Origin of the sequence: Lacrimispora xylanisolvens (assembly GCF_002934545.1) — a bacterium.
In the GTDB taxonomy this organism is placed as follows: domain Bacteria; phylum Bacillota; class Clostridia; order Lachnospirales; family Lachnospiraceae; genus Lacrimispora; species Lacrimispora xylanisolvens.
The window spans coordinates 1-111,770 of sequence record NZ_PTJA01000016.1; the positions used below are offsets into that span (position 1 = coordinate 1).

General features: G+C 38.0%; 142 protein-coding genes and 6 tRNA genes (1 of these 148 running past the window's edge). 26 read left to right on the forward strand and 122 right to left on the reverse strand.

Annotated features, from left to right (window positions below):
- Window positions 1–220: 220 nt before the first annotated feature.
- From BXY41_RS23040 to BXY41_RS23130, 18 genes are all read right to left on the reverse strand, one after another.
- A complete protein-coding gene (locus BXY41_RS23040; protein ID WP_104439239.1) occupies window positions 221–1,201 on the reverse strand; it encodes a glycosyltransferase family protein in 981 nt (326 codons plus the stop codon).
- 702 nt (window positions 1,202–1,903) lie between these two features.
- Window positions 1,904–2,206 (reverse strand): MazG nucleotide pyrophosphohydrolase domain-containing protein, encoded by a 303-nt coding sequence (locus BXY41_RS23050; protein ID WP_104439240.1) that lies wholly within the window; start codon window positions 2,204–2,206, stop codon window positions 1,904–1,906.
- Between the two features lie 509 nt (window positions 2,207–2,715).
- Window positions 2,716–7,449 carry a methyl-accepting chemotaxis protein gene (locus BXY41_RS23055; RefSeq protein ID WP_104439241.1) on the reverse strand — a complete coding sequence of 1,578 codons (4,734 nt, stop codon included), beginning with the start codon at window positions 7,447–7,449 and terminating at the stop codon, window positions 2,716–2,718.
- Window positions 7,450–7,499: 50 nt separating this feature from the next.
- A complete protein-coding gene (locus BXY41_RS23060) occupies window positions 7,500–7,829 on the reverse strand; it encodes a hypothetical protein (RefSeq protein ID WP_242980333.1) in 330 nt (109 codons plus the stop codon).
- 32 nt (window positions 7,830–7,861) lie between these two features.
- Complete coding sequence (locus BXY41_RS23065; protein ID WP_104439242.1) at window positions 7,862–8,356, reverse strand: hypothetical protein; 495 nt, start codon at window positions 8,354–8,356, stop codon at window positions 7,862–7,864.
- Between the two features lie 30 nt (window positions 8,357–8,386).
- Window positions 8,387–8,872, reverse strand: a complete 486-nt coding sequence (locus BXY41_RS23070; protein ID WP_104439243.1) for a hypothetical protein — start codon at window positions 8,870–8,872, stop codon at window positions 8,387–8,389.
- 65 nt (window positions 8,873–8,937) lie between these two features.
- Complete coding sequence (locus tag BXY41_RS23075; protein ID WP_242980335.1) at window positions 8,938–9,270, reverse strand: hypothetical protein; 333 nt, start codon at window positions 9,268–9,270, stop codon at window positions 8,938–8,940.
- 50 nt (window positions 9,271–9,320) lie between these two features.
- Entirely contained in the window at window positions 9,321–9,854 is a 534-nt protein-coding gene (locus tag BXY41_RS23080; protein WP_104439245.1) for a hypothetical protein, read from the reverse strand.
- Window positions 9,847–10,263, reverse strand: coding sequence for a hypothetical protein (locus tag BXY41_RS23085; protein WP_104439246.1), 417 nt, complete (start codon window positions 10,261–10,263; stop codon window positions 9,847–9,849). Before BXY41_RS23085 ends, BXY41_RS23080 begins: the two co-directional genes overlap by 8 nt.
- A gap of 45 nt (window positions 10,264–10,308) precedes the next feature.
- On the reverse strand, window positions 10,309–10,569 hold the full coding sequence (locus BXY41_RS23090; protein ID WP_242980337.1) for a crAss001_48 related protein: 261 nt from the start codon (window positions 10,567–10,569) through the stop codon (window positions 10,309–10,311).
- A 108-nt stretch (window positions 10,570–10,677) separates the two neighbouring features.
- Window positions 10,678–11,001: a hypothetical protein gene (locus tag BXY41_RS23095; RefSeq protein WP_104439247.1), complete on the reverse strand. Its 324-nt coding sequence runs from the start codon at window positions 10,999–11,001 to the stop codon at window positions 10,678–10,680.
- 17 nt (window positions 11,002–11,018) lie between these two features.
- Entirely contained in the window at window positions 11,019–12,338 is a 1,320-nt protein-coding gene (locus BXY41_RS23100; protein ID WP_104439248.1) for a major capsid protein, read from the reverse strand.
- Between the two features lie 15 nt (window positions 12,339–12,353).
- Entirely contained in the window at window positions 12,354–12,698 is a 345-nt protein-coding gene (locus BXY41_RS23105) for a hypothetical protein (protein ID WP_104439249.1), read from the reverse strand.
- A 12-nt stretch (window positions 12,699–12,710) separates the two neighbouring features.
- Complete coding sequence (locus BXY41_RS23110; RefSeq protein WP_104439250.1) at window positions 12,711–13,322, reverse strand: hypothetical protein; 612 nt, start codon at window positions 13,320–13,322, stop codon at window positions 12,711–12,713.
- 104 nt (window positions 13,323–13,426) lie between these two features.
- On the reverse strand, window positions 13,427–14,872 hold the full coding sequence (locus tag BXY41_RS23115; protein ID WP_104439251.1) for a phage portal protein: 1,446 nt from the start codon (window positions 14,870–14,872) through the stop codon (window positions 13,427–13,429).
- A 288-nt stretch (window positions 14,873–15,160) separates the two neighbouring features.
- On the reverse strand, window positions 15,161–16,135 hold the full coding sequence (locus BXY41_RS23120; protein ID WP_104439252.1) for an AbiH family protein: 975 nt from the start codon (window positions 16,133–16,135) through the stop codon (window positions 15,161–15,163).
- Between the two features lie 169 nt (window positions 16,136–16,304).
- Complete coding sequence (locus BXY41_RS23125; protein ID WP_104439253.1) at window positions 16,305–16,937, reverse strand: hypothetical protein; 633 nt, start codon at window positions 16,935–16,937, stop codon at window positions 16,305–16,307.
- Between the two features lie 129 nt (window positions 16,938–17,066).
- Window positions 17,067–17,561, reverse strand: coding sequence for a hypothetical protein (locus BXY41_RS23130; RefSeq protein WP_104439254.1), 495 nt, complete (start codon window positions 17,559–17,561; stop codon window positions 17,067–17,069).
- Window positions 17,562–17,708: 147 nt separating this feature from the next.
- Here BXY41_RS23130 and BXY41_RS23135 point away from each other — a divergent pair, with 147 nt between their 5' ends.
- Window positions 17,709–17,924: a hypothetical protein gene (locus tag BXY41_RS23135; protein ID WP_104439255.1), complete on the forward strand. Its 216-nt coding sequence runs from the start codon at window positions 17,709–17,711 to the stop codon at window positions 17,922–17,924.
- A 15-nt stretch (window positions 17,925–17,939) separates the two neighbouring features.
- The gene (locus BXY41_RS26885; protein WP_170072561.1) at window positions 17,940–18,116 is read left to right on the forward strand and encodes a hypothetical protein; all 177 of its coding nucleotides are present in this window, start codon (window positions 17,940–17,942) and stop codon (window positions 18,114–18,116) included.
- A gap of 22 nt (window positions 18,117–18,138) precedes the next feature.
- Here the strand turns inward: BXY41_RS26885 and BXY41_RS26890 are convergent, their stop codons facing one another.
- From BXY41_RS26890 to BXY41_RS23170, 8 genes are all read right to left on the reverse strand, one after another.
- Entirely contained in the window at window positions 18,139–18,312 is a 174-nt protein-coding gene (locus BXY41_RS26890; RefSeq protein ID WP_170072563.1) for a hypothetical protein, read from the reverse strand.
- A 107-nt stretch (window positions 18,313–18,419) separates the two neighbouring features.
- A complete protein-coding gene (locus BXY41_RS23140; RefSeq protein ID WP_104439256.1) occupies window positions 18,420–19,868 on the reverse strand; it encodes an Ig-like domain-containing protein in 1,449 nt (482 codons plus the stop codon).
- A gap of 233 nt (window positions 19,869–20,101) precedes the next feature.
- Window positions 20,102–20,947, reverse strand: a complete 846-nt coding sequence (locus BXY41_RS23145; RefSeq protein ID WP_104439257.1) for a peptidoglycan recognition protein family protein — start codon at window positions 20,945–20,947, stop codon at window positions 20,102–20,104.
- A 92-nt stretch (window positions 20,948–21,039) separates the two neighbouring features.
- Complete coding sequence (locus BXY41_RS23150) at window positions 21,040–21,333, reverse strand: phage holin family protein (protein ID WP_185140391.1); 294 nt, start codon at window positions 21,331–21,333, stop codon at window positions 21,040–21,042.
- Between the two features lie 4 nt (window positions 21,334–21,337).
- Window positions 21,338–21,559, reverse strand: a complete 222-nt coding sequence (locus tag BXY41_RS23155; protein WP_104439259.1) for a hypothetical protein — start codon at window positions 21,557–21,559, stop codon at window positions 21,338–21,340.
- Window positions 21,560–21,578: 19 nt separating this feature from the next.
- Window positions 21,579–21,710, reverse strand: a complete 132-nt coding sequence (locus BXY41_RS23160; RefSeq protein ID WP_104439260.1) for an XkdX family protein — start codon at window positions 21,708–21,710, stop codon at window positions 21,579–21,581.
- Window positions 21,711–21,712: 2 nt separating this feature from the next.
- Window positions 21,713–22,138, reverse strand: coding sequence for a hypothetical protein (locus BXY41_RS23165; RefSeq protein WP_104439261.1), 426 nt, complete (start codon window positions 22,136–22,138; stop codon window positions 21,713–21,715).
- Between the two features lie 69 nt (window positions 22,139–22,207).
- On the reverse strand, window positions 22,208–22,474 hold the full coding sequence (locus tag BXY41_RS23170; protein WP_104439262.1) for a hypothetical protein: 267 nt from the start codon (window positions 22,472–22,474) through the stop codon (window positions 22,208–22,210).
- Window positions 22,475–22,691: 217 nt separating this feature from the next.
- On the opposite strand from BXY41_RS23170, the gene BXY41_RS23175 reads away from it, so the two are divergent.
- Entirely contained in the window at window positions 22,692–23,558 is an 867-nt protein-coding gene (locus tag BXY41_RS23175) for a hypothetical protein (protein WP_104439263.1), read from the forward strand.
- A 423-nt stretch (window positions 23,559–23,981) separates the two neighbouring features.
- Here the strand turns inward: BXY41_RS23175 and BXY41_RS23180 are convergent, their stop codons facing one another.
- Entirely contained in the window at window positions 23,982–24,542 is a 561-nt protein-coding gene (locus BXY41_RS23180) for a hypothetical protein (RefSeq protein WP_104439264.1), read from the reverse strand.
- A 362-nt stretch (window positions 24,543–24,904) separates the two neighbouring features.
- Between BXY41_RS23180 and BXY41_RS23185 the strand changes: the two genes are divergently transcribed.
- Both BXY41_RS23185 and BXY41_RS23190 read left to right on the forward strand, forming a co-directional pair.
- On the forward strand, window positions 24,905–25,732 hold the full coding sequence (locus BXY41_RS23185) for a DUF4393 domain-containing protein (RefSeq protein WP_104439265.1): 828 nt from the start codon (window positions 24,905–24,907) through the stop codon (window positions 25,730–25,732).
- 140 nt (window positions 25,733–25,872) lie between these two features.
- The gene (locus BXY41_RS23190; protein ID WP_104439266.1) at window positions 25,873–26,088 is read left to right on the forward strand and encodes a hypothetical protein; all 216 of its coding nucleotides are present in this window, start codon (window positions 25,873–25,875) and stop codon (window positions 26,086–26,088) included.
- Between the two features lie 243 nt (window positions 26,089–26,331).
- Here the strand turns inward: BXY41_RS23190 and BXY41_RS27040 are convergent, their stop codons facing one another.
- The 24 genes from BXY41_RS27040 to BXY41_RS23300 form a co-directional block, all read right to left on the reverse strand.
- Window positions 26,332–26,526, reverse strand: coding sequence for a hypothetical protein (locus BXY41_RS27040; protein ID WP_104439267.1), 195 nt, complete (start codon window positions 26,524–26,526; stop codon window positions 26,332–26,334).
- A 344-nt stretch (window positions 26,527–26,870) separates the two neighbouring features.
- Window positions 26,871–27,818: a hypothetical protein gene (locus BXY41_RS23200; protein WP_104439268.1), complete on the reverse strand. Its 948-nt coding sequence runs from the start codon at window positions 27,816–27,818 to the stop codon at window positions 26,871–26,873.
- Window positions 27,818–28,933, reverse strand: coding sequence for a hypothetical protein (locus BXY41_RS23205; protein WP_104439269.1), 1,116 nt, complete (start codon window positions 28,931–28,933; stop codon window positions 27,818–27,820). The genes BXY41_RS23200 and BXY41_RS23205 overlap by 1 nt, the downstream gene beginning before the upstream one ends.
- Window positions 28,933–29,196 carry a hypothetical protein gene (locus BXY41_RS23210; RefSeq protein ID WP_104439270.1) on the reverse strand — a complete coding sequence of 88 codons (264 nt, stop codon included), beginning with the start codon at window positions 29,194–29,196 and terminating at the stop codon, window positions 28,933–28,935. Before BXY41_RS23210 ends, BXY41_RS23205 begins: the two co-directional genes overlap by 1 nt.
- A gap of 66 nt (window positions 29,197–29,262) precedes the next feature.
- On the reverse strand, window positions 29,263–29,898 hold the full coding sequence (locus tag BXY41_RS23215; protein WP_104439271.1) for a Rha family transcriptional regulator: 636 nt from the start codon (window positions 29,896–29,898) through the stop codon (window positions 29,263–29,265).
- A gap of 236 nt (window positions 29,899–30,134) precedes the next feature.
- Complete coding sequence (locus BXY41_RS23220) at window positions 30,135–31,253, reverse strand: hypothetical protein (protein WP_104439272.1); 1,119 nt, start codon at window positions 31,251–31,253, stop codon at window positions 30,135–30,137.
- Entirely contained in the window at window positions 31,253–31,759 is a 507-nt protein-coding gene (locus BXY41_RS23225) for a DUF4365 domain-containing protein (RefSeq protein WP_104439273.1), read from the reverse strand. The genes BXY41_RS23220 and BXY41_RS23225 overlap by 1 nt, the downstream gene beginning before the upstream one ends.
- A 219-nt stretch (window positions 31,760–31,978) precedes the next feature.
- Complete coding sequence (locus tag BXY41_RS23230; RefSeq protein ID WP_104439274.1) at window positions 31,979–32,395, reverse strand: hypothetical protein; 417 nt, start codon at window positions 32,393–32,395, stop codon at window positions 31,979–31,981.
- A 73-nt stretch (window positions 32,396–32,468) separates the two neighbouring features.
- Window positions 32,469–34,445: a hypothetical protein gene (locus BXY41_RS23235; protein ID WP_104439275.1), complete on the reverse strand. Its 1,977-nt coding sequence runs from the start codon at window positions 34,443–34,445 to the stop codon at window positions 32,469–32,471.
- Window positions 34,446–34,457: 12 nt separating this feature from the next.
- Window positions 34,458–34,856 carry a DUF6711 family protein gene (locus BXY41_RS23240; RefSeq protein ID WP_104439276.1) on the reverse strand — a complete coding sequence of 133 codons (399 nt, stop codon included), beginning with the start codon at window positions 34,854–34,856 and terminating at the stop codon, window positions 34,458–34,460.
- A gap of 113 nt (window positions 34,857–34,969) precedes the next feature.
- Window positions 34,970–35,902, reverse strand: coding sequence for an FRG domain-containing protein (locus BXY41_RS23245; protein ID WP_104439277.1), 933 nt, complete (start codon window positions 35,900–35,902; stop codon window positions 34,970–34,972).
- Between the two features lie 83 nt (window positions 35,903–35,985).
- Window positions 35,986–37,155 (reverse strand): DNA-processing protein DprA, encoded by a 1,170-nt coding sequence (locus tag BXY41_RS23250; RefSeq protein ID WP_104439278.1) that lies wholly within the window; start codon window positions 37,153–37,155, stop codon window positions 35,986–35,988.
- A 24-nt stretch (window positions 37,156–37,179) separates the two neighbouring features.
- Complete coding sequence (locus BXY41_RS27285; protein ID WP_242980339.1) at window positions 37,180–37,755, reverse strand: phosphoribosyltransferase; 576 nt, start codon at window positions 37,753–37,755, stop codon at window positions 37,180–37,182.
- 5 nt (window positions 37,756–37,760) lie between these two features.
- A complete protein-coding gene (locus BXY41_RS27290) occupies window positions 37,761–38,384 on the reverse strand; it encodes a hypothetical protein (protein ID WP_242980341.1) in 624 nt (207 codons plus the stop codon).
- A gap of 100 nt (window positions 38,385–38,484) precedes the next feature.
- Window positions 38,485–38,928, reverse strand: a complete 444-nt coding sequence (locus BXY41_RS23260) for an RNA polymerase sigma factor (protein WP_242980343.1) — start codon at window positions 38,926–38,928, stop codon at window positions 38,485–38,487.
- A 13-nt stretch (window positions 38,929–38,941) separates the two neighbouring features.
- A complete protein-coding gene (locus BXY41_RS23265; RefSeq protein ID WP_104439280.1) occupies window positions 38,942–40,657 on the reverse strand; it encodes a hypothetical protein in 1,716 nt (571 codons plus the stop codon).
- Window positions 40,658–41,090: 433 nt separating this feature from the next.
- A complete protein-coding gene (locus BXY41_RS23270; RefSeq protein ID WP_104439281.1) occupies window positions 41,091–41,537 on the reverse strand; it encodes a hypothetical protein in 447 nt (148 codons plus the stop codon).
- A 12-nt stretch (window positions 41,538–41,549) separates the two neighbouring features.
- Window positions 41,550–41,777 (reverse strand): cysteine-rich KTR domain-containing protein, encoded by a 228-nt coding sequence (locus BXY41_RS27400; protein WP_341457882.1) that lies wholly within the window; start codon window positions 41,775–41,777, stop codon window positions 41,550–41,552.
- Window positions 41,778–41,887: 110 nt separating this feature from the next.
- Window positions 41,888–42,403, reverse strand: a complete 516-nt coding sequence (locus BXY41_RS23280; protein WP_104439282.1) for a hypothetical protein — start codon at window positions 42,401–42,403, stop codon at window positions 41,888–41,890.
- 75 nt (window positions 42,404–42,478) lie between these two features.
- A tRNA-OTHER gene (locus BXY41_RS23285) sits at window positions 42,479–42,549 on the reverse strand.
- A gap of 16 nt (window positions 42,550–42,565) precedes the next feature.
- Window positions 42,566–42,886: a hypothetical protein gene (locus BXY41_RS23290; protein ID WP_146088592.1), complete on the reverse strand. Its 321-nt coding sequence runs from the start codon at window positions 42,884–42,886 to the stop codon at window positions 42,566–42,568.
- The gene (locus tag BXY41_RS26895; RefSeq protein ID WP_170072565.1) at window positions 42,877–43,041 is read right to left on the reverse strand and encodes a hypothetical protein; all 165 of its coding nucleotides are present in this window, start codon (window positions 43,039–43,041) and stop codon (window positions 42,877–42,879) included. Before BXY41_RS26895 ends, BXY41_RS23290 begins: the two co-directional genes overlap by 10 nt.
- Window positions 43,042–43,046: 5 nt before the next feature.
- The gene (locus tag BXY41_RS23295; RefSeq protein WP_104439284.1) at window positions 43,047–43,445 is read right to left on the reverse strand and encodes a hypothetical protein; all 399 of its coding nucleotides are present in this window, start codon (window positions 43,443–43,445) and stop codon (window positions 43,047–43,049) included.
- 12 nt (window positions 43,446–43,457) lie between these two features.
- Window positions 43,458–43,787 (reverse strand): hypothetical protein, encoded by a 330-nt coding sequence (locus tag BXY41_RS23300; protein WP_104439285.1) that lies wholly within the window; start codon window positions 43,785–43,787, stop codon window positions 43,458–43,460.
- A gap of 184 nt (window positions 43,788–43,971) precedes the next feature.
- On the opposite strand from BXY41_RS23300, the gene BXY41_RS23305 reads away from it, so the two are divergent.
- Window positions 43,972–44,367, forward strand: a complete 396-nt coding sequence (locus tag BXY41_RS23305; RefSeq protein WP_207657092.1) for an HNH endonuclease — start codon at window positions 43,972–43,974, stop codon at window positions 44,365–44,367.
- Between the two features lie 4 nt (window positions 44,368–44,371).
- Window positions 44,372–44,590, forward strand: a complete 219-nt coding sequence (locus tag BXY41_RS23310; RefSeq protein ID WP_104439286.1) for a hypothetical protein — start codon at window positions 44,372–44,374, stop codon at window positions 44,588–44,590.
- A gap of 88 nt (window positions 44,591–44,678) precedes the next feature.
- Here BXY41_RS23310 and BXY41_RS23315 read toward each other — a convergent pair whose 3' ends face one another.
- From BXY41_RS23315 to BXY41_RS23350, 9 genes are all read right to left on the reverse strand, one after another.
- On the reverse strand, window positions 44,679–44,873 hold the full coding sequence (locus BXY41_RS23315; protein WP_104439287.1) for a hypothetical protein: 195 nt from the start codon (window positions 44,871–44,873) through the stop codon (window positions 44,679–44,681).
- 16 nt (window positions 44,874–44,889) lie between these two features.
- Window positions 44,890–45,339 (reverse strand): hypothetical protein, encoded by a 450-nt coding sequence (locus tag BXY41_RS23320; RefSeq protein WP_104439288.1) that lies wholly within the window; start codon window positions 45,337–45,339, stop codon window positions 44,890–44,892.
- A 66-nt stretch (window positions 45,340–45,405) separates the two neighbouring features.
- The gene (locus tag BXY41_RS23325; RefSeq protein ID WP_104439289.1) at window positions 45,406–45,840 is read right to left on the reverse strand and encodes a GIY-YIG nuclease family protein; all 435 of its coding nucleotides are present in this window, start codon (window positions 45,838–45,840) and stop codon (window positions 45,406–45,408) included.
- A 420-nt stretch (window positions 45,841–46,260) separates the two neighbouring features.
- Window positions 46,261–46,893 carry a hypothetical protein gene (locus BXY41_RS23330; protein ID WP_104439290.1) on the reverse strand — a complete coding sequence of 211 codons (633 nt, stop codon included), beginning with the start codon at window positions 46,891–46,893 and terminating at the stop codon, window positions 46,261–46,263.
- A gap of 86 nt (window positions 46,894–46,979) precedes the next feature.
- Window positions 46,980–47,150 (reverse strand): hypothetical protein, encoded by a 171-nt coding sequence (locus tag BXY41_RS26900; protein ID WP_170072567.1) that lies wholly within the window; start codon window positions 47,148–47,150, stop codon window positions 46,980–46,982.
- 807 nt (window positions 47,151–47,957) lie between these two features.
- Window positions 47,958–48,365, reverse strand: a complete 408-nt coding sequence (locus BXY41_RS23335) for a hypothetical protein (RefSeq protein WP_104439291.1) — start codon at window positions 48,363–48,365, stop codon at window positions 47,958–47,960.
- Between the two features lie 81 nt (window positions 48,366–48,446).
- Complete coding sequence (locus BXY41_RS23340) at window positions 48,447–48,698, reverse strand: DUF2442 domain-containing protein (protein WP_104439292.1); 252 nt, start codon at window positions 48,696–48,698, stop codon at window positions 48,447–48,449.
- Window positions 48,699–48,729: 31 nt separating this feature from the next.
- Entirely contained in the window at window positions 48,730–48,981 is a 252-nt protein-coding gene (locus tag BXY41_RS23345; protein ID WP_104439293.1) for a DUF4160 domain-containing protein, read from the reverse strand.
- An 87-nt stretch (window positions 48,982–49,068) separates the two neighbouring features.
- Window positions 49,069–49,290 (reverse strand): helix-turn-helix domain-containing protein, encoded by a 222-nt coding sequence (locus BXY41_RS23350; RefSeq protein WP_104439294.1) that lies wholly within the window; start codon window positions 49,288–49,290, stop codon window positions 49,069–49,071.
- A gap of 242 nt (window positions 49,291–49,532) precedes the next feature.
- Between BXY41_RS23350 and BXY41_RS23355 the strand changes: the two genes are divergently transcribed.
- The 4 genes from BXY41_RS23355 (at window position 49,533) to BXY41_RS23370 (ending at window position 51,098) form a co-directional block, all read left to right on the forward strand.
- A complete protein-coding gene (locus BXY41_RS23355) occupies window positions 49,533–49,817 on the forward strand; it encodes a hypothetical protein (RefSeq protein ID WP_104439295.1) in 285 nt (94 codons plus the stop codon).
- 93 nt (window positions 49,818–49,910) lie between these two features.
- A complete protein-coding gene (locus tag BXY41_RS23360) occupies window positions 49,911–50,117 on the forward strand; it encodes a hypothetical protein (RefSeq protein ID WP_104439296.1) in 207 nt (68 codons plus the stop codon).
- Window positions 50,118–50,426: 309 nt separating this feature from the next.
- The gene (locus BXY41_RS23365; protein WP_104439297.1) at window positions 50,427–50,837 is read left to right on the forward strand and encodes a hypothetical protein; all 411 of its coding nucleotides are present in this window, start codon (window positions 50,427–50,429) and stop codon (window positions 50,835–50,837) included.
- Window positions 50,838–50,888: 51 nt separating this feature from the next.
- Complete coding sequence (locus BXY41_RS23370; protein WP_104439298.1) at window positions 50,889–51,098, forward strand: hypothetical protein; 210 nt, start codon at window positions 50,889–50,891, stop codon at window positions 51,096–51,098.
- Window positions 51,099–51,423: 325 nt separating this feature from the next.
- On the opposite strand, the gene BXY41_RS23375 is transcribed toward BXY41_RS23370, so the two are convergent.
- The 4 genes from BXY41_RS23375 to BXY41_RS23390 all read right to left on the reverse strand — a co-directional run bounded on the left by BXY41_RS23375 (window position 51,424) and on the right by BXY41_RS23390 (window position 54,921).
- Window positions 51,424–52,104: a hypothetical protein gene (locus BXY41_RS23375; RefSeq protein ID WP_104439299.1), complete on the reverse strand. Its 681-nt coding sequence runs from the start codon at window positions 52,102–52,104 to the stop codon at window positions 51,424–51,426.
- An 87-nt stretch (window positions 52,105–52,191) separates the two neighbouring features.
- Entirely contained in the window at window positions 52,192–52,866 is a 675-nt protein-coding gene (locus tag BXY41_RS23380; RefSeq protein ID WP_104439300.1) for a hypothetical protein, read from the reverse strand.
- Window positions 52,867–52,973: 107 nt separating this feature from the next.
- On the reverse strand, window positions 52,974–53,729 hold the full coding sequence (locus tag BXY41_RS23385; protein WP_104439301.1) for a DNA adenine methylase: 756 nt from the start codon (window positions 53,727–53,729) through the stop codon (window positions 52,974–52,976).
- Between the two features lie 40 nt (window positions 53,730–53,769).
- Complete coding sequence (locus tag BXY41_RS23390; RefSeq protein ID WP_341457881.1) at window positions 53,770–54,921, reverse strand: DNA cytosine methyltransferase; 1,152 nt, start codon at window positions 54,919–54,921, stop codon at window positions 53,770–53,772.
- Window positions 54,922–54,984: 63 nt separating this feature from the next.
- Here BXY41_RS23390 and BXY41_RS23395 point away from each other — a divergent pair, with 63 nt between their 5' ends.
- Window positions 54,985–56,235 carry an AbiJ-related protein gene (locus BXY41_RS23395; RefSeq protein ID WP_170072569.1) on the forward strand — a complete coding sequence of 417 codons (1,251 nt, stop codon included), beginning with the start codon at window positions 54,985–54,987 and terminating at the stop codon, window positions 56,233–56,235.
- Between the two features lie 75 nt (window positions 56,236–56,310).
- Here BXY41_RS23395 and BXY41_RS23400 read toward each other — a convergent pair whose 3' ends face one another.
- From BXY41_RS23400 to BXY41_RS23435, 8 genes are all read right to left on the reverse strand, one after another.
- Window positions 56,311–56,682, reverse strand: a complete 372-nt coding sequence (locus BXY41_RS23400; protein WP_104439302.1) for a hypothetical protein — start codon at window positions 56,680–56,682, stop codon at window positions 56,311–56,313.
- Complete coding sequence (locus BXY41_RS23405) at window positions 56,682–57,719, reverse strand: tyrosine-type recombinase/integrase (RefSeq protein WP_170072571.1); 1,038 nt, start codon at window positions 57,717–57,719, stop codon at window positions 56,682–56,684. The genes BXY41_RS23400 and BXY41_RS23405 overlap by 1 nt, the downstream gene beginning before the upstream one ends.
- A 188-nt stretch (window positions 57,720–57,907) precedes the next feature.
- Window positions 57,908–58,627 (reverse strand): hypothetical protein, encoded by a 720-nt coding sequence (locus BXY41_RS23410; RefSeq protein ID WP_104439304.1) that lies wholly within the window; start codon window positions 58,625–58,627, stop codon window positions 57,908–57,910.
- Window positions 58,628–58,705: 78 nt separating this feature from the next.
- The gene (locus tag BXY41_RS23415) at window positions 58,706–60,331 is read right to left on the reverse strand and encodes a DNA cytosine methyltransferase (protein WP_104439305.1); all 1,626 of its coding nucleotides are present in this window, start codon (window positions 60,329–60,331) and stop codon (window positions 58,706–58,708) included.
- 53 nt (window positions 60,332–60,384) lie between these two features.
- The gene (locus BXY41_RS23420; RefSeq protein ID WP_104439306.1) at window positions 60,385–60,795 is read right to left on the reverse strand and encodes a hypothetical protein; all 411 of its coding nucleotides are present in this window, start codon (window positions 60,793–60,795) and stop codon (window positions 60,385–60,387) included.
- 3 nt (window positions 60,796–60,798) lie between these two features.
- Complete coding sequence (locus tag BXY41_RS23425; RefSeq protein ID WP_104439307.1) at window positions 60,799–61,149, reverse strand: hypothetical protein; 351 nt, start codon at window positions 61,147–61,149, stop codon at window positions 60,799–60,801.
- 275 nt (window positions 61,150–61,424) lie between these two features.
- Window positions 61,425–62,354, reverse strand: coding sequence for a hypothetical protein (locus BXY41_RS23430; protein ID WP_104439308.1), 930 nt, complete (start codon window positions 62,352–62,354; stop codon window positions 61,425–61,427).
- A complete protein-coding gene (locus BXY41_RS23435; protein ID WP_242980346.1) occupies window positions 62,351–63,154 on the reverse strand; it encodes a DNA adenine methylase in 804 nt (267 codons plus the stop codon). Before BXY41_RS23435 ends, BXY41_RS23430 begins: the two co-directional genes overlap by 4 nt.
- Window positions 63,155–63,279: 125 nt before the next feature.
- On the opposite strand from BXY41_RS23435, the gene BXY41_RS23440 reads away from it, so the two are divergent.
- Complete coding sequence (locus BXY41_RS23440) at window positions 63,280–63,567, forward strand: hypothetical protein (protein WP_104439310.1); 288 nt, start codon at window positions 63,280–63,282, stop codon at window positions 63,565–63,567.
- 110 nt (window positions 63,568–63,677) lie between these two features.
- On the opposite strand, the gene BXY41_RS23445 is transcribed toward BXY41_RS23440, so the two are convergent.
- The 27 genes from BXY41_RS23445 to BXY41_RS23565 form a co-directional block, all read right to left on the reverse strand.
- Entirely contained in the window at window positions 63,678–64,205 is a 528-nt protein-coding gene (locus tag BXY41_RS23445) for a hypothetical protein (protein WP_104439311.1), read from the reverse strand.
- A 524-nt stretch (window positions 64,206–64,729) separates the two neighbouring features.
- Entirely contained in the window at window positions 64,730–64,993 is a 264-nt protein-coding gene (locus tag BXY41_RS23450; RefSeq protein WP_104439312.1) for a hypothetical protein, read from the reverse strand.
- Window positions 64,994–65,032: 39 nt separating this feature from the next.
- The gene (locus BXY41_RS23455; RefSeq protein WP_104439313.1) at window positions 65,033–65,458 is read right to left on the reverse strand and encodes a hypothetical protein; all 426 of its coding nucleotides are present in this window, start codon (window positions 65,456–65,458) and stop codon (window positions 65,033–65,035) included.
- Between the two features lie 23 nt (window positions 65,459–65,481).
- Window positions 65,482–65,799, reverse strand: a complete 318-nt coding sequence (locus BXY41_RS23460; protein ID WP_104439314.1) for a hypothetical protein — start codon at window positions 65,797–65,799, stop codon at window positions 65,482–65,484.
- Between the two features lie 16 nt (window positions 65,800–65,815).
- Window positions 65,816–67,852 (reverse strand): AAA family ATPase, encoded by a 2,037-nt coding sequence (locus BXY41_RS23465; RefSeq protein ID WP_104439315.1) that lies wholly within the window; start codon window positions 67,850–67,852, stop codon window positions 65,816–65,818.
- Complete coding sequence (locus BXY41_RS23470) at window positions 67,843–68,607, reverse strand: hypothetical protein (RefSeq protein ID WP_104439316.1); 765 nt, start codon at window positions 68,605–68,607, stop codon at window positions 67,843–67,845. The genes BXY41_RS23465 and BXY41_RS23470 overlap by 10 nt, the downstream gene beginning before the upstream one ends.
- 2 nt (window positions 68,608–68,609) lie before the next feature.
- Window positions 68,610–69,083: a hypothetical protein gene (locus BXY41_RS23475; RefSeq protein ID WP_104439317.1), complete on the reverse strand. Its 474-nt coding sequence runs from the start codon at window positions 69,081–69,083 to the stop codon at window positions 68,610–68,612.
- Window positions 69,064–69,822: a hypothetical protein gene (locus BXY41_RS23480; RefSeq protein WP_104439318.1), complete on the reverse strand. Its 759-nt coding sequence runs from the start codon at window positions 69,820–69,822 to the stop codon at window positions 69,064–69,066. Before BXY41_RS23480 ends, BXY41_RS23475 begins: the two co-directional genes overlap by 20 nt.
- Complete coding sequence (locus BXY41_RS23485; protein WP_104439319.1) at window positions 69,806–70,591, reverse strand: hypothetical protein; 786 nt, start codon at window positions 70,589–70,591, stop codon at window positions 69,806–69,808. Before BXY41_RS23485 ends, BXY41_RS23480 begins: the two co-directional genes overlap by 17 nt.
- Entirely contained in the window at window positions 70,588–70,974 is a 387-nt protein-coding gene (locus tag BXY41_RS23490; protein ID WP_104439320.1) for a hypothetical protein, read from the reverse strand. The genes BXY41_RS23485 and BXY41_RS23490 overlap by 4 nt, the downstream gene beginning before the upstream one ends.
- Before the next feature lie 15 nt (window positions 70,975–70,989).
- Window positions 70,990–71,436 (reverse strand): single-stranded DNA-binding protein, encoded by a 447-nt coding sequence (locus tag BXY41_RS23495; RefSeq protein ID WP_104439321.1) that lies wholly within the window; start codon window positions 71,434–71,436, stop codon window positions 70,990–70,992.
- A gap of 52 nt (window positions 71,437–71,488) precedes the next feature.
- Window positions 71,489–72,211 (reverse strand): hypothetical protein, encoded by a 723-nt coding sequence (locus BXY41_RS23500; RefSeq protein WP_104439322.1) that lies wholly within the window; start codon window positions 72,209–72,211, stop codon window positions 71,489–71,491.
- A 14-nt stretch (window positions 72,212–72,225) separates the two neighbouring features.
- Window positions 72,226–72,660 (reverse strand): hypothetical protein, encoded by a 435-nt coding sequence (locus BXY41_RS23505; protein WP_104439323.1) that lies wholly within the window; start codon window positions 72,658–72,660, stop codon window positions 72,226–72,228.
- 95 nt (window positions 72,661–72,755) lie between these two features.
- Window positions 72,756–73,298: a sigma-70 family RNA polymerase sigma factor gene (locus BXY41_RS23510; RefSeq protein WP_104439324.1), complete on the reverse strand. Its 543-nt coding sequence runs from the start codon at window positions 73,296–73,298 to the stop codon at window positions 72,756–72,758.
- A 52-nt stretch (window positions 73,299–73,350) separates the two neighbouring features.
- Entirely contained in the window at window positions 73,351–73,917 is a 567-nt protein-coding gene (locus tag BXY41_RS23515) for a 4Fe-4S cluster-binding domain-containing protein (RefSeq protein ID WP_104439325.1), read from the reverse strand.
- A gap of 13 nt (window positions 73,918–73,930) precedes the next feature.
- Window positions 73,931–74,662, reverse strand: coding sequence for an MBL fold metallo-hydrolase (locus BXY41_RS23520; RefSeq protein ID WP_104439326.1), 732 nt, complete (start codon window positions 74,660–74,662; stop codon window positions 73,931–73,933).
- A gap of 19 nt (window positions 74,663–74,681) precedes the next feature.
- Complete coding sequence (locus BXY41_RS23525) at window positions 74,682–75,605, reverse strand: recombinase RecT (protein WP_104439327.1); 924 nt, start codon at window positions 75,603–75,605, stop codon at window positions 74,682–74,684.
- Window positions 75,606–75,607: 2 nt separating this feature from the next.
- Window positions 75,608–75,856: a hypothetical protein gene (locus tag BXY41_RS23530; RefSeq protein ID WP_104439328.1), complete on the reverse strand. Its 249-nt coding sequence runs from the start codon at window positions 75,854–75,856 to the stop codon at window positions 75,608–75,610.
- Window positions 75,856–76,002 (reverse strand): hypothetical protein, encoded by a 147-nt coding sequence (locus BXY41_RS26905; protein ID WP_170072573.1) that lies wholly within the window; start codon window positions 76,000–76,002, stop codon window positions 75,856–75,858. The genes BXY41_RS23530 and BXY41_RS26905 overlap by 1 nt, the downstream gene beginning before the upstream one ends.
- On the reverse strand, window positions 76,002–78,005 hold the full coding sequence (locus tag BXY41_RS23535) for an AAA family ATPase (RefSeq protein WP_104439329.1): 2,004 nt from the start codon (window positions 78,003–78,005) through the stop codon (window positions 76,002–76,004). The genes BXY41_RS26905 and BXY41_RS23535 overlap by 1 nt, the downstream gene beginning before the upstream one ends.
- On the reverse strand, window positions 77,983–78,453 hold the full coding sequence (locus tag BXY41_RS23540; protein ID WP_104439330.1) for a sporulation initiation factor Spo0A C-terminal domain-containing protein: 471 nt from the start codon (window positions 78,451–78,453) through the stop codon (window positions 77,983–77,985). Before BXY41_RS23540 ends, BXY41_RS23535 begins: the two co-directional genes overlap by 23 nt.
- Window positions 78,450–79,076, reverse strand: coding sequence for a single-stranded DNA-binding protein (locus BXY41_RS23545; protein WP_104439331.1), 627 nt, complete (start codon window positions 79,074–79,076; stop codon window positions 78,450–78,452). Before BXY41_RS23545 ends, BXY41_RS23540 begins: the two co-directional genes overlap by 4 nt.
- Window positions 79,077–79,088: 12 nt before the next feature.
- Window positions 79,089–79,361 (reverse strand): hypothetical protein, encoded by a 273-nt coding sequence (locus BXY41_RS23550; RefSeq protein WP_104439332.1) that lies wholly within the window; start codon window positions 79,359–79,361, stop codon window positions 79,089–79,091.
- A 42-nt stretch (window positions 79,362–79,403) separates the two neighbouring features.
- On the reverse strand, window positions 79,404–79,595 hold the full coding sequence (locus BXY41_RS23555) for a hypothetical protein (RefSeq protein ID WP_104439333.1): 192 nt from the start codon (window positions 79,593–79,595) through the stop codon (window positions 79,404–79,406).
- Between the two features lie 12 nt (window positions 79,596–79,607).
- Entirely contained in the window at window positions 79,608–79,748 is a 141-nt protein-coding gene (locus BXY41_RS26910) for a hypothetical protein (RefSeq protein ID WP_170072575.1), read from the reverse strand.
- A 7-nt stretch (window positions 79,749–79,755) separates the two neighbouring features.
- The gene (locus BXY41_RS23560) at window positions 79,756–79,974 is read right to left on the reverse strand and encodes a hypothetical protein (protein WP_104439334.1); all 219 of its coding nucleotides are present in this window, start codon (window positions 79,972–79,974) and stop codon (window positions 79,756–79,758) included.
- A 99-nt stretch (window positions 79,975–80,073) separates the two neighbouring features.
- Window positions 80,074–80,283, reverse strand: coding sequence for a transcriptional regulator (locus tag BXY41_RS23565; protein WP_104439335.1), 210 nt, complete (start codon window positions 80,281–80,283; stop codon window positions 80,074–80,076).
- A 164-nt stretch (window positions 80,284–80,447) separates the two neighbouring features.
- Here BXY41_RS23565 and BXY41_RS23570 point away from each other — a divergent pair, with 164 nt between their 5' ends.
- From BXY41_RS23570 to BXY41_RS23600, 7 genes are all read left to right on the forward strand, one after another.
- A complete protein-coding gene (locus BXY41_RS23570) occupies window positions 80,448–80,762 on the forward strand; it encodes a helix-turn-helix domain-containing protein (RefSeq protein ID WP_104439336.1) in 315 nt (104 codons plus the stop codon).
- Window positions 80,763–80,776: 14 nt separating this feature from the next.
- The gene (locus BXY41_RS23575) at window positions 80,777–81,430 is read left to right on the forward strand and encodes an ImmA/IrrE family metallo-endopeptidase (protein WP_170072577.1); all 654 of its coding nucleotides are present in this window, start codon (window positions 80,777–80,779) and stop codon (window positions 81,428–81,430) included.
- A 16-nt stretch (window positions 81,431–81,446) separates the two neighbouring features.
- Complete coding sequence (locus tag BXY41_RS26915; RefSeq protein WP_170072557.1) at window positions 81,447–81,587, forward strand: hypothetical protein; 141 nt, start codon at window positions 81,447–81,449, stop codon at window positions 81,585–81,587.
- A 71-nt stretch (window positions 81,588–81,658) separates the two neighbouring features.
- On the forward strand, window positions 81,659–82,186 hold the full coding sequence (locus BXY41_RS23580) for a hypothetical protein (protein WP_104439338.1): 528 nt from the start codon (window positions 81,659–81,661) through the stop codon (window positions 82,184–82,186).
- A gap of 166 nt (window positions 82,187–82,352) precedes the next feature.
- Window positions 82,353–83,615, forward strand: coding sequence for a site-specific integrase (locus tag BXY41_RS23585; RefSeq protein WP_104439339.1), 1,263 nt, complete (start codon window positions 82,353–82,355; stop codon window positions 83,613–83,615).
- Between the two features lie 457 nt (window positions 83,616–84,072).
- Entirely contained in the window at window positions 84,073–85,290 is a 1,218-nt protein-coding gene (locus BXY41_RS23595; RefSeq protein ID WP_104439341.1) for a 6-phosphofructokinase, read from the forward strand.
- Between the two features lie 260 nt (window positions 85,291–85,550).
- Window positions 85,551–87,197, forward strand: coding sequence for a sensor domain-containing diguanylate cyclase (locus BXY41_RS23600; RefSeq protein WP_104439342.1), 1,647 nt, complete (start codon window positions 85,551–85,553; stop codon window positions 87,195–87,197).
- 34 nt (window positions 87,198–87,231) lie between these two features.
- On the opposite strand, the gene BXY41_RS23605 is transcribed toward BXY41_RS23600, so the two are convergent.
- From BXY41_RS23605 to BXY41_RS23620, 4 genes are all read right to left on the reverse strand, one after another.
- On the reverse strand, window positions 87,232–87,672 hold the full coding sequence (locus tag BXY41_RS23605) for a VOC family protein (protein WP_104439343.1): 441 nt from the start codon (window positions 87,670–87,672) through the stop codon (window positions 87,232–87,234).
- Window positions 87,673–87,762: 90 nt separating this feature from the next.
- Window positions 87,763–87,846 (reverse strand) — tRNA-Leu (locus BXY41_RS23610).
- A gap of 173 nt (window positions 87,847–88,019) precedes the next feature.
- A tRNA-Leu gene (locus BXY41_RS23615) sits at window positions 88,020–88,103 on the reverse strand.
- 48 nt (window positions 88,104–88,151) lie between these two features.
- Window positions 88,152–88,235 (reverse strand) — tRNA-Leu (locus BXY41_RS23620).
- Between the two features lie 158 nt (window positions 88,236–88,393).
- Between BXY41_RS23620 and BXY41_RS23625 the strand changes: the two genes are divergently transcribed.
- The 3 genes from BXY41_RS23625 to BXY41_RS23635 all read left to right on the forward strand — a co-directional run bounded on the left by BXY41_RS23625 (window position 88,394) and on the right by BXY41_RS23635 (window position 89,182).
- Window positions 88,394–88,477 (forward strand) — tRNA-Leu (locus BXY41_RS23625).
- Window positions 88,478–88,543: 66 nt separating this feature from the next.
- A tRNA-Asn gene (locus tag BXY41_RS23630) sits at window positions 88,544–88,616 on the forward strand.
- A gap of 302 nt (window positions 88,617–88,918) precedes the next feature.
- The gene (locus BXY41_RS23635) at window positions 88,919–89,182 is read left to right on the forward strand and encodes a hypothetical protein (protein WP_242980347.1); all 264 of its coding nucleotides are present in this window, start codon (window positions 88,919–88,921) and stop codon (window positions 89,180–89,182) included.
- Window positions 89,183–89,243: 61 nt separating this feature from the next.
- Here the strand turns inward: BXY41_RS23635 and BXY41_RS23640 are convergent, their stop codons facing one another.
- From BXY41_RS23640 to infC, 4 genes are all read right to left on the reverse strand, one after another.
- Window positions 89,244–90,284 carry a M42 family metallopeptidase gene (locus BXY41_RS23640; protein ID WP_104439345.1) on the reverse strand — a complete coding sequence of 347 codons (1,041 nt, stop codon included), beginning with the start codon at window positions 90,282–90,284 and terminating at the stop codon, window positions 89,244–89,246.
- Between the two features lie 175 nt (window positions 90,285–90,459).
- Entirely contained in the window at window positions 90,460–90,816 is a 357-nt protein-coding gene (gene rplT, locus BXY41_RS23645) for a 50S ribosomal protein L20 (RefSeq protein ID WP_104439346.1), read from the reverse strand.
- 29 nt (window positions 90,817–90,845) lie between these two features.
- Window positions 90,846–91,043 (reverse strand): 50S ribosomal protein L35, encoded by a 198-nt coding sequence (rpmI, locus tag BXY41_RS23650; protein ID WP_013272956.1) that lies wholly within the window; start codon window positions 91,041–91,043, stop codon window positions 90,846–90,848.
- A gap of 27 nt (window positions 91,044–91,070) precedes the next feature.
- Window positions 91,071–91,565, reverse strand: coding sequence for a translation initiation factor IF-3 (infC, locus tag BXY41_RS23655; RefSeq protein WP_104439347.1), 495 nt, complete (start codon window positions 91,563–91,565; stop codon window positions 91,071–91,073).
- Window positions 91,566–91,972: 407 nt separating this feature from the next.
- Between infC and BXY41_RS23660 the strand changes: the two genes are divergently transcribed.
- Entirely contained in the window at window positions 91,973–92,386 is a 414-nt protein-coding gene (locus BXY41_RS23660) for an EamA family transporter (RefSeq protein WP_104439348.1), read from the forward strand.
- Between the two features lie 64 nt (window positions 92,387–92,450).
- On the opposite strand, the gene BXY41_RS23665 is transcribed toward BXY41_RS23660, so the two are convergent.
- The 9 genes from BXY41_RS23665 to garD all read right to left on the reverse strand — a co-directional run bounded on the left by BXY41_RS23665 (window position 92,451) and on the right by garD (window position 103,306).
- Window positions 92,451–92,765: a DUF1540 domain-containing protein gene (locus BXY41_RS23665; protein WP_104439349.1), complete on the reverse strand. Its 315-nt coding sequence runs from the start codon at window positions 92,763–92,765 to the stop codon at window positions 92,451–92,453.
- 111 nt (window positions 92,766–92,876) lie between these two features.
- Window positions 92,877–94,838 carry a threonine--tRNA ligase gene (gene thrS, locus BXY41_RS23670; RefSeq protein WP_104439350.1) on the reverse strand — a complete coding sequence of 654 codons (1,962 nt, stop codon included), beginning with the start codon at window positions 94,836–94,838 and terminating at the stop codon, window positions 92,877–92,879.
- 362 nt (window positions 94,839–95,200) lie between these two features.
- Window positions 95,201–96,112 carry an AEC family transporter gene (locus tag BXY41_RS23675; protein ID WP_104439351.1) on the reverse strand — a complete coding sequence of 304 codons (912 nt, stop codon included), beginning with the start codon at window positions 96,110–96,112 and terminating at the stop codon, window positions 95,201–95,203.
- Between the two features lie 72 nt (window positions 96,113–96,184).
- Window positions 96,185–97,255 (reverse strand): branched-chain amino acid aminotransferase, encoded by a 1,071-nt coding sequence (locus BXY41_RS23680; RefSeq protein ID WP_104439352.1) that lies wholly within the window; start codon window positions 97,253–97,255, stop codon window positions 96,185–96,187.
- Between the two features lie 101 nt (window positions 97,256–97,356).
- On the reverse strand, window positions 97,357–98,268 hold the full coding sequence (locus BXY41_RS23685; RefSeq protein WP_104439353.1) for an acetamidase/formamidase family protein: 912 nt from the start codon (window positions 98,266–98,268) through the stop codon (window positions 97,357–97,359).
- Between the two features lies 1 nt (window position 98,269).
- Complete coding sequence (locus BXY41_RS23690; RefSeq protein WP_104439354.1) at window positions 98,270–99,646, reverse strand: MATE family efflux transporter; 1,377 nt, start codon at window positions 99,644–99,646, stop codon at window positions 98,270–98,272.
- 180 nt (window positions 99,647–99,826) lie between these two features.
- Window positions 99,827–100,975, reverse strand: a complete 1,149-nt coding sequence (gene fucO / locus BXY41_RS23695) for a lactaldehyde reductase (protein WP_104439355.1) — start codon at window positions 100,973–100,975, stop codon at window positions 99,827–99,829.
- Between the two features lie 163 nt (window positions 100,976–101,138).
- Window positions 101,139–101,708, reverse strand: a complete 570-nt coding sequence (locus BXY41_RS23700; protein WP_104439356.1) for a TetR/AcrR family transcriptional regulator C-terminal domain-containing protein — start codon at window positions 101,706–101,708, stop codon at window positions 101,139–101,141.
- A gap of 80 nt (window positions 101,709–101,788) precedes the next feature.
- Window positions 101,789–103,306: a galactarate dehydratase gene (gene garD / locus BXY41_RS23705; RefSeq protein WP_104439357.1), complete on the reverse strand. Its 1,518-nt coding sequence runs from the start codon at window positions 103,304–103,306 to the stop codon at window positions 101,789–101,791.
- Between the two features lie 195 nt (window positions 103,307–103,501).
- On the opposite strand from garD, the gene BXY41_RS23710 reads away from it, so the two are divergent.
- Window positions 103,502–104,407, forward strand: coding sequence for a LysR family transcriptional regulator (locus BXY41_RS23710; RefSeq protein ID WP_104439358.1), 906 nt, complete (start codon window positions 103,502–103,504; stop codon window positions 104,405–104,407).
- 3 nt (window positions 104,408–104,410) lie between these two features.
- On the opposite strand, the gene BXY41_RS23715 is transcribed toward BXY41_RS23710, so the two are convergent.
- Entirely contained in the window at window positions 104,411–104,845 is a 435-nt protein-coding gene (locus tag BXY41_RS23715) for a PPC domain-containing DNA-binding protein (protein ID WP_104439359.1), read from the reverse strand.
- 6 nt (window positions 104,846–104,851) lie between these two features.
- Entirely contained in the window at window positions 104,852–105,547 is a 696-nt protein-coding gene (locus BXY41_RS23720; protein ID WP_242980348.1) for a YoaK family protein, read from the reverse strand.
- 190 nt (window positions 105,548–105,737) lie between these two features.
- On the opposite strand from BXY41_RS23720, the gene BXY41_RS23725 reads away from it, so the two are divergent.
- Complete coding sequence (locus BXY41_RS23725; RefSeq protein WP_104439360.1) at window positions 105,738–107,150, forward strand: MATE family efflux transporter; 1,413 nt, start codon at window positions 105,738–105,740, stop codon at window positions 107,148–107,150.
- A 59-nt stretch (window positions 107,151–107,209) separates the two neighbouring features.
- On the opposite strand, the gene nrdG is transcribed toward BXY41_RS23725, so the two are convergent.
- The 4 genes from nrdG to BXY41_RS23745 form a co-directional block, all read right to left on the reverse strand.
- Window positions 107,210–107,728: an anaerobic ribonucleoside-triphosphate reductase activating protein gene (gene nrdG / locus BXY41_RS23730; RefSeq protein ID WP_104439361.1), complete on the reverse strand. Its 519-nt coding sequence runs from the start codon at window positions 107,726–107,728 to the stop codon at window positions 107,210–107,212.
- A 9-nt stretch (window positions 107,729–107,737) separates the two neighbouring features.
- The gene (gene nrdD, locus BXY41_RS23735; RefSeq protein ID WP_104439362.1) at window positions 107,738–109,867 is read right to left on the reverse strand and encodes an anaerobic ribonucleoside-triphosphate reductase; all 2,130 of its coding nucleotides are present in this window, start codon (window positions 109,865–109,867) and stop codon (window positions 107,738–107,740) included.
- A 113-nt stretch (window positions 109,868–109,980) separates the two neighbouring features.
- Window positions 109,981–110,604 (reverse strand): flavodoxin family protein, encoded by a 624-nt coding sequence (locus tag BXY41_RS23740; protein ID WP_104439363.1) that lies wholly within the window; start codon window positions 110,602–110,604, stop codon window positions 109,981–109,983.
- 19 nt (window positions 110,605–110,623) lie between these two features.
- Window positions 110,624–111,770: the 3' portion of a DEAD/DEAH box helicase gene (locus BXY41_RS23745; RefSeq protein ID WP_104439364.1), read on the reverse strand. It continues 2,000 nt past the right edge of the window; 1,147 of the gene's 3,147 nt are visible here — the last part of the coding sequence; its start codon lies off the right edge, out of view; the stop codon is at window positions 110,624–110,626.

The window sequence follows — 111,770 nt, forward strand, 5'->3', positions numbered from 1 at the left end:
TTCTGTGTGAAAAGTTTGTTAGAAACTTTTCAACTTTACACCATTATCTCAATTTTATGAGGAATCCAAAAGTAGACGGGTTATTTACCATTTACTTTACCTTGCTGAATATTTTAATATTTCGGAATTTATAAATGTGCTCTTCAGATAGTACACACACGAAAAATGCGCCAAGCAAAAGCCAAGCGCACGTTGATATACTTTTTTTTATTCGTTTTATCTATTTTGCTGTTATAAATATCTTATTGATTATTTCTTCAGCTCTTTCTTTATAAGTGTGGTTTTGTACGCTTGTAACAGCATTTTTACGAACCTTTATATATTCATCTATGTTTTTACTATAATACTCCAATAACTCAAGAGTCTCATCAGAAGAATTAGCAATAGCCATTGCACCGCTATTTCCAAACATATTATTTATAGCAGTATTATAACAAGAAAGCCCGAAACCTCCGGAGCCTAAAATTTCAAAAGTACGTCTTGTTATAGTTTGATCGTGATTTTGTGTGATTAAATTTATAAAGGAATTATTATAGATATCGCAAGTTTTCTCATAGGGAATTGTACCTTTGAACCATTCCATTGGTACATCGAGATTTAGAAAATTTTTTATAACCTGCTTATATTCTGTAGAACCGTAAAAATCTATTTTATAATTATTTTCAATTAAAGGTTTTAATATAATAGGAATTGCTTTACGATAGCGGAAATGCTCAGGATAATGATTTGAATACCATAACCATGCATTTCCAACTAAGCTAATCGTATTATTTTCATTTGCAGATATTGATTTTGGATAATGAATGGTTGGATTATAAGCAAAATCAAGTCTCTCACAGGGAATACTTTTACTTTTAAGCTTTTCAAGCATTTCAGGACAAATCGAAAATATCATATCGGGCTTTGATAATTCAAATCCTGTCATCTGTAAATCGTATTGGCCAATTCCTTCGGTATCCCAGCAAACACACTTATAATTTGGTGAATTTCTGGAACCAATATGATTAAGCATAGAATGTTGAAAATAACCCATATAGGAGGAAAGAATTAATAAATCAGGATTTATTAATTCCATTAATTTATCAAAATTTTCTATAGAAGTCGGTGTTATTATTTGCGCTTCATGACCAGCTGCAGTAAAGCCCCATAAAATATCGCCTGCATAAAGCTTGTCACAATAAATTGCTACCTTATATTTCATATTTAATAGTCCTCTTTGCCATCTGGCGCACGGAATTTTAACAGTAACTACTAAAATTATATGAAATAAAAAATCAGTTGCTACTAAAGACTTTCATCCGCTCTTCACCTTCTTAGTTTTAAAAACCATTCCACTGGAACACTTCCATTCAGAGTGTTGGGAGTCTGACATGCCAAAACCAAGTACTGAAGTTTGATTTTTTCAAAATGTTCTTGTGGGTCTGTTAGAAAAATCTCCACCTCCGCAATATTTGGTCTTGTGGCGCCAAATTCTGCTAGCACTCGATCAAGATTCACTAATGCTTGTTTTGTGAACCAAATTTCAGGTTACTGGTTCAACCATTTTCTATAGTTTACTTCTCTTTTTCATTTACTGTTATTACCATAATATTTTTATAGATTATGCTCATAATAATGTTGTGTTCATCAATGAACACAACATTATAGACGAAGGTGTCAAGTTATGGATGGCAATGCGGAAATAACAATAGGTTGTTAATGAAGTATTGTTGACAGCTTAAACCTTAGTTAGAAAAATGTCCTCATATTAATCTTGAGGGCATTTTTCTTTGAAGCCTCATGGTTTAACATTGTAATAATTTAGAGAGCAATAAAATTTCAGTTTTGTGAAATAACTTATTACATTTTAAGTACAAAAAAACTACTAACTCAATACTGATAGTTAGTAGTTTTCTTCATACTCTCATTTACCTGAACTTATTTCACCTTTAACAGAAAATCTGTTTTTGTATTTTACCATAGCGTTATTCAAAGCTGAATTCGCATCAATATTCATCTCGCAGCATAAAGCAATTAATGCAAAGAGGCAATCCCCCATCTCTTCTTCGGCTTCAACAGTATATGAAGACTCTATCTTTCCATAATTGCAGCTTTTGATAATTTCCTTTCCCAATTCTCCAATTTCACTAACCAAATCTATATATCTAATTTTTTCGCCACAGGACAGATTATATTTTTTAATAAAATTCTCGACTATTTCTTGCATCTTCCCCCTCCATTTTTTAGTTAAACATAAATGCTACAATTAACAGACTACCATCAAACTTACTAACTATCAATATTAAGTTTTCAATGTGCGCTAAAACATCAAATCCTAATTTTGCTAATATGAAAGCCATTCCCAACCCATGTCCACCTTTTTTCGAGGAGAAGAAATTTCAGCAGATGCAATTAGCAGTTAGTATTTTGCTGGATATTAATTTAAAAAAGCACGTTACTACCAGTGATATTTTAAACTGCATTTTATTAATATTTATTCATCTATAATCTGCTAATATACATACATCAGCTATAATCGCTTATAAAACACCACCATTATTCATTCACAGTTTTTTCACAAATTAGTGAAACGCTTTAAATACAATGGTTTAATGGTATTTGTTGTATAGTACGTTCATATCTTTTATAAATGAAAATATTTTAATATCCTTTATTTATCATTGAAACATATTAAAAGCCGCCAGAATTATTTACCACTGGCGGCTTTGATAAATTTTAAATCGGGACCGGAGCCTTTTTATTTCGCCAGTATTCCTTGCTCCAGTTATCCTTTACATTATTGTAAGCTTTATCAGAATCCAATTCTGCAGTAATTTTAGCACTCTCAAGTTTCTCGGCCAGAACATTCCCCAAACGATCATAATCAATAATACCAGATAATGCCGCGTTTAACTCTGCTGAAATGCCGGCTTTAAAATCATATGTGGTTTTGTCAAACGACACTGATGCTTTGGTATCTACCTTATCAAAGAACTCCCGGTTAACACTGTATGTAGTTCCTACATTGGGGGTAACTACATTTGCTATGTCAAACGCCTTGGATACATTATCTGCCCATTTTTCGATAAGACTTGAAGATGAATCCATATTATCTGAAATACCGGCATTAAACCCTTTTACGGTAAAGACTCCATATTCAGAGAATAACTTTGACGGGGAATGAATATCGAGCAGATCTGTAAACCAATCCTTGATATTTCCAACCCATGTACTTATTATCCCCCTACTACTCTCCTGATTATTTTTAATACCGTCATTTAAACCTTGTACGATAAAATTGCCGAACCCAGCAAATACGGTAGATGGCGAATGGATTCCCATAATATCTGTAAAAGGATTGATAATTCCAACTTGCGCCCAATTCCTTAATATAGAAGGAGTTCCTGACTTTTGTAATTCTTCAAACTTCTGCCTTAATCCTTCGTTGGAAAAAGCCGCCCAACCGGACCCTAAATTTTGCAGTTCTGTATTTAAGGATTTACCACCTTCTAAGACCTTATTGGCTCCATAAATACCGGAATTAATAAATTTCGTGGTATTCTCTTCGCTCTTTATTCCACCAGTGACAGCATCAGTGACAGCATTTGCCGTTTCCTGAGCCCCTGACTTCCCTCCATCACCAATTGATTTTACTAACAGTTTGCCCCCGTCATAAGACACTTGGTATCCTTTGGATTCATAATCAGCTTTTACTTTGGCCCAAAGTTCCTCATTCATAGTGCTTACGGCTTCAGGAACCCCATTTTTACCACCCTGTCCAAACTGAACAACACCTTTTTCGCCAAGATCATACATATCTTTGTCAGTATTGCCATAAGCCTCTATTATTGACCGATACAGTTCTACGGCAGCTTCTCCAACAACTTGCTTACCGTTAACAAACACTCCACCAAGATCATCAATAGCCTTTGAAGCGTCAATTGTAACTTTACCAAAGTTCATAGAATTAATAGTACTTTCCAATTCCTCATATTTTTTCTTATGCCCGGTTAATATCTCATTGGCAGTACCATACGCCAAATTGGCATCTTCAACAGCTTTCTTTGCAGTATTTTGCGCTTCTGTGGACTTTCCTAATTCCTGTTCATAAAAAGATATCTGCTGGGCCAGCTGTTGAGCAATTGATTTATTGCTATCCATAGAGATACCATATTTCTCTAACGATTCCTTATTTTTTTCATACCATATATTCTGATCTTCGTAACTTCCTGTAAGACTATCCATAGCTCCTTGCAAATCACCAAGTTTTGCTTTATTATTTTCGTACTGTTTTTCAGATATAGCCATTTGTACATTAGCTTCAGATAAAGCAGCCCCATACTCTTCTACAACTTTTTGGTATGCCATAACCTGATAGTATTCTTGTTGCTTTTCAATAACCTTTTGTATCTCATCTCTCTGTGCCGTATATCGGCCTGTTGTCTTATCGATCATTCCCTGTAATTCGGGTACCTTATCAATTAATTGCTGAGCATAGTTTTTTAACTGATCTTGTTCTGCAGATGTAAGAGAGACTTGATCCGCAAGATAAAAATATGATTGAGCAAGAGTATCTAACTTCTCTGCATCCTGGTCTGCACTTTCAATTACTTTTCGGCTATTCGTTGCCACATCTAAAAATGCATCGGCCGCATCATTCAATTCATCAGTATTAGAACCTATCCTTTCCTGAAATTCAGAAAATTGCTCTGCCATTTCCCTCTTCCAATTCTGATTCATGGCGATTAAACCGCCTGCGATTGCTACTAAACCAGCGGCCAACGCCACGTATGGATTTGCAGCTATCCAGCCTACCGCTTTTATAAAGAAATCATCTAATGCTACATACAGTGCCGTAATACCAAGCTTAATAGCATCAATAGCGGCAACTGCAGCTTTATATGTAATAAAAGTAGTCAAAAATCCTGCAATTGCTCCAGTTAAAAATACAAGCGTCCCCTGAGGTATAGACAATATTACGGACGAGAAACCTTTTAAAACTAATGCTAAGGCGCTCACTGAACCGGACAAAACTGGCGTAAGAACTTTTGCTAATCCCTCAACAAATCCAATAAGACCATTGCCAATCCCTATGGTCAAATGTGATAAGGCTTTGTATACATCATCTAAAGCACTAATAAACTGTTCCCACTTTATCTTTTTTGACAGATTGGTCATTATATCCAGCAAACGAGGAAGCCCGTTACCAACTCCCCACACAGCTATAGGTTTTAGAAAATCAGCGTAAAAATCTAAGACACTGGTAAAAGTAATGATGGTAAGTCTTGACAGTTCTTTGTAAAAATCGCTGAGACTTGAACCGAGTTTTGTCCAGTTAATATCCTTAAGCATGGCATTGGTGATATTTAAGAATCTTGCCAGACCGTCTTCTCCCAATGTCCATGTCCCTACTGGAACTAAGAAATTGTTATAAAAATCTTTAAGCGTATCCGCACTGAATTCTCCAAATTCTTTAAATCCCTCATTCCATAAGCGCTTCATTGCTTCCCTGGTAGGCTCTGCAATATCCCAGATTTTTTCAAATACATTTTCAATTCCATCTGCCATATCTTGAGCGGAATTTTTCATATTAGCAAAAGCGGTATCCCATGACTTTTGGTACTCTGAAAAAGCATTTAAAAAGGCGTCATCAAGAATGCCAGGTGCTACCTTTCCAGATTCCTTATCGCCTGATGAACTTTTGGTTGAGACAACGTTTAATTTATCAAATGACTGTAAATTATCAGACATTTTCTTTGTGTTTTTAGCCGCATCACCAGTACTTCCAGCAACATCTTCGGCGGCATCTTCCATACTGCTCATGTCTACAGCTGCAGAACCTATTGACATACCCATATCGCCAATTTTAATCCCAAGCAGATTGCCTATCCATGCGAACAGGCGCTGTACAGCTATTAATAGAGCATTCACGTAGGGTAAAATGCTTGTTACAATAGGAAGAAATATACTGCCGACAGTTCTGGCCAAGTTCTCAAAGTTTGATTGTAACAGCCTTAACTGGTTCGCTGGCTGACCAAGTGTATTTGATAGGTCACCCCAAGCATAACGAGTGGAATCTAATAAAATTATAGTCCTTAACAATGCTTTATCCTGCTGATTTAAAGCTGTTATTTTAGCTTTTATCCCAAGTTCATTTAGCTTTTCCTGCAAGTTTACATTACGGATATTTACTCCATATTTATCTAAAGTACGACTCATTCCAACCATACCAGAAGCCATGTCATTCCATACGTCCTCAAATTTCAAATTACGGACAGAAGCAAGGTCGGCACCAATCATAGTAAGCGCATTTGACAGCTGCAGCGCAGTCTCGGAAGCTACACCCATAGAGGAAGCCATCTGCCCAAAAGTAGCCTGATAGTTCATAAGCCTTTCCGGATCTATACCCAAACTCGGCATCCCCGTAGATACCAGGTTGCCGTTGTTATCGGCTACGAATCCTGACATCTTTCCTGTTAATTCCTGAGCTCGTTGGGTAAATGACTTGGCGTATGCTTCAGCAGAATCATATCCTTGTTTTTTCCAACTTTTTATACCATTATCAGCTACTTGTCCCCATGCAGCATCAAAGTAATTTAACGTCTCTATGTAATCCATGGAGGAGTCAATTGCTTTCCACATTCCCTTGGCACCGCGAACAAGCATAAAATATTTCGCATAAAGCATCCCAATTTGAGAAGCAAGGCCTTTGGTGTTTCCTTTAGCCCTCCCTGCACTATTAGAATATGAATTAAGACTACTGCTCATGGAACGGCTTGCACTCGAAACCTTAGAACCATTAGATGCCAAGTTTGCAAGGGCATTAGTCATTTGAATGAGGTTGCTATTTACTCGCGGCGCACCAGATAATGTCTGCATCATGGTTTTTAATGCAACGCCAAGGGCCTGAATATTGGGAATGGCATTTCCTGCTGACTTGCTACCTAATTTGGAAATAGAGACTACCAACGTATTTAATCCAGAAGCATCAAATGTTACTGAATTAAGCCCATTCATTGTCTGTATAAAACTTTCCAAACTGCCCTTAAGTAAAGGAATATTCTGGGCCGCTTGAGTGACTGTTTTGCCGCCTAATTTAGAAATAGAGGACGCGAGATTAATTATCCCTTGCGAATCAAAAGAAACGGTTCCCATATTACTTAAATTGGCCGATAAGGTTGACATTGCCCTGGAAGCATTGCTGACGCCCTGAACATCAACTGCTCCAAGTTTATTTAATCCTTTTGTTATTCTCGAAAAATCAGCAGTTTTTGTATTGTTAGAAAAATTCTGGATTGAGTTTGAAATCTGATTAATTCCAGAAGCAATCTGACTTGCACCGGACATTTCAATTCCAGATATAGCAGACTGCAGAGATATCATCTTTTGTATAAATTTATCTATTTTAGCATCAGCATTGTTTGTACTGGCATCTATTTGGACTTTCAGATCATCAATTACATCCGCCATGATTCACCACCCCTTACACATACAAAAAAAGGCGAGTGAATTTTCGATTATCACTCGCCTTTTGAACAGTTATTATTTTCATCGATATTCATTTCATTAAAAAATGATAGGAATTTATCTAATTCTTTTTCTTCTTCAATCTTCTTCTCTTCTTCTGTCATTGGGACTACTCTTATTGGCTTCTCTAAATATTTACCTTTTTGTTTCCGTTTTATGAATGGCATGGCATTGCATACGGTAGCGTCCAAAGCCGATGCAACATATTGACCCATAAGCCACATATCATCACTTTGTTGCTGTCTCTTTCTTCGATATGTTTCAGCAAATGGAAGCAACTTCCGGGGATTCAAATGCCAGAATAAATCATAGGGTACACCCATTAATAAAGCTTCAGGCAGATATTGCTCCCATATTATTTTGTGCCAGTCGATTTCTTTTTGCGATCCTGAGGAGTCTTCACAGATTTGGACTTCGCTTCTGCTTCCTGGTTCATTTTTTCTACCAGTTTGTCCAATCCGGTCAGTTTGAAAAAACCGTCTTCTTCCATACACTGTTTAAGGAAATCAAACATTCCATAAAAGGATGCACGATCATCTTCTGGATTTTCTTTTATAAACTGCTTAAACAACCCTTTTGCTTCTGCCTCATCGGAAACCGGGTTATGCTCTAATAGACCAGCATATAAAAAAGACGGAACAACCAATGGCATATCAGACACCATATCAGCAGTGCCATCTATCACCATTTCCATCATGCCCTGCTTATCATCCTCACCAAAATTGCCACGACGGACCATATAAGATCCAGATACAACTTTAAAAGCCTTGTCAACACAATTCTTGTGTTCAGCTGCTTCAAAGGAAAACTCAATTTTATAATCTTTTCCTCCGATTGTTAGAGTCTTCATATTTTAATACCTCCCGTTTGATACCTCAATTTATTCAGTCGCTGCTGTAGGAACTATTGGTGTATTCCAACCAATTTCTCCCGTGGGTGTTACAGAAACACTTGTGTCCCATGCATTGTCAACATCAGAAGCGGACCAACCAAGTCTAGCCGGCACGCAAGTAAAGAAAAAGGCCTTAGTTAGTCTTGGGTGATAAAATTCCAACCACATCCGTTTATTTGATTCTTTTGCCGTTTCGTAGGCATCGCATAATTCTTCCCATAAATCAAGGAATACCTGAGACATGCCGAATGTAATTGCAAGCGCGCCACCAGGATCTTTAAGACCATCAATATATCGTTTCCAAACAGTATCATTTAGAGATGTTACATCGTAACTTCCAACCTCCGGATTAAAATCCGGGATACTCTTAGGGTTTGGAATATCAATAAATGCCGTAGGTTTTGTCCCTGCAGTAGTTTCAATGGCGTATCCAACGTGAATACCAGCAGTGCTTAAATCTATTGCTTTTACCATGGGTTTGTTCCTCCTTTTAAATTAAAAAAGAACCTCTCCATATAGGAAAAGTTCTACTATGATTTTTATATCAAATCGCCCTCGCAATAGGTCCTATGAAACCTTGCGATCCAACGATACGCTTCTGATGTGCTTGAACGGTCCACTTCCAGCGGTCCGTATTTTAAAACAAATCCCAGTTCTGTCATGATATCAGCCGCTAGAAAAATCAATTGTTTTGCTTTGCTGGTTGAACTGGAATCATACATGGTAATTTCAAAGTCCGCTGATATGGAACACTGCTTGTTCTGTAGGGAACTGCTTGTTGTCGGCTGTCCCAGACTTTTGAAATAAAGGTAGGGAAAGACTGAAGGCGTATCGTTCCTGGTAGTTCCGCTTCCTGAAAGATATTTTTTCAAACGCGCCTCATTAACAAGTCGAGTGTAAACCAAAGAGGAAATATCAAGCATTATTGGAAAACCTCCTTTACAACTGCTGCCACCTGTGTACGGATTGCCACAGAAGCATTATACATAGGCATTGTGGCTTTCGTACCGTATGTATGGTGCCACTTTTCATCTTTTCCCCAATAATACCAGCCATTCTGGTCAAACGCATGAATCTGCCCGGGATATGTACCAACACCCATACCAAATTCACCAGCTTTAGGATTCTCATTGGAATTTAACCGTATACCGGCTCCGAACTCAACAAGGAGTAAAGTCGAAATTACCCCGAAGTCATTAGACTTCGTTTGCCCAGCAGCTACCAGAATTGCTTTACAACCATCAGGTTTTGGAGACATTTCTATTCGCAGGGTTATAGTCTTACCCAAGGGTGAATCATTAATGCTCTGCAAAGCTACTGTTTGCCCTGTTTCTGCCAGGCGCCGGCAAAGCAATTCTGCTTTTTGGCGTAAGTTAGTTTTATACCGTTCAAGCTGATTTATGATGTACTGGATTCCTTTTGAGGAGAAGTTTCCTCTCATAACTATCTTAGCCATTTTTTGCACTTCCATCTGGCAACTGCTTAATTGCATACAATAAGGAATTCAAACTTCCTGCAACTTTGACAACCTTATAATCCGCTCCTTTGCCGTCCGCCGGTTTCCGGTCAACAAATATCTGCGACAGCTCATCAATCGGAAGAGTAAGGTCACAGGAACAAATCACTTTATCATAATCGGTATACACCCCGAAAGGCTCTGTTTGAGCTTCTGACCGGGCAGGGGACACGTTTGCCTTAAACTCCACCGGGTCGGCATACCCGACCGTATAATCGCCAGTAAGGAGTGGTTCTCCGGTCACTGGATCAGGAATGATATTGCCGTCCAAGTCTTTTTCATAGACTGGAATATGCTCTGAATAAAGCTGATAATATAATGTTTTCTGATTACGTTTTAACCCTCTCATGTCATTTCACCCACACCCAAGAAGAAGAAAGGACATTTCCTCTCTTTACAGTTCCACACCTTCCATAACTGCTCTTGCTTCCAGAACCGCAATATAATTAGTCATAGCAGAAATCTGCATATTATAAGTGCTTCTCGGGCAAGTTGGTTTAAAGCCCAATTCTCCCTTATCCCATCTTTCAAGCATTGTTTTCAGTTTCTGATATCGAATAACAATCTGATAATATTCAGCTCTGAAACGTTCCTTGTAATCTGCACTGTTCATCATTTCTGCTGTATCATTTAATTCCATTTTGGTCATAATCATTCTCCCTGTCCTCCCAGACATATTAAGCACACCTGCCCACCACCATTGTTCTGATATGCACCCTGCGTCCGGCCGGGAGGTTAACCAGACACGCACCGTCTTAAAATCTTATAATAAAGTCTTTGCCATAGGCACCACATCAAAATAAAGGTCATCCTCACTCTGGTATCCCCGGGATATCCCGTTTTCAGAATGAGAACTCTGCCCCTCACTTCCCTGCTTCGCCCAATAATAAACAGCGGCATCAAAGACCATATCTCGGTACTTTGAAACCGCCGCTGCCTTTTGCTTGTCAGTATACCCATAAGGATAACGCTTAGAGCATATCTTGCGAATTGCCCGATTAATGAGAATGAGCAGAACCGGATTATCCTGTTCGCTTACTTCGTCACCAAGATATGTACTTACATCAGCCAGAATATCCGTCTCCACTCACTTCACCGCCTTTCTTAAGCTTTAGCTGTTACTGTGGTGTTACCAGCCTTAATGGCTTTATATGTGGAATCACATTCAACAATGGTAATAATCTTACCAGTTGTAGCTGTGATGTCCGCGCTACCGTCCCAAGCTGACCACGTCTGAACATTCTGACCATAAATTACTGTGGTAGCTGCATCAGCAATTTTGTATTTATAAAGATTTCCGCTTGATTTTGCGGGGGTAATAGTTACCTTGGTATCACCAGAAGCTGTACCTGCTACGGAATTAACCGTCAAAGTTCCTAGCGTTCCGGAGCCAGTTAAGACAGTTGCAATTACAATCCCATAGGGATCAGGTAATACTGGAATAAACATGCCGGAAGCTTTTGTCCACTTGGCTACCGGATCCTGTGTTGACCACATAGTCACTGTGACAAACATTTTTTCCAAAGCTTCCTGAAATGCAGCATACTCAGCCTCTTCAGGTGTTGGGCCCCAGAGACCAATACCTGCACTTCCAGAAACATCGGCAGTATAAAACGTTACCTTATCCTCATCAAAATATCTATTATTTGCCTTTGTACCACTAGAATTCACGTATGCAAACATTTCATCACAAGAAATCACCTGCAACTTAAACTCTTCCTGTAACATTCTTTGTAGTTCAGCCATGGTGACCAATTTACCTACATTAGTTGCACCATAAATAGCAATCTGCATAGATTTGTTTTTCCTGATACGCTGTACCTGTGTGTCAGAGGTCAGCATACGATTAGCAATCTTTCCCTGATCTTTAAGGATTTTAACGGCTTTCTGGATATCAGAAAAGATATCATACTCTGGATCAGACCAGTTGCCAAAGTTGATTTTCTGCTCAGCAGGAATTCCGAAATCAATAGTCATATCAAGGTTGTTCTCCTTGATTTTCATGATTCCTGTACTCATTAGATTTCCTTTAGCGATCTTGGTTCTGGTGACGACACTGTCGGACAAACGTCCCATATCATCGAATACCCACTTGATTAAACCATCATCATCAGGCACGCCATTGGTAATGTACATCTGCAGCTGCTCTGACTGATTGATTTTCTCTTTGATGAAGAGTTTTTCAGTCAGCACCTTTTCAAATGTAGGCCGGGTGCCGATATGCGCTTCAGTATCCAAAGCATGTACAAACGCCGGTGTCGGCAGGTTCTGCCCCTGCATCAATCTGTAATACTCTGCTTTGAAATGCTGAGTCTTAATATCCGGGAAAATGGTATCCAGAACAGTCGGTCTCGCAACTGCAAAGTTCTGAGCAAAGTTAAGTCTTTCTTCTACGCTAATAGCGTCCAATACATTAAATGGCATCTCAGTACCTCCTGATTAAAATTCAACTTCGGGAGCATCAAGGATTACAAACCCTTTTGCTGCCAAAGCTGTTTTGGCTGCCGATGTTAATTCGGTCTTTAATCTGTTTCCATAAATTCTTCCTGCTTTTATTACACTTGTAGGACGCTTTGTATCGTCAGTCATATCGACAGTCTCGAAAATAATGCCTGTTGCATTACCATCATTAGATGGAAACGCCGTTCCACCGTAAATCAGCTTTTTGCTGTCTACAGTGGTAGCCATAGCCTGAGTAACCATTTCAGTTTTCTGTACCAGTCCTACAGCACTTTCCAAAAAATTGGGGAGTATTTCTCCCTGAATTACTTTCATGTAAGCCATTTCATGTCCTCCTTAAATTAATGTTCCCGGCTGAGTACCGACAATAGGTGTCGCAACCGGCTGCGGATTTTTATTCTGGCAATACTGTTTTGCATATTCGGCTGCAGCACTCTTCTTGCCCGGGTCCGTATTTGCCGGTGGATCTCCTGCGCCCGGATTCGGTGTATTTTCGAAAGTTTCTTTTTGCCATTGAGTTTTATTTGCCTCATCACGCTTAGAAATCCCGGCTACAAATGCTTCCGCACTGGTCTTGGCAGATTCCAAACCCAAAGCAGATAAAGCATTCAGCATTCCTGAAAACTCATCTCCGGATAAATTAGCCTTTGCAAAAATACCTTGAACAGCTGATTGTGTAAGCTGTTTTTGTAGTTCTGCAGTAGCTTTTTCGGCTGCTTCCCTTGCCTTCTTTTCCTTTTCCAGTTCTGTAAGATTCTGCTGTTCAATTTCATCAAGCTTTGTCTGCAGGTCCCCAGCCTTTTTAGCTTCTTCTTTCCATTTATCAGCATCGTCTTGGATTTTTTTCACTTCTCCGTTATGCTGATTTAGGTAGTTCGTAACCTGATCATCGGTCGGTTCAGCAACTCCAAGGGCAATTAAATTCTTTTTAGCCTGTTCTCTAGTCATAATAATTTCCTCCTTTTATCCACGCTTTTGGTTACGCAGGTCGCACCTGCTGGATTTTGCCATTTACGGATGGCTCCAAATTTTAAATAAAAAAAGAAAAGCAGCTACGCTTCTCCTGTTTTAACTGAATTATTCGGTTGATTCTTCAACAACTCATATGCTCTCAGTTTTTCTGTTTCAACATCAAGCTGATCCTGAGTTTTAAATATGGTATCCATGTATGGTTTGCTCATTATCCATACTTTTTCAGGATCTCCAAATAAACCGCAAGTGGCTAAAGCAATTAACGGATTTACTTTATTTTTCAATAAGTAATCTAAGGATTGAGCTTTGACAAGCATGTTATCCGTAGAATTTCGTGTAATCTTTACATCGAAATCCCTTACAGTCAAAGGAACGTCATTCGTTGTTTGCTTGATGATGTTTAAAACAATTTGACAATGCTTCTTTTCCGCTTCGATGATAAATGGTTCATCAAGCTTTGCCCTTTGTTCTGCAAAATCCCAGCCATTTCTAAGGTACACCGCCTGACCAGTATCCCCTCCGGAATTTTGCTGACGATCTGGCATTCCTTCAACCACAAGAACCTGACGGTACACATCATCTTTTGATACCTGAGTTTGTTCCTGGTTAAGCTCAGCAGTCATAAGTTTAACATCAGACTTATTGGTTTGCGTTGAATCTTTAACCTGTATTGCTCCCAACTGGCTCATTTCTATAAATTCATCTTTGTTGATTTCACAGTTTTTGAATAGCATAAACGCCTGGACAAACTGTTCTATACCATTCATTCGGTCAGACTGAATTTTATTTATTTGATCCAGTGCTGTAATAACAATTTCAATATCTGATAATCGATCCGGATTGTTTGGATATTCCGTTATGGGAATTCCTCCAAACCCATTTATGCCGGCTTTAGTTATTTGGCCATTTTTAATTATGAAATATTTATCATCTGAGAAACAAAGATAATATTGCTCCTCATTTTCATCTTTTAGCTGCTGAATAGAAAGCATATCACGTCCATCTTCCAGCGAATAGACAATTATCGTATTCAAAGGTGTGGGGACGTGAATCCTAAATGGTATGAGGCTATTTTTTTCAGCCTTTAAACTTGCCTTATAAGCGGTTCCAACAGAACTTTGCCATGTACCGAGTTCTATGTCTCTCGCCTGCTTATGAGCGTCTCTCATATAATCGTTAAGAGCATCAACAGCTTTATTGATGGCATCATCCTTTTTGCGGCTTACATATTGAATAGGCTCGCCGTATGTTTGCCCTGCTTTAAAACGAACAATTTCTAAAGCATGATTTTCAACCGTTTTATTATTAATTTCTGGACGTACTGTTTTTTCTCGGTAAAGAATTGGTTGATCTCCCATGTAATAATCATGTAGGTATCGAATGAACGGTCTGTTATAGTTCAAGACGCCGACTGCTTTACCTACTACTTTTAAAACATTTTCATGTGTGATAACAGAAGCGCCAGTATAAGCTACCTTTCGCCCAAATGATCCTTTACAGATATCTACGAAGCTACGTCTATTCATCCGCTTTTCACCTTCTTAGTTTTAAAAACCACTCCACTGGAACACTTCCACTCAGGATGTTGGGAATTCCGGTCTCTCCATATAGAATCTTTTTTAATCTTTAAAGACTTATCAGTTTTATTTTCCATAAATTCACCCACGAAAAATGCGCCCAGCCTTAGCCAAGCGCACGCTGATATACTTTTCACTGATATCATAATAACATATTATGGATGGGAAATGTGGGAATCTTATACTTACTTATATATCTATGATATCACACTTTCCTTTACTCGATAATTGATATTTTTAATCTTCGTCATTGATATCAGATAATCTAAATGGAATAATTTTATCATCACAAAATCCACAGTTTATAAGTTTCCTTTTAAAAACTTTAAAGTCCACCTTTTTATAGCTATGTAAATGAATACGCACATTAGACACATCTAATTTCTCCACTATTTTATTTAGATAATACATATCAACATCTGCAAAAGAAAATCCATGTACATAAATATCAGTAACATTACTATTATATAAGGCGTTAAAGAAATCAATATGCTCTTCGTATATATTTTTAGTGTCCTTTCTATAGTAATCGCATATTTGTGCAATATATTGATGGCATGGAAAGAAAATGTCATATTCTTCTTCGGTCGGATATTTATATTTCCCCGCGTGACCAACAATCAAGGTATCATTTTTAGAGGATTGCCCGTGTATATGGCAAATATTATTAACATTATAGTATGTTTCAAGTGTATCAGTATAATTGAAATTCAAAAAATAATCATGATCATGATCGACTAATACCATTAGCTCTTTTGAGATTGTCTTAGGATGCGAAATATCAATTTCTGTAGCCCAACTACTAAATAATTTGTTTATTAAAACGTGGGCAAAATCTCTCATTCCTACAGCTATATCCTCAGCACAAAGCATAATTTCCCTATCATTAAAGCCAAAATCATTGTAATAGAGACATTCTTTTTTAATTATGGATATCCAATCAAGTTTTGATAAAGCAGATTCAAATTGATTCCAATTACTTCCAACGACATCATAAATTAATGCATAGAAAAAACGAGCCATTTCTTCAAGATTGTAAGATTCTAACCTTTTATAATTAGTACTATATTGAGGTATTGTTCCAAATTCGTCTAATGATTCGTCATCATCATCATCATATTTATTATTTAGCCAAACTTTAAAATCATTAAAACATGTTTTAAAATCGTGTGCCAAATCAAAACCATTACCAAAAACAAATAGATTACTCATTATACAATTGCTCCTTATTCAGTAATATATCAATATTATAATTACAAATTATAAAATATACAAGCAAAAAGAGATATTATTCTTTTTAAACATAATTCTGTAAATAGCAATTTATGTGACTTGATTTCAACAAAAAAACTACTAACTTAATATTTAGTTAGTAGTTTTTTTATAGCATAATTTGTTTTTTAATTTTTTCTTCAACTTTATTCCTATTTATTTGGATTTCTTGACATTTTAAATTTTCAAAAGCAGTTTCAAGTTCTATTTTTATTCGTTCTTCTCCCACAAGTTTTTGAGCTTCTTTAAATGATATTTTTTCGTCTTCTACCACTTGCTTCATTTTTGTCAAAAGTATGTTATATTGATACATTGTAAACAGTAATTTCTGATAGCAGAAAACAAAATCTCCCAAAATAATTGATTCCTCAGCAGAAAAAACAAACTTAATTTTAGTTGAAACCTCCTTGAGGCTTTCTAGCTTTTTTAATAATTCTTTGTGACTTTCTCCGTATAAAGGCTCATTAATTGCAGGAGTTATTCTTTCTAAATAAGAGTTATTTGTCAACCACGCAAACTGCATTTCAATTGAAAATATGGGTTCATCTGTTTTATAATCAATTATCTTGCTATTTTCCCTATATAACTGAAGTAACCCATTTGCAATTATGTAACTTTCTAACCGCTTATCAAACAAATGCTGTTTGTTACTTAATTTCATCTGTCTATTACTTAATACTAAAGCTGCAAGTGCAGCAAAAGCGGTAACTAACGATATTATAATGTCCCAGTTTATTTCCATGTTTATTACCTTTCCATAAAATTGCTAAATTATTTACTAATAGTTATATTCTAACACAATACTACTAACTTACAATATTAAATTTTTAATGTACATGAATACATATTTCCCTCTTCAAATGATCATTTACTAAGTGATTTTTTGAATTGTGAGTACAGTATCCGTTGCAGATAAATATCCAAATATACTGCAAGTGCCACCAGAACTTGAACCATATAATCTTAATATCATACTATTTATGGATTTCGCATTTAAAGATATTTCCCTGTATGCTTGTTCCGTTGCATTCCAGTAGTAATTATGGGTAACAAGATTGTTACCACACGATACTGTTAGATATAAAAACTCATTAGCCAACTGTAAGCCGTGAAAGGCAGCATTTATAATATATGTTCCCGGGGGCACTGTGATCGTACCATCTGCATTTATTGTATAAAAATTGTTTTGATTTTCTAATACACGGGTCATCGGTATTGTTGTAGCAGTATTAGCAAGTGTTACAGATTCGTCACGAATTGCAAACTTTCCTCTCATTGTTAAATTGCTATTATACACATAAACAATTCTTTTGACTTTGCCGATATTCTTATTAAAACAAATGGTGAAATAGTACTTTTTTGCCAATTATATAATGAGAACTCCGCAATCACTCCTTTAGAATTGGAATACTCTTTATAATTGCTATCTTCGAACATATGTTTGATTTTTAGTAAAAAATATGATATTCTATAGAAAGACAAATTTAATATATTTTATTAAGGAGTCAAATAAATGCTAAATAATTGTGAAAAAAATGAATGTTTAACTTTTCTTGAGACTGGTCTAAATGCTTTAGAGAAAATTGACTGGTACGGAGAAACTGAATTTGCATGTCCTATATGTGGATATGATAAAGCGAATGCGAAGAGAATTAAAACACCGAATAATATTAGAAATAAAGTCACATGGCTATACTGCGAAGAATGTGGTATGTTATTCCACGGGTGAAAGGAGTTCTTAAAAATGGCAGGAAATTGTGAACTTCATCCAGATATAAATCAATGTCCACATTTTGAACCTATTAAGGGCGAATACTGCATCAAAAATGAATTCTGCGGATTTTATGGGAAATCAAAGCCTCAAACTGAACCGAAATATATCAGGCAACCTCGTTGGTATGAAAAATATTATAAAAAGTAATTTATGTAGAGTGGCCTCCTATTTATTTTTCTATATCTGCAGGAGTGATTATTATCATATCTCCATAGATAGCTGCTTCTAAAATCTGATTTGGTTGAAAATTTGTATGCGACATGCACAGATCATTAAGAGTTATTGATTTTCCATTATAAGGAATTACATTGATTGCTTTAAGTGTATTATCATTTATATTCATGTGGCTTTCCTTTCTGCCACTCTACACAATGATAATATCATAAATGCATAAAATATGAAAGAACTTTTTAGGCGGGTCCGAATGCCGGATACCCGCCATTAATCAAACTATTCCCTTACCCTTACATAAACACGGCCAATAATGTTTCCTTCGGAATCCTTTGCGCTGATTAAAACCAATCCTTTGCTCAATGCTGTGACTTTTCCTTTTGTAGTTACATTTGCAATTGAAGAATCCATAGGAGCCCATGTGATATTTGCTGTGTTAGTAAAATCATCTGCTGTCAATCTGGCTGTCTCTCCAACTTTTAAATCAATAGCAAGTCTGTAATCGTCTGCATTTTCTACTACTAATACATTTATGTAGTCCGTATAGGATCCGTCCTGACTCTTAACTGTTATAACTGTATTGCCAGGAGTCAGAGCTTTCACTATGCCTTTTTCATTTACTGTGGCAACCGATGGATCTGAAGAGGACCAGGCCATTTGTGTATTAACATTTAAGTCATCATCTACACTTAATCGGAGTACTTCGGCAACCTCTAATACAACTTTCAATTTTGAGTCAGTTATCGGAGGGTTCTGAGACTCAGTAGGCGTTGCTGACGCTTCATTAGAATTGCCAATTTCTTTACCTGCATTTACGGCACTTACGATATAATAATATTTAGTACCATTTATAACACTAACATCTGAATAAAAAGTTTCGGTTAAATTCTCTGCAATGGTTTCGTACGGTCCTCCTTGTGTAGTAGACCTTTTAACCATATAATTTGTTGCATCACTTACAGCCGTCCATGTTAAATCTACCTTTTTGTCTTCTACAGCTGATATATTTAAAATTGGAGCTACACTTTTAATCGTAAAATTTGTATAAGTAACCATCGGCTGTGAAAAATTATAAAAGCCAAAACTTCCGGAGTTATAGGTATTATCCATTACAGTTATATCATCCAGAATTTTACTTCCCTGTTTTATAATAATATTAATTTCACCTTTATCTGTAAATGTAAGTGAAAAATTATAAGTAGTTTTATAGGAATATGCCATATTATTATGATATAGTGCCTTAATTTTATTATCACTTCCTGACGTAGACCAAAGGTCAGATTCTTTAATAACAGAATCTGTATTAACAACCTTAATACTCATACCTTGTTTCCCAGTATCTCCAAATGTATTATCATACGTCCCCGATTGCTTCCAATCAAATAAATAATAATGTCCTATATCTCTATAACCAAAAACAAAACCGATAAAATCATCATCTTCTGCTGAATCTACGCTGAAAGTTCCCTCTATTTTTTTATTAACACAATCTGCATTATTTATATAAGCTGAAGCTTTTGAATTAAGAGTTTGTGTAATAGTAGTATTTGAAGTTCCAAGCTTCCAGTTAGGGGTAGCATGACCATCTCTATCCTTAGCCAATATTATACTACTCCAATCAGATAGATTCATTGGTTCATTTTCAGTTGCATATGAATTGAAATTAGCAAATATGAATACAAAGGAAAAAATAAATATAAAACAAAATGACTTTTTTAAGCTTTTCATACACGTACCTCCAAAATTTGTCTTTTAAAATATTATTGTTAAAGCAATCTAAATCAATAAATAAAGTGCAGAAAAGAAAGCCATTTGAGTTTAACAAATGTCTTGTAAATTTTTAATTATAATCGATTATATTATTCTGGGATTTCAGCACTTGATTTATGTTTTAGAATGCATTTATATTATCATCTTATATCAGCCTGAACAATCGGTAACCTTGCCAAACAAATTTAGCACTATTTCACTAATCCACTATACTGCAGTGCCCCGTCCTGATCTGGAGTGAGCATAACTGGTTCGGTGATCATTTTACCTTCACTATTCACTGCATAAATCTTTCCGGAATTCTCAACCAGCTGGGATTTACACATAGCCCCGTCCGCCCCAAGGTAATACCAAGTGCTGTTATACTGGTACCAGGTGTTGGTTACCATGATCCCCGCAGCATTAAACCAGTACCACTTATCCTGATTCTTTACCCAGTCATTACGGACCGGAAGACCGGTATCACCATTGTAGTACATCCACCCTTCTGTTACCTGCACCCAGCCGGATGATTTCTTAACCTCTATAGCCATTAATTTAGTTTTGAATGCCTCCCATGTATGATCGGTATGATTATAAACATAAGGGTTCGGACAAATCTTCCCAGTCACGTCATAATGCCTGATCACATGATCCGCAGGTATATTATACTTCGCCATGAGCTCTTTTGTTAATTCAATAGCTGCCAGTACTGTTTCATCTTCAAAATACCAATCCCTGCTTGTATCAGCCAGAGGGCCTTTATTACGGACGCATAGTTCAATGCCTAAACTATTAGCATTTCGGCATTCTGGGTGCTTATATCCGTTCTTAGTACCACAATGCCAGGCTATATTCTTATCCTCTACAGATTGCCAGATCTCACCGTTGAATCCCACATAGTAATGGGCGCTGGCTCCTACGTACTGGGAAGCATAGTACTTGCAGTTTGCCTCGGCTCCTCCTAACGCCCCGACATAATGGATCACCAGATACTTGATACGATCCACCTCCCCTGCAGTAAGGTTGTATGGTGTAAGTAATTTATTGATCTGCATATTATTTTCCTCCAATCAAAAAAGGACCCAGGATCGTCCCAGGTCCGTAAAGTTGTGACATTGCTATGGAAACGGGAATTCACGCATCGTATTTATTCAGCTTTCCCATTCTGTTTAATAATCTGATTTATATATGTACTTAGACCAGCTACAAGTACTCCCTGCGTAATAGCCGTAAATACAGCCATAGCTATTTCCTGTCCTGTCTGACAACCACTTGTAGCCAACACATAAATTCCACAAAGTACAATTCCAACAGCTCCATTTACCATAGGGATGTGTTTGTCTTTGATTGTCTGGCTCTGTTTAATTCCCTGCCCTAAAAAGTAAAGCACCACTGCCACTACGATAAGTTCCGGTTTTACATAATTCATAATCTGTTCCATAATATTAATCTCCTTTTTCCTCTAAGTCCGCTATGCGGTGATTTGCAACTTTCATCTGCTCTTCCAGTCTGAAAGTGCGCTCAATTACAGTATTATGCTTGTCAACTTTCTTTTCCAACTGCCCTATACGATAATTTGTCAGTTTGGAAGAAGCCACTATTCCTGCAAAAGTACCTATTCCACTTCCTGCCAATCCTATAAGAGCCACCATGATTTCCATAGGCATATATCCACCTCACGCTTTCCTAAATTTTAGTTGCCAGGATCAGCTGCTTTTCTGCATCAGTGATCCACCCCTTTATAACCGCATTTGCCAGCATGGTAACCGTAAGCTTACCCATACCACCGTCGTATAACCACATTAACATTTCAAACATACTTACACCTCCAGACTTGATAAAACTAAAGTACCAACGGTTGTTTTTAAAGATTCATTATCCTTTTTAATTTCTGCATTCTCTGCTTCCAAAGCTGCAACTCGTTCCTGTAAATCTGGTGTCTTAAAATAGGCAATTATTACATCCGCCTTTCTATCCGTTACTCCGTCCTCATCCTTACCGATTACATAATCAGACTCTTCTGTTAATCTTTTCGCATATACTAAATCTTCACGAGCCCAATCAGTGTCTCCGGACAAGCCGATCTGAGCGATTTCACCATTAGCTTTCAAGAGAGCCTTGACGCTATCAAAGGAAGCCGATCCTTTCTGAAAGGTAACTGTACCCCCGGTTTCTCCCAATTTTATCCCGTCAGGTACCAGATCAAAAGCCTGATCCCCAAACTTAATTTTTTCGATATTATTCATTATTCAATCCTTTCCGCCTCTTAGGCATAAAAATAAGCCCCTACAGGAGCCATTGGTTTACATTAAACTTTACAATGCATCGAACCGATCAGCCTTCTCCTTGATCTGATCGAATTCTTCTTTTCCCATGAAATAGATCGACTGGCTTTCAATACGTTCCTCCACCTCCTGGGCAGTGCCAGTCATGTCTATTCCTTCGATCTTCAGCTTACTAATAACACTCAGTTCTTTTCGGCAGAGGTTAATCAGCAGCACCTCTTTATTAGTTGGATCCGTCTTTTCTGTTAGCTGATTGATTATTGCTTCCAGTAGTTTTTCACAAACAAATTGTATCATGGTGACCTTTCTCCCGGCTTGGGGTAATAAAATAAGCCCCAATAAGGGACTGTTTTACAAGTTTAATAAGATAGTAATACTGGTATTATTTTATCTCATTCATATCAAGTGTACTAATTTTATTATATTATCCTAGAAGATTTACATTTAATTACAGCAAGGTTGGTATAAATTTTAGTTCTTACAAACATACTATTAGTTAAAAAGGAGTCTAATTATGCTTACTATAGAATTAATCATGCAAACAATCGGTAATGATATAAAAACAAAAACCGCACAAATAATACTAAGCAATTTATTTAAATCTGATGATACTGAAAAATTAATAACGAAAGCAATAAATGAAATATGCAACCAAGTACAAAAAATCATTGATGATGCATTTATGAGAGAATACATTGCAAAAACTGACAGCATTTCATCTAGAATTTCATCTTATATACTAACTAACGATACAGAAATGTTGGATGAATTATATTCTGATGCTTCTGATATGGTACATCAGTTAAAACGTTTTAATTCATTAGAAGGTATTATAGCATTTAATTCGATTTGCAGTCTCCATTTAATCGTTGTGAAAGCATTAGCTGAAAAAAAGAGCAAATATTACAAAGATCTTACAAGACTTGGCAAAGAATATGCTCAAATGCTGATTAGTAAGACACCTATAATAAATGAAATTTTTAGTGAAAGCGTAAGTCATTCACGACCTTGCGATATATCTAAACCGCATCAATCTTTCAATGGTTATTCGATCAAACAGGATGGTTTTAAGGAAAAATATATCTTAAAACTATACACCTATTTCAATGATTATTGGAAAGATAATGCTATGATATATTCTGAATCAGAAATGGAGATTCCTCAATTTGATGATCAAAGACGTTTAAATTTTCTTATTCATAGTAACGGAGGAGCCTTTTTGGAGGAGGCAACTAAATACCCTCAAAACAAAAAAATATTTGATGATTTTAATGTCAAAGCAAGATCTGAGCGCGATTCATATCTTAATATGCGATTAGACATTTCGAACAAATTAATTAATACAATCACACAAGCATGTGAACAGTATAAAAACTTATAAAAGTGTAAGTTGTTCTAAATCCTGATACTGACACTAATCATTAAGAAAGTCGGCTCTGGCTGAAGCTTATCGGTCAGAGCATTCGTTAAGAAAAGAATTTCCTCACAATTATTTGTATCTTTATTACATTTCTTTTTAATCTAAACCATAAGGTCTTCAATTGTCTGATCTAATTTTACTTTAATCATTTTTCCTCTTTCTACTGTTTTACGGACAGTTCCGGTTTTACGTTAAATAGCAATATTCAACTCCTTTTGATTTTCTTTTAATTGTATGCTGCTTTGCTTGTACCGTTTGTCTCTATAATAAATGCCTTTTCCACCTGCTTTCTATGTTTAAAAACAACAAAGAACCTGATTATCAAAAGACTTTCAGGTTCTTAAATCAACAATAAAGTATTGCAGTTAAATGTTATTTATAATATTAAACTAAAGTTACCGCCAAATTTTCAATAATTAATCCAGTAAATTCTTCTGCAGCATTCATTACTTGTTCTCTAAATAGTGGTATAACTCTGTCTCGTACAAAATGTCCAGGATTATCATTATGATCAGGATCGACTTGTATTTCTAATTTGACCTGTAAATTCTTACTTGGTTCTGCCACGAACCTTGCCTTCATAATTCCTTTAGGATGTACACTGCCCCATTCATTATTAAGAAAAGTACATTTCCCAAGTGCACACGCCCAATATTCTCCATGAGTTGTAGATGTATATTGATAAGAAATATCTAAATCAAAATACCAAAGATAGTATTTGTTTTCAATTAATATCTTTTTAACGTAGCCATTGTTGGCTACGAATTTCTCTATATGGCCTTCTCCTTTTGCCATTATTTTATTTCCATTTCCAAACCTATCAAGATTTTCCTTATACGTTGTAAGGTCTTTTTTCACTGAAGCATTCAATATTTTACTATTCATAAAATCTACAAATTCTTTAGTAACTACCTTTTCTTCTGTTCTTTCAAGAACTTCATTCATTTCAATACCTCCATTTATTATGATTACTTTTCTTTATTATTTGTTTTTTTTCGAAATTAATTCATAAAATCCATTTTGATTATTTTTTCCATAATATTTTTTCCTCTTTCTGCTGTTTTCGGACAGCTCCGGCTCTCAACTAAATAGCAATTCTTTTTCTTTCGAAATTCTTTCGGCGATTGCCTTGCAGATAACCACCACAATTGTTAATAGGATTGTGGTTCCACCTACCATATGTACTTTTGCTTTCTGTTTTACTTTTGAACAATAAATAAAATTTATTGGATCTCCTCCCAAATAATATTTGTTATTTTCCTACAATCTGATAAAATATTATTATCAAATTGAAAGGTCGTGATTTTATGTTAGATGGATTCGACAAATTAGCAGAAGGAGCCGGAAAAGCTCTGAAAAACATTCCAGAACTTTATGATGACGCTCTAAAACCTTCCGCGCAAGAATCAGGAAAACTTTTGGCTCGAATACCTCGTGCAATCAATGCTGTCTTTGCTGATCTTGATAAATGGATACTAAACAAAGAATACAGCATTGAAGAAACAAAAAAATTATTAAGTTATAAGCTTGAAAACATCTCACCCGAAAAAATCGTAACACCAGAACCATATGTTGCAATTCCAGCAATACAAGCAATTTCTTATTCAATGGATAGTAAAGAATTAAGAAACTTATATGCTAATCTTCTTGCTAAATCAATGAATATTGATACAAAAGCTTATGTTCATCCGTCATTTGTTGAGATAATTAAACAGATGTCTCCTATTGATGCCCGAATCTTAAACGAAATGCCTTCCAATAAAACTCTTCCATATGTAAATTTGAGTTCGACAGAGTACGACTCTGAGGTGAAAACAATTAATTTAAATTTTATAAGTCGTAGATCATTTCCTTATGTTACATACATTGATTTTACAGATTATGAAACAGTAAATTTATCTTTAGGCAATCTGTCTCGTCTCGGATTAACTGAAACACGATTTGCACAACAAGAACCAGTTCCACAAAAAATCAAAAAATCTCCTCATTATAATCTATGTAAAACAGAATTAGAAACATTTTTGACTAATTCAAAATGGCGTTACGAAGAGCAACTCCTTTTTCTTTGTTTAACCAGCTTTGGAATGGGTTTTTATAATGTATGCATTGAATCATTTAATCCAAATATGTTATGATCGCTATTAAAGTATTTGATAATTGATGATTTATAATTACTCAAATAGCAAAACTGTATTCTTGCTTTCCTCTCTCTATTTCCATATTATGGAATCACAGGTGGCTGAGCACCAAGTACAAAAGAAAGGAGGATTTAAAAATGTCTTTAGCCTTAGCTTTTTATAATCATCACGGTATAATTATGTGCGCCGACAAACTAATAACCGCTACGTACAATAGATCAGGTATTAATTATGAGATACATCAATCATCTACCGAAGATAAATTATTTCTGATTGAAAATCAATATGGACTATCATATGCTGGTACGGCTTCTATAGACAATGGTCCCATATCCGCAGTAATAGAAAAATAAATTGAACTTAATCCCTTAGGTGATGAAAATCCTTTGACACAGCGGGGATTACTTTTTCTGTGGAAAACGATTATGTTTCTCACTTAATAAGTTCCGATCTTGTTCATTTTGATTATACTAAATTCACCATGCAAGATTCTATTGATTTTTTGCGTTTCTTAGTTAGTACAGTTTCTGGATTAATGCGTTTCGGACAATGCCTACAAACTGTAGGCGATGAATGTAACATTTTAGCAATATATCCTAACGAAGCGTACTGGGTGCAGCATTCAATTTTGCATTAACTGCTTTGTCTTTCATTGGTTCAGTTAGATTTTCTGTGTTGCAATTAACATCATTAAATATTTTTTCATAACCTAATGGCCGCCCTTGAGTACTTTTTTTGAGGACGGCTGATCTTCTTTTTAATTCAGCGTACATTCTTTTTTTAATCCACATATTTATTTTCTTTCTGCTGTTTCACGGACAGCTCCGTTTCTACGCTAAATAGCAATTTAGATAACAAGTTTAATTCGGCGGATATGATATTAAGATCTTATACTATACCGTCTGCTACATATGCATCTGGTAAAGGTGCTATACAAATTAACGGATTCACAGCTGTGCCAAGCGGATACGCTGTTTATGGCAGCAGTGTTGATACTGGTCAGTCTGCTACGATGATAGCCGATCTTAACACAGTATCAGGGAGCAATGCGTATCTATCTTATTATTCTTCCGCGCAAGTAACTACTGCAATTATAGTAAGACTGATATTGATAAAAATACCTTAAATGATCATTTTAGAAATAAACATCCTGTAGTGTGACCTTATCTCCTGCGTTCAAAGCTGTTGCCAATAACAAATACATTGCATTATCATGTATGCTTACATAGCCATACTTTCCAGTATCATATTGCATATATTTATAAAACCCACCACCACTGGGGATAACGTCTGCCGGAAGATCACAAAGCTTAATTTCAGTGGTGGAAGCAGCGTACCATTCATTTAACCCCCACATGGAAAATCGTTTTATTTGACCATATTTTGTAAAAATCACTTTAGCCGAAGCATCTGAATTAATTGTGAACTTCGTCTCATAAGTTTTATAACTTAAATTGCTATTTAGTACTTTAACTACCGCGGTCAAATTTTCGCCAATTTCTAGATCTTCACCCATGCCGATCCGCTCCCAGAGGTTATGCACAAATGCTGACGTTGGGATTTTATTCTGATCATTTGCATCCATGTTGGTAAGCATATTCTTCAGCAGAGCATTCTGATCCAGGTTCATTGTAACTGCTATGGACTTTGATATCTTCCCAAGTGCAGAAGCAATAGCCTCCCCAGCTATGATGTTGGCCAGTTCCGTGGCCTGCTCAAAGAGGGTGTTTATATCAACACTCCCATCAGTCCCCACCTTAATCCCATTGCTTCCCTTTACCAATCCCAAGGTGTTCTGTGTAGCTGTCTTTGCACTTAAACTACCGTCAGCACTTACCTCCATTGTTGTGCCGTCTGGCTTTACCGTTCCGACACTGTTTGCCGTGGCTTTGCTTGTTCCCAAAGCCGAAACCTGCCAATAATCTAAATTGGTAGGCAATGTCCCAATAGGAGGCTTAGTGTGAACCACATAACTACTCCCATCATAGGATACTAAATTTAATATTTCATACTGCTTATTAGGATTGTATTCTTCCGAAGGTAGCATTCCTATCGTGCCATATACAACTTCTGTCTCATCCATTATTGCAGAATCTCCTTTCCTATAAACTTACCGGCTTCCAGCCTGAAACTGATTCCTTTAGCCGCTGTCCTGCTCTTAAGTTGCATTTTACTCATATCAACATAAAATTGTGGGATTGATATCTTAGCCGCTTGATCAACCTGCGCTTTTAAAATTTGTACCTGTTGCCAGTACCACTTTGCATTGTCCTCAGTATCTTCCGGTACCACTCCACCTTCTACATATCGTTTTGCCATTAATGCACTGTTCTGTGCTGCAGCTGCGCTTTGACCGGCCGCTGTCTGGCTTACTCCTGCCTGTGCCGCTTTATCTCTTGCCACCTGCTCACTGGCACCTGCTGCTGTTGCTTTCTGAGTTGTGGTTAAAACATCTGCCGCTGTCTGATTCGCTGCTGCAGTTGCCGCGGCAGCCTTTGTGGTAGCTATTCCCGCCTGGGTGGTTGATACTACCGCACTATCGGCAGCCTGCTGAGCATTCTGGCCAGAAGTCGTGGCATCATCTTTGGTTTGTTCATAATAAAACTTTGCACAATCGTTCTCGCTTCCTGGAAAATCTTGATCCCCGAAGACATAGCGCTTTGTAAACTTCTGATAATTGAGTGCGGCATCACGAGCCGACTGTGCATCAAGCATATACTGGCGAAATTCAGTCTGTATGGCAGCGTCAAGTTTCTCCATTGTAACGGATCCGTTCACAATCATGGCAGTTATGGTACGGTCATTGATCTGCATTGATACAGTAGCCGTGCTGTCCACGGAATAGACAAACCGGGTAAGGTCAATTATCTTTTGGGTGCCGTCTGCTAATGTAAGTACGAGTTGATTTTGATCGTTAATATCAAAGTTTAACACAACCTTTTCAATGTCCAGGTCATAAGTCTTTACTGATCCATTTTGATAGGTTATTGTAAATATCCCATTATCATCAACTGACACATCTCTTACCAGGGCATTGATCTGCGATTTATCGGCTTTATTTGCGTCCAGCTGTACGGTTCTGTTATCCAGTTCCTTTACTCCGTTTTCTGTATGTATTAAATTAGTACGATTCAGCGCTGTTTTTTGCGATGGTAGATTCTGCCAATCTGTAACTGTATAAAATGGTTGCAAAGCCATTAGCCTTCACCCTCTTTCTTTTCAGGCTTATTACTGATTTTAGTTTTCTGTTCAGGCGGGTTTACCCAATCAGCCGCCGAGTAAAGTCCCTTCAATTTTTCCGGTTTCTCCGGTTCTATAATCTCTCCCGGCATTCCGGAATCTATCACCTGCGCAATGGTAGCTACCTGCTTCGCATTTTGGATTCCGGTTGTAGTGACGGCATTCAGCATGTACTTCATCTGCAACACCTGTTCTTCCGTGTATGTGATTATCTTTTTCATAGCTCCTCCTTTCGGACATAGAAAAAACGCCCGAAATCGGACGCTCATTCTAAATTCACCACATTATTAAATTTCGTATTCAGGATATACCGCTTCCCAAACTTCACGATGATAGGTGTTGACTTCACCATAATTTGCATCGAAAATCTTCTTCACTTCATATCCCATATCCATTCCAGTACGCTTTAATTTTCGCCAATCAAAAGTTTTCCAGTCAACTCCATTTAGAGCGGCAACCCGTTTAATGGAATACCAGTCCTTGCTACGATCTAATTCCAATCGAAGCTGTTCCTTTTGCTTTTCTGACTGTATAAGTTCTTCCAATGCCTCAATATATGTTTGAGGTCGTTTCGGCTTAATAGCTTCCTCCAACTCGTAGAAACGTTTTACATATTTTGCGGTAAATATAATTCCCTTTTCTCCAGTTGACTTATTTGCCAGAAAATCGCACCCTAGTCTGGTTGTTTCGTAGCAAGGCCGTTCTTCTCCCTTTGCGTCAATGTAGGTGGATTTCTTAAAATAATCAACCACGGACATTTGTCCTTCGTTCAATATCTGGATATAACCTTTCCTATCTTTGCGGCCTTCTAATTTCTTTAAAAGATCTGCATGAGGAACGTCCATCATCTCTGCAATTTCCAAAGTGGTAATTGTCTGTGTTTTCTTAATTTCTTCTGTAGTAAAAATTTCGGCTCTGCCCATCTAAGCGTACCCTCCTAAATTTTCACTTCCGACTCTACATTCCGCAGAGCCAGTAAAATTATTTCGGGGCGTTTCCGGAGCATACCCGGAAAGGAGTTCCACCCCTTCATATTATTATATTAAGCTTTGCTGAAATAAGTTGTCGAATTCATAAAAAATTTTATATCAAATACTATCATAAAATTTTAAGATAAAGAAAAGAACGTCCAGGTTTGGGCGCTCTTTTCTTTGATTAATTAATCTTCAATCAATTTAAAATTAGTAATATTCTTTAAATGCCAAGTTTTTTTACTCATATCTAGAGTACCTTTCATCTCAATCTTTATACCATCTCTATGTGCATCGCAAGCATGCTTATAATCTTCTTCCCCCAACTCAACTTTAATTGTCCTAAATTTATTGTCTAGACAAGTCAATATGGATATTTCCCTCTTATATCTCTCTTTGTCAATTCCTTCTTTCTTTAAAGTTTTTATATAACCGTCAACTAAAATGTCTTTTGTTTCATCAACCATTTTATATCTTTTTGATATTTCGTTTAAAACAAAAAAATGGTTTCTTTTGATATTTACTTGTTCAATAATACCTGCTTTTTTTGTTATCGCAGATGCATATCTTATTTTCGTATCTATTTCAACATCAGAATCCTCTGGATTTAACTTTAATAAAGCATCGCACATATTCGCAGTAATTCCAGTCATATATGCATTATTTATTAACCCATCAATATCAATTTTATTTTCAACAATATCATTAACCTGGTTTATTGCATTGCCTATCCTTCTTACTATTTTATGCTCTATTGAAGAATCTAGGTTACACTCATTTAAAGACATCTGCTCATTCTCTTCATCAACTACTTTAATATCAATATTAATAACAAAACTACCTTTTTCAGTTTGCCCTAATTTAAAACTATCAAGGAATTCCTTAGAATTATTAGTAGTTCTTAAACAAACTGGTGATTTATTTTGTTCTGCGCAAGCTGAATATAAAATAAGTTCTTTTATTCCATCCAAACAGGAACTTGCATAACCAAGTGGCAATTCACCTTCTTCTGAAAACTTAGATATTATTCTAAATTCTAGAGTATCATAAAAAGAAGTAATTATTTCTTTTATAATCTCATCAATATCCTTTTTATATAAAAATGATAAGCGCTCTAAAGTATTAGGAAGAACTTTATAAAAATCCAAAAATTTCTCATTTGCTGGTATTGCAATAGTCTGATCTCCTTCATGAAAGACCATCATTTTCTTATTAGGAAAATTATAATCTCTAATCCAGTTACACAGTAATAAATACTTCTCAAAAGAGTTTGCTGTAATTTTATATAGTTTTTCATGTTTATCCATTACAACACCCCCCTTTTCACCATATCCATTAATCTAATTAATTCTACAGCTGTTAGCATTTGAGTTTCTGGAATTTTTATTCTAACCTTTTGACCATTTTTAGTATCAGGTAATCCTTTTAAAGAACACCAGTAAGCACACTTTTCTAACTTCATTTCATTACATGACACTTGAACCCAATCATTTCGATTTTTAGGCAGAACAAATAAAATAAGTATTCTTGGAGTACCAATATTTAGCTGTATTAGATCTTTGTAATTCTTAACTTCTAAATCATATATTATAATCCCTGATTTAATTTTAGCATTAACTGTAGACTTCAGTTGAATATCAATACCAAAGCCTGTTTGCCAATGCCTCTTTCTATCTGTACTATATTCAATATCATTAATTCTAGCATCTAAACCATAATCTGATTTGTACTCTTGAAATGATAATCCTGCATATGCTGAAATTGCCTGCGCATACGCAACACTCAATTGTTCCTTTGTATGCTCCTCAGTCACTTTTCCACCCCCGAATATTATACAATTTATAATATATTAAAATAATGAGTATTTCAATAAGTTAAATTATAAATTATGGGGTTTTTTATCATATTAGAACATATGTTCTTAAATGTCAATATATGTAAACAAAAAATGAGTATTTAATAGAAATTCATTATATCTAATTTATTCGTAAAAAGGAGCAGGCGTTTTTCCTGCTCCTTTAAATGGATCTATTTAATTATTAGCCACCGTCTCCACAACAACCTGACCATCTTTTACCCAGGCACCATCAGAACCAACTGTGTAACCGTCTGGGGTTGTGGTGTCGTGGAGCATAGCCCAATCATCGCCAAAATAATAATACTTACCATCTGCCGGATCATGAAACCAAGTGCTTTTCAGTAAGAATCCATCTTCGCTACAATAATACCAGTCATATTTGTGATTTTGAACCCATTGACTCTGGGCAAGGCTTCCATCTTGCTTATAGTATACCCATCTCTCCTGTCCACTGCTATCAGTCCTTGAACTGAATGGCATATCGCGAATACTGTCTGTCCATGGAATAGATGCTGCATTTTGTGCAAACACACCACTTGACATAATTAACATTATTGAAAGAGTTAGTAAAATGGTTACAATCTTTTTCATTCCGCACCTCCAAATAATTATATGTAAATAGTACCATTATTTGTGTACGCTGTAAATAGCTTGTACCACTATACTAATCCCAGTCAACATTTCCTCCCATATTTTGAATTGAATACCTTATTGCATCTAATCTGTTATATACCTGTTTTAACATTCTCAAAACTCCCCACGATCCAGCCCAATCATCGCCTTCAAAATAATAATCCTGCCGACAATAAACTCTTGCTGTTTTAATATCACCAGTCCCTTTAAGTTCTATAGCTTCACGCATTAGGTCACTTCCAATTGTCATTCGTGCCAGCTCTCCAGACGGTCCACTTGTAACAATGTCTGTAATATTAACATACCCGTTAGCAGACATGAGAGTTCCGGTTCCATTAGCACTTACCTGATAGTCTCCTAATCGCACAACCGAATTATTTGCCACGAACAAATTTGCTCCTATGTTTATAGATCCACCAACCACTCTACCGCTGAACGTAGCATTTCCATCACCGTCCAGCTGAAAATTATTACTGTTAACAATAAGCCGGTTTCCGGATATCGTTACCTTATCGCTTTCGACTGATAACTGTGCTGATACATCACCTTTACTTACTTTCAATGATATCTGCTGCGCTGTCTGTTCAAATCGAGAATTCGTATCATTTTTAAGATTTGTCACCGAAGCAACAATCCCATCCGCTCTGATATTCAGTGACGCTTCTGCATCTTTCGCCCTGGTCACTTCCGCGAGAATCTGATCCGCTGTCACCTTAAACTGTGCTTCCGTGTATTCTTTCAAATCTGTTACCCGGACAGAAACTTCCTCCACGGATTTTTTAATAACAGCTGTCTTTCCCTCTAACTGAATTATCTGATCTCCAAGTCCAAAACTTTGTTCCTGCTCAATATTACCTTTCGCAACATAAGTATCCGTCATTCCCTGTATGCCTTTCAAGGTTCGCTGAAGGCAAAAGGTTTCAATCACATCGTCCGTAGTATAGCATATGATCCCGTCACCAACCTCTACCCACGGCAGAGCCGGTCCAACGATTTGACAGGGTCTGTACAATCTTCCTGAAATATAATCATAAACTATAGCAGCAATCGAAAGGAGTTCTTGTTCCGATTTTCCATAGACCAGGTAATTTCCCTGAATTACATAACAGTTACTTCCCGGGCCATAGGACGCGCCTACGTCTCCCTCTTCCTGCCGGATCTGTACCTTATCAATCGGATATACCACATAATCTTCATAATGTGTCTCTGTTTGTTTGTAGTAGGATAATGTTTCCGCATTGGTCATCTCTGATGGAAATAATTCGTCATCAGGGTATAAGTTTTCAGACGGGAACAGACCGGAAGTACCCAAATACTTATATGTAAGCCGGCCAGTCTTATCGAAATTCCCAAAGCAACCGTTTAACTCACAGATAGCCATTAAAACCTTACGGCCGTCTAGCTGCTCCGGTTCAATAGTCTTTGTTATCTGCATATCGTCCAGGGGTAATTCCGCTATGATCTGTGTAACACCCACATGATTACAAAGCGAATCCCTGAACAATTTCAATGTCAGGGGAAAGGTTAATCCCTGGTACCAGTCTGCCACATCAATATCAAATTTCATCATGCGATCATAGGCTACAATCTTTTTTCGTCGTCTGTCAACCTGCTCCCGGACAAAGCTATCTACTCTATAGATCCCCAAGGCCATTTCATAGCCACCAATCTCAACAGTTGCCATAAATTCTTTCCCAGTTAGATCCATTAATACATCCGCCACCGTTACTTCAAACATGGAAGCACAGCACTCGCCAAAAGTTAAATTCTGGCTTGAGCATAGACTCTCTGTTATTGTCACGGATTCGGATATTATCTGGCTATTATCAATGACATACACTGGCTCCTGATCAACAGGAAATAAATCGTCGGAGGGAAACAGGTTATCTTCCGGATAAATCATCTTTATCTCTTCATCAAAGAAACGTAGTTTTATATGCCGTCGTGTGGCAGAACCCATATTATCTGCCCGAAACAATTCTTTTATTTCATCTGGGATATTCAGCACTTCACAACCTCCTTAATACTCAGTTATCGTTATCTTAATCGGCTTGTAGAGTATATCTTTTTTCTTCTCATTAACATTCACAATCTCATAGGGAATATCTGAAATATAAAACGCCCCCGATTTATACGAGGACGTGTTTGGATTCCAATATTCAATTTGACATTTTACCCTGTTTCCATGTGGTACAAAGGCATTCAGCTTATCAACATCTTTTAGCCATAAGTGTGTGGTGGAAAATTCCATAGAGGTGGCAGTATGAGGTAAGGCATTACGATGAAGTTCTCCGTTTCCATCTCGGTAGGGATCCAGATCCATTATCTGATCCGGCGTGCACTTATATGATTCCAGTGCAATTAATTCATTTGGAAACACTGTTCCATTTATTTTTAATAGCCAGCCTTCAAACGCCATTCGCCCACCTCCAGACATACAAAAAAGCGCCATCTCTACGACAACGCTTTCTTTTCATTCTATACCACAATATCATTTTAACATATTAGATGTGGGAAATGTGGGAATGTTATTTAGTCATAAGTATACCGCACAATCGAATTTTTTCCATCATTAAATAAATCATCTCTTTGTAACAAAATTCTATATGCATTGTCATAAAATGGAGAGGGAAAAAGATTATTGAATTTTACAAGTTCTCCATCTCCCAACCAAGAAAAGACTATATCATTACGAACCTTCAATATGCCTACGATATTTCTAGAGATATCATAATCACATGAATCATTATGTAATTTTTTCTTTAGTATAATTGCATGTTGTGCATGTGGTCTTAAAAAAGTTGAAGGTAATGCAATTCTTAAGTCAATTGTTATTATATCATTTCCGTTTTCTACACCATTAATTGCTTCATTACTATCTGCTGCAATTAACATAACATATTGATATCTTAACGGATCATCACCTTTTAATATTCTCGTTACCATTTCAGAATTATAATTATTTTTAATTCTATTAATATATGTTGCATAGGTAATTTTCCCTATACTTTGACAGTAATATTTATTTAAGCCAAACCATAATGCAATCCAATGATTATCAACCGCATCAATGCAGCAAGTATTAATTCCATAGTGCTGCAACATACCTTCAATAATATCATATGAGTTTTTGTTATCCTTGTTTAAATGTATTTCTTTTGAAAATTTTTTATCATTTAAAGATGCATTGATAATTTTTTTTAGTCTAGAAATTTTCAATCCACTTTTATTTGTTTTTTCGTGTAATAAACTGGGCAGCATAGATTCATATAAATTACACTGTCCTCTGTAATAAACTTTTCCATATTCCTGATTTAAAAGTTTGGCGTAACCAATAATTTTATTTAATCCATGACAGTCAAATACTTCGTAAATTGGTACGCTATGGCCATTACTAAATTTAAAATCTTCAACGTACAATGTTCCTCTAATATTATTTTTACCCAATACTTTTGGATTTTTCATTTTAGTACTCCAATATTATTTTAAATGCTAAATATTAAGATCAAACAACATGATTAAACAATAAAACACCTTTATTTTTTTGATTACACATCTAATTCGATCTTTCCTTCATCGGTAGTAGAAATAATATTTTTAATAAATAAATTAATTACATCTGTAATTTTTATATTTTGTTCCAGAATGTAAGATTTTATATGAGAATAGAGAATATCTAAATTAATAAAATCAGAACAATAATTCATACCCATTTCTTCTAAAGATTTTTTTAATAACATATTATCATCAAATCCAATTAAAATCGAACGTAAGTATTGATTCTTAATGTAATCATTGCTTAGTCTTGATTCATTAACATCGTATCCTGCTTTAATTATAGTACACTCATAATCTCTTCCATCTTTAATTGCAGTACCTATATTATTTTCAAGAATATATTTTAATCCCGATAATGATTCCTGAGACGATAATCCAGGATCCGGACAAAAAATTGGACATTTTTGTTCTTTAGCGAATTCTATAGAATGCATGGATCCGCTTTTTTCTTCGCATTCCATTGCAACTATTGCCTTAGACAATCCAACTATTAATCGATTTCTATTTATAAATCTATATTTTTCTGCTCTCGTTTTAACAGGATATTCTGATAATAAAGTACCTCCATTTTTTAATATAGCGTCGGCTAATATTACATTTTCCTTTGGATATACTCTATCTAACCCATGTGCAAGAACAGCAATAGTTTTACCTTTTGAGGTCAAGCAAGCAATATGGGATAATCTATCAATACCGTAAGCAAGACCGGAAATAATGGCAAACCCTTCATTAACCCATTGAGGAATTAAATAATTAATTGCATTAAATCCGAACTGTGTTGGTCTTCTAGTACCTATAGAAGCTATCGCCTTGTCAAAGCCAATATTTGGATTTGCTCCTTTATAATAAATGATTGCTGGAGGATTATTTATTCTCATTAAATTGCATGGATAATTGTCACTTGAGTAAATAGCTGTATAAACCCCCAGTTCCTGATTGATTTTCAATATTTCATCAGCCTTATTAAGAGCTTCGCTAAGTTTGCTATAATCAGATAAAACATCCTTATAAGTCAACAACTCCATATTTGTGAGAAAGATATTGGAATTATTCTGGTCAAACAAACTGACAAGGACATCAGGATTGTAATCTAATATTATTTTTAATAATACATCATTTCTTAACCCCAGTTCATTTAGGGCAATTATATATCTTTCCACTTTTATACTTCCTTAAATAAGATTTTACGAATTAAAAATTTTATACAATTCTGTAATCTCATCTTTTGCGCTGTCTTCATAATCCAAATACCGTACTTCTGAATTTACATTTTTATATTCGTATCCAATATTATATACATCTCCTGAAATATTGTAATCTACTTTTTGAAAAGGCTTTCCAAAGTTACCTAAGGAAACAAACACTATTTTATTAACTCCAAGTTTTTTTAATAAATTTCTAATAGCATTAAATGTATTTCCATGAGTCATATAATCATCAAAGATACAAACATTAAATCTATTCTCTTTTTTTAACCGGTCAATTTTAGATCTATATTCAGGGTTGATCCTAATCGTTTCAAATTCCTTATTTGCTCCCATTGAAGTTCTGGCAGTCTGATTTGCAAGCATATGCGCCTGGGTTTTAGGTTTAACCCGCTCTAATATATTGGGATTATTCATTTGATTTTTTGGTAAACGCTTTCCTTTTATGTAGCGAACCTGAGTCATAAAACTAAAAATATATTCATTCAAATGGCAGTCTGATGATGGAATCATACCAAAAAGTTCTATATCATCAAATAACTGAGTGTTAGTCATACCTGCTAAAAAGTGGTAAAGTAAAATAGTGTAATAATTTCTACTTGTACCCTTTTTAACAGACTTTCAAAATGCTCCACCATTTCACGCTCACTATCCGTTTTAGCTTTGTATTTATATCTTCCGTCCATTAAAGATAGAGCTTTCACATTTGGTTCAATTTCTAATTCAGCATACCAACTTTCTTGATTATTTAAAGTTTTAATAAACTTAAATAATTGCTTAGGAGTATCAACATGGACACCATAGAACTCTGCTTTATCTTCTACAGGTATCCACGTTGGAACTATAAAGAGTGAGTGGCTTAAAACCGCTAAATGAAAATCCACTTCTTTACCACTGACAAAAACAAAGAAGTGATTTTTTGTCTTATGTTGACTGATAAAGTCACGAACTTTACTTCTCACACAAAATTTTAAATTAATAAATCCCCTTTTATTAAAAAAATTTTTAGCAGCATTTAATTGTGACAAATCCCGACTAACAAAAAAAATTTTATTTTCGTCAGCAGTACATAATTCATTTGCATATTCCAAAAAGTTATAAACCTTTTTCTCATGTTCGATTTTATCATAATTAGTAAATGATAACCTAAGTAAATCAAGATTACAAAATAGTATCTTCTCCATATTTTATCCCCCGTATATGATATAAGATTATTTTATCATATTTTGATAGTTTTGCAAACCAGAAAAATACAAACAATTAATTGATCTCAAGTTGATTTAACTAATAATTAACACAACACAAGAATTTATCAATTTTCTTCTGAACAGTTGTCCTATCATAATTCAGTTCCTTTGCAATTTCTTCATAAGGTCTACGCTCAATATACCGATAATACAAGATCTGCTTAATCTCCACCTGCTCCGGTCCCAATTTTTCCAACAAGTACTCAATCTCCAGTTTCATATCCTCAAACAGCTGCTCGTTTCCTTTCAAATCAATCAGGAGCTGCCGGACCATCTTTTCCCTTTCCTCATTCGATTTCACGCTTGCACCGGAAACCACAAAATGGCATTCTGTAAACGGGAACTGCTTCAGGGATCCTTTTACAATTCCATATTCAGAAGTCAGTGGATTATTCTCATAGTATTTTATCCTGCGCCTGAGACGCTTAATTTCAGATTCCAGGTATGTATAAGTTGCTAAATATTCCCTCGTCAATTTCATAATCAAATCCTCCTTAAAATGGTCGCTTCATGGCCTTTGCTTCTGCGGTAAAACCACCCTCAATAAATCTTTCTAATTGGCTTAGGCTATCGGGGCTGTCATCATGCGGATTGTCACCGATTTGAACAAATGTAGTGAGCTCGTCCATAGCATCATTATATTCCTGAGTTCGCATGTATCTATGAATTCCCGGAGGGTCATTCTTTGCAGCCTCTTTAATAAGTTGATTTGGTGCCAAGAAAATAAACCTCCGCTTAATATCGCCAGAATACTGAATGATTTTCGCCATCTTCGCCATCTTATTTGGTGCCTTTGTGGAAGTAATTGAACATTTATACCCCTGACGAATTAAATCATCATTCACATACTTAGCGTACATTTCACCACCGTTGTTCGCTTCAAAGTTTATCTGCTGAATTTTGTTTCCAACAATCTTCCCTTCAACAACGGGTATAGTAACCTCTTTAATGCCCTTATTAAAAACCCAGTCTGGTAGATACACATCTCCATTTTCATATTCAAATCCAATTGGCATGGAAAGAGCGTCACCACCACCCCAAGCCACATCACACGCTGTAACTACACGAACAAAACCACTCTCGGGCAATATTCCAAAAAAGAATCTAAGCTCGTCTTCTGGAAATAACAATCCCTCTCGAATAAATGGATTTTGCTGATACTTTGCCATCCATTCATTTTTATCCAGCCTATCTTTCATATCAAGATAATACTTTGTTGAAAATCCCTTTATCTCGTATTGGAAATTTGATTCTTCCTTTTCATTTAATGCTGGTATTTTTCGAAATCGGAATCTTGTATTGTAGGCATTTTCTTTTTCAATTTTACCCAAGGGATCTATTGTATTCCACCTAGTCCCCACCATTAGTTCCCTTGCCCCGTCATTTTTACGGTCGACCATCTTATTCAAATATTCCTGATAGGTATTCTCCATACGAATCGGATTTAATGAATGCTCACGATCTCGGATAAGGTCATCTACGTAAAGGTAACCATCTGCAGATATATCAACAGCACCGGTCCATGTGCCATCAATACCACGGCATGTGAGACTGGCAAAGCGATCTGGTTCTCCCAGGTTGATTTCCAAATCTTCTGCACTTGTCTTCTGCAGCTTAGAATCCGGGAATATCTCAGCAAAAGTGTATTCCTTTGTATTTATAAGGTTTATAGCTTCACCATAGAAACCTTTTGCCAGCTTTCCGGAATGGCCGCCCATGGCATTATGACTGTTAGGACGCTTTCCAATAATCCAAGCCATGAAGAAAATGCATATAGTACTCTTTCCAACACGAGAGGGCATTGAAAGGCCGTAAAAGTCAAGTTTTTTATCTTCCAGATCCTGAAGATCATCGGCAACCACCTTCAGCGTATTTCGCCGTGGAAGATAAAAACGCTTATCTGGCTTCCGGTCCTTCTCCATGTAAATCAAAAACGATTCAAACAGGAACGGAGCTTCAAAGAGCAAAGTTTTCCAGTACAGGTCATCCCATCGGGTATCCATGGTTTGGACAAACCTTGTGACCGCCCATTTCTTTATAAACCCGGAATAAGCCATGATAAAATCCCGGTTATCAACCGGCAAATCCGGATTATCTTGCATTGTATATTGAAGTTCTGATAACAGAATGTTTAGAATGTCGTAAGAAGGCGGCGTTTCAATTTGCCGCTTTAATTTTTTGATTATTTCCCGGTGCTCATGGAAATCCATAGAAAAAGAGCCTCCTTTCCCTTGTGTTTAACAAAGGTCCGAAGGCTCACTAGGCTCTGGTTTAAATCAGACATATTACTAATTATTTAAACTTGATTATTGATGATTTTTTAGCCGTATCACAGACTATGCTAATGGCGTTAAATATAAATCTATATACAAGAAATATAAATAAAAGCAATGTTATAGAATACATACGTAAAGTGACAGCTATAACAAAGCTTAAGCTCAAATTTATTATGCATATAGACCTGCATAAAGAAATAAAATCCACATCAATAGATTTATCCAAAAAGCTGTCAGTTTTAATGGCTAACTCAAAAGAGCTGCAATACTGCAAATTGCTTTTTAATGAAACCTTTAAATCATTAAATATACTATATCCACTACAAGGGACCAATATCCGTTTGTTTTCTTGATCGACTTTACATATTTATGTATTATTATTTATAGTAAGTTCAGTACTTCCCTTGGTCTTAACCAAATCAATTACACCAGTTGACTTAGAATGTACGTCATAAACAATTTCAATTTTATCTTTTGTTAATATCAGCTCTTTTAATCCAACGCTTCCCTTATCTGAATCATAAGTTATATTATTTAATTGTATAGTCTTAGTATCAATCCAGAATGCATTTTTTTCGGACATAGGAATAAACACTTTTCCTATTACCATTTTTAAATAATTAAAATCAATATTATGCGTTCCGTTATAATTAAATTTCAAAATAATTTCTATTGCTTTCCAGCTTTTACACAAAGCCTCTTTATTAGTATATTTCTTTTTGATTTTGTAATAGTAAAATATCAATATCATGACTGAAATTAAAAGCGCTAACAGTATTAAAACATTTATCTTTAGTATAGATAACCACTTCATTTGTGCACCTTCCTATTTTTTATTAAGTATAGCATAACTCCAAAAGAAATGGCAATTACTCACTTCCACAACAAACTCTTTATTGCACTTATTATTTTTGCACTTGAAAGGTAGATTGTGTATTCTAGTTTCAGGCAAAATTTTAAGTGCCTTCTTGTCACACCATGGACAAACTGCCCAACGGCTCCCATCTGGCAGTACTCTTATATCTGCCTGCCCTCCATCTTCTGGAGGATTCATGACACTGCCAAATGCATCATGTTCTATTGATTCAATTACTTTACTTATGTTAATCACCTCGCTTTTTCAATAAAAAACCAACCACCGAGTATTGATGGTTGGATATCACATTATTTAAGCCTTTTTTTCTTGCAATACATATTATCTACGAACAGTTGAATAAACACTGCAACTACCATAGAAAAAAAGACAGGTATACCTATATGAATTAACAATACTGCAATTAAAGGTATTGCTGCTTGTGTACAATAAGCAATTGATCCACACAATTTAACAGAGCCTTGGACAAACCATTTCAATATTATTATTAATACTATGAAGTGAATTATAATCGTAATTGGCTCATATATATCTACCTGCTTTTCTCCGCTGATCAAAAACCAAAACGAAATTGTTAATATAGATTTAACAAGATCTTTTAGTGTATCAAAAAGAAAATCTTTTATTTTTGCATTATTATCTTTAAATTTTAATACCCCAGTAGCCCAAAATAATGCCGCTACAATTTGGTAACTACCAAGTAAAGAACTATTTTGCTCTAATTTATATTTACCAAGTAAGGTTAGTGAAATAAAAAAAATAATATCAATCAAAATATCAGTCAAAGCTACAACTTTCTTTTTCATTCGTAATACTCCATTCATTCATGATACAATGACTATATCATACCAACCACCAATATTCAATTTCCAATGTTCAAATTGGGCTGCCCGGATTCGAACCAGGAAATGCAGGAATCAAATCCTGTGCTTTACCATTTGGCAATAGCCCATAAGTAGATCAGCTTCCTAACAATTATTGCGACAGTGATATGATCCCCCTACCATCAAGTTAATTTCTTTTTCACTGAATCCGCACTTGTCCAGCCTGCGGACCGCCTTATATTTTTCTTTTGGATGCAAATTTTTATATACCTGGCGAATCACCTGTAGGCTTTTGGAGATTCCGTCAACAAGTTTCAGCAACATATCTCTTACAATCTCAATTACCTCTTTCGCGGTTTGGCTGGCCTTTACGATTGACCTCTTGAACTCAATTACCTGTATTCCTGTATGTACTATTTCCTCTTTCTGCTGTTCTGAGAAACACATCATATCTGCTACCTCCATATCGGCGCCAAAGCCAGAATATACATGATTGCCATAACACCAAATCCGACCGTTGCTGCCTTATTTCTTTTCCAGATCAGCCCTCTAGAGAACCAAAGAATGAAAATCACCATGAATACATTCCAGGCTGTTACAATCCATTTCAATGCTTCCATATCCATCACCCCTCTTTTACATCTGCCAAATCAAATACGATACCTCTGCAGTACGGTTCTTCATTTTCATAAATCATAAATGTTTCATGGGGGATATCCGTTTTATATGTCCATGTAATCATATTTCCATTTTCATCTAATGCAGCTTTATCGCACCACAAGGCTTCAATATAGTTTGCAAGCTCTAAACCATCTTGAGATACACCGGTCCTATCAAAAAATACCTTTCCACCATCAAAGCAGCCGCCCTCATCATAAATTGCTCCATCAAACTCGATCAAGTCATCAGAAGCACCACTGACGATTACGAGACCGGCATCTATGGCAGCACGCCTCACGTCTCTGAAGATCTCATAGCCGTATTCTCGACCATTTATTAATTGTGCCAATTCTTTCTTGTCCATGGATATCTCCTTTCAAAATTCATAGTCCTTAGGGCCACATTCCGGATCTTCTACGGGATCTGGTTCTTTACCAACTATCCTGTTTGCTAATTCCAGCGCCATCTGGTCATAAGGGATTGAACCATCTGTTTCTTGTAAATATCCATAGATAGAAGCAACTAAAGCATTATACCAGTCGCCTTTCTGCAAAAACTCAGCCCTGACCACCTCTGCAGCTTCTTGGAGACAGCCGTCACTTTCAATGCTTTCGCTGTTCATCCATTCCACAAACTGCATGAAAAAAGTATTTGAATTAGTTTTCATAATTTCTTCATTCGCTGCGATTACCTTATAATTTTTCACTTTTCTTACCTCCCACAATAAGTTCAACGAGTTGCTTTGCATCCAGGTGCTGGAACTTGATTTAACTAATATAATTCTATTACTTTCGTGTTGCTTAATTGACAGAATTTGGCAATAGTAGTAAAATAATACGCAAAGAAATAATACTTTAATCGAAACAAAAACTTTAAAAGGGAGGACGCTTATGGGCTTTCTTGATGGTTTTATGCAAGGCTTTAAAAATAATCAAAGCAATAAAGAAATTGTAGATATGTACCATGAAATAAACGAACTTGATACTAACTACAGGGATAAAGCTTTTAACAATGCTACATCTAAAAATGGCTGGTATAAATGTCCGAAATGCGGTAAAAATTTTAGAAAATCTGAAATTGACATTGACCATATTGTACCTAAAAGCCAAGGCGGCGATAATTCACGTTACAATTTACAATTGCTTTGTTATCACTGCAACCGTTCGAAGCAAGCAGATACATCAGACACATCTTCGGATTTAAAAAAACGCCGCAACGAGCTTAATCAACAGGATAAAGAAGATCTAAATTTTTTAAATAATATATCCAAAAATTCAAGGAGGTAACATTATGTCATTTTTTGAAAGCTTAGGTAAGGTAGTTGGTAGCGTTGCTGGAGCTGCTTGTGATGAACTTCAGGCCAAAAACGAACGTATTCAAAATTATAAAGATAGGCATGATAGGTTAGATGATGAAAGTCTTATTAATAAAACTAAAAGTAGTCATGGAGATGAGAAAATTGCCTGTATGATGCTTTTAAAAGAACGAGGATATGGTAATAATAATTAATCAACAGCACCTCTCTGTGGGGTGCTGTTCTTATATTATGCCCCATCGGATTCATATTAATATAGTTCATACTATACCTCCATCAATCCTAGTTCTCCCATTCAACATTAACTCTCAGAAACTTAATTCCTGCTTTCTTTCCGGAGTAACAATGTGATATAGTAATTAACACATATCCAATACTTAATCCAGACCAGTCAGCCAGTTCTCTTGACGTATCTGCCACATAAAGCGGCAACTCATATTCATCGGTTTCTACTGCCATGTACAGTTTTTTCTTCATAGCAAACAACCCTTATTCATTTTTTAAGAAAAATTGAAATCCATCTTCTGGACTGGACACGATTCACAACTGTCACCGTATCCCCATCTTTTTCAATCTCTACATTGCAGTTATACTGGAGAATAGTTCGTCTGAACTTTCTGGCCAGATCATCATCTAGCAGGTTATAAATCATATACAGATTCCCGGCTTTATCTATAATAGGCTTCTTGCCTTCGGGAATCTCACTTTCCAGGCACTGAATAATTGCTCCTCGGGTATGTCTGCCAAAATAGAAAAACAACCAACCGGCTAATGGCCACTTTCCGTCATTCAGAAAGTATGGGTCATATCTGGGAATCCACCAAGGTTTATTTAAAGAGAACTGAACGTACCATTCATAGCATTCCTGAGTTTTGAAATTCGCAAAAGCAAACAGGAAAGTTCCTCTATGTCTTTTGGCGAACAATAGTTTTCGATTAAACATTAATGTATCCTCCTGAGGTAAGGCCTTTTTAGTTTTTTGAATTTTTTTAAATCACTTTAGGAATCATCATATCAGATAGAGATTATTTTCTATAGCCCGACATTTCAGCTCATACATTTCTTTTTCCTGTTCTTCTTTTCGTTTAACATAAGCTGGATTATATTGTCTTTCAAATCTTTGAGTATAATATGTAAAAACCTTTGCAGTGTTTAAAGCTGGTTTCCAAAGGTTTATATACCACGTTTCATAAATGTCTCGATCCACAGCATCTTCTAGAATTGCAAAACGGTATTTCTTGAAATTATGTTTAACGTCGCCAGTATGCTCATTACCAGTTATATGTCCCCTAACCCTTGACAGCAAATGCTCACTATTCCCAACATACATTAATTCATTATCATCATTGTAAAAGAAATATAAGCCAGAAGAATACTTGTCTAAATCATGGTAATCACCAACATTATAAAACTCGCTTAAAGATAACTCCTGAAGCATTATCATTTTATAGTTCCTCCCCTATTTATCTAATTCTTGATTAGTTACAGCAAATCTATCAGATGCAAAACTCATTACTTCAATTCATAAAAGGCCTTTTTATCTTTGAGAAAACTCAGGCAGCTAACTACGCCCAGAAAGCCATTTCTGTATACCCCCTCTAGCCCCATATCTTCACCAAATCACTACCTAGACTCTATCTTTAAATATTGCATAAATCCAATGCATTTTTTTAAGCACATTATACAAAGCAAAAGGATTGTATTTGATTACTCATCTCAACTATTCGTTAAATTACCGTTTAACGCAGTCTTGACCTTAAAATATGCACAAAATTATTGGTGATTAATATGCACATTGTATAAGTCCTATTGAATTTTATCTTTTGTATGAGTAAATTTAGATATTGTCAGAATATTCGATATGTTAATCCGGTAATTCGTCAGCCGATTCCGGCAGCAGGTCAACTGTGTGAGCCCTGGCTTCTATCTCCTCGCGGCTTACTGTTATGCGTGCCGTTCCGTCTGCTCCTCTTGGTTGCCCCATGTTCCACCCATAATGTCGGTTGAGCGCCGGGAGTATTTTCATGGGGTTTGAGCCACCAGAAATCAATTTGTTGCTCAAACTTTCTTCTCTTTCGGAGTTGAGTTTTTTGTATATCTCGGAGGCACCAGAAGCGACTTGTGTCTCATTATTGCCCCAAGAATAGAAAGTATCTTGATTAATACCAGTAAGCTTAGAGAAACCAATAATACTAATCTCCTTGTCATATTCATAACAGAGAGTTATATAAACATCACATATATTACTAATAAGGTCTATATTATAAGCATTACTTACTCTGCTATCTATAATTAACTTATCTTTATTAACACCAAATAAAGCTTTATTTATATATATAAGGGCAGCATTCCAACGACTCTGGGGTTCCTTACGCATATCAGAGATACCACGTCCCTCTATGTATTCTTGGAGATATAGAGATATCTCATTTTCAAAGACATCAACTGTATTCCCATCAGTATCAGCTACAGTAGTGTAATTAATATTATCTGACATAATGTTTTATATCTCCTTTCTGGCTCTTATACAGGTATATATAAAAGCTTTATATATTTATTATCTGGGTAGATACCACAGATTTATTAATCTTTAATTACCTGATCTGATAATGCCAGGGTTATCCGGTCAACAGGATCAGGAATTACTTGGTTCAAAAGTTCCAAACATTCATTCCGTTGCTCTGGATTGGTGCATTTCCCAGTGTCATTAAACCTGCAGCTTTCCCGGCTACACTTATCACTTATTCCCTGCATATCATCAACTCCTTGATTTTTAGATTCACTCTGATTCTGCTCTAACTGTGCTATGACAAATAGATTTAAAATCCATTCTGACGTTCAAATTCGCCCCGTTCGCCGTTCTAAATGTCTTCCGTGGATATTTTCTCACCTGCCAATTTAAAATCGATTTACGGTCAAATAAAAAAGCCGCCACCTATTGCAAGATACGTTTGCAACGGGTCACGGCTCCGAGAGCTACCAAGCACCGGGGTGGACAAGTCAACACTCCCTGTATATGTATATATTAACGTGGCTATATACTGCCTTCTTTTAGTTGTCATTGACTATACCTTACCAGACAATTAAATAACTGTCAATATCTGGTATAAAGTTTTTTTATGTACCCCTATATAGTTATTATACTTACCTCAGGGGATACAGAAAGCCTAAGAGTATATTATTAATAACACAATATGTCTATATATATTTTATAATATATAGGGCTAAAAAATGCATATTTTTGAATATAAAAAGCAGGCTTCAAAGCTTTTTACTGCTCTTCTGCCTGCCTAATAAAATCACCATGATAAATTCTCAATGTCCGGAAGATATACCCTTGAGTATTTCTTGTAGAGCCCCCTCGGCTTTTTTAGATTAGCATAAAATGAATTTCAAATCAACCCTTGACAAGAAATTATGTTTGTGCTATTTGTATTATAACAGCCACCGGCATGGCTGCCCCCAAACGGTATGCCGGAGAGGTTCGGCCTTGCAGATGATGCAGGGCTTTTCTTTTGTCTGAAAATAACTCAAAAATCACAATGAGAATTATATGAATCTTTATAATAAAAATTTATCGGAAATATCATCATATGGATATATTATTGTCACGTCGCCTTTTTCATCAATTAAAAGTATATGTAATTTTATTAACTGCCGGAAATAATCAGGAATTAATTTACATTGTCTTTTATATTTAATGTGCTTAGGCACTGCTATCGAATAAATTGACAAATCGTTTTTCATGCTTTTAATTAGCTGTCCCAGGCAGGTATTGAAATCCAATCCAACTGAACTTGTAATTCCTTTAGCTTCGACTATCCAGCACTCATCATTCTTTCTTGCAATTAAATCAACTTGGTTTAAAGTATCAATTTCATAGCCTAAGTCATTAAAATATTTTTCAATAGAAAACTGTATAAAAGCTTCGTTTGGATATGAATTATCTTTTTTAAAATATTTATTCATAAATTTGACCTTGAATTAATAATCACGAGTTTATAGTTACAATTCAAACATTTAAAGAGCCAGCAACCGCCGACCCTTAAATTATATTCGTTCTATCCCGTATTCATAAATCGTATCACTTGGCAAATCAATTTCATCGGTCCAAAATACGCAAGTCCGACTTTCGTCAACCTGGACCTGCTGGAACAATCCATAAATATTTTTCAGATCTGCAAACTGTGCTATGTTGCCGATGTCTTCTTTAACGTCATATAACACTTCTTTGCCATCGTCAAAAATCACTTGTAATAAATAATCATCTAATGGCTTTAATTCTTTTATTCTTGGTATCATTCCCACACCTCCAGACGGGCGAAAAAGCCGCTTATAATGGCGGTAATTTCTTTAGATTCTGGCTATCCCACATATCTAATAATTCATTGTGATTCTGGGACATCCACTCTTTAACAAGTTCCTGTGCTCTCCGGGGTAAATCTCCTTCTGTCATTTCCATAGTCCGCAAATCAAAGATTCCGATATGCTCACCATACAAAGCATGTAAATGACTTGGTTCATGTTCCTTTGGTTTGAAGAACATTTTAATTACTATCCCATAGAACCTTGCTATCTCTGGCACCTTATCAACTCCTTTTATCATTACTTCTTGTATGGTTATATTATATTCTATTATCATGTAATAGTCAATTCTATTATTGCGTAATTTTTAATTTTCTTTATATTCCATAATCTGTCCTGGTTGACACCTGAGAAGTTTACACAAATTACATATGACTTCACAAGTAACATTCTCATTTTTTACCAACTTATAAACAGTAGCCCGATGAATCCCATTATCTATAAGCCACTGCTTTTTTAGGCCTTTTTTATCCATCAAAATCCAAAACTTTTCAAAGTCAATAATTCCATTCTCTCCATAGTTTGCCACTGTCTCACCGCTTTCTATTATCGTGTATCATTCTATATACAATAATATTCTAAAATCGTGTAATTGTCAACATTCTATTGTCATGTACTTTTCCAACAAGCCCAACATTTTTATTCTATTTTTGTGTAATATGTAGATATTCTATTTTCGTGTAATTTTCTATTGAAATTAATTCTATTATCGTGTAATATAATGATATAGCAAGCAACACAAAACAATTCAATCGAAAGGTGGTAATCACTATGACAAAGACGGCTAGGAAAGAAGTAGTTAAGGCAATCGCAAAAGTATTCGAAGTTTCACCAAATAAGGTAACTCTATTAGAATCCAGCGGAAACATTGAGAGTTTCAAGAATAACGGTATGTTTGATGAGTCCGAAGAGAATTTTTCTATAAACATCAGATACAACAATTTCTTATCAAAAGGCTATAGTGTATTGGTCAGTTGTGTTAAATCAGGAAGTAACAAAGATTACATTGCACATAGTCATACGGTTATCGAAAGTGAAGCATATGACACCATTTAATAAATCCCCTGAAGAGTCTTTGAAGATTAAGACGAAACCGCCTGCCGGCGGTCGGGATACACGCACATTACAACCAAATAAGGAGGTTTTACAATGGCAAATTTAGCACACTTATTCCACGTAGGACAGAAATTAAAAATCAGAAATGATGACTTTGATTCACTTCATAAATTCAATGATGGGATTGTAAAGGAAGCGCACGAACATCATATCATAGTAACAGAAACAAAAACAAATACAGACGGTTGGTATGAAGAAGGTCTTAACATTGATATGCTTTACCCTGAATACAATTTTTAGTCTTAACTTATAAAATGAAAGGAGCTCCACATGAAAACAGAACACAGGGTAGACAATTGGAATCAAAATAAAATCTGGATCTGCAAAATCTCAAAATGCAATCACTACTACATAGGCCAGCAAGTGGGTTGCCTGAACTTACGACCGGTAAGAGTTTCAAAATCTTATTACAAGTCAATCATCTTTAATCCCAAATTTGCATATTAGGCGACGTTGTCGCCTCTCTAATGCGGGTATCCGGTCTCAACCCCGGAGGAAGTCGCAGAGCGGAGAAATCACAGATGAGACCACATGAAAGGCGGTACTTATATGAAAAAGACTACTAATAAAATTCAAGAGAATTACATGTTATCTAAAGCGCACCTCGAAACCCTGGAGGACAAAGAAAACAAACTGGAGCACCAGTATATCATTGACAATGGAATCATTAATCCGGACGGCTCCATACCTGAACACATCTATTGCATAGAAGACGAGGAAACATTTAACAAGGCAAATGAAGAACAGGCAGCAACTGCTGAAGCTTCAGGTTTATGGCAGGAAATATTAGCAGCCAGGGAGATACTTTCCATAGCAGAATCAAAACTTATCGAGTATGGATTATCTATAGTTCCGGACAAGCAACGGGAAATCTTGAAAAAGGCAGTTAAAGAAAATTATACCACACGTTTGAAGGTCATTGACATGGTTCTGAAGCTTGATGTTTCTACAGTAAAATGACTGAATGAAAGCACCCACCCCTGAGGTCACGAGGGTAGAAAGGAAGATAAGTTGAAGGAATACAGAGTGGATTTTATAAACCAGGAAAAAGGAAAAAGAAATCACAGGGATTATGCTACTTTAAAAAATGCGGCAAAGTTTGCAAATTCTCTAGGATGTGATAATTATGCAATTAAGAAATATAGCTATAAAACATCCTGTTTTGAATATATGGATGAAGAGGAAGTAAGAGATGTTATGAAAATTGTTGATCAGGGATAAAAAACAAAAACCCACCCCAGAGGTTACGAGGGCAGAAAGGATTATCATGAAAAGAATCGTACCGACTATAGGCAAGATTTACACCAATCGTGGCGGCGGTGATTACCTATGCAAAAATGTACTTATTAATGGATAAGCAATAATGGTTCGAGTCAGCGACGGTTGGCGGCTTAGGGCTCACGGCATCTGCCAGTACGAAGATGGAACCATCGAATGGGATTATTCCGCATAACATTGAGGCGGCTACTGCCGCCCCTTTAATGCAGCCGGAAAAGCTCCGCAGGTCACAAGCCCTGGTAAATGCAGAGTGGAGGAAAACAATAATTTAAGTCATATGATTTATTTGATAATTTTTAAGTTCATGCATTTTTATTAAATCCATTATTTCTTCATTCATTGAGGAAAACTTTTCATCATCCATAGTAGAACATAACATTATTTTAAATCCATTTTCAAATCTTTTTAATCCATATATGTCGTCTCCATAAGATTCTAATATTGTAAATAACCTTGAATCAAATCTTCTTCTAATATTACGAGGTATAGGTTCAAAGGTAACCTCTAATTCCGAATAATTTATCCTTTCTCTGAACTTTGACCCCTTTTCTATTGATTCGAAAGAATCATTTACCATACTTTTCATTTCTTCTTTTGCCTCTTCCGTCACATTGGGCAGCTCATCTATTCTTCTTTCCAACGCTTGGCTTAGATCGCATCGCATCTTTTCCATAGTCTGATTTATTATATCTGTTTCACCTTTAACCCTGTCAAGCTTTTCATTTATTTTAACATAAATTTTATTAGTCTCAGAATTATTTACTTGTCCCCACCAGATCGCTATAAAAGCAAGCGCAATAGACACTCCACTGGCGATAAATGAAATTATATTTACAATATCAGTATTATCACTTAACCTAATTGCACAAATAAAAACAATTATACCTATCAAAATTCCTATTAACCAAAAATAATCTTGCTTTCTCCAATTTGAACTATTATTCTCCATCTGGTGCCCCCTAAAACATTTCATTTTATTCTTTAAAAGCACTTATAAATTAAATCTGCAGGCTTTTTATTGAAAAAAGTTATAGTATTAATAATCTTGTTTTAAATTTGTTTTGACAAATTGTTTAACCATCTTTCTTAAATTCATTACATCATTTAATATAGCCAAATTTTCATTTTCAAACCACTTAATAAAATCTTTTTCTTTTAATTTTTTTAAAGTATCAATATCAATCATAATAGTTTTAAAAACATCATATCTCTTATTAATTATCTGTAGATCTTTAATTAATTTATCTATTTCAGCGTATTGAGAATTAACTTGCAATTGTAATACTAATTCTATATAAACGCTTTCACAAGCTATAAATGAATTAACCATGAAATGGTATTCACTTACCCCCGATGTGTTAATATATGACACCGCAGAATTAAATGCCTTAGTCATATTGGAGTTATATATTGCATATTCTTTTATAATGTACCCACAAAATTCTCTTTTTATATTTTTTATTTCCTTTTCCTTTTCTGCCAATAAAGTCTTATCAAGTTGCTTATTGCTATTATTAATGGAAATATACATTACTATCAATGTTATGATTGCACCAATAATGGCCCCTAAGTATCCCCCTAAAAATGACATCCAGACCTCATTATTAACATTACTTGGATAGTTACTTCCTAAAACTAATTTATCAATACATATTGGAAATATAGCAGAAATAGCAATTACTATTAATATAGGCAATAAATGTTTCTTCAACCCAGTTTCCTCCATATAGTTTTTTTCATCATACACCAAAATCAAATAAAAGAAAATACCCGTCAATTAAAAATCGACAGGCATTTCAACTTGATTCATTTCAGAATCTATTCATAATTCTTAATAATCAATTCTTTATATCTCCTACTCTTATCCTTATTCACCAGATTATCCATTCTGTCAACTTCTATGATGGTATATCCCTCAAACAAATCCCTGATCTGCTGGCAGTCATTATAGGACAATACAAATTTCCCTTTAATATTGCCCAGGCATCTTTGTAATCTTTCATGGTCCTCTGGGTTGAACCGATCCGGGTAATACTTCTCCGCTTCGTAATAGGGCGGATCCAGATAAAATAATGCATCCGGCCTGTCATATGTTTTTATCAGCCGTTCAAAGTCCTGGTTCTCTATTACCACTCGATTTAACCGTCCTGACACCTCTTTCAGATAATCAACAGCTTTCTGCATGTCTCTTGGACAAACTCTAAAAGATTTACAGTCTGTCCCAAAACTCTCCCTGATCAGGCAGAAGAATCGGGCGGCCCGTTGTATGTCAGTCATTCCTCTGGTATTCCTGCTTAACTCGTCAAAGAACTGCTCTCTGGACATAAGCAGCCATTCCAGTTCCTTCTGCAGTGTTTCCGGGTGATATTTAACCACCCGGTATAAATTAATCAATTCTCCATTCACATCGTTAAAGACTTCCAATGGTGCATGTTTATCCTTTGAAAATAAGACCCAACCGGCTCCGCCGAATACCTCAATATACCGGCTGTATGAACCCAGATCCGGGAACTGCTCAAGTATTTGCTTCCGTAATAACTTCTTTCCACCAATCCAACTAATAAAACTATTCATTACAAAACCTCCTTTTTGGAGAATCTCAATAGAACAATTTTTAAGAATCTAATAGATGAAATTTACATGCTATTTCCTGTATTACATTTACAGTTACTCCATTACCCGCCTGCTTATAGAGCTGATTATCGCTATTGACCATAGCTGCCTGCTCAAAATATTTATCTTTCCAGCCCTGCAAACGAAAGCATTCTCGTGGGGTAAGCTTGCGAATTTTAGGAACCTTATCCCTCACGCAAACAACTGCTTGACTACATGAAGTTGTTAATGTATGAACTTTCCCCTTGCCAACCCGCCCCCGCTTAGTAGTACTATTGGGATAATCAAGTTTAATGCTATCTCCTACCTCAGCGCGAGTGTAACCTTTTTCATTTGCATCTCGGATTAAAAAACCTTCTCTATGCTTCTTGATTTTTAATGAAAGATTATTTTGGCTGCCTGTTCCTCTGATAGGTAATACTTTTCTTCCGGTTCTTCTTCTAAGAAATCCAACAATAAACACTCTTTCTCTACTTTGCGGGATTCCGAAATCTTTGGTATTGAGAACTTGCCATTCTGCATCATAGCCGACTTCGTCCAATTCAATGAGAAGTTTGGTAAAATCGAGCCCTCGATTAACACTAAGTAAGTTTTTAACGTTCTCAATAAATAGGATTGAGGGTTTATTTTCTTCCGGCAGGTCTCTAATAAGTCCTGTAACTGTGAAAAACAAACTTGAACGTTTCCCAGCAAATCCAAGTCTTTTCCCGGCAATGGAAATGTCTTGGCACGGAAATCCGAAACACCACACATCTGCTCTGGGCAATTCTCTGGCTGCAATATTTCTGATATCATTTGCGTACCATTCCCCATTTCTGTACTTCTCCTTTAAAATCTCTATTTGCCTTTCTCTAAATGGAAGCTGAAAAAGGTATTGATTTTGCTCTTCGGATATTAAATGCATAGATGTATAACTCATTACTGCATATTTATCCCATTCACAAAAGCCAACACATCTATGACCAGCAAGTTCCATTCCTTTTCTAAATCCACCAATGCCAGAAAAAAAATCCAAAAATGTAAGACTCATTTTGTCAAGAAGCTGCTGCAGCATTAGTCCGGATGGCTTCGCTCCTTTTAAATTGATATCAAAATTGAGCATAGCACATAGTATTACTGCAATTCTATGTAAAATTGTTTCTTCTTTACACATCTAATTACATATCGTATAATTTTCTAAGAACACAAATCCAACATGATCTAGAGGATAAAACTCATGAATAAAATCACTCAAATCACGAAACGCGATATAATAGATATTATAAATAATGGTATAGTAGTAGATACAGACAATATTATAAATTCAGAAATTTATGAAAATATTTACGAAGATAAAAATTATAAAATTTGCTATCATGGCCGCTTAGATGAGATTGATTTTCTTAAGAGAATATATGATCTACAAAATATCCCATCAATGGATTCAAGATTTTCAGATGCTGAAGGCGATATATGGCAACATACGGTTAATAATTATGATTGGGACGATGATTGGATATTTTCAGATAGTAGATTTGAATTATTATATGGCGATGATGAAGTATTCTTAAAATTTATATGTGAAATATTCCATCCCATAGTAAGAAACGAAAGTCAACCTTGGAAAAAAATATTAAAAATAATTAATGATCTTCTAAGAATAGATGGGTATGAACTATATGAACATAGCCATATATCTGGTAGGGCAATTTATTTTTGGAGAGAGACAGGTGAAAATTTTGTTGAGATACCGGATAATACACATTCTAAATTCTATGAACTAAAATTAATTGGAGAAGGTTCTTATGCAAAGGTTTTTAAATACAGAAATGATACTTATCAAAAGATGTTTGTTATAAAAAGAGCAAAATCAGACTTAGATGATAAAGAATTGGAAAGATTTAAGCGAGAATATGAGCAGATGAAATCTCTGAATTCACCATACATAGTTGAAGTCTATGGATATGACGATAGTAAGCATGAATATTCAATGGAATACATGGATTTTACATTAGATAAATATATTTCAACCAATAATGGTAACCTTACTTTTAAACAACGAAAAGGAATTTCTATGCAGATATTAAGAGCATTTAAATATATACATTCTAAAGAATTACTTCATCGTGATATTTGTCCCAAAAACATTTTAGTAAAAAAATATGATGATGTTGATGTATTTAAAGTATCTGATTTTGGTTTAGTTAAGATTCCAAATAGTAACCTAACATCACTAAATACAGAATATAAAGGATATTTTAATGATCCTGAATTAAGATTAGAAGGCTTTGCCTCATATGGAATAGTACATGAAATATACGCCTTAACTAGAGTAATATATTTTGTAATGACAGGTAAAACCAATACAGATAAAATTCTCAATGAATCCCTTAAAAGTTTTGTATTAAAAGGATTGAATCCAGATAAAAGATTACGATTTCAAAACATCGAACAACTTACTAAGGCATTTTCAGATATAACAGAATAATATGTACGTTTGTAAAAATCTATTTACCGCTACAACTCTATAAAATCCGAGCTGTAGCGGTTTTATATTATATAACTATATTTTAAAATGATTAACGCTACTAAGTGATTTATTATGAATATTAAAAATCTGCCTTACACTATACCCCATTTTGTCTGCAATAACGTCCCATGTATAACCTCTTATGTACCGATATTTCATCAATCGCTTTTCCTGTTCATCTTCCATATTCTCAATTTTATCATATAGTTCCAGGCAAATTTTCACCTTCTGGTATCGGTAGCAAATAACTTTCTGTTTCAGATCATTAAGAGCATCTACATATTTATCGTCGTAACCATAAGAAGCCATCTCTTTCTGTATTATCTGGATATCTTCATCCGCATCAGAAATAGCAGCATTGAATGCAACCAGATTTTTTAATTGATCCATTGTCTTATTTTTCATTAGGCTATACACCTCTCTCTTATGTTTCTTAATGTGTCAGGAGTTGATTGAGCATAATAAGCTGCCGTTACCGAAGGGCTTCCATGACCCATAATCTCCTGAATTGTTCCAATGTCCACACCTTTGTTTTTGAGTGTCATTCCGAGCGTCTTCCGGATCTTATGTGGGTATACCCTACTCTTTACCATGGCGCGCTTTCCGATAGTTTTAAGAATGCTCCTAATTCCGGAAGTAGTCATTTGATCATGCGGCGCCTTACACTGAGGAAACATAAAAGGGCTATCGTCATTCCGGGAGTCCATATATTTGCGGTAATAATATCTTGCATCATCATCTAAAAATATCGGCCGGTATTTGTCGCTCTTCTCACCCAAGATCATGATATCACCGGTATTCCAATCTATCTGGTCAAGAGTTATCTCTACCAGCTCCCCTACTCTGGCACCGGTGCTGCGAAGCACTTCTATTAAAGCACGTTCCCGGTAACTCTTACAGGCGTCTTTCATTTTTGTCATCTCTTCAGGCTTAAAATAATCAATCGGCTTTTTGATAGCTTTGAGTGGATCCGTTGCCTCGACCGGATTTTCTCCAATCAATTTTTCCTTTCGCATCCAAGTGAAGAAAGCAGAGAGGAAACGTCTTTCATTATTTACGGTTATGGCCTGATTCTTCTTGCCACTGGCATTTATATTCCGCTTCTCATACCAGGACAGGTAATAGCTGATATCGGATTCCTCTATCCTATCCAGCGGCTTGTCAATCAAGGTAATCAGGCGTTTAACTGAACTAAGATATGCTTGCTTAGTATTATCTTTTATTTTTTTCTTCACTATAAAAAGCTGAACGATGTACTTATTCTTCTGATCCGTGTCATTCTGATATTCTACCGGAAGAGTGGTTATTTCTTCCATGTTGACATTGACAAATTCCTTTATGATTACCTGATGAAGAATGTCTAAAACATCTTTAGTCACATGCTCTGCCATGGCAACAATAATGTTGTTAATTACCTGCGCTTTTATGGTTTGTCCATTCATAATATGCAATCTCCTTTTCTTAAAATTTCAGTTGCTTAAGGAGACATTTTCTTTTATAATATCCTTAAGCGTGAAGCGGTAGACGAACTTTGGTCGGGGACTCTGCCGCTTGTTTATTGTTTGAAAATCGAATGTATGTTCTTTTGATGTTATTTTTTTACCGGGGTCTATGCCCCGGTAGTAAAACTTTAAATTTTTTCTTCTATCCTATTTAGAAATCTTACAAAGTAGTTTGATACATAATATACTTTTAAAGTTGATTCTCCTACACTAACATCTTCTTGATTGCAAAACCCAGTTTTAGTTGTTCTTATAATAAGGCTTTCTATATCTTCATATGTTAAAGAAAAATCCTTACTTGCCTTTTTTAAAAAAATAAACCAAACATCAACGATCTTTTGATATTCTCTTATATTTTTTTTGGGATCATAAAATTCTCCATAATAACTTTTCTCACACTTATATAATTCAATTAATAGTTGCATCTCTCGATAAGATAATTCTTCAATACAATGTAGCCATTCTTCATATTCATCTATTTTATATTTGTTTTTGTTTATAAAAGTATTTTTAAATAATGCGGCTAAAAATAAAATTTTATCATTTTGTGCAAGCCTGTTTATGACATCAAGAGTCTTAACAAACTCCATAATAAAATTAATATCAGTGACTTTTTCCTTTGTAATTAATTCTGGTTCATTTAGTATAAATTCACAAAATTCCTTTCTCTTTTTAACTTGGTAATCCTCTATGTTCTTCTCTGCTACAGAATCCAAATAATCACCTATAATGGGTAAATATTGAATTAGTTGAGAACGTACAGTATGCAATATTGGATTGGAGTATTTGTCACTAACAGTTTCTGCAATTTTCAATTCTTTCTTCACTTCATTAAATTTATCCGACATTATTTAGTCCCCCTTTATATACCTAATAACAAAATACTATTACTTTTTCAATATAAAAGCAAGTATAACCCTTCCATTTCAGGCAAATCTAAGCTGCGCCTGACTATCATCAATCCTCATGTTAGGCATTCGCTTTCCAATTTTCAAATATGGACAATTCGCTGTAACCAATGCTTCAGCAACAATAGGAACAACACTGTTTCCAATACGGGCTACCTGTTCAGAAACCGGATATTTTTTACTCTCATAATCGTGATCTATGATGTAATCCTCTGGGAATCCCTGACCCAGTTTTAATTCCGGTTCGGCTTTTAGCATTCGAAGGAAGATATCCAGAATTACATATTCATTACCAAGGACCGTAACCAAGGCAAACCGATCTTTTGTCACAATAGTATGAAGCGGTTCTTTCAGGCTTACTCCGGTTACATCACCACCATAGTATTTAATGATAAACTGGCTCACCCAAGTACATTTCTGCGCTGTTTCTTCATCAACACCCTTCTTTAGCAGTTCTTCCTTACTAATTGCAAGAATACTGACATGTCCAAAATGCCCCGGACTGGTTGTTATTGTATGTATCGGCTCCCATAAAGGCTGTCCCACTCCCGTCTTATAAAACTTCGTGAGAAAAGCCGCCACCAGTCCATATCGGTTACTGGTGTCAATCGTCATTACAGGTTCATCTACCGATTGACCTCTTACCTCGGACATAGAGGTTTCTGAATGATACTGAATCATAATAGGACTAATATAGCAATGTTCATTCTTGGTGACTATTGTGCTCATAGGGTCTTCAACGGAGCGATTCCGATCTGTACAAAATCCAGTTTGCCCCGACTGCATGATATATGACGTCACAGTGCCAAATCCATGCTTCTGCGTAATTGTAGGCATAGGCTTATGAATGCTCTGTCCTCGGAAGTGATCACCCCCATGGTTGACCTGAACTATAAACGGTTCCGGACAATTAAAAACATATTTATCCAGTCCCCTAGCGATCCGGTTCATCGTCTTGTCTGCCAGTGGCTTCTTTCTCCCAAAGATAGACTTTCCTAAATCTGTTAGATCCAGGTGCTTCCAGATAGGCTCCCACTTTTCAAGCCCATTTGTTCCGTTTTTGTTATGTGTGGGCTCCGGCCAGACAATTGGCCTTCCGTCCCTCCGGAAGATTGCATACCACCGTTTTCTTGTAGTGGGTGCTCCATAATCAGCAGCTACCAGTTCCCGGCTATCAAAGACATATCCCAGGGACTTCATCGCCGTAATAAATTTCAGGTAGTCTTCCCCTTTGCGTTCCTTTATGGGATACCCCTCTTTATCTAGCGGTCCCCACTGCTGAATCTCTTCAACATTCTCCATCAGGATAACATCAGGTAGAATGGCTTTCGCATGTTTATACACAGCCCATGGAAGAATCCTCAGACCTTTTTCTCTTGGTTTACCGCCCTTTGCCTTACTATGGCTGGTACAATCCGGGCTTGCCCACATCAAGGCTACATGTCGACCTTTTACATACTTTTGCAGGTCAACCTTGAAGATGTCCTCTGTCAGATGCAGTGTGTCTGGGTGATTCGTTTTATGCATCCTGATTGCTTGGGGATTGTGATTAATCGCAATATCTACATGCCTTCCCAACGCCATTTCGATTCCAACGCTTGCTCCACCACCACCGGCAAAGCAATCTATTATTAAATCTCTCATTTTTTAAAGAAGCCCGGTATACCCTTACCCCTGCAGGAGGCTGGCTCCTTTCCTTATATTTTCTTTCTTGTTCTCCAAATCCGTTCCAGTTCTTCCAGAGTTACATGGATAAGGAGATTGCTTATAAAGCTGCAATTACCATATTCTTTGGACATGGCCCCAATCATATCAACAAGACCATTCCAGTATTCTTCTGTATCATTTGGAGCGCTGTATTTTTTAAACAGCTTCCATGCTCCGGTTAAACATTCTTCATATTGTTTATCCTGAAGAGGAACGCCGCCGGATTTAATTCTTTTTATTTCTTGCCAAACAACCAAACAAAACAACCTGCGCATTACAGGGTTCACATGCTTTTTTATCATTTGCGCAACATGCTCCGGATTAACCATCTGGCGATTTTTCATTAGTTTCCATGCGTCCGTATAAGCGGACCAATATTTTCTAAGTTCATTCTCTTCCATCGTTTACACCGCCTTGAAAGGAATACAATATCGAGCCTTAATTTTTGCCTTATCGTCTATATAAACATCAGCAAATATTTTCCGTGAATCGTTTCCATAAAACTCTACCATTTCAGGTAAGTTCTCATTCACAGCGTCAAATTCCAGGTCGAATCCTCGACACCATGAAACAGCCTCTTCCAAGCGGTTCCCACATCTGCAAGTCCAAAGAACTATTTTATTTCCCTCATTACGTCTTATAATCAAATGATTAATCAGTGCCGTGTTCGGACTACCAATTCCGGGCCAGACACTTTCACATAAGGTCCCATCAAAATCAACAGCATAAATTGTGTATCTTCTATTTTCGCTCATATTCCACCTCCTTTATACTCCGATCACAAGGAAAGCAACTCTCATCACCAAATCTTCCGTCATAATGTTTACAGGTCCCGCAGTTCTTCCCGATCCACCACATTATTTTCTTTCGCAATAGCCTATGTAAGTTATATTTCATCAGCAATATACCTCCATTAATCGCAAAAGATCAGAATAAAGAATGCCCATAAGCAATTAGGATTCTTTGTAATACAAATTCCTACAGCTACGGCAATGGCCACACTTACCCATTTAACCCAATTCTTCAAAGTTCAATCTCCTTTCATTTCTATGCAAAAAGATGCTGCTTGGAAAACTATTGCTAATTTTGCTATTAAATCTTTGGTCTGCCGGCGCTCGCTTTCGTCCATCTGCAGATAATGTTTAATTTTTCGCTCAGGACGACCAGCTCCCCAAGGTCCAGATTCAATCATGCTACGCACTTTATCCAGGTTCTCGGTTAAATACATTTGGTATACCCGTCCACGAATGGCTTTTGCTGACTTACCAATAACTGTTGCCATCTGCTCATATTTCTTTCCTGCAATGATCAATTCACCTAAAAGCGTAAATTCGTCAGCTGTCCACTTAACGGTATTATCTGCTTTTACTGGACGATCCTTGACTTTAAGATCTATAAGGCGGCGTTGTATTGCCCCTTCAGTACGCCCCATGAGTTTTGATAACGCCTGTACCCCGTACTGCTGTTTCTTAACCAGTCTGATTAATTTATTATCCTCTGCAGCAGACCATGGTATAGTTTTAATCCGTCTCCGGTTTTCACAATCATGTCTGCGTTTTCCTTGTACCCACGCAGGTTCTTCCCCCAACGCCAAAGGCTCGAATCGGGAGAAATCAAGAAACGTCTGATTCTTTTCCGCCCACACCCAGAACTCATTCAAAAAGACTATCTTAAAAGAATTGCTTCTGATCCGCTTCGTATGTATAGGGAAGTCTCTGTTCTTTACCCACGAAATCATTTTGTATCCACTACTTGATTTTCCGAGCCCCAATGCCGTCTGTAACTGGTTCCAAGTAACATAATCTCCTGCATCAAGAAAGGCTCCTAAGCCCATTCGCTGACTCTTTAGAACAACAGCTGTTTCCGTTCTGTTCAGCTTTTTGGCAATACCTTTTACTGATATGGTACCCCACTTTTCTTCAAGGTAAGATTCATCTTCATGAGACCAATTTCGTTTCATCCTGGCGCCTCTTGAAAATCTGAGATGCGCATTTGTCCTGCAGGTTCAAAATTCATCCATAAGACTTCTCTCTTTTTACTTGATATTTGTGAATAGCAGATAGTTTCTTCTTTATGCCATCCACATAACCGATCATTATATAGTTTGCTATCATATCCACTTAGTAATACCGGTCCTTTATGAGCCTGCAATACGTCTATCAAGTTATTCTGCTGTTTATCCTCCATTTCATAGCGATACTGTTTTCCATGCCTTGTACTCAGCACATACGGAGGATCCGCATAGATTAAAACTTTCGAGTTGTTAAACCGTTCAATTACCTCTGCAGCTGGGCGGTTCTCAATCTGCACTCCCCGGATCCGTTCGGCTGCCTGCATTATCTTTTCTGGTAACACACACCAGTCTTTTGCAGCATAAGCTTTTTCTCTTCCCTGCACATCGTTTTTCCAGCCCACCTTGCTATTGTTAGTGCGGAATCCATATCCCATGTTCAGCCTTATGTAAAAATTAACTGCCTTGTCAAAACTATCATCTGGTACCGTTCTAAAGGCGTCATCATAAATTTGTCTGGCGTAAGGAGTTAAATAAATTTCTCTGGCTAGTCTTTCTGGATCCTTGCGAATCCATTCAAAAAGGTTTACCACATTACCGTCCAGATCGTTTACTGTTTCAATGTTGGATCGTGGTTTATTAAATAGCACAGCTCCGCTGCCGAAGAATGCTTCTAAATAACTGTGATGTTCCGGGAAGAAACTTATGATCCAATCTGCTATACTCCATTTACTTCCCGGATATTTCATAACTGCTTTCATTTTTCTTGAAAGGAACCCAGCGCGCTTTTCCTAGGAAGGTTCCGGCTCCTTTCTTTATTTTGTTGACCCTTTACTTAAAATATTTTATAATAAATGAAAATAGGAGGTGTAAAATGGTGAACTATTCTATAATCCAATATGAAACTGAAAAGGGCATTATTAAAGTTGAAGTGAAAGTACATGATAACGTCATAACTGTTAAAAACTTAGACAATGATTGCTGGCAAAGCCCCTTCGATGAATCGCTGGAATTTGATATGTGTGAAACCAGCCGTATTAACGATCTAGATTCAAACGAAATGCTTGCTATCCTAGACACCTTAAGGGGTGATTTCGATTGCTCCATTATTACAGGTTCTGAAACCCAACCCAATACTATAAATTTTCTTGATATTCCTTAAAACGGGTCTTATAGACTCGTTTTTTTATACGTCAAATCCTAATTTACCTGATTAAACTCTATGTTTTTAGTACAAAAAAACTACCAACTGAATGTTGATAGTTGGTAGTTTTAAAATTCTAAACTTTTTATTTCATAAATTTTTAAAGGAGTACTTACTTTCTTTTTTCCGCTTATACGGTATTCCAGATACACTTTAAAACCGCTCCTAAGTCTTTCTGGGTTCCAGAATATTTCCCGCTGCCGATATCTTACTTTTACTGTTGTTTTAGATTCTATGTTTAACAAATTCTCTAATTCATTAACATCGTCTTCGCAACTAAATAGATTCCCAATTTCTACTTTATTTCCATCCGAATATTCTAAAAGCACTTTACAATCACTCATTCCAGATGTATGTTTTTTAGAATTATATGCAGTTATGTTAAATTCTATAGTCATATCATCAGGTATCCTACCAATGCATTTGGGTATCACATTATGTTCTGAATCTTCGTACAGTGCTTTATAACCAATATTAAGCATAGTAAGTTCACATTCCAATTTGATTCCCCCGAAATTATCAGTAATAAGGTCAACAGAAAATCCTAACATAGATTCCAACAGCGGAAAAACAACACCTGTAACTATCTGGTCCACATTATCACCCCCCTATTATCAATAGTATACAATAGGGATAACCAACTATCAATATTCAATTATCAATGAACAATAAATCTTTTATATTTTAATTATTAGTATGTAACAAGGTTATCGATTCGATATGGGATATACCCACCACGATAATACATCTGCTTTATCATGTCTTTATTTGGCTTTCCGAAAACCAAATTACCCTTTCGATTGTCCGGGAAAAGACCTCTTATTCTTGCCACTAAATATAACAACTCAAATTTCATAATGTACCTCCATCAAATTTTGGTTTTGTCAAGATCCAGATACTTCCTGTATTATTAATGTTTATTACACACACCATATTTTCGAGGTGATATAGTGGAAAATAATTTATCTAAATTACTCTTTAAAAGTACCAGTACCAGACATTACTTTATAACACTCCCAATATGGTTACAGGTAATATTGCATGAAGATCATTCGTACATTGATACTGCTGCACAATTACACCATGTAGCAGGGATCTTGTTACAGCAAAAAGCAATAGTTTAAAAGTGTTTGATTTTCTTTCCGCAATTTAAACAGAATTTCAAATCATACTCTGACAAAAATTCCGAATTAAATTCATATCCACAATCTGCACATTTTCCGAAAGCGCCGTCATTTGCCAGCTGGGCTGGAATCTGCTTCTCCAAAGCTTTTACACCCATCTCAAGAGCCATCTTCTCACTGATCGCATTTAGTCCCGGTCTCGTTATGGACAAACCAAATCTCATATTTGCAAGGGTTCTTTCTGCTAAATATTCCGTCATGTATATACTCCTCTCTGTTCTAATTCCATTAAGTTCCTATTAAAATTCGGCTACGATGTCCCCACTATTATCCAAATAGATCAATTCATAATGTGGGTGGCAGTTCTCTTTATGGCAGGTTCCTTCAAAGCAGATATCCAAGTTCATGCTGTCATTTGAACCGACAATTGTTCCTTTAATATTTCCTCTGCTTTTGGATTTCAGAATCACATTCATTCCCATAAGAGCAAACGGTATATTACGACATTCTTTCATTCGCTCGAACTGTTCAACATCACAAAACAAATCACATGGTCTGAATTTATGAATCAGCTTTATGCTTTTTACAAATCGCAAAAACTCAGCAAAGCTATCAAATAGATCCCCCATTTCTAAGTAGGTATTATACTTAGCCTTTCCCGGCGTTTCACCGCAAGCATTTACCGGCCTATTATATCTTGATAAAGTAATCAAATATGTATTCATATTACCCTTTCTGCCTAAGCAGGTTATGTATCAACCTTTACAACTTCACGCCACGCCAATACCTGATAATAAGGAATCTCCTGAAACCATTGGCTTTTCCATTTTCCGGATACATAAACCATTCGGATATTCTGTATAACGCCTGGAGAAATACTCTTAAATCCAGGTAAAGCCCTTACTGTAGTTTCATATTCCCCATCATATTTAGGCTGCCTTTCCTTAATCGGAATCCACCTTAACGATTCAAGTACATCGTCAAGAAGCCACACTGCTCTAAGCAATTCATCTTTGGTCATAGCCGCACGTTCTTCCCGTGTAGGCTTTTGAGTGCTTAATGTCATAATTACACCTTACTCTCTAAAATGGAATTTCTCCCTGCTCCACATTGTAAAATCCATCATCTGATTTATTCCAGCCATAGATTTTATTTTCAGCAGGTGAGTTTTTAAGCCGCTTTGTTTCTGTTTCATAGTATAAAGGTACGAAATAATCCATTGTTCCACCGTCACGATCCTTTGCAATTTCGATCACATTGGTGGATTCAAATAAAGGGTTATTATCATTCCAACCAAACATTTGCTTACCAAGCCTTTTAAAGTCATTATTTACCCTGTGTACTATCAAGGCATTGTCAACGGCATTGCCTAGATCCGCGGTACCGGAAATATCGTCCAGCCGGAGGAATCCCATAGCCTTTCTGGGGTGTGCTACAAATAACACATGGACATTGTGTTTCTTAGCAATCCGCTGCATATCCAGAATAAACGCTGTCTGCGCCTCGAATTTATTATCCGATAGGCAAAGGATATTGAAAGCCATCAGATTATCCAGAATCAGCAAGTCCAGTTTCTTTTCCACGATGGCTTTTTCAAACTGCTCTGCCACCGCGCGGTAATCATTACCATAATCGTTGTTGTACAGGAAGAAATGTTGCCCTAACCATTCTGCAATTTGCTCTTTATATTTTCGTGTGACATTGTAATATCCCTCGAACTGTGTAGGTTCCGTATATCCTCTACCGGCTGCCTGCAGATCCATCCATCTCATAAAATTCTTTGGAGCCAACTCTCCGGAGAATATACCCACATTATTTCCAGACTCTACTGCATCCAAGGTCATCTCTGAAATGACACTTGACTTACCCGAAGCTCTTAATCCAGACATAATAGTTACATATCCCTTTTTAAGTCCCCTCAGTTTTTTGTCAATATCGGCAATTCCACTTTTTACAAAACGCTCCTCCGGCACTTGAAGATCCAGAATGTTTCTCGCGGTGAAGAAAACCGGATTCCCCTGGACAGGAACTATGCTTTGTATTGGTCGCTGTATTACCGGTTGTCGAGAGTAGATTTTTCTTTCATACTCCTGCTGCCGCTTTTCATAAGCATCTGGCTCGAATAGTTTTCTTACGTCTTGCCATGTTTTATCGGAACAGGAATTGTGAAAACAGTGAAATCCTATGGCTCCTGACCTGGTCTGAAAGATACAGGCATCTTTTCCTTTATGGTTGCTGTCAAAAGGACACTCTTCCAAAATGAATTTAATTCCATCACTGTAACTGGACTTTCTATACCGGATATAAAACCGCTGCAGCCAATCTTCCAGGTCAAATTCCTTTGGGTTATAGTTATTATACTTCTGTGGTTTCTCCTGCTTTTCCGGTATCAAGGACACTAACTTTTCCAGATAAATTCTATCCGTTGGCTCCCGGCTCCCCTCTGAAAGCAAGTGGCTAAGCCTATGTGGATTCTGTTCCGTGTTGCTACCTTTTCGGGCCATAGTTCCATATAATTTACAGATCCGGGAAGGATTGAAATTGGTGGTATCAATCTTCAATTCATCATCACTGAAAAACATATCCAAAGCTGCTAAGCAACCTTTGACCAGCTTTTTGTTATCCTCGTTATTAGCGATCTGTATCCGGTATAGCAGATGGATGCCGTTACCGCTCAAAGCTGTTACTGGATCATTGAATCCAAGATTCTTCATGAACACATAAATCTGATTACCGCGTTCCTTTGCTTTATGCAGCTGCTCATCAGAACTGGAGACACCCGCCGGCCTTTGCGGATCCACATCTATGAAAAGCCATTTATACCCCACAATATCATTGTCATTAGTCGTATTCTTTGCGTTCATAACAAACTTTTCTCGCTGCTCCCGGGAATAACAATCCTCTTTCACTTTGCCCAGGGTTATGTAAATATTGCTATCAGTAGAATTTAATCGGCAAAGCTGGTCAATCAAGGATTCCGGTGATTTAAAGTATCCGCTGTAAACTTTCTTGCCATTAGCTTCCAGACACCGCACCTCAAACAATTCACCTTCCGGTTTAATGACATTGATTGTTTTGCGTATTTCATCAGGTTCAAATAATTTATGTCCTATTGCCATGTCTCTCCACCATCATCTGCAGGATCTGGCTCATTTGGTTTGTTTTCAAGATAATTACCATCAAGCACCTTAGGGAAATTGTTCGGCCTTACAAACCAATCAAACGTGATGGTCCAGCCTCCTTTGCTTTGTCCAAGAAGAAATGGGCTATAGCGAATATTATCAATGGCCTTTAGAACATCATCAATTCCATAATCCCTTATCCGAACTTTTAGCCATTCATGCCTTTGAGACTCCGGCACCAATCTTGATATGTGCTTTACTGCCGGTAAAGAGTTCCAAGCATCAACGACACGTTGCACGTCAGTGCTACGAACAGTATCGTTAGATACTGTATTATTATCTGGTTCTATATTTGGTTTATTATCTGGTTTTATATCTGGTATAGGTCGAACATTATCGCCCTTTCCATTGGACGATTTTGTCTCTTCCATTGGACGTTTTTGCACAATGGATAATCCTTTTTCAGACAATGCATACCACAAAGTACGATCATAGGCATTTTCATTGTAATTTCCGGTAATGATAATCTCTTCTTCACGTAAATGCTTTAGTGCATTTTTAATCTGTCGCTCAGACACATAGGGGAATAGTTCATTAAATGCTCTTGTACTGTTATATGTCCAGTAATTACCGTCATAAAAGTTTTGTTCATTAGCACGATTCTTTTCAATCCAATAATAAATATGATTGAGGAGAACAGCTTCTAAAATCCCATATTCTCCTGCTATTTCTGAATCAAAACTATGTGTCATATTTACACCCTCCCGTCAATAACTACTTCCTTTTGAGCTTTCTTTTGATGATATTTTAAGCGCGCATATTCCCGTTTCTTTTCAGCATTTCTCCTGTAATAATTACTTTGATACTGCTTCGCTTGTTCATAATGAGTCGTTACATATTTCCGACATCTTTTCGTATTTTTATTCGTATCATAATTAACCTTTATTTTATCCAGAATTTCTTCCCGGCGACGTTTATAATAAGATTGGTTATATTCATGTCGATCAACGTAAGGTCTTACACCACGCTTGGCCGCCGTTTGACGGCCAATGTGATAATCCTTTCCAGCATTCCTATGTAATTTCTCATCATTCCAGGCTTCGTAATGCTCATAATCTCGGGTATTGGATTCTGAATAATCCTCTGCTTCCAATTGGTCATTTCTACAATCGGCATATGGGCAATTGAAGCAATCAGGATAGCAGCATTTAGGAGGTCTTTTCTGCATAATCATTCACTCCTAACAACTCCAAAATCTTCGCTCCTGATTCTTCCGGTCTACAGAAAAGAAATCTGCATCCGTATTTTTCTTCCATTGTCAGGCAGGCTTTTGCCAGCCATTCTCCGGTTGCCGCATAGGGATATTTCTGCACCTTTTTATACCGTGGTTTTCCATTCCCCCAGAAGCCGATCATTTCTTTTCCATTCACCAAAATGCCAAGCCTGGGATTCTGCCATAAGGACAAATCATCAATAGAAGTAACCTTGTCCTCATTCTCAACCAGTATGTAAAGCCGTATTCCACTATTCTGTGCCCGCTTAAGTCCTCGGTGAAAGAATCCGTGTCTCTTAACATAAAGAGCCTGGAATTGGTTCATAACGCTTTCAGGAACTCCATATTTGTAGCATACCTCATTAATATCCTTTTCAGCGAAACGGTCAGTATCATCATCACAGATTGAATGAAAGACCTCGCATACACAACCTGCAGGAATATTCTCTTTTTCAGAAATCACCCTGATTGCTGCCTCAATCTCTCTTTTAGGCATTTGCTTAACCTGGATATCTCCAATAAGCTCATGAATTGAAAACTTGGTATCTACTACTGATGACATATTTGTCAGCAAAGCATAATCGCCACAAGGAAGCTTGGAACGCATTACGTTGATTCCACAAGACTTAAAATATTGTCCCTTTAGTTCATGTTTTGAGGGCTTATTTCTTGTATCTTCAATTATCGTTACCATTTTCACCAACCTTTGCATATGTAAAGTCATATAGTTTGCTGTTTCTTTTACCTTTAAGGCAGCACTGGACAAAACCATCACTCAAATTGAGTTTTTCTGCCGTTTCTTTGATAGAAGCTCCCACAAAAATTAAACTTCCACTTTTATCATTAACCACCACAGGCTTTCTAAAGTCCTTTGGAGGATTTTGTATTCGTTTTCTAGCTGCTGTCCTACGCCTTCTTTGATTGTATTCAAACCTGTTTTCTTCTCTGTATTTGCGCATATATTCTGTTCGGTGTTCCCGTCTTTTTGGTGTTTTATTGAGCGTATTATGATAAGTTCTACGATAATCCGTACAATCATATTTTTTTCTAAGTGCCTTTATCCTATTAGGATTTGCATTGTCCCATTTTTTTTGAGCTGCAATTCTTCTCTTTTTTCTTTCATTATCCGAAAGAATCTCATCTTTCAAATCACCACCCAGAGTTCTGTTATAGCCATACTTTCTATCATTAGCTTTATATTTAGAAATTAGTGCAATTTCCATTTTTTTTGCTTCATCTTTACCTAACTTGTTAGCAACAATTAAATGTTGAAAATTCTCCCAGCCATATTTCAAGATTGCATTTTGAAAATATGGATTCCTTTTGTATCTTTGACCTTTGCTTCCCCATCTATCAGTAGGTTTTATAGATGTTATCCCTATATATCTTTTTCCAGAGGGCGAAATATGTATGTAAACACTAAAATTCTTTTCTATCTTTTTCGTGTTCTCCAGAGTTATCAACCAGAACCACCTCCTCGGGGACGATAAACACGCTCACCCTCAAGCCATTTCTCTTCTTCCTTTTGGTCCTTAACCATGCTACGTAATTTATCAATGAATGGTTTATTGGCCTTGTCTGAATAGAATTTTGCAACTCGCTCAAGTTCAAGAGATCTATCCTTTGCAGCTCTGCGCCTGTTCCGGCTTATATGCCAACGAGTAGTGATTTTGTTACGCTCTTTGCAGTCATTCTCGAATTCAATTGCATGAAGAAAATCTTGTACTTTTTTATCTTCTGCGAACATTTCTGTACATGCTGTCTGATATTCTTTCTGGCATGTCACCAAATAATCAAGAAAATTTTTTATTACATCGGAAGGCTTCGGCTCATTTTTCTTTTTCACTTGCGGCACCTCCTGTTAATTAAAGGGCAATCCTTCATCCTCAACTCCATCTGGGATATTAACAAAATCGTTACCAATGGCACCAGAAGTTCCTGGCGCATTTGACGGCTGACTTCCACCGCCAGAAGAAGCATTTTTACCGTCAGCAAATTCCTGCTCTTCAACAACAACATCTGTGGTGTAGACCTTTACGCCGTCCTTATTTGTATAACTACCGGTCTGGATCCTGCCAGAAACAAGCACTCTCATACCCTGGCGGAAATACTTCTCTGTAAACTCGCCACCTTTGTCAAAAGCTATACAGTTGATAAAATCTGCTGTTTGTTCATTATTGTCCTGTCCCCTGCGTTTTTTTCGATCCACCGCAAGAGTATATCTGGCTATTGCCATGGCTCTCTCGCCCTGTGAATATCTTACTTCTGGATCACGGGTCAATCTCCCGCATAAAATCACACGATTCATATTTATGTCCTTCTTTCTCCGCCGGCCCATCACTGAACCGGCGGTAATGTTGTTATGAAATCACTGTAAACTGCGGTAAATCTTCCAGTGCGAAACCAAGATACTTTTTGATATTTCTCATGGCTTCATTCTTCCAAGCGCCGCCATCAGCTTCAAAAATTGCACACTCAACTCCACGCCCATCGCTCTGCTTCATACGGAATACAAATGCACTTTCAGGCTGCTCTACTTCAATAAAGGTACGGAACGGGCGCAGATTCACTGGGTTTGGAACGATTGCTTTGTCAACAGAAGTAATTCCTGTCTTAACCGTAGCCGTCTGCGTTACTCCATCATCCCCATACTGAGCCACAGATTCATCTTTTACAGTACCGGCAAATCTAAGTAATAAAGCTCTGTCATCATTGCTGATAAATTTTGACTGCAAAGCGATGATAAAACTTTCATGGTCCATGTACCTGCCATAGCTGAAATCCGGAATCATAGCTGATACATTTACAAGACATTCACGTTTTCGATCTCCATCAAGGCAAGAAATCAGCCTAACTTCCGTGGGGGAAACCACCTGCACCAGCATCTGATTTGACATTTCGTCATTAAATGCTTTTGCATAGTCGATAAGGCCGGTAAGTGTATTCATTTCAATGGCTGCCGCCCGGAGATCATTATCTACTCGATAAATCTGCTTATCGGAATATGTATCTCCATTAATCGTAAGAAGATTTGCTTCACTTAATCCAACTACATACTGTAATGCCTCTCTAGTCATATCCATAATTCATATCCTCCTTAAGCCTGTTTGGCTGCTCTCAAATCAACTACTTTGCCATCTGATTCTTCTTTGATTTCACCGGTATCTGGATCAACTGTTTTCCCGTCAACCTTTAAATCTCCCTGCGGTGTCTGATAATCTTTCAAGGACATCTGTCCACGAAGCTGCTTACCATATTCCTGAGCGAATGTTTCACCAGTTTTCAGATCCTTACCGATTGCCATTCTGGTAGCAATAGGAGCTACCGGAGCCGTTTTGGTTTCAACGGAAACATCGACCTCAGCATCGTCACGATCCTCATTCTGCTGTAAAGTAACCTTAACAGTGATTGCTCTCTTATTTTTCCAAGGAGTATTTGGATCCTGCATATTCTCTAAAACCTTACCCATAGCTGCATCGAACTTCTCCTGCAGGGCACCGCCTGCAAATTCTTTTAAATTTACTTCTGCCATGATATCTTCCTCCATAGGCACTAATTGACAAGTTACATCTATTTCAACCCGGGTTAAAATCATCTTATAGTTTAGAGACTTTTCGGTCCTATCTATCAGTAATTTTTCAACATTGTTTTCATCTTTTTAAGTATTCTTTTTTCTACGCGGCTTACATATGATTGTGATATTCCAAAACGTTCAGCAACCTCATGTTGCTTATAACGCCGCGTCTCACCAATGCCGTATAGCAAGCAGATTATTTTACATTCCCTATCCGGAAGAGAATGAATGGCATCGATAAGTGCCTTTATTCTTTCTGCTTTTTCAAGTTTATCCATATCCTCGTCCTCGTAACTTAAAGTATCACCGATAGTTAAAGGAGTTTCATCTGTACCTGGGATTACAGTTTCAAAAGATACAGTATGCGAATATTTTTTGATTTTACGAATGTACATCAAAATATCATTGTGAATCACCCTTGTAGCATATGTAGCAAAGTTAATGCCTTTTTCTATATCAAAGGTGTCGGCTGCCTTAATCAATCCAATCATTGCTACAGATTCATAGTCTTCTTCATAGCTAAACTTCTGCGCTACTGAAATGGCCAACCTTATGTTATTAGTGATTAAACATTCACGACGCTCAACAGGACTCATAGAACGTAATATTTCAATTGTATTTTCAGCTTTTGAATATTTGGGGATTGTTTTATACTCTTTCCAAATCGTAATAGATCAACTCCTCATTATCAGGGATCGGGCATTCATCATCTTTCCATTCCAGTGGTTTTATGCTCGACCAATGCTTTGTACCAGTATCATATAAACCAATAATTCTCAGAACCTCTTCTGTATAACACCGACTGTCAATTAGAAGCCGGTCAGAACGGTCATGCGCCCGATTATCAAGATTCTCCAATAGGTATTTATTTAACTTACATACGTCACTTAAATCTTTCTGTGATGGCTTGTGATGTAAGGTATATGTAATTCCATTCACTGCTTGCAGAACTGCTCTATCTGCCCATTTAGTTGTTTTAAGGCATGATGTATAGAGCCATAACTTCCCGTTGTATCCGTTTGCTTGAAGTCTGTGAATCATCTCCACCACTCTTGGAGCGATCTCCATAGGTTCGCCGCCAGTAATAACAAGCTCTTTATATTTTAATAAGTCCTCAAATTTAACCGCCGGTACATCACCGATATGCTCATTACAGCAATTCGGACAATTACGTGGGCAGTCATATGTAACGATTACTCTTGCTACATCTTTCATAAAACTCCTTTCATCAAAATGGACTTTTATCCAGTTCCACTGCAAGTCCTGGTATTGCGCAATTTACATTAATACTTCTGCCAGTCACTTTCTGCATTTCATTGATAAAATACTTACCAGAACTAGAACCGGCTCCTAGATGGCACATTATGATGTTCCTAAGGTTTGGTGAATTGTTCGCTTTAATGGCTCCGATACAGGTTTCCAGTGAAGCATGTCCCAGAAGTTTATGCTCATAGTTTGGTAGGTTCTTATCAATGAATTGTTCCTGGTAATTTGCTTCAATCAAGAAGTGTTGAACCTGCTGTTTCTGGAAATTGTACGGTATGTACTCATAGTCAGTAACGAACAGCAATCTTCCCATTTCTTCATGTTCAATTAGGTATCCAAAGTTTGGAGTTCCGTTATGGGGAATATGGAAAGTAATAACCTTGAACCCTCCTATATGAACCGCTTTAAACTCAGGCACGCTGTAAAACTGTGCACCGGAGATTTCTCCCACGGCTTGTTTTGTTTCTTCATTGGTATATACCGGGATTCCGGCTTTTAGATAATCTTTAGTATATTTAGAATGATCTGAATGCCCATGTGTAAGCAAACAGCCTTTTATCTTTAGAATTTGCCAGTCAATGGCTTTTTTAATTTCTTTGAACGGGCAGCCACATTCAAGAAGTAGAATTTCATTATCTGCTATGAGCGCATATCCGTTGCCTTTGCTAGAACTGCCTATTACTTTTAATTTCATGCAAGCGTCTTCAGCTCCTTTATGCCCAATCAGGGTTTTGCGGCTGTGGCGATGACGGTTCAGGTTCAGTCTGTTGCGCTTGAACCTCCAATTCATCTGCAGGTACTTCATCCTGTTCAACCGGATCAGATTCCTCTTGCATTGGAAATTCCTGTGCATTGGCATAACTCTGAACATCATAGGCTACATTCTCTGCAACAACATCTGCCGAGTCAATATCTTCTGCCTTATCAGCTGCTTCAATGGCAAATACATCACCATACTGCTGAACAATCTGCTTACAGGCCCTGGAAGTTACTGTTTTCTTGACCATCATGTCAGTAAATTCAGCATGAGTACCGCTGTTTTCTTTATAGCCATACCCCTTTTTCCATGCGGTCTTAATCTGATTGATGTTCATCACTTCCATGTATGTACTGCCATCAGCGAGGATAACTATGCAATAGGCACCTTTGATTTTGCTCAAGTCGATATTTTCAAAATCCTGTTTATGCTCGTCAAGAATCTTTCGACCATTTTCAATATGGTACTTGAACGTATCTCCTTCATAGATGACCTCGGCATTGATATCTTTCGCCCCGTATCTATGTGCCATGGCCTTATGGCCGTGATAGGAAACCTGACACTGTAACTTACCGCCATAAGCTATTGGATAACACTGTCGCTTCTGCATTGATAGGCCCATTGTTACCATATCCATAAGAGAATTTGCAATGCTTGCCTGAGAGCAGGTTGACAGCACTTCTTTACCGTTCCTGTCCTTAGTTTCTTTTAAAATTAGATATGCACCCATTAAAGCATTTGTAGGATTGTAATCTGCCGGGAATGTAAGCCCATATTCCTGCTTCTGTTTCAACTGTGCATTTAAACCATCGATTAGGGCATTATTTACAATTAATGCTGCCTGCTGATTTGCCGTTGTAGCCACTTCCTGTTTTGCCATGATTATTTATCCCCTTTCTGTTCAATGGATTTCCCTTTTAACTCTTCAACAACTTTTCCAGCAATCATCTTAACCTTATCCCGGAAAGATTTGATCTCACTTTCCGCTACATCAACCTCGGTGACAATTCCCTTGGCAGAAGAATTTATCTGGATCAGGTCTCCGATAGAGACCGCCTCCTCCGAAAAATATGTATAGGATTTACCACTGGGGACTTCTCCCTTTAAAAACTGCGCTTTAATAATTTGCATTAATTCCCCTCCATTTTCTTTTCCATCATTTTTACTATTTGTTTCAGATATCTCATATCTTCATCTTTTAGTCGTTTAGCCGCTGTAATAAATATTTTCAATGCGTGTATGAATTCCGTAATGCGCACAATACTATCATCGTCCATTATGCAACCTCAACCATCAACTCTTTGTTATCTGCCCTGCTCATGACAATCAACTGGCTCTCACATACTGGCAGCCGCCACGGGTCAAGGCTTTCACCATCATCAAGAATTACCGGGCACTGAATGCCTACAATCTTCTGAATAGTCAGTGCGATAATCATCATAGCTTCTATTTTCCTGCCATGGTTCGCCGTATTGTCGTGGATTTCAAAGCCATCAATTCTTGGAACGCAGTAATCCTTTTTATAGCCACCATTCTTAGCAAAGGCAAATAAATCCCATGTTACTCTGCCGCCAAAGTGGCTGTTAATTGAATCGACCAGAAGTTCATTCTTTCTCTGATCCAGCTGATCCAACAAGTCAAGGATTTTCTCACAATCAGCTTTTGACTGTTCTTTCTGCAGCTGCTCATTACGAAGAAAAGATAATCGTTCTTCCAGTTCGACATTCTTAGCTGTTCTGGAAATCTTCTCTTTAACAGAATCCAATTCAGCCTGTAACTCGGCTTTCTGTAACCGTAGTGTAGCTCGATAATCCGCTCCAGTATTTGCAGATCTTAGAGCTTCTTCCTTTTTAAGAATCTCTTGGCAAAGGGCTTCATATTCCTGATTATCTGATAAATCAACCTGCCCTGGAAGAGCGTTTAATTCATCCATTGCCTTATTCTTTGCGCCATTAGCTACAACTTTCTGCTCATTGGAAAACTTAATACGTTTCTCGATCTCTGGGAGTTCTTTTATCTCCAACTGTTCAATTTCCGTTTTAAGTGTACGTCCCTTTTCAGATATTGTAGTCAGTAGATCCACTCTCTGCTGTTCCCACTCTTTTTTGTCATTTTCATACTTAGCAAGGTGTTTCTGGCTGTTTACTTCATATTGCTCTTGTTTTTGAATCTTTATATCTTCTGGTAAATCCTGTCCGCAGGTTGGGCAGACAAATACAGCCGATCCCAACATTGGAAGTGGCACATACTGAGGGAATACTCTTTTCGATGTGTTAGTGTATTCTTCCAATAAACTGGCTTTATGTTCTTTTTTTCGCTCAATAGATTCCAGCACTCTCTGCTTATCCATTTCAGCCATAGAAGAATTATTCATAGCCTGACGAAATTGAATTTCTGCTTCATCAATGCGTTTCTGAATTTCTCTCTTCTGTTCAACCAATGTTGCATTGGCAGCCTGTTCAATGCCGGAACGTTTAAATTGGAGATCCATAATATCTTTGGACATGGAATCAAACTGTTTTGACTGCGCAAGTGAATCTTCTTCCTGCTTCTCAATGCCTGCAATCTGGCGCTGCATCTCGTTTTTCTGTAATTCCAGTTCAGCCGTATCTACATCCTTAACAATCTGACGATTAACCTCGTCTATACGCCCAGGATAACCAGCAATCTCTTTATTCAGCTTTGTAACGCTCGCTTTATTCATGGAAGAGATCTCTTCGACATCATACTTCTCGAGTAAAGGTACCAGTTCTGCGAATTCCGGATATTTTGAAACGATATCATTTATGGTAATATCCTGCGGTAGCTTAAAAAGGAAATCTCTCATATCTTTAGGTTTCTTTGCCAGAAATGCCCCGATGTTCATACACATCAGCAAGTCATCAAAATCAAAGTCAAAGTAGGCAATAAAGTCTTTAAGATTCTTCTCCACACCATTGATGGAATATGTATTGTCATCAGAATAGCTGCTATCCTTTTTAATGGTTCGTTTCTGGACTTTTTTTGCAATGATTTCTTTCCCATCAACCATCATTGTTATTTCACCAACCACCGGAACATCTGCCACAGGAACCTTATCAACTTCCCGGCGTACCTTTGGGTTACTGGTCAAATCATTGCCTACTCCATGAAGCACCCACATGAGCAATTCTGCAGTGGTTGATTTACCCAAACCATTTGCACCTTTAATATGGGTAATCTTGTTCCCAAACTGAACATCAAAGTTTTTAAATCCTTTGAAGTTTTCGCAGTGCGCGCTAACCAACTTTACTATATGCATCAGAATTTACCTCCCTTAAGTTTTTAATGAATTTTTGTATAGCCTGAAACATATCATTTTCTAAATCTTTATATGGATCCCGTTTACTTAAATCAGCTTTAGAATCATTTCCTGACGGCTCAACACAATGTTCCTCTTCCTGTTTCAGACGATAATAAAGTAGGTGTAACAGGTTAGAATTAGTCACATTATCAACAGATAAATATTTTTCTACCATTGAACGGTTGCCCTTTGTTACAACTATTCTGAATGCATGACGTATGGCCCTCTCAACACCAGCGTTGGTTGTGTTGTATTTTTTTGCGATCTTTTCATATAGAGCCATAATTTTAATATCATGAGATCCTGTTTCAAATAATCCCACGATTTCAGCTATGTATTCAATACCGATTACAGAAGCTGGCATACCCATATTAATCAGTACATCTTTTGCCCTGTCTTTAATCATTTGTCATATACCTCCAACTTGGAAACAGAAACTTCATATGCTCTGCGATACTCTATCTGCGTTTCGGACATCTTCTTCTCATAATTCCGGCTCTGAATTCTTCCAAATATTTCCATCCTACAACCGACAGAAAGCCCCATAGCATATCTTGCGTTTCTCCCCCATACAATACAGGGAATATAATCTGATTTTCCATATGGGCGGTTCACAGCAAGAAGCAGATCAGCAATCTCACGTCCAAGCGGAGTCTTTCTATATACCGGCGGCTTGCACAGATACCCATTCAGCGTAATAGAATTCGTTTTGGTATAGTCTGTAAATTTCTGGTCCATTAAGAATATTTCCTTAACGAATACAGAAAGAATAAGCCTTTTTTTATCTCCACCGCACTGGTTAAATGAACGAAACTGTCCAACAACTTCTACCGTGTTGCCCATGGAGATCCCGTCCGTATTTATCAGCCGTTCTGAGATGATAAGTGGAATAATGTCCACCTGCTCGCTAAGCCGTGTTACAGCCAAATCTACTGAGTAAAATCCCTCGCCAAATACCTCATGGTTAAAAGTAAAACCGGAAACTATTTCTCCGATTAAAGTAACTGTATTGTTCTGCAGTGCATCCATAGTGTTTTCCTCCTATTTAAGCTGTAATTTTTCAGCAACCATTGTATAAATCATTTCAAGAGTTTCTCTCTGTGCAATCTTACATTTGGGCGATGTTGCTATCACCACTTTGAGAAGTAAAAAAACACATCCGGCAATAACGCCTGTGACTGTACCGTTAATTTCAGTTGTGATTTCGCCATTCTTCCCTGGCTGTTTCTTAAAAGATAAATTTACAGGCTCGATCTTTGCCTGCTCTGTTTCGGGTAAAGATGCTAATAAAATAGCTTTTAATAATTCTTCCATCTTGATTTCCTCCTGCGAATCCCTTATACTGGGATTGTAAAATTATTTAGTATCAAATTGATTCCCTGGGAGGTGCGACTCCTGGGGTTTCTGTATTTCAGATAAATCAGCCATAGTAAGTCCTCTTAGAATGGCGTTTATCCAAAATTCTTTCATATTCCAGTCAACCTGAACTGGTCCATGATCATCAATAGCTTGTAAGATAATTTCTGCTGTTTTACGCTTGTCCACCATTGTCTTTACCTCTCACTCCACATCGGCTGTGCCGATGATCAGGCCATCATTGATGCAAACCGGATACCAGTTGCCTAACATAACCTGCCTATCAAGTTCTAAAATCGGGACAGAGTTAATATCTTTATGTTCTGTTGCAGATAAATTCTTCATCTCTTATTCACCTCCCTTCTATCTCTTCAACCGCTGAATCAATTTCTTCTATACTTCTTCCAAGAAATTGTGCCAACTCTACGGCAAGTACTACAACATTAGCCTTACTACCATTTTTTTCATAAGAGCCTGGGAATTTTCCAGTTCGTACCTTTTCAATGAAAAATCCCCGGTCTACACCAACTATCTTTGCTGCCGTGGCAGTTCTAACACGATTCTTTTTCAATGCTTTCTACCTCCGTTTTTATTGAGATTACTTATCTCCCCTTTTTAATTGACACGTTCTTAATACAGTGGTATATTATAGCTATTCGAACGTGTGTTCTTATGCAATTTTATCTTCTCTTTTGAAAAGATCTTCTAATGATAATTCCGGATCAAGTAATTCCCGAATTAATAGAACTTCCGACCAAGAAAAGTCTGTCATACCATTTAGCTTATTTCTGAGACTTTTTTCAGACATATTGGCTAAAGTTGCAAACCTTCCTATTGTATAGCCTCTTTTATCAATTTCATTTCTTAGCCGATAATACATATCATCGCCTCCTTTACCGTTGACGGTTATTTATGTTGTAAGTATATATCCTTTAACGGTAAAAGTCAACTGATATTTTAGATTATTTTACCGTTAATGGAAAATTGTTATTGACATTTTATATACTAAGCGGTAAAATATTACCGTAGTAGGAGGTGAGAAAAATGGGATTAGAAAGAATAAATGAATACAAAAAGAAATTAGGCATGACTACAGAAGATTTATCGGAGAAGTCAGGTGTTCCTATCGGCACTTTGAATAAAATTTTAAGCGGAGCTACAAAAGATCCTAAATTAGAAACATTAAAAGCTATAGCTCGCGTATTAGGGTTGTCATTAGATGATTTTGATGATAGCAGTCGTAAAGCTATTTATGAACCTACATATGATGACATTCAAAGTCTCATTGCCAGAAACGGTAAGAAACTCACGCTCGAACAAAAACAGGACATTATTAGAACTCTTCTGTCCGATGACTAAGGAGAAATTTTTTGTTGGAGCAAAACGGAATAATCGAGAAAACATTAGAAGTATTTAAAAAATGTGAGGTAAAAACTTTCCCTATTGACTGTATTAAAATAATCACTGGCCTTGATATACCATTATATAAGTACTCGGATCTACCAGAGGCAAAGATCAATAAATGCCTCCAGGTTAGTGACGATGCTTTCACTCTTCAGGGCGTAATTTTTTACAATGATAAATTCCCTCATACAGAACGCCAACGATTTTCATTGATGCATGAAGTTGGTCATATTATACTTAATCATGAAGGGGAGTCTTCTGATAATGAAAAAGAGGCAGATCTATTTGCAAGTAATATATTGGCTCCCAGATCCGTCATTTGGCATTTACATTTTAATTCAGTAAAAGATATTTGTGAGACTTTTGATGTGTCATGCATGGCAGCAAACCGAATATTAGCAGACTATAAGATATTCCCCTTGTGGGAACATAAAAACTTACATAAAAATATACGCGATTGGTTTTTTCCATACACTCACGCAACTACCAAAAATACAACGAAAAAAGAATCAGATTATTATGATAACGACTCTGACTTTCTAAATGTTCACCGTTTCGTTGTAGGGGAAGAATACATTTTTAGTAATACAGAATATTATCATTTACATGGGTCAGTATTTTAATATATGGGGTACTAATATGATCTCTACAAAAAAAGCCACTACGATTATCTGTGAAAAGGATAAAGATAAACGGAATGAGCTGATAGACAAGCTTTCAGATGAAGATGCAAAATATTTACTAAAACAATATTTAACTGTTATTCATGGGGATCCTTAATTTGATTTCAAAATAGAATTAAAATAGCCTATAGGCTTTTTAATATAAATCTAAAGAAAAGAGGGAATGGGATGAAAAAGTTTAAATTGTTAATTGCTACTGCTATGATGTCTATAGTGTTGAGCTTCGCTTCTTTTGCTGGACAATGGCAGTCAGATTCCAACGGATGGTGGTATCAGAACGATGATGGTACATATCCAGTTAATGCTTGGCAATGGATTGACGGGGATGCAGATGGTGTTTTAGAATGTTACTATTTCAATGAAAAAGGCTACTGCCTTACTAATACGACTACACCTGATGGTAAAACCGTAAATTCAAACGGTGCACTGATTATTTCCGGCATTGTTCAAACACAGACTATACAGAACACCTCAACCGCAAAAAGCGGGAGCTCTGGTAAATCAGGGGCTACCCAACCAACACAAACTGCTTCTAAGGAAACCACTTCTAATAATAAGGAACGAATGGTATGGGTATCAAGAACAGGGACAAAATACCATTCTGATTCTAATTGCAGTAATATGAAAAATCCATCTCATATGACACAATCGGAAGCTGAGTCACTCGGTAGAACTCCCTGTTCGAAATGCTATTAATTAAATTACAAAACCGCCCGGTGCTACCAACACCGAACGGCTTCACATAGATTATACCGACAGTGCCGATACATACTATTCTTCAAATACATTGTATCACCCTGGCACTAAACTGTAAACCGGTATAGTGTTATTTTTATACTCTTTTTCAGGAAAGGATGATTTTATGTCGTTAGTAAAATGTCCAGAATGCCAAGGACAAATAAGCACACAGGCAACTACATGCCCTCACTGTGGGTACCCAATTCTCCCAGTTGAAAATAATAAAAGCAAACGAGGCAGACCAAAGAAATCAGATCAACAATCATTAATGCGTTTACCCAACGGCTATGGTACCATAAAAGCATTACCAGGTAATCGCCGTCGACCCTTTGCAGCAATGGTCAATCCTAAACTTACACTTAATGAAGATACTGGGAAAAGCTATTATACATATGATTTTCTAGGATCTTTTCCGGAAAAGATAGATGCTTATAAAGCAATTTTAAGCTATCAGGAGAATCCATATGATTTGAAAAATGACCTGACTATCAAAGAATTATACGATGTATGGTTACCCAAATACATAGATGATAATAACTTAGATGATAATAGGCGTAAAGCCTATGATGCAATTTTCAAATATTGCGAGCCAGTTTATGATATTAAAGTTACAAATTTCATGCCAGCTATGATTGAAGATCTTATAAAGAATGCGTACAAAACTGGAGATAGGGGAAATGAAGCAGGTAAAAGAATAGCTGCTACTTCCACAGTAAAAAGCAACATGAAGATATTATTTAATCTTCTTTTTGATTACGCTGTCTTTCTCCGGATAGTATCCGATAACTACGCACGTACCTTTACAATAAACACCAGTAAGGAATCTAAGCAAACGTCAAGAGTAGGACGGCCATACACCAATGAGGAGTTAGCAATTCTATGGGATAATATTGGAGATATTTTTATTGACATGACAATAGTTCAATGCTACTCTGGTTGGCGTCCGGGTGAAGTTATAACTCTCTCTGTAAATAATATCGATCTGAAAAACAGAACATATACTGGTGGAATTAAAACTGAAAATGGAATTAATAGAATAGTCCCGATCCACCCAAAAGTTTTACCTATAATACAGAAGTACTATAATGAAGCCAATGATGTAGGACGTCCTATGCTGTTTGGACGTACAAAACAATTTCATGGTTCTTATAGATATATTGAAAATTCCTTTAGACATTCGTTGTTGAAAAAAGAAGAAGAACTCGGAATCTCGGGACATGTATTACACGATGGCAGACATACCTTCTCAACAATGGCAAAGAAATATGGAATTAATGAATTTGCAAGGAAAAAAATTATGGGTCATGCCATTAAAGATTTAACTGATAGGGTTTATACTCACATGGATATTGAATGGTTCCGAAATGAAATTGAGAAGATTTTATAGTGTTGTATATCTTGTTGTATAGTGTTGTATAGTTTGTTGCATAGTACGTTACTACCAGTGTAATTATAGGTTGTTTTTGATTAATATTTATTCATTTATAATCAGCTAATATTCATATATCAGCTATAATCGCTTATAAAATACCATCGTTATTCATTCACAGTTTTTTCACAAGCCGTACAAAAATTATTTACATCTTCTACAAACTTACTTCACATCTCTCCTATATACTAAGTTATAGAAACAAGAACTACTCCAAACTTGTTTTATAAAACTTTTTTTCATAACTCGCCGGTGAAACCCACATTTCACCGGCTCCTCCCTTTTTATCCTCTTTTTTCCATTTCCATTCCTTTCCAATTCCCTTATATCCTTTAAATTGGGTTGCAAAGATGTAGTTTCTATTATAGAATAGGAAACGTGCACCTGGCATATGCAGATTTGGAGGAAATTATACATGAAGAAAAATGTAATCGTAGGACAATCCGGCGGACCAACCGCTGTGATTAATGCAAGCCTTTACGGCGTTATAATAGAAGGAATGGCTCACGAAGAGATCGGCCGGGTTTACGGCATGATCAATGGCATAGAAGGCTTCATGTCCGGGAATTATATGGATCTGACCAATGATTTAACACAGGAGGAACTGAAACTGCTGAAACTGACACCAGCGGCATACCTTGGCTCCTGCCGTTATAAACTGCCCGATGATTTGTCATCACCATTCTACCCTGCACTGTTTGAAAAATTCCGTGCAATGGAAATCGGTTATTTCTTTTATATTGGCGGTAATGATTCCATGGATACCGTAAGCAAGCTTTCCCGGTACGCTTCTCATCACAAAAGCAGCATCAAATTTATCGGTATTCCTAAGACCATTGATAATGATCTGATTCATACCGATCACACTCCAGGATTTGGAAGTGCTGCAAAATATGTGGCTGACACGGTACGGGAAATTGTTTTGGATTCCTGTGTTTATCAGCAAAAGTCTGTGACGATTGTTGAACTCATGGGGCGCCATGCAGGCTGGCTCACCGCTGCCAGTTCACTCGCAAGAAAATTTGAAGGAGATAATCCTGTCCTGATTTATCTTCCGGAAGCTGCCTTTGAATTTGAACAATTTGCAGCAGATGTAGAAAAGGCTTTGTCTAAAAAAAGTTCCGTGATTGTCTGCATCTCTGAAGGAATTTCTGATGCAAATGGAAAATTTATTTGTGAGTACGCAGACGAAGTCCGAACCGATACATTTGGCCACAAGATGCTGACCGGAAGCGGTAAAATGTTAGAGAATTTTGTCCGCAATCGCTTTGGGGTAAAGGTTCGCTCCATTGAGCTTAACGTAAATCAGCGCTGCAGCGGCATGCTTGCATCGGCTACTGATATCGAAGAGGCGGTCGCAGCCGGCAGGGAAGGAATTAAAGCTTCCCTTAACGGAGCCACAGGTATTATGATCGCTTTCAAGCGTATCTCTGATTCCCCTTATCAGATCCAATGCGTTACGGTTGATGTAAATGAAGTATGCAACAAAGAAAAGCTATTCCCTTCCCATTGGATCTGCGATCATGGTACCAATGTTACAGAAGATTTTCTTACCTATGCCCTGCCTTTAATTCAGGGTGAGCCAGACAGGGTCATAAAGGATGGAAGACCCCTCTACCTGTACCGGTCTTAATATCAGGGGGGGCAGATAATAAGGCTGTTTTTAGCTGACGACAAAGAATCGGCTTGAAACAGCCTTTTTTCTATTCCTGATATATTTTCTCAACTACTCTTTTTTCTGTTTACACCTTACCCTTTTTTCCTATACGAATTACATGTTTTATATTTATTTTATTATTTTTGTTAAATAAGTAATTTTTTGTATGCTTGCCTCATATGCTTATAATAATAGATATTTCTATTTTCTAACGCACTTATGGGAGAAAGTGAACAATGGACGGAGATGTTTTTTTAGACCGCATACCATGCGGCATACTAAAGCTTAAGACAGAAGAACACTTTCCAGTTTCTTATTCAAATGAAATGATTAAGAACTGGTTTCAGTCACCTTCCTGCCTTGAGGATATGATCTGTGATTCTGAATTTTGCGAAATGGAAGAACGAATTCACAGTCATATGGAAATGGAATCCAGTACGTTCAGGCTGGAATTCAGATCCAAAGCAATGGATAACCACTGCTGGTTCTCCATGGATTTTAATTTTATACGAGAAGAAGAGTTATTCTATTGTTCTGTATCGGATATCACATGCCTGAAGAGGAGTATGGAAAGCCTTAGAGCTCAGGAGGAGCAATACCGCCTTGCAAGCCGCCATTCCGGCTGTATTGTATGTATCTACGATATACCAAACAGAACCCTTTCTCCTTCCTCAGAATTTACCAGATGTTTTCCAGCCCCATTTAATACGCCCCTTTCCCCGGAATATTTAATAGAAAATGGGGTTGTACATAAGGAGAGCATTAAAGATTTTCTGGACTTTTATGAAGAAATGGAGCGGGGTACTCCGGAAGGCGAATGTGCGGTCAGGCTAAAAACCGGTTCTGGGGAATATCACTGGTTTTCCAAGCATTTTTCGCTGGTTTATACGGAAGAAAAAAAGCCACTGCGGGGAATTATTTCCTATCAGGATATTACAGATCAATACGAAAAGGAGCTGGCATATCAACGTTGGGCTGAGTATATGCAGGAGCAGAAAAAAGACTGTATTGGTTATTATGAGTACAATACCAAATCGGATCTGTTTGAAGAAATAATCGGAGAAATGACCAGCAATGTTCCGGATGAAGCAAAAAATTCTTTTGCCGATATCATGAATTATATTGCAGAGCATGAGATTTTCGAAGAAGACAAAGAGCTTTATTTAAGTTTCTTTAATAAAGAGCACCTGCTTTTCCAGTATTATCAGGGGAACCGCTCTCTCCGGCTGGAACATCGCCGTTTAAGGGCCGATGGCAGCGTCTGCTGGACTCTTGGTATGGTACAGATTGTCACTGACCCTTATACGGACACCATCAAGGCTTTTATTTTAATTAAGGATATTGATGCCTCAAAGCGGGAAGCTCTGACATTACATGAGCTGTCCCAGCAGGACTGTCTGACAGGGCTGCTAAACAGATCCGCTGCGATCCGGGCAATCCGTCATATCTTAAACAGTGGGAAAGGACATCATATCCTGATTATGCTGGATATTGATCAGTTTAAACAGTTAAACGACAATTATGGTCACCAGTTTGGAGACAAGGCGCTTCATCGGGCCGCATCAAGGCTAAAGTCTGCGCTCAGAAGAGATGACGTCTTTGGACGTTTAGGCGGCGATGAATTTATCATTCTTTTGAAAGATGTTTCTTACAGCATGGATCTATATTCCCGACTGGAAAACCTGTGCAGTTTAATCGGAAGCGCTCTGGAACCGGAAGTACATATATCAGGCAGCTTGGGAACTGCCGCGTATCCGGAGGACGGGGTCACGTTTGAAGAATTGTATAAGAAAGCAGATATCGCACTGTATCAGGCGAAAAAGCATGGCAGAAACCAGTATACAGTTTATGAACCTGGGATGTCCATGGCCAATATTGAGTAAATAAAAAAGAGAGGCGCACCTCTCTTTTTTTATGTTAAAATTGAAAGCTTTCTTTTATTTCATCTTCCGGATCCCACTTGGACCAGGCTGCCTCCAATAAGTTTCCCTGATCATCTTTAAAATAAAAATAACGAGCCTCTGAATCTCCCAGATCCTCAATAGGAGTAACTTCCACACCCCTGCTTTTTAAGAAGTCATGGGTATATTCAATATCTTCACAGTTCATGGCCATAACTGGATAGAACTCACCATTTCTCATGATCTGCAGCGGCTGGACAACATCAGTCTCAATCAGCGCAAGTGCTATGGCATTTTTATGGGGATAATGTAAAATTGCAATCATTGATCCTCTGTCTTCAAATTTACTAATTAGCTGCAGTCCCAGGTTTTTCATATACCATTGTATAGAACCTTCGATATCGGATGTGGGCAGATACGTGTACCCGATGCGGGTGAATTCGAATGTTTTACTCATTATAATCCTCCTGTTAAAAGTACATGGCCTTCGTTATAATTAATGATATAAAAAAATGCCCTGCAGTTTTCATGCAGGACATTTTCATTATGCAGAAGAAGGGACTTGAACCCTCAAGGTATTGCTACCACACGGACCTGAACCGTGCGCGTCTGCCAATTCCGCCACTTCTGCTTTTGCAATTGCACAAATTGATGAATCAATTCGTACAATTATAATACTATACTTTTCCAAAATAAGCAAGCACTTTTTTATTTTTATTTGCTCTCCTGGAACAATTTCTTTCTATTACAATAATAACTTGTAATAAAAAAGCAGTTCTTCATCAGTGAAAAACTGCTCTTTAATGCGGGAGATGGGACTTGAACCCACACGATCATACAACCACAAGATCCTTAGTCTTGCCTGTCTGCCAATTCCAGCACTCCCGCATGTCATATTATATAAAACCTTATAGCCATGACACTCTATAAGATTCGTGCAGAAGAAGGGACTTGAACCCTCAAGGTATTGCTACCACACGGACCTGAACCGTGCGCGTCTGCCAATTCCGCCACTTCTGCAATTCGTCGTTATCTCTTTCAGCGACAATAGCTATTATAGTATACAAGCCTGGTTCTGTCAACACGAATTTCAATTATTTTCAAAATATTTTTTTTGTATATATTTTTTAAATAATATTGACAATTCTTCGTAAAGATGGTAAAATTACTTTCGTTGTGCGGGAGTGCTGGAATTGGCAGACAGGCAAGACTAAGGATCTTGTGGTTGTATGATCGTGTGGGTTCAAGTCCCATCTCCCGCATTTTCAATAATAAAAGAGAGTTTTCTCTTGACATATTTTACTTTTAGAGTATAATAGGTCGTATATTCCTCGATAGCTCAGTCGGTAGAGCAAACGGCTGTTAACCGTTGGGTCGTAGGTTCAAGTCCTACTCGGGGAGTTTCTAATCACACGTTATGTGTGATTTTTTTATTGTCTTTTTACAGAAAACATATTTTTTCATATCCAATCATATATATTACTGTACATACCTGTCAAGGTGGTACTTAGGTGCTTCTTTTTGCACCCGCATTTCCGGGCGGAAGTCTCAATCTCCTGTAGACTTCCGCCCCTTTTTTCCCCTTTCAGATTTTGTTAACTGCAATCCATAAATCTCATATAATAATAATAACATAAAACGAAAGGGTGTAGAATATGCCCCCATTCCCACCTTACGGCAACCCTCCAGGCGGTCCAATGCCTATGGGTCCTCCACCGTCGTCCGCGCCGCCAAAGCCCGCACAGGCCCGTTCTGGATCAGCTACCAAAATGGTCAGCCCAGGTTCCATGCAAAACTGTATCGGACGTTTTACCTATATATGGATGAGCAACGGACAGGAGTTCTGGTTCTTTCCAATTCAGATCTGGCGTGACAGCGTGTCAGGCTTCCGCTGGGACAGACGATTCGGTTGGTCATACACAGGAATATCGTTAAATCGGATTGATATGTTTACCTGTTCCTGGTAAACAATCCCCCCGCAAACAATATGTTGGCGGGGGATTTTAAAATGATTCTCACAAAAGCAATTTATTTTAAATATTCTGTTAAAAGCAAAAAAGTATTTAGAATAGCATCTTTATGACTTCTTTCATATCCGTGGGTAGCATATACCCCTGGCCCAATCAGTCCATGTCTCACTTCATGTCCAGCTGTCAATGCGGAATCAACATCAGAAGCATAATGGGGATAAATATCAACGGCATAATCCACATTACCATTCTGAGCCGCTTCGATCAATCCGGTTACTATATCATAATGGTATGGGCCGACACTGTCCTTAGCACATATTGACACCTGATACTCTGTGCAGGTTAATCCCTCCCCGACGCAACCTAAATCTACGGAGATTATATCTGTAACATCCGAGGGGATGGAGCCGGATCCACCATGACCCACCTCCTCAAATACAGTGAAATATATATATACTTTACGAGGAAGCTTAATATTTTCTTCTTTTACGTATTTGGCAAAACCAAGTAAAATTCCAACACTAACTTTGTCATCTAAAAATCTGCTTTTTAGATAACCACTTTCCGTTAATACCGTACGAGGATCAAAGCAGACAATATCACCAACACGTATATCAAGTAAATGAACATCTTCTTTAGAATTCACCTTTTCATCAACAACAACTTCCATTGTATCAAATTCACGTGCTGTAGATCGGTATTTATTATTCACATGTACCGAAGCGTTTTTCATCTGCATGGTTCCGCTATATATCTTACCCGTACGTGTATAAATCTTACAGTTCTCAGTTTCCGTATTATTTGGTTCAAGACCCCCAAGAGGGGTTAATATAAGACGTCCTGAGTCTGTGATCTGAGATATCATTCCACCTAAAGTATCAACATGAGCTTCTAAACATAACGCATCTTTTGAATATGCGCCTTCTCCTATTTCACAGAGTATTCCACCCTTAACGGTTTGTTTTGGGGAATACCCTAAGCTTTTATATTCTCTCATTACATATTCTGCAACATTTTTTGTAAATCCGGTAGGACTATCTATGGAAAGAATTTTCTGCGTCTGATCTAATATATAATCCAAATATGCTGACTTATTCATTTCTAATTTCTCTCTTTTCGTAATCGTATTATTATAAGGCGGCTTGTGCTGCCTTATAATGTATGCATGCCTGCTCTCACAAGAATATTTATTTACATAAATAAGAATTCGAGAAGAATTTCCTATTATATAAAAAACCCCGTAAACACGAGGTTTCCGAGGTTTGAATATGCGATTAAGCTACCTTTGATTTTGCAAGCTCAGCTAATTTTGCGAAGCCTTCTGCATCATTAACAGCCATGTCAGCTAATACTTTTCTGTTTAAATCAACACCAGCTAACTTTAATCCATGCATAAATACGCTGTAGGATACGCCGTTAATACGTGCTGCTGCATTGATACGAGCAATCCATAACTGTCTGAACTGTCTCTTTCTTTCTTTTCTGCCTGCATAAGAACTTGTTAAAGCTCTCATTACGGACTGCTTTGCTACTCTATACTGTTTGGAACGAGCGCCTCTATAGCCTTTAGCCATTTTTAACACTCTGTTATGTCTTTTCTTAGCGTTCATACCGCCTTTAATTCTTGCCATCGGTCTTTCCTCCTTCTCAACTTAGAATTCTATAAATATGGTAAAATCTTTTTCATTACTTTTGCATTGGTTGCATCAGTAACAATATCTTTTCTAAGATTTCTTTTTCTCTTAGTAGATTTCTTAGTTAAGATGTGAGATTTGTAAGCTTTATTTCTTACAAGCTTTCCTGTACCTGTAACTTTGAAACGTTTTGCAGCTGATTTGCTTGTTTTTAATTTAGGCATTGTATTTTCCTCCTTGATAATGTTCTTTTAGCGTTTTGCGGTTAAAAACATAACCATGCTTCTTCCTTCCACTTTCGATGGTTTGTCAATTGTGGCGATATCGGATAACTTTTCAGCGAAATCCTCTAAAATATATCTGGACTTTGACATATGCGCCATCTCACGACCTCTGAAACGTAAGGTTACCTTTACTTTATCTCCTTTTTCGAGGAACTTCCTTGCGGCGCCCATCTTTGTATTTAAATCATTCGTGTCAATGTTGGGAGATAAGCGAACTTCTTTTATTTCGATTACCTTCTGTTTCTTTTTAGCTTCTTTTTCTTTTCTTGCCAGCTCATAACGATATTTACCGTAATCGATGATCTTGCAAACCGGTGGTTTCGCGGTAGGAGCAATTTTAACCAAATCAAGCTCTGCTTCTTTAGCCATCTGCATGGCATCTTTGGTTAACATAACCCCAAGCTTTTCTCCGTTTTCACCAATCAACAGAATTTCTTTATCTCTGATCTGTTCATTAATCATTAAATCGCTAATTGTCGTGCACCTCCATTATATTGTGTGTATTGGTCGGAATTACATTGCTGCCTTTAGGCATAAAAAAAGTAGATAGACAAACGCTATCCACCACCAAAGTCTCTACACAGTACACCTATGTATCAAAGGCTATGAACCAGGGACACTTACTCGTGCCGTGGTGAGGCGGATACCTACTTTCCTGTCTGTTGCTTCCACAACTTTTATTATAATACTACACTATCTGTGATATGTCAATGTTTTTTCATTTTAATTTGTACCAGAATAGATGATACCTGTCCGTCCCCTTTTTATTTACAAATACTGCAAAATGTCAGTTGCGAATCAATGAAATCAGAGATACAATTTAGTTACAGAAAGTAAAACTGTAAAACTGCCCGGGGAGGTATTTTATTATGTGGTTTGTCTTCGCACTGCTCTCTTCTATCTTTGCTGCATTTACTTCCATACTGGCAAAACTGGGAATGGAAGGTGTTAATTCCAATCTTGCCACTGCCATACGCACTGTTGTTGTGGTTCTTCTTGCGTGGTTCATTGTCTTTATAACAGGCTCCCAGGATGGAATCCGCCAGATCAGTTCAAAAGGCTGGATTTTTCTTATTCTTTCCGGATGCGCTACCGGAATTTCCTGGCTCTGCTATTACAGGGCACTGCAGCTTGGAGAAGCATCAAGGGTTGTACCCGTGGATAAGTTCAGCATTGTTTTCACTATCATTCTGGCATTTCTCATCCTACATGAACAGATTGTATGGAAAAAGCTGATTGGTATCTTACTGATTACAGCCGGCACGTTTTTTATGATATTATAATTAATATAGAAGAAAGACAAAGACCTGCCATATTTCTGTCAGCCTGTCTTTGTCTTTTTTACTCTTATCTCGTCTTAAATGTGGCGCATTCCGTATGCTCTGAAGATCTGGCGCCATCACCTGCGATGCCAATATGCTCGGCGGAACAATGACGTCCTTCATTGTACACACAGTTAACTGCTTCACAGTCCACTTCCAGTCTGCTCTCTGGAGTTTTGAATAAGTTGTGGAAAGAACCGTCTCTGTTCTCATCAAAGCTGCCACAGCAGGTATCAACGGTATCCTTAGCCTGAGAACCTTCCACGATAATTGCAGATTTGCAGCAGTAATTATCAGAATTATGCAGGCAACTGGTTACATTACAGTCCAATTTTGTCATATTTATTTCCTCCTGGAATTCTTATTGAGATTTTCTTTCAGGAGGTATTATGCACTATGGGAGAGGAAAATATTCTCAAAGATAGTTCCTCTCCCACAGAATGGTACATGATTATTTGGATTCTTCTGTTATATTGATTTTCTTAATTTCTTTTGTACGGATCTCCTTGCAGATATCGTCAATAAAGTCTGCAATCGGGCGTTGTCCTTCGTCTCCGTTAAAGCGGCTGCGGACAGAAACCACACCGTCTTCCTCTTCTTTTTGTCCCACCACCAGCATATACGGCAGTTTGGAAAGGCGTGCTTCGCGGATCTTATAGCCGATTTTTTCAGAACGCTCATCGACTGTGGCAAGAATACCGTTTGCTTTCAGCTGATCAGCCACCTTAGCTGCATACTCATGATACTTTTCTGAAATAGGAAGTACACGAACCTGTTCCGGACATAACCAGGTTGGGAACGCACCTTCGTACTTTTCAATCAGCCATGCAAGAGTTCTTTCATAGCAGCCAATGGAAGTTCTGTGAATAATATAAGGACGTTTCTTTGTTCCGTCTTTATCTACGAAGCTCATATCGAAACGTTCTGCCAGGAACATATCCAGCTGAATGGTGATCATGGTATCTTCCTTGCCATATACATTCTTCGCCTGGATATCCAGCTTTGGACCATAGAATGCTGCTTCTCCCACTGCTTCTGTATACTGGATTCCAATGTGATCCAGAATCTTACGCATCATATCCTGTACTTCATCCCACATCTCAGGAGTTCCAAGATAGTGGCTGGCGTTATCAGGATCCCACTTGGACATACGGTAAGTTACATCACCTTCCAGACCAAGAGTTGTTAAGCAGTATTTAGCAAGATCCACGCAGCCTTTAAACTCATCCTCAATCTGGTCAGGGCGAACGATTAAATGGCCCTCGGAAATAGTAAACTGACGAACACGTGTCAGTCCGTGCATCTCTCCGGAATCTTCATTTCTAAACAGAGTGGAGGTTTCACCATATCTGCATGGAAGATCACGGTAAGATTTCTGGCTCTGTTTATATACGTAATATTGGAACGGACATGTCATGGGACGAAGAGCAAATACCTCATCATCCTTTTCCTCATCGCCAAGAACGAACATGCCTTCTTTGTAATGATCCCAGTGATCAGAGATAATATATAAATCACGCTTTGCCATAAGAGGTGTCTTGGTTCTCATGTAACCACGTCTTTCCTCTTCATCTTCGATCCATCTTTGCATTGTCTGGACGATTTTTGCACCCTTTGGCATTAATAGAGGAAGGCCCTGGCCGATTACATCTACAGTAGCAAATAATTCCATGTCACGGCCAAGTTTGTTGTGATCACGGTTTTTAATATTTGCTAAATATTCCAGATATTCGTTTAATTCATCTTTCTTTGAGAAAGCTGTTCCGTAAATACGGGCAAGCATTGCGTTTTTCTCGCTTCCTCTCCAGTAAGCACCAGAGGATGAAGTCAGTTTAAATGCTTTAATAGACTTTGTACTCATCAGATGAGGGCCTGCGCAAAGATCGGTAAAATCTCCCTGCTTATAAAATGAGATCTCCTCTCCTTCCGGAAGATCTAAAATCAGCTCCACCTTGTAAGGTTCACCCTTTTCTTCCATAAATTTAACTGCTTCTTCTCTTGGAAGGGTAAAACGCTCAATGGCTTCCCCTTCTTTGATGATCTTTTTCATCTCTGCCTCGATTTTATCTAAATCTTCTCTGGAGAAAGAAGGGTTTTCAAAATCATAGTAAAATCCGTTCTCGATGGAAGGTCCGATGGCAAGTTTGGCCTGAGGATAAAGTCTCTTCACAGCCTGAGCCAGGATATGACTGGTTGTATGACGGTAAGCTGCAAGACCTGCAGGATCACTGACTGTTAAAATGCTTAAACTGCAATCCTTATCCACGGTAGTCCTTAAATCCACAACCTCTCCATCTATCTCGCCTGCACAGGCATTTCTTGCCAGTCCTTCGCTGATATCGGAAGCGATATCAATGACTGACATTGCATGATCATACTCTTTGACTGAACCATCTTTTAACGTAATCTTCATTGTTCTAATCTCCTTTACCAATATTTTGAAATTATGGATCAAATAAAAAAAGCCCCTTTCCATATGTTTCCATACAGAAAGGGACGATTCTAACATAATAAATCGCGGTTCCACCCTACTTGAAAGAATGATTCACTCATTCAAACCACTTATACTGATGATAACGGAATCACCGTTCCCGATTAAGGGACGCTCCAAGCTGGTCTTCTCCTGATATTCCGGCAAGGCACTTTCACCGTATGTGCCTCTCTCTGAGCTCTCCTGTCAGGATACTGGTCTTGTCACCGCTTTATCTTATTTGCATTTCTATGCCTAAATTATAGCACTCAAAAACGTTTTGTCAAGCGTCATAAAATATTTTCTTACAAAAGGAGAAGAAGCGCCGCCGTAATCGCCACAATGCTGGTTACTATGGACAGGGAATTAATAGCGCTTGCCATTTCAATATCGCCTTTTAGTTCGGCTGTGAATGCAGGCGCTACTGAAGCGACCGGTCCAAGGGTAACGATAGCAAGAGTCTGACGAACCTCCAGACTAAAGGGAGACAGAAAGTAAAAACCAACCGCCATTACAATCGCTATGGTATATCTCATGAGAAGTATCTGAATGATTTTCTTTATTTTCTCTTTATCCATGCGGATCTCAAAACCAATTCCAAGCATCAGAAGAGCCAGAAATGCATTGGCGGCTCCTGCCGTATCAGCAAAACTGATTAATATACCCGGAAGCCGGATCTTAAGGATGCTTAATACAGTCATGATCACATAAGCATCAAAAGGGATAGAAGAAAAAAGCTTTTTAACCATCTTGCTAACAGTTGGTTTCTCTTCCCCTCCTGCGACCATGCTGGCAATGGAATAGGTCATCCCCGTACACATCACAGAATTTCCCGCATCAAAAAGACTTGTCGCCGCAAAGCCTACAGGGCTTAAAAAGCTTTGCACAAAAGGCATGGTGAAATTCCCCACATTATAGCCAGACATATTGAGCATGGCAAATGCTTTACTTTCCCCGGATCGGGAAATATTGGTTATATAACCGATGCCTATTGTTACAAAATTACATAGAATTCCGATGACACACATGGCAAGAAGGGAACGCTCCATGGTGATTTTACTGAAATTAGAAACGATAGCAGCCGGAAGGGTTATTTTAATCACAATTCTGGAAATAAGCTGAAAATCTTTCGCCTGAAAAAAGCCTGCCCGTTTCAGTAAATAGCCCATTATAATAATCGCCACAAAGGCAACTGCCCTCATTAGTACTGCCGTCATAAATACTCCTTTTAGTCTCTACGCAAAACTGCCGGCGGTGCTTAAAAGCCCCGCCGGACATTGATTTTTATATTATTTTACCTCTACGCTCCAGCCTTCTGGTCCCGTTAACCTGCCAAGCTGGATACCGGTAATGGTATCGTAGCATCTCTGGGTGAGTTCGCCGATCTTTCCACCCCCGATTGCCATTCTCTCTTCCTCAAAGCGAAGTTCTCCAACCGGTGAAACGACTGCTGCCGTGCCGGTTCCAAAGCACTCTTCCATCTCTCCGGATCTGGCCGCAGCCACCACTTCATCTACAGAGATCTTCCGTTCTTCAACCTTAATTCCCCATTCTCTGCACAGGGATAAAACAGAATCTCTTGTAACTCCGGGAAGAATGCTGCCGTTAAGTTCCGGAGTAATCACAACACCGTTAATCTTGAAGAAAATATTCATAGCACCAACTTCTTCAATATATTTGCGATGTACCCCGTCAAGCCAAAGCACCTGGGAATATCCTTCCTCATGGGCTTTTACCTGGGAAGCCAGGGAAGCAACATAGTTTCCGCCGGTCTTTGCTTCACCGATTCCGCCTTTTACTGCTCTTACATACTCATCTTCGATCCAGATCTTAACCGGATCAAGTCCGCTGGCGTAATAAGCACCCACCGGAGACAGAATAATCATGAACTTATAAGTATGAGAAGGTCTCACTCCAAGAAAGGGATCCGTGGCAATCACAAAGGGTCTGATATAAAGAGATGTTCCAGGCTTTGTGGGAATCCAGTCCTGATCTACGCTTACAACTGTCTTTAACGCCTCTAAAAAGAGTTCTTCCGGAATCTCAGGAATGCAAAGTCTGTCATTGCTTCTGTTTGCTCTCTCAATATTCTTGTCAGGACGGAATAACAGGATCTTTCCCTCTTCCGTTTTATACGCCTTTAACCCTTCAAACATCTCCTGACCGTAATGGAATACCATGGAAGATGGCTCCAGTTCCAGCTTGTGGTAAGGCACAACTCTTGGATCGTACCAGCCTTTTCCTTCCTCATAATCCACCTCAAACATATGATCCGTAAATATGGTACCAAATGTCAAAGGATTTTCTTTGCCTGGTTTTTCTTTCGGGCAAGCGGTTCTCTCAATTCTTATAGTCTGCATGTTATACTCTTCCTTTCCCATACCGGCATATCGTCAGCTTTTATAATTTGTTTATCATTATCTTCCAAAAGCCCGCTGATGTCAAGAATTTTCAGCCTGTTTTAGTCTGCCGAAATGGAATCAAATCCATAACTTCTGGTTATATAACGAGGAAATTCCATTCTTACTGTCTTCATAGGGTTCACAGTCTGGCAGATCACCAGGTCTCCTGCCAGAGTCAGAAGCATTCCGGCGTCGTTATCATCAAGGCCGATCTTTTCTTTCAGGAAGTCATACATCTGTCTGACCGCTTTTTTCCATGCGGCCTCCACATCTTCTGCCGAAGCAATGGTAATCAGCTTTTCACTGGTCTCAATCATAGGATATGGTACACAATTTCTGTTTTTCACAACATCAACCCGCAGAACCGCCTTTCCTTCTATCTCCAGACCGCAGTCTTCCACCTCACCGTCACCCATCATGGCATGAAAATCGCCCAGGGACAAAAGAGCTCCCTCTGCAAAAACCGGAAGGTAAAGCGTAACTCCCTTTCTGATCTGTGTACAGTCCATATTTCCGCCATGATCCATGGGAGTGATGGTGGAGACACCGTCTCCTGCCGGAGCCACACCAATCACTCCGATCATTGGTGTTATGGGCAGTTTCAGCTGCTCACTGTAATGGGCAAATCCGTCAATAACAGGAATGCGCTTTAATGTTTTCTGTGAAAAAAATTCCTTTTCACTGCCGCTTCCCGGTCCCAGCATGACAACTCCCACAGGTCCCGGTACCAGATCCAGAATATCAATCTTTAACATGTCTCCAGGCATGGCACCTTCAATAAAAAGTGGCCCTGTTGCCGGATTCCCGGGCTTACGGACAACATTTTCAAAGGTTGCTTCTTCTGGAAGGAACTGATTGGTAAAGCAGTCATATGTCTCAAATGCAACCGTCTCTCCTGCCCTGATTCGCTGGCAGGGAGGATTGTCTTTAGACAGCATATGGGTAATATAATTTCTGGTTATAGTTTTCATCTTACCGTTCCTTTCCGGAGATTGTCTTTTGGCTGAGTTCCGGCCATACCGTAACCAGCATGGTGATAAAACAGGCGCCTCCCCCGATTAAATTGGAAACAGGCTCTGCCATAAGAACTCCACTTGCTCCATTTCCCATAATTACAGGAAGAATAAGAATGAGAGGAATTACAATTACAACTTTTCTGAAAATGGAAAAAAACACGGCTCGTCTGGCCTTTCCAAGTGCCACAAAAACAGACTGCCCGGCAAACTGCAGTGACATGAGGAAGAAACCAAAATAATAGATCCGCATAGATGGAATTCCTGCTTTCAAAAGTTCCCCATCCTGATTGAAAATCCGGATAAAAAATTCCGGGAAGATATGGACAAGCCCCCACATCACAGTTGTATATATGATAGCTACAGCCGATGTGAATTTAATAGCCTGTTTCACCCGTTTGTATTCACCGGCGCCGTAATTAAAACCTATTACCGGCTGACAGCCATTGGTTACCCCATTGACCGGCATGGATATTACTTCCCTGACAGAATTAATGACTGTCATAATTCCTACATACAAATCCCCTCCATAACGTTGAAGAGAAGAATTGTACATGATCTGAACCAGGCTGTTGGTTATGGACATGGTAAAACCGGACATACCAAGAGCCGTAATCGCCTGAACCCGGTGCTTTTTTAAGCGGAAAGCGGAAAACTTCAGCCGCAGTATGGTCTTTTTCCCTCTTAAGAAGAGCACGATCCAGAGTGCTGAGAGAAACTGGGATATAATTGTCGCAAGGGCAGCTCCCCTAACCCCCATATCCAGCGCAAAAATAAAGATGGGATCCAGCACAATATTAGCTGCTGCCCCAACCAGAACTGTTATCATCCCTATGGTTCCAAACCCCTGGGAATTGATAAAGCTGTTCATCCCAAGTCCGATCATAACAAAAATATTGCCGAGAAGGTATATACTGATGTACTGATCGGCAAAAGGATATGTTTGATCACTGGCACCAAACAGATACAGCATGGGCTTTTTAAAAATCAGTCCCAAAGCAGTTAGTATAATACCGGAAATCACAAGTAAAAGAAAGGAATTTCCCATGATTTTTTCCGCTTCTTCGTTATTACCCCTGCCTCTTTCAATGGAGCACAAAGGTGCCCCTCCCATACCAAATAAATTGGCAAAGGCGATCACCATGGAAATTATGGGAAGACAGAGCCCAAGTCCCGTCAATGCCAGTGTTGCATCTTCTGCAATTCTTCCTATGTAAATTCTGTCTACAATATTATAAAGAACATTAATGAGCTGGGCAAATGTCATGGGTACTGCCAGTTTCATTATGTTTTCTACAATACTGCCTTTTGAAAAGTCATTTTTCGTATCTGCCATCTGCTCACCCCCTTTGTGATAGATTATGCTTTTTTATAGCACTTTTTTAATCATAGCATGATTACTCTGATTTTGCATCCTGTTTTTATATCTCCTGGAAGGTTCTCCCATTCCTGCCCTTAGCTCGCAAACAAAAGCCGGTCCCATTATCAGGAACCGGCACTATAGATTTTAATAATTTTACATAAGGGATTGGTATAACCGGATAATATCTTCCAGACTGGCTTCTTTTGGATTACCGGGAGCACAGGCATCTGCTGCTGCAGATTCAGCCAGGAACTGAATATCTTCTTTTTTTGCAATGCTGGTCAGATCTGCAGGGATTCCTACATCCTCAGAAAGCTTTTTAACAGCTGCAACAGCTGCTTTTCTGTATTCTTCCTGACTCATGGATTCCGTTTCTTCCACTCCCATGGCTTTTGCTATATCACGATACTTCTCTCCCGTCGCTTCTGCATTAAACTCCATAATTGCAGGAAGGAGAATTGCATTGGCCACTCCATGAGGAGTATCATAAACAGCACCCAGTGCATGAGCCATAGAATGTACGATACCAAGGCCGCAGTTTGAAAATCCCATACCTGTAATATATTGTCCCAGAGCCATACCTTCTCTGCCTTCCGGAGTATTATCAACAGCGGCTCTTAAGCTTTTTCCAATCAGTTCCACCGCTTTCAGATTAAACATGTCCGTTATTGGATTGGCTCCTTTTGTGATATAACCTTCTATTGCATGGGTGAGTGCATCCATACCGGTAGCTGCAGTCAGGCCTTTTGGCATGCTGGCCATCATGTCCGGATCTACAATTGCAACAACAGGAATGTCATGGGGATCCACACATACAAATTTACGTTTCTTCTCCACATCAGTAATTACATAGTTAATGGTTACTTCTGCTGCCGTACCAGCTGTGGTGGGCACTGCAATAATCGGTACAGAAGGATTCTTTGTGGGTGCAACACCTTCTAAACTTCTTACATCTTCATATTCCGGATTAGCAATGATAATACCGATTGCCTTGGAGGTATCCATGGAGGAGCCGCCGCCAATTGCAATGATATAATCAGCGCCGGATTTTTTGTATGCTTCTACTCCGGTCTGAACATTCTCAATTGTGGGATTTGGCTTGATATCAGAATAAATTTCATACTCCAGACCGTTTTCTTCCAGTATTTTTGTCACCTTTGATGTTACCTGGAATTTAATTAAATCAGGATCTGATGCGACAAATGCTTTTTTAAACCCTCTTTTTGCCACTTCACCAGGGATCTCGTGAATCGCACCTGCGCCGTGATAAGATGTTTCATTTAAAATAATTCTGTTTGCCATGGTAATCTCTCCTTTTCTTTTCTCCCATAGAAGGAAGCCGTTTCATGCTGTTATAATTTTAACAACCAGACCTGAAAAAATAAAGTTACAGTTTGATGCTTTTGTAACAAATGTTACATCAGCTTCAAACTGTAACTTCAATTATGTGCATAAGTACCATATTTTAAACCAGTCTGGCTTCTTCAAAAACTGCAAACAGTTTGGGAGGCATGGCCTCTACAAGACTTTTGGCCATCTCCGCCGGTTCCTGAGGCATTCCGGAAAGAACCCACTTAACAGTCATATACACAGATCCGCGGCAATACATCTCCAATAGAAATAAAATCTCATCCGATAAAGGCTCCTGCCTTCTATGAATCAGTAAATCGGTATAAAAACCCATGATCAGTTCAAAATCATGTTCCTTTAATGAATTATAATCATCGGAACGGAATGCACCGGTAAAGAACACCGATTCCTTCTGAATAAACTGGAACTTTTCATTCAGGCTCTGGCAGACAGTCTTGTCCACGCCGATCTGGGCAAAGGATTCCAGCACCAGTTTGTCAAAATACCAGTTAATCAAATCATACTTATCTTTAAAATTCCGATAAAATGTCTGCCTCGTCATCTGACAGCCGTCTACAATATTCTGAACCGTGATTTTATCCACCGGTCTGGTTTTCATGCAGTCTTTGATGGAATCAGCAAGCCGGTATTTTGTCTTCTCGCTCTTGTTGGGATAATCAGCCATGTTCCGCTCCTGTCATGTATATTTGATTTCTATTTTATCACAGCAGGAGCTTTTTGTGAATATTGCTGATGAAAATCTTATCAGGTAATCGGAGCCGGATTAAAAATACACAAATCATTGTGGAGACGATATTTTTCAGCCCAGGTCTGCTTACGGCCGCTGGCCACATCAATAATCTCATGAAACAGCTGGGTTCCAATTTCTTCAATGGTGGAATCTCCAGATGCAATGGTTCCTGCATTGATATCAATTAAATCCTGCCACTGTGCCTTCATATCGTTTCTGGAGCAGACCTTGATAACAGGAGCAACCGCCAGGCCGTAAGGAGTCCCTCTCCCCGTCATGAATACCTGGAGCCCGATTCCGCTTGCCAGCTGACAGGGACCGCAGACAATATCACTTGCCGGCGTTGCGGCATAGATTAAACCCTTTTTGCTGGGCTTCTCAGCAGGCGACAGCACTTCCACAATGGGAGAAGTTCCTGATTTCGCAATCGATCCCATGGCTTTTTCCACGATATTGGCAAGTCCTCCCTTTTTATTTCCTGGAGTCGGATTTGCACTGCGGTCTACCTCACCCTCCTGGAGATAATGATCATACCATTTCATCTCACTGGCAAGCTTCTTTCCAACCGCTTCATTGATGCACCGCTCCGCTAACAGATAGACTCCGTCTCTTACCTCAGTCACCTCGGAAAACAAAACAGTTGCTCCGCCTTTCACCAGCATGTCAGAGGCATAGCCTGCTGCCGGATTGGCGGTAACACCGGAGAATGCATCGCTACCGCCACACTGCATTCCTATGAGCAGGTCAGAAAGAGGAAGTGTCACCCGTTTTCTTTCATTTAATATCTGAAGCTTTTTTTCTGCCATTTCCATCAGGGATGTAATCATATCTTCAAAGCCCTCTTTTTCCTGAAGAATGATCACATTGTCCTTGTTAATATCAGCAGAATCGCAAAGCATCTCTACTGTAAACTTTTCACAGCCTAATGCCACTACCATCAGCTGTCCCCCAAAATTCGGATGTTTGGATAAATTCCGAAGGGCGCGGATCGGAACCTTTGCCTCCGGTGCATTGATGGCAACTCCGCAGCCATAGGCATGATTGATGGGTACAATGTCATCTACATTGGGATATTTGTGAAGGAGTTCCCGTTTCATGCGCTCCACTGCAACGTTTAAAACACCGGTCACACACTGCACCGTTGTACTGATTCCCAGAATGTTACGGGTTCCTCCCGGTCCTCCCCATGGGTTTTCATACCCTTCCCATGTGGTAACTGGCGGCTGGGGCAGATCTGTTACCACATTAGTGGAAAATACCATATGATCCACATCAGGCGGTTCAGGAAGTTCCAGCATATATTCATTAATCCAGTCTCCCTTTTTAATCGCCTCTGATGCATAGCCTAGCACAACGCCATAACGGATGACAGGTCCGCCCTTTTCAATGTCCAAAAGCGCAATCTTATGGGCCTGTGGAATCTCATGTCTGGCAACCACACCAGGCATAATCTCCTGGCCTGTTTTAATATCATCAACTGCAATCGCCACATTATCTTCTTCTTTCATTTTAACAAATAGCGGTTTACTCATTCCTTACTGATCCTTTCCATTGTAATGTTACACAAAAAACAGGTTATTTCTGTCTTTTTTTATTTTAATTACACAGGAAGCTTTTGTAAAATTAATAGTTTTAAGAATTCTCTAAATTTTTCTTTGAGTAATCATTGTGCTTTTTGGGGAAATAGTCTATACTGACAATACAACATTGATATAGGGGGTATATGCTTGGATACCAAACAGATTGAATATATATTAAAGATTGCAGAAGAAAACAACATTACAAAAGCGGCAGAAAAGCTTTTTCTTACCCAACCGGCATTAAACCAGCAGCTTCTTCGCCTGGAAAAAGAGCTGGGCACTCAGCTTTTTCACCGCTCACGGACCAATTGGCGGCCGACTCAGGCTGGAGAAATCTATCTTGAAAATGCCAGGAAAATGCTTCTGATTAAACAGGAGACCTACCGCATCATCGGCGATATGGTGTCAGATAAAGAGGGCACTCTCTCAGTAGGGCTTACACCAGGGAGAGGAATCGCCATGTTTTCCGCAGTGTATCCCAAATTTCACCAACAGTTCCCCGGCATCCATATCATTCCTGTGGAACGCAGTGTGAAAGACCAGCAGGAGATGATTGTAAAAGGAGAACTGGATATTGGATTTCAGACATTATGTCCCAGCCAGCGAACCGGCGATGAATATATAGAATTGGGAAAAGAAGAAATTCTTCTTGCTCTTCCCAAAAAACACCCCTTAAGCAGCCTGGAAGAAAACAGCCAGGAGATTTACCCGGAACTGGATATCAGACTTCTGTCAGAAGACCCTTTCGTTCTCATGTACCAGGAATCCACCATCCGTTATCTCATAGACCGGATCTTTCAGGAAGCAGGTTTTATCCCCAACGTATTGTTTGAGACTTCCAGCACCAGTGCAATTATCACCATGATTCAGGCCGGCCTATGCTGCGGGCTGATCCCCATGTCCTATTTCCGGACGAAACCGGAAGGAATTGCATGCTTTTCACTCCCCTCCCACCCCGTATGGGATGTAGTGGCTGTTTACCGGAAAAACAGCTACTTGACCAGGGCTGCCAAGTATTTCATCCGATTGGCAGGAGAATATTGGGGTTATTAATTATTAATCCTCATTCATAAATTCAAATAAATTTAGTCCCACTGTCTCATCCGCTCTTCTGCCAACACTGCCAGGAATTTCCGTAACGATGATCTCTCCAGTAGCGCTGATGACTGCACGTCCCAGATGACCGCTGTGGCATTCCCCATTGTGTGGATTTCCAATGACCATATGAAGATGAAGATAAGGCTCTCCGTCTTTTTCAGTAATGCTGCCCATAAGAGATGCAATCTCATAAAGCCCCTTGTACTCATGGCTGTAATACTGTTTGTTTTCCGTGTCATAAACTCCAAGCTGAATGGTGCCGGCTGCGCCCAGACCGGTAACCGATGCCAGCCTGATCCCTTCTTTCTTGCAAAGCTGGGTCAGACTGGTCAAAATCTCTTCTCCCGGATCCAGCCGAATGACAAATGTATGTTCAAATTTTCTGTATTCCATATCTATTTACCTCCTGTCTGCTTCAACTGTTTCATGATTCTCTTTTACAAACATAATACCAAATGCAAAAACTAAAAGGATGCAGGAAAACCAAATGGTTTTTTCTGCAAATAAAGGTACCAGAAAACTACCTGCCCCGGCTCCCACTGCAAAAAACAGAATCACACCATAATAACGGAGACATTTTTCAAGATTCTCTCTGTCTCTGGTCTGGCGATACCGGTAGAGCATCTCAGTTGCGCTTCTTAAATTACCGATACACATGGTACTGGCAAAGGCACTGCCCTTCATCTTTCGAAACGCCTCTACCTGCATGGCACAAACAAAGGAAACCATGGCATTGGCTGCCAGATCCATGGTATTTGGCAAAAATCCCACCAGAAGTAAAAGCAATATCTCCGCAACCACTACAATCTGCCGCCAGTGTATCCTCTTACTGTCTCTGTATTTTCCTCTGATCACCTCAGAAACATAGATTCCTGCAACAAACGCCAGTATTGGCATCAGATAGCGAAACGCTGTCTGCCAGCTTCCATTCATGATATTGTGGGCAAAAATAATAATATTGCCTGTCTGGGCATTGGCAAATACCTTTCCCCTGTAAAAGTAGGTATATGCATCCTGCAAGCCACCGGACAACGTAAGTATGATTCCCGTTGACACAGCTTCTGACATCTGTCCTTCCATTTTATTCAGGAACATGTTCCATCACCTGCCTTTCCAAAGCTTACTATATCACATCTTTTTCTGCTTGAAAACAAAGAGCACCCGAAAGTGAGCAAAAAATCAGTAGTATTGGCTAAATATATCATAAAATTAGTAGATTTTATTTTTTCTTTGCCTTATGCTAATAGAGCGCGAAAAATGATTGAACTTAAAGAGGAGATATACCATGTCAGAGAAAGCAACATTGTCTGCAAAAGATGAAAAATTTCGTAATTTTGCACTTCATGCCAACATGTGGAAGGTGGTTCTCTATGTGGGAACACCGCTGGCTCTTTATCAAAGCTTAAATCAGCTTTTTAAAATATTTGATTCCATGATGGCTGCCCATATCGGCGCATCCTCCGTTTCCGCAGTCGCCTATCTTTCCCAAATCGGCTTAACACTGTCTGCACTGGGCGGGGGTCTTGCAATCGGATCCAGTATAAAAATCAGTGAGGCTTACGGTGCAGGGGATTTTAACCTGGTAAAAAAACGAGTCAGCAGCCTGTTTGCCATGTGCGGCTTATTAGGAGGAGTCATTCTTCTTGTTTTAATGCCTGCTGCTCCCCAGTTTCTTAAACTTGCCAAAACACCTGAGAGCTTTATTACAGAAGGCATCCAGTACTTCCGCCTGGAGCTGGTGGGTATGGTCATCAGCTTTTTTAATAACGTCTATATTGCCATCGAAAGAGCCAGAGGAAATTCCCGCAGAATCTTAAACTTAAATATGGGAGTCATCGTTATTAAACTTACTTTAACTGCTTTTTTCGTTTATGTGCTGGGATCAGGAATTAATATGATTTCCGTTGCAACCATAATTTCCCAGATTTTTATCCTGGCAGCTGCCATAAAAAATTTGAACCAGAAAGACAATGCATTTGGCCTTTCCCTTCACAGCATCAGTTTAAAATCTGCAGTGATTGTACCCATGCTCACACTGTCCATACCGGTTATTATAGAAAAAATCGCCTTCTCTCTTGGAAAAGTTGTTATTAATTCCATGAGCACGATTTACAGTGCACTGACTGTGGGAGCTCTTGGAATCTCCAATAACATCGGTGGAATAACAACCATGCCCCAAAACGGGTTTCAGGAGGGCGGTTCCGCTATTATCAGTCAGAACAGAGGGGCTGGAAAGCCAGAACGTGCACTAAAGGCATTTGGCTGTATTCTTGTAATTAATGTGATTCTGGGAGCAGTCCTAATGTCATTATCCCTGATTTTTTTAGGGCAGATCAGCCGGCTTTTTGCAGGTGAAAACAGCGAATTTGCAGATATGATCGCATCGATTTACCGGTTTGAAGCCTATGGAGCAATCCCTCTGGGCATTAATGCATCCGTTCTTGCACTGCTGTACGGATTCGGACGGACAAAAATTACACTGACCATTAATTTCTGCCGGGTATTTGTATTCCGCATTCCGGTTCTGTGGTATCTGCAGAACTTTACAAAAATGGGAAGTTCCAGCGTTGGTGTGGTTATGGCCGTCAGCAATATCTGCACCGGATTATTTGCTCTTATCATCGGCATCATCGAAATCCGAAGAGTCTGCCTGGAGTATCATCTTACTGGCAGTGTCCTTCAGCCAGAAGCGGACTGATAACTACCAAAACAGGATGTCATCCACTGTCATTGCGACATTGGATGGCATCCTGTTTTTTACTCCCACAATATGACTTTCTGATGAGCAAGCGAATCCGGAACCTTTATAATCCTCTGGTTGGAGGATCCTTTAAAACGAAGTTTCAAGTCTTTTTTTTCTTCCTCAAACTTACCATCTACCAATACATCCAGGCAATCTAATATTCTTCGGGTCTGGGGAATGCTTTTAACCATATCTCCTAAAATATCCGTCTCGAAATCATATCCTGTATAGCACCAGATGGTTTTATCAGGGAACCGTCGGCGCACTTCTTCAACCAGATTAAGGACTTCTGTCTGGTTTTCCGGATGCATGGGCTCCCCTCCCAAAAGGGTGAGCCCTGCTATATAGCTGTGATCTAAATTACGGATGATCTGTTCTCTGGTTTCTTTTGTATACTCGTTTCCATAGTGGAAATCCCATGCTTCTGCATTAAAGCAGCCCTTACAGTAATGAGTACACCCACTGACAAACAAGGACACTCTCACGCCAGGTCCATTGGCAACATCGGTGGGTTTTATCGTCGCATAGTACATGGCGGCCTCCTACAGATGCAGTACTCGGGATTTAATTTCTTTCGTCTTTCCTGTATTCCAGAAATTTTCTCCTAAATAACCGCAGGTTCTTCTTGTTACGTTCATGCGGTTTTTATCTTTATTATGGCACTGCGGGCATTCCCATTCCATGTCATCATTAATAATAATCTCTCCGTCATAACCGCATGCCTGGCAATAGTCTGACTTGGTATTGAATTCAGCATACTGAATGTTATCGTAGATAAACTTAACCACATCTTCCATGGCTTCTAAATTATGCCGCATGTTGGGAACTTCCACATAGGAAATAGCGCCTCCGGAAGAAATCTTCTGGAACTGACTTTCGAAATTAAATTTTGTAAAGGCATCAATATGCTCTCTTACGTCTACGTGATAAGAGTTAGTATAATAACCTTTATCCGTTACATCAGGAATACTGCCAAAACGTTCTCTGTCAATCTTGGCAAAACGGTAGCAAAGAGATTCTGCCGGAGTTCCGTAAAGACCGAAACCAAGACCGGTATCCTCTTTCCATCTGTCAACCGTCTCACGCATGTGATTCATAATGCGAAGGGCAAACTCCTCACCCTCAGGTGTGGTGTGGCTGACCCCTTTCATAAGCCTTGTGGTCTCATACAAACCAATATATCCAAGAGAAATCGTGGAATACCCGCCATGAAGCAGAGCATCGATGGTCTCTCCTTTTTTCAGCCTTGCAATGGCTCCATACTGCCAGTGAATCGGACTTACATCAGATACGGTTCCTTCCAGTGATTTGTGCCTGCACATCAGCGCTTCATAACAAAGACTTAACCGCTCCTCTAAGAGGTTCCAGAAGGTCTCCTCATCACCCTTTGCTATAATTCCAATCTGGGGAAGGTTTAAGCTTACCACACCCTGATTAAATCTGCCTTCAAACTTATAGTTTCCGTTCTCATCCTTCCAGGGAGAAAGGAAGCTGCGGCAGCCCATACAGCTGAATACATTGCCTTCATAGTATTCCCGCATCTTCTTTGCGGAAATATAGTCCGGATACATGCGCTTGGAGGAGCACTGAACTGCAAGCTTTGTGATATAATCGTATCTTCCACCCTTTAAGCAGTTGTTCTCATCAAGAACGTAGATCAGCTTTGGAAATGCCGGCGTTACATAGACACCGGATTCATTCTTGATGCCTTCCAGTCTCTGGCGGAGAACTTCTTCCACGATCATGGCATTTTCATTAATATATTCATCCTGATCATCCAGGCATAAAAACAGTGTTACGAAAGGTGCCTGTCCATTGGTAGTCATCAGAGTATTAATCTGATACTGAATGGTCTGAACACCAGACTTTAGTTCATCCCTTAAACGAATGGAAGCCATCTTCTCTATCATCTCTTCCGATACGGAATCACCAAATTCTTCTTTGATCTGCTTGTGGAATTTATTGCTGCTTTTCCGCAGATATTTTCCCAGGTGACGGATATCCACAGACTGGCCTCCGTACTGATTGCTGGCAACAGCCGCAATAATCTGGGTCATGACGGTACAGGCCACCTGAAAGCTCTTGGGGCTTTCAATCATCTTTTCATTCATCACAGTGCCATGATCTAGCATATCACCAATATTGATCAGACAGCAGTTAAAAATCGGCTGAACAAAATAATCGGCATCGTGAAAATGAATGGAGCCCTGTTCATGGGCAAGTGAAATCCGTTCCGGCAGAAGCATTCTCTTTGTTAAATCTCTGGATACTTCTCCTGCAATGTAATCTCTCTGAGTCGACGCAAGAATGGTATTCTTGTTGGAGTTTTCCTCAGCCAGTTCTTTATTCTCATTCTTAATCAGTTTTAAAATTGATTCATCCGTTGTATTGGCTTTCCGTAACAATGCTCTTTGGTAACGGTAAATGATATACTTTTTAGATAATGTATACTTATTGTTGTTTACAAGACCGCTTTCGATCATGTCCTGAATGGTTTCCACATTCATCACATCATCTGAACGGCTTTCCACATCATCTAAAATGGCATCTATCATGTCTTCGCCAGCCTGCTCAGTAAGCTCCACCTCAGCATTTGCTTTGAGTATTGCCTTGACGATCTTATCTCTGTCATACTCCACAATTCTGCCGTCGCGCTTTTGTACTTTTATCATTCCTGTCACCCTAACCTATTCAATATTTTGTGTATTTTTATCTCTTCACACTACATATAGTGCTTTTTAATTATACACCACCCAGAAGAAATGTAAAGGAGATTTTTGGAATTTTAACGGATAAAATTAGTCCAGACCTTTTCCTCTTTCTCCGGAAGACTGATTCCTGCTGACTTTCCAGCCTCAATACATTTTAAAAGCCATGCCATATTTTTTCCCAGTGTTCTCATTGTATAAAGACCTTCTAAATCCTGCTCCACTTCCTCAGGTGTTCTTCCATGCACCATATTCCAGTAAGAAGAGGAAACCAAAGGCATCTGGGCAATGGTAAAATACTTATTTAAGGCATCAAGAGTTGCAGTCGTGCCCGCTCTTCTGGCAGAAGCGATGGCTGCCCCCGGCTTGTAAGCAAACTCTCTGCCTCCTGCGTAAAAGAGACGGTCCAGGAAGGAAAAAAGAGCTCCGTTGGCAGATGCGTAATAAACCGGTGAACCTACGATAAGGCCATCTGCCTTCTTCATCTTTTCAATAAACTCATTGACCGGATCATCCTCAAATACACAGGCGCCAATTTTCATACAGGTTCCGCATGCGATACAGCCATGAATGGCTTTATTGCCCAAATGAACCAGTTCTGTGTGAATTCCCTCTGCATGTAAAGCCCCTTCCACTTCAAGTAAGGCCCGATTGGTACAGCCCTCTTTATGAGGACTTCCATTTAACAGTAATACTTTCATGACTCACCCTGTCCTTTCTTTAATCCAGCAGCCCCAGCAAATCTTCTTTCGTCAGATTGCTTAAGGAAACTGTACCCTCTGTTATAATCTGCTCTGCCAGATCCCGTTTGGATTCCTGCAGTTTTAAAATATTTTCTTCAATCGTTCCTTTTGTAATCAGTTTAAATACCGTCACCTGTTTATCCTGCCCGATTCTGTGAGCCCGGTCTGTTGCCTGATTCTGTGCTGCTACGTTCCACCAGGGATCAAAGTGAATCACCATATCTGCAGCAGTTAAGTTAAGGCCGGTTCCACCTGCTTTTAAGGAAATAAGAAACAGGGGAATCTCATCGTTTTTAAAGGAATTAACCATATGAAGCCGTTCTTCCTTGGGTGTGCCCCCTGTAAGCATATAGCAGGAAATTCCTTCTCCCTTAAGTCTTTTTTCAATGATCTCAAGCATGGAGGTAAACTGGGAAAATAAAAGGATCTTATGTCCTCCTTCCACTCCATTCTTAATTAAATCAACGCAGGTTTCCAGTTTAGCCGAATCTCCTCTGTAATTATCATAGCATAAATGGGGATCACAGCAAATCTGGCGCAGCCTTGTAAGTTCTGCCAGTATCTGTATATTATCTCTTCCGCTTCTGCCTTCTCTGCCTTCCAGTTCAGTCTTTAAACGGTAGGCATTGGCTGTATACAAATCCTTTTGCTCTCTGTCAAAAGCAGAGTATACCACAGTCTCCAGCTTGTCAGGCAGTTCCTTTAATACGTCTTTTTTCAGTCTTCGTAGAATAAAAGGACCAATCAGGCGGTGAAGGCTTTCTAATACCCATCGCTCCTGGTTCTTTACAATCGGCATTTCATACTCTTTCTTAAACTTCTGGTAATGGAAAAGGAAACCAGGCATCAGGAAATCAAAAATACTCCAAAGTTCAGAAAGGCGGTTTTCGATCGGGGTACCGGTCAAGGCAAACCTGCACACGGCATCCACTGTTTTTACTGCCTTTGCACTCTGGGTAGAAGCGTTCTTGATGTACTGGGCCTCGTCAATGATCTGGAAACGGAATGGTATTCCTTCATAAAGGTCTATATCCCGCTTGAGCAGATCGTAGGAAGTGACAACCACAGTTCCCTTTTCTAAATTCCCTAACTGTTCTTCTCTCTCTGATGCCGTACCAGTGACA

Excerpts from the sequence above, each read along its gene's own strand:
- BXY41_RS23040 (WP_104439239.1), bottom strand. The coding sequence starts at position 1,201 with ATGAAATATAAGGTAGCAATTTATTGTGACAAGCTTTATGCAGGCGAT.
- BXY41_RS23050 (WP_104439240.1), bottom strand. The coding sequence starts at position 2,206 with ATGCAAGAAATAGTCGAGAATTTTATTAAAAAATATAATCTGTCCTGT.
- BXY41_RS23055 (WP_104439241.1), bottom strand. The coding sequence starts at position 7,449 with ATGGCGGATGTAATTGATGATCTGAAAGTCCAAATAGATGCCAGTACA.
- BXY41_RS23060 (WP_242980333.1), bottom strand. The coding sequence starts at position 7,829 with ATGGGTGTACCCTATGATTTATTCTGGCATTTGAATCCCCGGAAGTTG.
- BXY41_RS23065 (WP_104439242.1), bottom strand. The coding sequence starts at position 8,356 with ATGAAGACTCTAACAATCGGAGGAAAAGATTATAAAATTGAGTTTTCC.
- BXY41_RS23070 (WP_104439243.1), bottom strand. The coding sequence starts at position 8,872 with ATGGTAAAAGCAATAGATTTAAGCACTGCTGGTATTCACGTTGGATAC.
- BXY41_RS23080 (WP_104439245.1), bottom strand. The coding sequence starts at position 9,854 with ATGGCTAAGATAGTTATGAGAGGAAACTTCTCCTCAAAAGGAATCCAG.
- BXY41_RS23085 (WP_104439246.1), bottom strand. The coding sequence starts at position 10,263 with ATGAGAGGGTTAAAACGTAATCAGAAAACATTATATTATCAGCTTTAT.
- BXY41_RS23090 (WP_242980337.1), bottom strand. The coding sequence starts at position 10,569 with ATGATTATGACCAAAATGGAATTAAATGATACAGCAGAAATGATGAAC.
- BXY41_RS23100 (WP_104439248.1), bottom strand. The coding sequence starts at position 12,338 with ATGCCATTTAATGTATTGGACGCTATTAGCGTAGAAGAAAGACTTAAC.
- BXY41_RS23105 (WP_104439249.1), bottom strand. The coding sequence starts at position 12,698 with ATGGCTTACATGAAAGTAATTCAGGGAGAAATACTCCCCAATTTTTTG.
- BXY41_RS23110 (WP_104439250.1), bottom strand. The coding sequence starts at position 13,322 with ATGACTAGAGAACAGGCTAAAAAGAATTTAATTGCCCTTGGAGTTGCT.
- BXY41_RS23115 (WP_104439251.1), bottom strand. The coding sequence starts at position 14,872 with ATGAATAGACGTAGCTTCGTAGATATCTGTAAAGGATCATTTGGGCGA.
- BXY41_RS23120 (WP_104439252.1), bottom strand. The coding sequence starts at position 16,135 with ATGAGTAATCTATTTGTTTTTGGTAATGGTTTTGATTTGGCACACGAT.
- BXY41_RS23125 (WP_104439253.1), bottom strand. The coding sequence starts at position 16,937 with ATGGAAATAAACTGGGACATTATAATATCGTTAGTTACCGCTTTTGCT.
- BXY41_RS23135 (WP_104439255.1), top strand. The coding sequence starts at position 17,709 with ATGCTAAATAATTGTGAAAAAAATGAATGTTTAACTTTTCTTGAGACT.
- BXY41_RS26885 (WP_170072561.1), top strand. The coding sequence starts at position 17,940 with ATGGCAGGAAATTGTGAACTTCATCCAGATATAAATCAATGTCCACAT.
- BXY41_RS26890 (WP_170072563.1), bottom strand. The coding sequence starts at position 18,312 with ATGAATATAAATGATAATACACTTAAAGCAATCAATGTAATTCCTTAT.
- BXY41_RS23140 (WP_104439256.1), bottom strand. The coding sequence starts at position 19,868 with ATGAAAAGCTTAAAAAAGTCATTTTGTTTTATATTTATTTTTTCCTTT.
- BXY41_RS23145 (WP_104439257.1), bottom strand. The coding sequence starts at position 20,947 with ATGCAGATCAATAAATTACTTACACCATACAACCTTACTGCAGGGGAG.
- BXY41_RS23150 (WP_185140391.1), bottom strand. The coding sequence starts at position 21,333 with ATGGAACAGATTATGAATTATGTAAAACCGGAACTTATCGTAGTGGCA.
- BXY41_RS23155 (WP_104439259.1), bottom strand. The coding sequence starts at position 21,559 with ATGCCTATGGAAATCATGGTGGCTCTTATAGGATTGGCAGGAAGTGGA.
- BXY41_RS23160 (WP_104439260.1), bottom strand. The coding sequence starts at position 21,710 with ATGTTTGAAATGTTAATGTGGTTATACGACGGTGGTATGGGTAAGCTT.
- BXY41_RS23165 (WP_104439261.1), bottom strand. The coding sequence starts at position 22,138 with ATGAATAATATCGAAAAAATTAAGTTTGGGGATCAGGCTTTTGATCTG.
- BXY41_RS23170 (WP_104439262.1), bottom strand. The coding sequence starts at position 22,474 with ATGATACAATTTGTTTGTGAAAAACTACTGGAAGCAATAATCAATCAG.
- BXY41_RS23175 (WP_104439263.1), top strand. The coding sequence starts at position 22,692 with ATGCTTACTATAGAATTAATCATGCAAACAATCGGTAATGATATAAAA.
- BXY41_RS23180 (WP_104439264.1), bottom strand. The coding sequence starts at position 24,542 with ATGAATGAAGTTCTTGAAAGAACAGAAGAAAAGGTAGTTACTAAAGAA.
- BXY41_RS23185 (WP_104439265.1), top strand. The coding sequence starts at position 24,905 with ATGTTAGATGGATTCGACAAATTAGCAGAAGGAGCCGGAAAAGCTCTG.
- BXY41_RS23190 (WP_104439266.1), top strand. The coding sequence starts at position 25,873 with ATGTCTTTAGCCTTAGCTTTTTATAATCATCACGGTATAATTATGTGC.
- BXY41_RS27040 (WP_104439267.1), bottom strand. The coding sequence starts at position 26,526 with ATGTGGATTAAAAAAAGAATGTACGCTGAATTAAAAAGAAGATCAGCC.
- BXY41_RS23200 (WP_104439268.1), bottom strand. The coding sequence starts at position 27,818 with ATGGATGAGACAGAAGTTGTATATGGCACGATAGGAATGCTACCTTCG.
- BXY41_RS23205 (WP_104439269.1), bottom strand. The coding sequence starts at position 28,933 with ATGGCTTTGCAACCATTTTATACAGTTACAGATTGGCAGAATCTACCA.
- BXY41_RS23210 (WP_104439270.1), bottom strand. The coding sequence starts at position 29,196 with ATGAAAAAGATAATCACATACACGGAAGAACAGGTGTTGCAGATGAAG.
- BXY41_RS23215 (WP_104439271.1), bottom strand. The coding sequence starts at position 29,898 with ATGGGCAGAGCCGAAATTTTTACTACAGAAGAAATTAAGAAAACACAG.
- BXY41_RS23220 (WP_104439272.1), bottom strand. The coding sequence starts at position 31,253 with ATGGATAAACATGAAAAACTATATAAAATTACAGCAAACTCTTTTGAG.
- BXY41_RS23230 (WP_104439274.1), bottom strand. The coding sequence starts at position 32,395 with ATGAAAAAGATTGTAACCATTTTACTAACTCTTTCAATAATGTTAATT.
- BXY41_RS23240 (WP_104439276.1), bottom strand. The coding sequence starts at position 34,856 with ATGGCGTTTGAAGGCTGGCTATTAAAAATAAATGGAACAGTGTTTCCA.
- BXY41_RS23245 (WP_104439277.1), bottom strand. The coding sequence starts at position 35,902 with ATGAAAAATCCAAAAGTATTGGGTAAAAATAATATTAGAGGAACATTG.
- BXY41_RS27285 (WP_242980339.1), bottom strand. The coding sequence starts at position 37,755 with ATGACTAACACTCAGTTATTTGATGATATAGAACTTTTTGGTATGATT.
- BXY41_RS27290 (WP_242980341.1), bottom strand. The coding sequence starts at position 38,384 with ATGGAGAAGATACTATTTTGTAATCTTGATTTACTTAGGTTATCATTT.
- BXY41_RS23260 (WP_242980343.1), bottom strand. The coding sequence starts at position 38,928 with ATGAAATTGACGAGGGAATATTTAGCAACTTATACATACCTGGAATCT.
- BXY41_RS23265 (WP_104439280.1), bottom strand. The coding sequence starts at position 40,657 with ATGGATTTCCATGAGCACCGGGAAATAATCAAAAAATTAAAGCGGCAA.
- BXY41_RS23270 (WP_104439281.1), bottom strand. The coding sequence starts at position 41,537 with ATGAAGTGGTTATCTATACTAAAGATAAATGTTTTAATACTGTTAGCG.
- BXY41_RS27400 (WP_341457882.1), bottom strand. The coding sequence starts at position 41,777 with ATGAATCCTCCAGAAGATGGAGGGCAGGCAGATATAAGAGTACTGCCA.
- BXY41_RS23280 (WP_104439282.1), bottom strand. The coding sequence starts at position 42,403 with ATGAAAAAGAAAGTTGTAGCTTTGACTGATATTTTGATTGATATTATT.
- BXY41_RS23290 (WP_146088592.1), bottom strand. The coding sequence starts at position 42,886 with ATGGAGGTAGCAGATATGATGTGTTTCTCAGAACAGCAGAAAGAGGAA.
- BXY41_RS26895 (WP_170072565.1), bottom strand. The coding sequence starts at position 43,041 with ATGGAAGCATTGAAATGGATTGTAACAGCCTGGAATGTATTCATGGTG.
- BXY41_RS23295 (WP_104439284.1), bottom strand. The coding sequence starts at position 43,445 with ATGGACAAGAAAGAATTGGCACAATTAATAAATGGTCGAGAATACGGC.
- BXY41_RS23305 (WP_207657092.1), top strand. The coding sequence starts at position 43,972 with ATGGGCTTTCTTGATGGTTTTATGCAAGGCTTTAAAAATAATCAAAGC.
- BXY41_RS23310 (WP_104439286.1), top strand. The coding sequence starts at position 44,372 with ATGTCATTTTTTGAAAGCTTAGGTAAGGTAGTTGGTAGCGTTGCTGGA.
- BXY41_RS23315 (WP_104439287.1), bottom strand. The coding sequence starts at position 44,873 with ATGAAGAAAAAACTGTACATGGCAGTAGAAACCGATGAATATGAGTTG.
- BXY41_RS23320 (WP_104439288.1), bottom strand. The coding sequence starts at position 45,339 with ATGTTTAATCGAAAACTATTGTTCGCCAAAAGACATAGAGGAACTTTC.
- BXY41_RS23325 (WP_104439289.1), bottom strand. The coding sequence starts at position 45,840 with ATGATAATGCTTCAGGAGTTATCTTTAAGCGAGTTTTATAATGTTGGT.
- BXY41_RS23330 (WP_104439290.1), bottom strand. The coding sequence starts at position 46,893 with ATGTCAGATAATATTAATTACACTACTGTAGCTGATACTGATGGGAAT.
- BXY41_RS26900 (WP_170072567.1), bottom strand. The coding sequence starts at position 47,150 with ATGCAGGGAATAAGTGATAAGTGTAGCCGGGAAAGCTGCAGGTTTAAT.
- BXY41_RS23335 (WP_104439291.1), bottom strand. The coding sequence starts at position 48,365 with ATGAATAAATATTTTAAAAAAGATAATTCATATCCAAACGAAGCTTTT.
- BXY41_RS23340 (WP_104439292.1), bottom strand. The coding sequence starts at position 48,698 with ATGATACCAAGAATAAAAGAATTAAAGCCATTAGATGATTATTTATTA.
- BXY41_RS23355 (WP_104439295.1), top strand. The coding sequence starts at position 49,533 with ATGACAAAGACGGCTAGGAAAGAAGTAGTTAAGGCAATCGCAAAAGTA.
- BXY41_RS23360 (WP_104439296.1), top strand. The coding sequence starts at position 49,911 with ATGGCAAATTTAGCACACTTATTCCACGTAGGACAGAAATTAAAAATC.
- BXY41_RS23365 (WP_104439297.1), top strand. The coding sequence starts at position 50,427 with ATGAAAAAGACTACTAATAAAATTCAAGAGAATTACATGTTATCTAAA.
- BXY41_RS23375 (WP_104439299.1), bottom strand. The coding sequence starts at position 52,104 with ATGGAGAATAATAGTTCAAATTGGAGAAAGCAAGATTATTTTTGGTTA.
- BXY41_RS23385 (WP_104439301.1), bottom strand. The coding sequence starts at position 53,729 with ATGAATAGTTTTATTAGTTGGATTGGTGGAAAGAAGTTATTACGGAAG.
- BXY41_RS23390 (WP_341457881.1), bottom strand. The coding sequence starts at position 54,921 with ATGTGTAAAGAAGAAACAATTTTACATAGAATTGCAGTAATACTATGT.
- BXY41_RS23395 (WP_170072569.1), top strand. The coding sequence starts at position 54,985 with ATGAATAAAATCACTCAAATCACGAAACGCGATATAATAGATATTATA.
- BXY41_RS23400 (WP_104439302.1), bottom strand. The coding sequence starts at position 56,682 with ATGAAAAATAAGACAATGGATCAATTAAAAAATCTGGTTGCATTCAAT.
- BXY41_RS23405 (WP_170072571.1), bottom strand. The coding sequence starts at position 57,719 with ATGAATGGACAAACCATAAAAGCGCAGGTAATTAACAACATTATTGTT.
- BXY41_RS23410 (WP_104439304.1), bottom strand. The coding sequence starts at position 58,627 with ATGTCGGATAAATTTAATGAAGTGAAGAAAGAATTGAAAATTGCAGAA.
- BXY41_RS23415 (WP_104439305.1), bottom strand. The coding sequence starts at position 60,331 with ATGAGAGATTTAATAATAGATTGCTTTGCCGGTGGTGGTGGAGCAAGC.
- BXY41_RS23420 (WP_104439306.1), bottom strand. The coding sequence starts at position 60,795 with ATGGAAGAGAATGAACTTAGAAAATATTGGTCCGCTTATACGGACGCA.
- BXY41_RS23425 (WP_104439307.1), bottom strand. The coding sequence starts at position 61,149 with ATGAGCGAAAATAGAAGATACACAATTTATGCTGTTGATTTTGATGGG.
- BXY41_RS23430 (WP_104439308.1), bottom strand. The coding sequence starts at position 62,354 with ATGAAACGAAATTGGTCTCATGAAGATGAATCTTACCTTGAAGAAAAG.
- BXY41_RS23435 (WP_242980346.1), bottom strand. The coding sequence starts at position 63,154 with ATGAAATATCCGGGAAGTAAATGGAGTATAGCAGATTGGATCATAAGT.
- BXY41_RS23440 (WP_104439310.1), top strand. The coding sequence starts at position 63,280 with ATGGTGAACTATTCTATAATCCAATATGAAACTGAAAAGGGCATTATT.
- BXY41_RS23450 (WP_104439312.1), bottom strand. The coding sequence starts at position 64,993 with ATGACGGAATATTTAGCAGAAAGAACCCTTGCAAATATGAGATTTGGT.
- BXY41_RS23455 (WP_104439313.1), bottom strand. The coding sequence starts at position 65,458 with ATGAATACATATTTGATTACTTTATCAAGATATAATAGGCCGGTAAAT.
- BXY41_RS23460 (WP_104439314.1), bottom strand. The coding sequence starts at position 65,799 with ATGACATTAAGCACTCAAAAGCCTACACGGGAAGAACGTGCGGCTATG.
- BXY41_RS23465 (WP_104439315.1), bottom strand. The coding sequence starts at position 67,852 with ATGGCAATAGGACATAAATTATTTGAACCTGATGAAATACGCAAAACA.
- BXY41_RS23470 (WP_104439316.1), bottom strand. The coding sequence starts at position 68,607 with ATGACACATAGTTTTGATTCAGAAATAGCAGGAGAATATGGGATTTTA.
- BXY41_RS23475 (WP_104439317.1), bottom strand. The coding sequence starts at position 69,083 with ATGCAGAAAAGACCTCCTAAATGCTGCTATCCTGATTGCTTCAATTGC.
- BXY41_RS23480 (WP_104439318.1), bottom strand. The coding sequence starts at position 69,822 with ATGGTAACGATAATTGAAGATACAAGAAATAAGCCCTCAAAACATGAA.
- BXY41_RS23495 (WP_104439321.1), bottom strand. The coding sequence starts at position 71,436 with ATGAATCGTGTGATTTTATGCGGGAGATTGACCCGTGATCCAGAAGTA.
- BXY41_RS23500 (WP_104439322.1), bottom strand. The coding sequence starts at position 72,211 with ATGGATATGACTAGAGAGGCATTACAGTATGTAGTTGGATTAAGTGAA.
- BXY41_RS23505 (WP_104439323.1), bottom strand. The coding sequence starts at position 72,660 with ATGGCAGAAGTAAATTTAAAAGAATTTGCAGGCGGTGCCCTGCAGGAG.
- BXY41_RS23510 (WP_104439324.1), bottom strand. The coding sequence starts at position 73,298 with ATGAGTCCTGTTGAGCGTCGTGAATGTTTAATCACTAATAACATAAGG.
- BXY41_RS23515 (WP_104439325.1), bottom strand. The coding sequence starts at position 73,917 with ATGAAAGATGTAGCAAGAGTAATCGTTACATATGACTGCCCACGTAAT.
- BXY41_RS23520 (WP_104439326.1), bottom strand. The coding sequence starts at position 74,662 with ATGAAATTAAAAGTAATAGGCAGTTCTAGCAAAGGCAACGGATATGCG.
- BXY41_RS23525 (WP_104439327.1), bottom strand. The coding sequence starts at position 75,605 with ATGGCAAAACAGGAAGTGGCTACAACGGCAAATCAGCAGGCAGCATTA.
- BXY41_RS23530 (WP_104439328.1), bottom strand. The coding sequence starts at position 75,856 with ATGCAAATTATTAAAGCGCAGTTTTTAAAGGGAGAAGTCCCCAGTGGT.
- BXY41_RS26905 (WP_170072573.1), bottom strand. The coding sequence starts at position 76,002 with ATGGACGATGATAGTATTGTGCGCATTACGGAATTCATACACGCATTG.
- BXY41_RS23535 (WP_104439329.1), bottom strand. The coding sequence starts at position 78,005 with ATGCATATAGTAAAGTTGGTTAGCGCGCACTGCGAAAACTTCAAAGGA.
- BXY41_RS23540 (WP_104439330.1), bottom strand. The coding sequence starts at position 78,453 with ATGATTAAAGACAGGGCAAAAGATGTACTGATTAATATGGGTATGCCA.
- BXY41_RS23545 (WP_104439331.1), bottom strand. The coding sequence starts at position 79,076 with ATGGATGCACTGCAGAACAATACAGTTACTTTAATCGGAGAAATAGTT.
- BXY41_RS23550 (WP_104439332.1), bottom strand. The coding sequence starts at position 79,361 with ATGGAAGAATTATTAAAAGCTATTTTATTAGCATCTTTACCCGAAACA.
- BXY41_RS23555 (WP_104439333.1), bottom strand. The coding sequence starts at position 79,595 with ATGGTGGACAAGCGTAAAACAGCAGAAATTATCTTACAAGCTATTGAT.
- BXY41_RS26910 (WP_170072575.1), bottom strand. The coding sequence starts at position 79,748 with ATGAAGAATTTATCTGCAACAGAACATAAAGATATTAACTCTGTCCCG.
- BXY41_RS23565 (WP_104439335.1), bottom strand. The coding sequence starts at position 80,283 with ATGTATTATCGGCTAAGAAATGAAATTGATAAAAGAGGCTATACAATA.
- BXY41_RS23570 (WP_104439336.1), top strand. The coding sequence starts at position 80,448 with ATGGGATTAGAAAGAATAAATGAATACAAAAAGAAATTAGGCATGACT.
- BXY41_RS26915 (WP_170072557.1), top strand. The coding sequence starts at position 81,447 with ATGATCTCTACAAAAAAAGCCACTACGATTATCTGTGAAAAGGATAAA.
- BXY41_RS23580 (WP_104439338.1), top strand. The coding sequence starts at position 81,659 with ATGAAAAAGTTTAAATTGTTAATTGCTACTGCTATGATGTCTATAGTG.
- BXY41_RS23585 (WP_104439339.1), top strand. The coding sequence starts at position 82,353 with ATGTCGTTAGTAAAATGTCCAGAATGCCAAGGACAAATAAGCACACAG.
- BXY41_RS23595 (WP_104439341.1), top strand. The coding sequence starts at position 84,073 with ATGAAGAAAAATGTAATCGTAGGACAATCCGGCGGACCAACCGCTGTG.
- BXY41_RS23600 (WP_104439342.1), top strand. The coding sequence starts at position 85,551 with ATGGACGGAGATGTTTTTTTAGACCGCATACCATGCGGCATACTAAAG.
- BXY41_RS23605 (WP_104439343.1), bottom strand. The coding sequence starts at position 87,672 with ATGAGTAAAACATTCGAATTCACCCGCATCGGGTACACGTATCTGCCC.
- BXY41_RS23635 (WP_242980347.1), top strand. The coding sequence starts at position 88,919 with ATGGGTCCTCCACCGTCGTCCGCGCCGCCAAAGCCCGCACAGGCCCGT.
- BXY41_RS23640 (WP_104439345.1), bottom strand. The coding sequence starts at position 90,284 with ATGAATAAGTCAGCATATTTGGATTATATATTAGATCAGACGCAGAAA.
- rplT (WP_104439346.1), bottom strand. The coding sequence starts at position 90,816 with ATGGCAAGAATTAAAGGCGGTATGAACGCTAAGAAAAGACATAACAGA.
- rpmI (WP_013272956.1), bottom strand. The coding sequence starts at position 91,043 with ATGCCTAAATTAAAAACAAGCAAATCAGCTGCAAAACGTTTCAAAGTT.
- infC (WP_104439347.1), bottom strand. The coding sequence starts at position 91,565 with ATGATTAATGAACAGATCAGAGATAAAGAAATTCTGTTGATTGGTGAA.
- BXY41_RS23660 (WP_104439348.1), top strand. The coding sequence starts at position 91,973 with ATGTGGTTTGTCTTCGCACTGCTCTCTTCTATCTTTGCTGCATTTACT.
- BXY41_RS23665 (WP_104439349.1), bottom strand. The coding sequence starts at position 92,765 with ATGACAAAATTGGACTGTAATGTAACCAGTTGCCTGCATAATTCTGAT.
- thrS (WP_104439350.1), bottom strand. The coding sequence starts at position 94,838 with ATGAAGATTACGTTAAAAGATGGTTCAGTCAAAGAGTATGATCATGCA.
- BXY41_RS23675 (WP_104439351.1), bottom strand. The coding sequence starts at position 96,112 with ATGACGGCAGTACTAATGAGGGCAGTTGCCTTTGTGGCGATTATTATA.
- BXY41_RS23680 (WP_104439352.1), bottom strand. The coding sequence starts at position 97,255 with ATGCAGACTATAAGAATTGAGAGAACCGCTTGCCCGAAAGAAAAACCA.
- BXY41_RS23685 (WP_104439353.1), bottom strand. The coding sequence starts at position 98,268 with ATGAAAACTATAACCAGAAATTATATTACCCATATGCTGTCTAAAGAC.
- BXY41_RS23690 (WP_104439354.1), bottom strand. The coding sequence starts at position 99,646 with ATGGCAGATACGAAAAATGACTTTTCAAAAGGCAGTATTGTAGAAAAC.
- fucO (WP_104439355.1), bottom strand. The coding sequence starts at position 100,975 with ATGGCAAACAGAATTATTTTAAATGAAACATCTTATCACGGCGCAGGT.
- BXY41_RS23700 (WP_104439356.1), bottom strand. The coding sequence starts at position 101,708 with ATGGCTGATTATCCCAACAAGAGCGAGAAGACAAAATACCGGCTTGCT.
- garD (WP_104439357.1), bottom strand. The coding sequence starts at position 103,306 with ATGAGTAAACCGCTATTTGTTAAAATGAAAGAAGAAGATAATGTGGCG.
- BXY41_RS23715 (WP_104439359.1), bottom strand. The coding sequence starts at position 104,845 with ATGGAATACAGAAAATTTGAACATACATTTGTCATTCGGCTGGATCCG.
- BXY41_RS23720 (WP_242980348.1), bottom strand. The coding sequence starts at position 105,547 with ATGTTCCTGAATAAAATGGAAGGACAGATGTCAGAAGCTGTGTCAACG.
- BXY41_RS23725 (WP_104439360.1), top strand. The coding sequence starts at position 105,738 with ATGTCAGAGAAAGCAACATTGTCTGCAAAAGATGAAAAATTTCGTAAT.
- nrdG (WP_104439361.1), bottom strand. The coding sequence starts at position 107,728 with ATGTACTATGCGACGATAAAACCCACCGATGTTGCCAATGGACCTGGC.
- nrdD (WP_104439362.1), bottom strand. The coding sequence starts at position 109,867 with ATGATAAAAGTACAAAAGCGCGACGGCAGAATTGTGGAGTATGACAGA.
- BXY41_RS23740 (WP_104439363.1), bottom strand. The coding sequence starts at position 110,604 with ATGAAAGTATTACTGTTAAATGGAAGTCCTCATAAAGAGGGCTGTACC.